113 protein-coding genes, 1 tRNA gene and 1 pseudogene (2 of these 115 cut by a window edge) are annotated in these 112610 nt (G+C 68.5%); 68 read left to right on the top strand and 47 right to left on the bottom strand.

Going from position 1 to position 112610, the window contains the following annotated elements:
* Together AC069I_RS13705 and lspA are read left to right on the top strand one after the other, a co-directional pair.
* A protein-coding gene (locus AC069I_RS13705; protein WP_340686904.1) for a HAMP domain-containing sensor histidine kinase crosses the window boundary here: on the top strand, positions 1-296 show its 3' portion. The gene continues 1129 nt to the left of window position 1, outside the view; the window shows 296 of its 1425 coding nt (coding positions 1130-1425); its start codon lies beyond the left edge, outside the window; it ends in the stop codon at positions 294-296.
* Positions 297-318: 22 nt separating this feature from the next.
* Positions 319-825 carry a signal peptidase II gene (lspA, locus tag AC069I_RS13700; RefSeq protein WP_340686905.1) on the top strand — a complete coding sequence of 169 codons (507 nt, stop codon included), beginning with the start codon at positions 319-321 and terminating at the stop codon, positions 823-825.
* Here lspA and AC069I_RS13695 read toward each other — a convergent pair.
* Positions 815-1175: pseudogene (locus AC069I_RS13695) on the bottom strand (VOC family protein). The gene lspA and the pseudogene AC069I_RS13695 sit on opposite strands and share 11 nt — an antisense overlap.
* Positions 1176-1220: 45 nt before the next feature.
* Between AC069I_RS13695 and AC069I_RS13690 the strand changes: the two are divergent.
* Complete coding sequence (locus tag AC069I_RS13690) at positions 1221-2021, top strand: DeoR/GlpR family DNA-binding transcription regulator (RefSeq protein ID WP_478225406.1); 801 nt, start codon at positions 1221-1223, stop codon at positions 2019-2021.
* A 117-nt stretch (positions 2022-2138) separates the two neighbouring features.
* Positions 2139-3557 carry a S1C family serine protease gene (locus AC069I_RS13685; protein ID WP_478225407.1) on the top strand — a complete coding sequence of 473 codons (1419 nt, stop codon included), beginning with the start codon at positions 2139-2141 and terminating at the stop codon, positions 3555-3557.
* A 570-nt stretch (positions 3558-4127) separates the two neighbouring features.
* Here AC069I_RS13685 and AC069I_RS13680 read toward each other — a convergent pair.
* Genes AC069I_RS13680 through AC069I_RS13660 form a run of 5 tightly spaced genes read right to left on the bottom strand, consistent with a single transcriptional unit; the run spans position 4128 to position 7498 of the window.
* Complete coding sequence (locus AC069I_RS13680) at positions 4128-4535, bottom strand: hypothetical protein (RefSeq protein WP_478265541.1); 408 nt, start codon at positions 4533-4535, stop codon at positions 4128-4130.
* Positions 4532-5599 carry a molybdopterin-dependent oxidoreductase gene (locus tag AC069I_RS13675; RefSeq protein WP_478265540.1) on the bottom strand — a complete coding sequence of 356 codons (1068 nt, stop codon included), beginning with the start codon at positions 5597-5599 and terminating at the stop codon, positions 4532-4534. The genes AC069I_RS13680 and AC069I_RS13675 overlap by 4 nt, the downstream gene beginning before the upstream one ends.
* Positions 5596-6204, bottom strand: coding sequence for a methyltransferase domain-containing protein (locus AC069I_RS13670; RefSeq protein ID WP_478225410.1), 609 nt, complete (start codon positions 6202-6204; stop codon positions 5596-5598). The genes AC069I_RS13675 and AC069I_RS13670 overlap by 4 nt, the downstream gene beginning before the upstream one ends.
* The gene (locus AC069I_RS13665; RefSeq protein ID WP_478265539.1) at positions 6201-6845 is read right to left on the bottom strand and encodes a TIGR04282 family arsenosugar biosynthesis glycosyltransferase; all 645 of its coding nucleotides are present in this window, start codon (positions 6843-6845) and stop codon (positions 6201-6203) included. The genes AC069I_RS13670 and AC069I_RS13665 overlap by 4 nt, the downstream gene beginning before the upstream one ends.
* Positions 6842-7498, bottom strand: coding sequence for a glycosyltransferase family 2 protein (locus AC069I_RS13660; RefSeq protein WP_478225412.1), 657 nt, complete (start codon positions 7496-7498; stop codon positions 6842-6844). Before AC069I_RS13660 ends, AC069I_RS13665 begins: the two co-directional genes overlap by 4 nt.
* A 131-nt stretch (positions 7499-7629) precedes the next feature.
* Here AC069I_RS13660 and AC069I_RS13655 point away from each other — a divergent pair, with 131 nt between their 5' ends.
* The 4 genes from AC069I_RS13655 (at position 7630) to AC069I_RS13640 (ending at position 12134) form a co-directional block, all read left to right on the top strand.
* Positions 7630-8982, top strand: coding sequence for a hypothetical protein (locus AC069I_RS13655; RefSeq protein WP_478225413.1), 1353 nt, complete (start codon positions 7630-7632; stop codon positions 8980-8982).
* 186 nt (positions 8983-9168) lie between these two features.
* Positions 9169-9867, top strand: coding sequence for a response regulator transcription factor (locus AC069I_RS13650; protein WP_478225414.1), 699 nt, complete (start codon positions 9169-9171; stop codon positions 9865-9867).
* The gene (locus AC069I_RS13645) at positions 9864-10913 is read left to right on the top strand and encodes a sensor histidine kinase (protein ID WP_340686916.1); all 1050 of its coding nucleotides are present in this window, start codon (positions 9864-9866) and stop codon (positions 10911-10913) included. Before AC069I_RS13650 ends, AC069I_RS13645 begins: the two co-directional genes overlap by 4 nt.
* A gap of 54 nt (positions 10914-10967) precedes the next feature.
* Entirely contained in the window at positions 10968-12134 is a 1167-nt protein-coding gene (locus tag AC069I_RS13640) for a serine hydrolase domain-containing protein (protein ID WP_478225415.1), read from the top strand.
* A gap of 1 nt (position 12135) precedes the next feature.
* Here AC069I_RS13640 and AC069I_RS13635 read toward each other — a convergent pair whose 3' ends face one another.
* Together AC069I_RS13635 and AC069I_RS13630 are read right to left on the bottom strand one after the other, a co-directional pair.
* On the bottom strand, positions 12136-12939 hold the full coding sequence (locus tag AC069I_RS13635) for an MBL fold metallo-hydrolase (RefSeq protein ID WP_340686918.1): 804 nt from the start codon (positions 12937-12939) through the stop codon (positions 12136-12138).
* A gap of 71 nt (positions 12940-13010) precedes the next feature.
* A complete protein-coding gene (locus AC069I_RS13630) occupies positions 13011-14072 on the bottom strand; it encodes an NAD-dependent epimerase/dehydratase family protein (RefSeq protein ID WP_478225416.1) in 1062 nt (353 codons plus the stop codon).
* Positions 14073-14194: 122 nt separating this feature from the next.
* Between AC069I_RS13630 and AC069I_RS13625 the strand changes: the two genes are divergently transcribed.
* Positions 14195-14695 carry a MogA/MoaB family molybdenum cofactor biosynthesis protein gene (locus tag AC069I_RS13625; protein ID WP_005155592.1) on the top strand — a complete coding sequence of 167 codons (501 nt, stop codon included), beginning with the start codon at positions 14195-14197 and terminating at the stop codon, positions 14693-14695.
* Here the strand turns inward: AC069I_RS13625 and AC069I_RS13620 are convergent.
* On the bottom strand, positions 14692-14970 hold the full coding sequence (locus tag AC069I_RS13620; RefSeq protein WP_039921525.1) for an Rv0909 family putative TA system antitoxin: 279 nt from the start codon (positions 14968-14970) through the stop codon (positions 14692-14694). The two genes, AC069I_RS13625 and AC069I_RS13620, sit on opposite strands and share 4 nt — an antisense overlap.
* 55 nt (positions 14971-15025) lie before the next feature.
* Between AC069I_RS13620 and AC069I_RS13615 the strand changes: the two genes are divergently transcribed.
* Positions 15026-15199 carry a hypothetical protein gene (locus AC069I_RS13615; RefSeq protein WP_478225417.1) on the top strand — a complete coding sequence of 58 codons (174 nt, stop codon included), beginning with the start codon at positions 15026-15028 and terminating at the stop codon, positions 15197-15199.
* A 6-nt stretch (positions 15200-15205) separates the two neighbouring features.
* On the opposite strand, the gene mscL is transcribed toward AC069I_RS13615, so the two are convergent.
* The 3 genes from mscL to AC069I_RS13600 all read right to left on the bottom strand — a co-directional run bounded on the left by mscL (position 15206) and on the right by AC069I_RS13600 (position 16761).
* On the bottom strand, positions 15206-15610 hold the full coding sequence (mscL, locus tag AC069I_RS13610; RefSeq protein ID WP_478225418.1) for a large-conductance mechanosensitive channel protein MscL: 405 nt from the start codon (positions 15608-15610) through the stop codon (positions 15206-15208).
* 93 nt (positions 15611-15703) lie between these two features.
* Complete coding sequence (locus tag AC069I_RS13605; protein WP_478225419.1) at positions 15704-16345, bottom strand: SAF domain-containing protein; 642 nt, start codon at positions 16343-16345, stop codon at positions 15704-15706.
* A 116-nt stretch (positions 16346-16461) separates the two neighbouring features.
* Positions 16462-16761 (bottom strand): FmdB family zinc ribbon protein, encoded by a 300-nt coding sequence (locus AC069I_RS13600; protein ID WP_478225420.1) that lies wholly within the window; start codon positions 16759-16761, stop codon positions 16462-16464.
* A 233-nt stretch (positions 16762-16994) separates the two neighbouring features.
* Here AC069I_RS13600 and AC069I_RS13595 point away from each other — a divergent pair, with 233 nt between their 5' ends.
* The 7 genes from AC069I_RS13595 to AC069I_RS13565 all read left to right on the top strand — a co-directional run bounded on the left by AC069I_RS13595 (position 16995) and on the right by AC069I_RS13565 (position 21795).
* Positions 16995-17141: a hypothetical protein gene (locus AC069I_RS13595; RefSeq protein WP_478225421.1), complete on the top strand. Its 147-nt coding sequence runs from the start codon at positions 16995-16997 to the stop codon at positions 17139-17141.
* Positions 17138-17302, top strand: coding sequence for a hypothetical protein (locus AC069I_RS13590; RefSeq protein WP_478225422.1), 165 nt, complete (start codon positions 17138-17140; stop codon positions 17300-17302). Before AC069I_RS13595 ends, AC069I_RS13590 begins: the two co-directional genes overlap by 4 nt.
* 54 nt (positions 17303-17356) lie before the next feature.
* Positions 17357-18589, top strand: a complete 1233-nt coding sequence (locus AC069I_RS13585; RefSeq protein WP_478225423.1) for a sensor histidine kinase — start codon at positions 17357-17359, stop codon at positions 18587-18589.
* Positions 18586-19230 (top strand): response regulator, encoded by a 645-nt coding sequence (locus AC069I_RS13580; protein ID WP_478265538.1) that lies wholly within the window; start codon positions 18586-18588, stop codon positions 19228-19230. Before AC069I_RS13585 ends, AC069I_RS13580 begins: the two co-directional genes overlap by 4 nt.
* Before the next feature lie 275 nt (positions 19231-19505).
* Positions 19506-19964 (top strand): DUF6463 family protein, encoded by a 459-nt coding sequence (locus AC069I_RS13575; RefSeq protein WP_478225425.1) that lies wholly within the window; start codon positions 19506-19508, stop codon positions 19962-19964.
* A gap of 20 nt (positions 19965-19984) precedes the next feature.
* A complete protein-coding gene (locus AC069I_RS13570) occupies positions 19985-21382 on the top strand; it encodes a pyridoxal phosphate-dependent decarboxylase family protein (RefSeq protein WP_478265537.1) in 1398 nt (465 codons plus the stop codon).
* A 5-nt stretch (positions 21383-21387) separates the two neighbouring features.
* Positions 21388-21795: a VOC family protein gene (locus AC069I_RS13565; RefSeq protein WP_478225427.1), complete on the top strand. Its 408-nt coding sequence runs from the start codon at positions 21388-21390 to the stop codon at positions 21793-21795.
* A 2-nt stretch (positions 21796-21797) separates the two neighbouring features.
* Here the strand turns inward: AC069I_RS13565 and AC069I_RS13560 are convergent, their stop codons facing one another.
* Positions 21798-22355, bottom strand: a complete 558-nt coding sequence (locus tag AC069I_RS13560) for a helix-turn-helix domain-containing protein (RefSeq protein ID WP_478225428.1) — start codon at positions 22353-22355, stop codon at positions 21798-21800.
* A gap of 77 nt (positions 22356-22432) precedes the next feature.
* On the opposite strand from AC069I_RS13560, the gene AC069I_RS13555 reads away from it, so the two are divergent.
* From AC069I_RS13555 to AC069I_RS13540, 4 genes are read left to right on the top strand one after another with little or no spacing between them, the layout of a single operon-like run.
* Positions 22433-23593 (top strand): MFS transporter, encoded by a 1161-nt coding sequence (locus AC069I_RS13555; RefSeq protein ID WP_478225429.1) that lies wholly within the window; start codon positions 22433-22435, stop codon positions 23591-23593.
* Between the two features lie 9 nt (positions 23594-23602).
* Entirely contained in the window at positions 23603-23764 is a 162-nt protein-coding gene (locus AC069I_RS13550) for a CopG family transcriptional regulator (RefSeq protein ID WP_340686929.1), read from the top strand.
* On the top strand, positions 23761-24108 hold the full coding sequence (locus tag AC069I_RS13545) for a VOC family protein (RefSeq protein WP_478225430.1): 348 nt from the start codon (positions 23761-23763) through the stop codon (positions 24106-24108). Before AC069I_RS13550 ends, AC069I_RS13545 begins: the two co-directional genes overlap by 4 nt.
* Positions 24105-25364 (top strand): MFS transporter, encoded by a 1260-nt coding sequence (locus AC069I_RS13540; protein WP_478265536.1) that lies wholly within the window; start codon positions 24105-24107, stop codon positions 25362-25364. Before AC069I_RS13545 ends, AC069I_RS13540 begins: the two co-directional genes overlap by 4 nt.
* A gap of 1 nt (position 25365) precedes the next feature.
* On the opposite strand, the gene AC069I_RS13535 is transcribed toward AC069I_RS13540, so the two are convergent.
* Positions 25366-25587, bottom strand: a complete 222-nt coding sequence (locus tag AC069I_RS13535; RefSeq protein WP_478225432.1) for a hypothetical protein — start codon at positions 25585-25587, stop codon at positions 25366-25368.
* A 221-nt stretch (positions 25588-25808) separates the two neighbouring features.
* On the opposite strand from AC069I_RS13535, the gene AC069I_RS13530 reads away from it, so the two are divergent.
* From AC069I_RS13530 to AC069I_RS13510, 5 genes are all read left to right on the top strand, one after another.
* Positions 25809-27206 carry a polysaccharide biosynthesis protein gene (locus AC069I_RS13530; RefSeq protein ID WP_478225433.1) on the top strand — a complete coding sequence of 466 codons (1398 nt, stop codon included), beginning with the start codon at positions 25809-25811 and terminating at the stop codon, positions 27204-27206.
* On the top strand, positions 27206-28411 hold the full coding sequence (locus AC069I_RS13525) for an MFS transporter (protein ID WP_478265535.1): 1206 nt from the start codon (positions 27206-27208) through the stop codon (positions 28409-28411). The genes AC069I_RS13530 and AC069I_RS13525 overlap by 1 nt, the downstream gene beginning before the upstream one ends.
* Complete coding sequence (locus tag AC069I_RS13520) at positions 28408-29091, top strand: HAD family hydrolase (protein WP_478265534.1); 684 nt, start codon at positions 28408-28410, stop codon at positions 29089-29091. Before AC069I_RS13525 ends, AC069I_RS13520 begins: the two co-directional genes overlap by 4 nt.
* Entirely contained in the window at positions 29088-30608 is a 1521-nt protein-coding gene (locus tag AC069I_RS13515; protein ID WP_478265533.1) for an alpha,alpha-trehalose-phosphate synthase (UDP-forming), read from the top strand. The genes AC069I_RS13520 and AC069I_RS13515 overlap by 4 nt, the downstream gene beginning before the upstream one ends.
* A 308-nt stretch (positions 30609-30916) precedes the next feature.
* The gene (locus AC069I_RS13510) at positions 30917-31351 is read left to right on the top strand and encodes a VOC family protein (RefSeq protein ID WP_340686936.1); all 435 of its coding nucleotides are present in this window, start codon (positions 30917-30919) and stop codon (positions 31349-31351) included.
* Positions 31352-31372: 21 nt separating this feature from the next.
* Here AC069I_RS13510 and AC069I_RS13505 read toward each other — a convergent pair whose 3' ends face one another.
* Together AC069I_RS13505 and AC069I_RS13500 are read right to left on the bottom strand one after the other, a co-directional pair.
* The gene (locus tag AC069I_RS13505) at positions 31373-32563 is read right to left on the bottom strand and encodes an ABC transporter substrate-binding protein (protein ID WP_478225437.1); all 1191 of its coding nucleotides are present in this window, start codon (positions 32561-32563) and stop codon (positions 31373-31375) included.
* A complete protein-coding gene (locus AC069I_RS13500) occupies positions 32560-33795 on the bottom strand; it encodes an acyltransferase family protein (RefSeq protein WP_478265666.1) in 1236 nt (411 codons plus the stop codon). The genes AC069I_RS13505 and AC069I_RS13500 overlap by 4 nt, the downstream gene beginning before the upstream one ends.
* A 56-nt stretch (positions 33796-33851) precedes the next feature.
* On the opposite strand from AC069I_RS13500, the gene AC069I_RS13495 reads away from it, so the two are divergent.
* Entirely contained in the window at positions 33852-33995 is a 144-nt protein-coding gene (locus AC069I_RS13495) for a hypothetical protein (RefSeq protein WP_478265532.1), read from the top strand.
* A 27-nt stretch (positions 33996-34022) separates the two neighbouring features.
* Here AC069I_RS13495 and AC069I_RS13490 read toward each other — a convergent pair whose 3' ends face one another.
* Positions 34023-34787 (bottom strand): thioesterase II family protein, encoded by a 765-nt coding sequence (locus AC069I_RS13490; RefSeq protein ID WP_478265531.1) that lies wholly within the window; start codon positions 34785-34787, stop codon positions 34023-34025.
* Between the two features lie 328 nt (positions 34788-35115).
* On the opposite strand from AC069I_RS13490, the gene AC069I_RS13485 reads away from it, so the two are divergent.
* The 14 genes from AC069I_RS13485 to AC069I_RS13420 all read left to right on the top strand — a co-directional run bounded on the left by AC069I_RS13485 (position 35116) and on the right by AC069I_RS13420 (position 51849).
* Positions 35116-36330, top strand: a complete 1215-nt coding sequence (locus tag AC069I_RS13485; RefSeq protein ID WP_340686940.1) for an acyltransferase family protein — start codon at positions 35116-35118, stop codon at positions 36328-36330.
* A gap of 256 nt (positions 36331-36586) precedes the next feature.
* Positions 36587-37771, top strand: a complete 1185-nt coding sequence (locus AC069I_RS13480; RefSeq protein WP_478265530.1) for a macrolide family glycosyltransferase — start codon at positions 36587-36589, stop codon at positions 37769-37771.
* Positions 37772-37814: 43 nt separating this feature from the next.
* Complete coding sequence (gene rfbH, locus AC069I_RS13475) at positions 37815-39131, top strand: lipopolysaccharide biosynthesis protein RfbH (protein WP_478225442.1); 1317 nt, start codon at positions 37815-37817, stop codon at positions 39129-39131.
* 213 nt (positions 39132-39344) lie between these two features.
* Complete coding sequence (locus AC069I_RS13470) at positions 39345-40727, top strand: aminotransferase family protein (protein ID WP_478225443.1); 1383 nt, start codon at positions 39345-39347, stop codon at positions 40725-40727.
* A gap of 39 nt (positions 40728-40766) precedes the next feature.
* Positions 40767-42329, top strand: coding sequence for a GMC family oxidoreductase (locus AC069I_RS13465; protein WP_478265529.1), 1563 nt, complete (start codon positions 40767-40769; stop codon positions 42327-42329).
* Positions 42330-42400: 71 nt separating this feature from the next.
* Positions 42401-43120: a dihydrofolate reductase family protein gene (locus AC069I_RS13460; RefSeq protein ID WP_478225445.1), complete on the top strand. Its 720-nt coding sequence runs from the start codon at positions 42401-42403 to the stop codon at positions 43118-43120.
* 523 nt (positions 43121-43643) lie between these two features.
* The gene (locus AC069I_RS13455) at positions 43644-43844 is read left to right on the top strand and encodes a hypothetical protein (RefSeq protein WP_478265528.1); all 201 of its coding nucleotides are present in this window, start codon (positions 43644-43646) and stop codon (positions 43842-43844) included.
* The gene (locus tag AC069I_RS13450; RefSeq protein ID WP_478265527.1) at positions 43844-44950 is read left to right on the top strand and encodes an acyl carrier protein; all 1107 of its coding nucleotides are present in this window, start codon (positions 43844-43846) and stop codon (positions 44948-44950) included. The genes AC069I_RS13455 and AC069I_RS13450 overlap by 1 nt, the downstream gene beginning before the upstream one ends.
* The gene (locus AC069I_RS13445) at positions 44947-46455 is read left to right on the top strand and encodes a class I adenylate-forming enzyme family protein (protein ID WP_478265526.1); all 1509 of its coding nucleotides are present in this window, start codon (positions 44947-44949) and stop codon (positions 46453-46455) included. Before AC069I_RS13450 ends, AC069I_RS13445 begins: the two co-directional genes overlap by 4 nt.
* Positions 46448-47755 (top strand): type III PLP-dependent enzyme domain-containing protein, encoded by a 1308-nt coding sequence (locus AC069I_RS13440; RefSeq protein ID WP_478225449.1) that lies wholly within the window; start codon positions 46448-46450, stop codon positions 47753-47755. The genes AC069I_RS13445 and AC069I_RS13440 overlap by 8 nt, the downstream gene beginning before the upstream one ends.
* A gap of 3 nt (positions 47756-47758) precedes the next feature.
* Positions 47759-48013: an acyl carrier protein gene (locus tag AC069I_RS13435; protein WP_340686950.1), complete on the top strand. Its 255-nt coding sequence runs from the start codon at positions 47759-47761 to the stop codon at positions 48011-48013.
* Complete coding sequence (locus AC069I_RS13430) at positions 48010-49194, top strand: acyl-CoA dehydrogenase family protein (RefSeq protein ID WP_478265525.1); 1185 nt, start codon at positions 48010-48012, stop codon at positions 49192-49194. Before AC069I_RS13435 ends, AC069I_RS13430 begins: the two co-directional genes overlap by 4 nt.
* Positions 49187-50308, top strand: coding sequence for an acyl-CoA dehydrogenase family protein (locus AC069I_RS13425; RefSeq protein WP_478265524.1), 1122 nt, complete (start codon positions 49187-49189; stop codon positions 50306-50308). The genes AC069I_RS13430 and AC069I_RS13425 overlap by 8 nt, the downstream gene beginning before the upstream one ends.
* On the top strand, positions 50305-51849 hold the full coding sequence (locus tag AC069I_RS13420) for an amino acid adenylation domain-containing protein (RefSeq protein ID WP_478265523.1): 1545 nt from the start codon (positions 50305-50307) through the stop codon (positions 51847-51849). The genes AC069I_RS13425 and AC069I_RS13420 overlap by 4 nt, the downstream gene beginning before the upstream one ends.
* Before the next feature lie 407 nt (positions 51850-52256).
* Here AC069I_RS13420 and AC069I_RS13415 read toward each other — a convergent pair whose 3' ends face one another.
* The 4 genes from AC069I_RS13415 to AC069I_RS13400 all read right to left on the bottom strand — a co-directional run bounded on the left by AC069I_RS13415 (position 52257) and on the right by AC069I_RS13400 (position 57160).
* The gene (locus tag AC069I_RS13415; protein WP_478265522.1) at positions 52257-54134 is read right to left on the bottom strand and encodes a propionyl-CoA synthetase; all 1878 of its coding nucleotides are present in this window, start codon (positions 54132-54134) and stop codon (positions 52257-52259) included.
* A 230-nt stretch (positions 54135-54364) separates the two neighbouring features.
* Complete coding sequence (locus tag AC069I_RS13410; RefSeq protein WP_478265665.1) at positions 54365-55981, bottom strand: tannase/feruloyl esterase family alpha/beta hydrolase; 1617 nt, start codon at positions 55979-55981, stop codon at positions 54365-54367.
* Positions 55982-56190: 209 nt separating this feature from the next.
* Complete coding sequence (locus tag AC069I_RS13405) at positions 56191-56670, bottom strand: SgcJ/EcaC family oxidoreductase (RefSeq protein WP_340686956.1); 480 nt, start codon at positions 56668-56670, stop codon at positions 56191-56193.
* 22 nt (positions 56671-56692) lie between these two features.
* Positions 56693-57160 (bottom strand): SgcJ/EcaC family oxidoreductase, encoded by a 468-nt coding sequence (locus AC069I_RS13400; RefSeq protein ID WP_478225455.1) that lies wholly within the window; start codon positions 57158-57160, stop codon positions 56693-56695.
* A 283-nt stretch (positions 57161-57443) separates the two neighbouring features.
* Between AC069I_RS13400 and AC069I_RS13395 the strand changes: the two genes are divergently transcribed.
* The 5 genes from AC069I_RS13395 (at position 57444) to AC069I_RS13375 (ending at position 63722) form a co-directional block, all read left to right on the top strand.
* On the top strand, positions 57444-57899 hold the full coding sequence (locus tag AC069I_RS13395; RefSeq protein WP_478225456.1) for an SgcJ/EcaC family oxidoreductase: 456 nt from the start codon (positions 57444-57446) through the stop codon (positions 57897-57899).
* Positions 57900-58160: 261 nt separating this feature from the next.
* Positions 58161-58832 carry a ribonuclease FAU-1 family protein gene (locus tag AC069I_RS13390; RefSeq protein ID WP_478225457.1) on the top strand — a complete coding sequence of 224 codons (672 nt, stop codon included), beginning with the start codon at positions 58161-58163 and terminating at the stop codon, positions 58830-58832.
* 353 nt (positions 58833-59185) lie between these two features.
* Positions 59186-60538, top strand: a complete 1353-nt coding sequence (locus AC069I_RS13385; protein ID WP_478225458.1) for a nucleotide disphospho-sugar-binding domain-containing protein — start codon at positions 59186-59188, stop codon at positions 60536-60538.
* 90 nt (positions 60539-60628) lie between these two features.
* Positions 60629-62239, top strand: a complete 1611-nt coding sequence (locus AC069I_RS13380) for an MFS transporter (protein WP_478225459.1) — start codon at positions 60629-60631, stop codon at positions 62237-62239.
* Positions 62240-62477: 238 nt separating this feature from the next.
* Positions 62478-63722: a class I SAM-dependent methyltransferase gene (locus tag AC069I_RS13375; RefSeq protein WP_478225460.1), complete on the top strand. Its 1245-nt coding sequence runs from the start codon at positions 62478-62480 to the stop codon at positions 63720-63722.
* A gap of 439 nt (positions 63723-64161) precedes the next feature.
* Here the strand turns inward: AC069I_RS13375 and AC069I_RS13370 are convergent, their stop codons facing one another.
* The 3 genes from AC069I_RS13370 to AC069I_RS13360 all read right to left on the bottom strand — a co-directional run bounded on the left by AC069I_RS13370 (position 64162) and on the right by AC069I_RS13360 (position 67873).
* Positions 64162-64902 carry a DUF899 domain-containing protein gene (locus tag AC069I_RS13370; protein ID WP_478265521.1) on the bottom strand — a complete coding sequence of 247 codons (741 nt, stop codon included), beginning with the start codon at positions 64900-64902 and terminating at the stop codon, positions 64162-64164.
* A gap of 180 nt (positions 64903-65082) precedes the next feature.
* Entirely contained in the window at positions 65083-66630 is a 1548-nt protein-coding gene (locus AC069I_RS13365) for a GMC family oxidoreductase (RefSeq protein ID WP_478265520.1), read from the bottom strand.
* 79 nt (positions 66631-66709) lie between these two features.
* Complete coding sequence (locus AC069I_RS13360; RefSeq protein WP_478225463.1) at positions 66710-67873, bottom strand: epoxide hydrolase family protein; 1164 nt, start codon at positions 67871-67873, stop codon at positions 66710-66712.
* Positions 67874-68117: 244 nt separating this feature from the next.
* Here AC069I_RS13360 and AC069I_RS13355 point away from each other — a divergent pair, with 244 nt between their 5' ends.
* Positions 68118-69299 (top strand): acyl-CoA dehydrogenase family protein, encoded by a 1182-nt coding sequence (locus AC069I_RS13355; protein WP_478265519.1) that lies wholly within the window; start codon positions 68118-68120, stop codon positions 69297-69299.
* 192 nt (positions 69300-69491) lie between these two features.
* Positions 69492-69635, top strand: a complete 144-nt coding sequence (locus AC069I_RS13350) for a hypothetical protein (RefSeq protein WP_478265518.1) — start codon at positions 69492-69494, stop codon at positions 69633-69635.
* Positions 69636-71566: 1931 nt separating this feature from the next.
* On the opposite strand, the gene AC069I_RS13345 is transcribed toward AC069I_RS13350, so the two are convergent.
* Both AC069I_RS13345 and AC069I_RS13340 read right to left on the bottom strand, forming a co-directional pair.
* The gene (locus tag AC069I_RS13345) at positions 71567-72496 is read right to left on the bottom strand and encodes an inositol monophosphatase family protein (RefSeq protein ID WP_478265517.1); all 930 of its coding nucleotides are present in this window, start codon (positions 72494-72496) and stop codon (positions 71567-71569) included.
* A gap of 21 nt (positions 72497-72517) precedes the next feature.
* A complete protein-coding gene (locus tag AC069I_RS13340; protein ID WP_478265516.1) occupies positions 72518-73507 on the bottom strand; it encodes a hypothetical protein in 990 nt (329 codons plus the stop codon).
* 161 nt (positions 73508-73668) lie between these two features.
* Between AC069I_RS13340 and AC069I_RS13335 the strand changes: the two genes are divergently transcribed.
* The 8 genes from AC069I_RS13335 (at position 73669) to AC069I_RS13300 (ending at position 80282) form a co-directional block, all read left to right on the top strand.
* Entirely contained in the window at positions 73669-74139 is a 471-nt protein-coding gene (locus AC069I_RS13335; RefSeq protein ID WP_478265515.1) for a hypothetical protein, read from the top strand.
* A 294-nt stretch (positions 74140-74433) separates the two neighbouring features.
* Complete coding sequence (locus AC069I_RS13330) at positions 74434-74703, top strand: hypothetical protein (protein WP_478265514.1); 270 nt, start codon at positions 74434-74436, stop codon at positions 74701-74703.
* Positions 74681-74944 (top strand): AMED_5909 family protein, encoded by a 264-nt coding sequence (locus AC069I_RS13325; protein ID WP_478265513.1) that lies wholly within the window; start codon positions 74681-74683, stop codon positions 74942-74944. The genes AC069I_RS13330 and AC069I_RS13325 overlap by 23 nt, the downstream gene beginning before the upstream one ends.
* 54 nt (positions 74945-74998) lie before the next feature.
* Positions 74999-75310 carry a helix-turn-helix domain-containing protein gene (locus tag AC069I_RS13320; RefSeq protein WP_478265512.1) on the top strand — a complete coding sequence of 104 codons (312 nt, stop codon included), beginning with the start codon at positions 74999-75001 and terminating at the stop codon, positions 75308-75310.
* Between the two features lie 335 nt (positions 75311-75645).
* Positions 75646-77229 (top strand): FtsK/SpoIIIE domain-containing protein, encoded by a 1584-nt coding sequence (locus tag AC069I_RS13315; protein WP_478265511.1) that lies wholly within the window; start codon positions 75646-75648, stop codon positions 77227-77229.
* A complete protein-coding gene (locus AC069I_RS13310; protein ID WP_478265510.1) occupies positions 77226-78875 on the top strand; it encodes a replication initiator in 1650 nt (549 codons plus the stop codon). Before AC069I_RS13315 ends, AC069I_RS13310 begins: the two co-directional genes overlap by 4 nt.
* Positions 78876-78885: 10 nt before the next feature.
* Positions 78886-79068 carry an excisionase family DNA-binding protein gene (locus tag AC069I_RS13305; protein ID WP_409490661.1) on the top strand — a complete coding sequence of 61 codons (183 nt, stop codon included), beginning with the start codon at positions 78886-78888 and terminating at the stop codon, positions 79066-79068.
* Complete coding sequence (locus tag AC069I_RS13300; RefSeq protein ID WP_478265509.1) at positions 79068-80282, top strand: site-specific integrase; 1215 nt, start codon at positions 79068-79070, stop codon at positions 80280-80282. The genes AC069I_RS13305 and AC069I_RS13300 overlap by 1 nt, the downstream gene beginning before the upstream one ends.
* 78 nt (positions 80283-80360) lie before the next feature.
* Here the strand turns inward: AC069I_RS13300 and AC069I_RS13295 are convergent.
* The 4 genes from AC069I_RS13295 to glp all read right to left on the bottom strand — a co-directional run bounded on the left by AC069I_RS13295 (position 80361) and on the right by glp (position 83418).
* Positions 80361-80433 (bottom strand) — tRNA-Ala (locus tag AC069I_RS13295).
* A 71-nt stretch (positions 80434-80504) separates the two neighbouring features.
* A complete protein-coding gene (gene sepX, locus AC069I_RS13290; RefSeq protein ID WP_478225472.1) occupies positions 80505-81314 on the bottom strand; it encodes a divisome protein SepX/GlpR in 810 nt (269 codons plus the stop codon).
* 161 nt (positions 81315-81475) lie between these two features.
* Complete coding sequence (locus AC069I_RS13285) at positions 81476-82147, bottom strand: GNAT family N-acetyltransferase (protein ID WP_340686968.1); 672 nt, start codon at positions 82145-82147, stop codon at positions 81476-81478.
* The gene (glp, locus tag AC069I_RS13280) at positions 82147-83418 is read right to left on the bottom strand and encodes a molybdotransferase-like divisome protein Glp (protein ID WP_126736878.1); all 1272 of its coding nucleotides are present in this window, start codon (positions 83416-83418) and stop codon (positions 82147-82149) included. Before glp ends, AC069I_RS13285 begins: the two co-directional genes overlap by 1 nt.
* A 218-nt stretch (positions 83419-83636) precedes the next feature.
* Here glp and AC069I_RS13275 point away from each other — a divergent pair, with 218 nt between their 5' ends.
* Positions 83637-84209, top strand: coding sequence for a 5-formyltetrahydrofolate cyclo-ligase (locus AC069I_RS13275; RefSeq protein WP_478265664.1), 573 nt, complete (start codon positions 83637-83639; stop codon positions 84207-84209).
* 205 nt (positions 84210-84414) lie between these two features.
* Positions 84415-85788 (top strand): UTP--glucose-1-phosphate uridylyltransferase, encoded by a 1374-nt coding sequence (locus AC069I_RS13270; protein ID WP_478265508.1) that lies wholly within the window; start codon positions 84415-84417, stop codon positions 85786-85788.
* On the opposite strand, the gene AC069I_RS13265 is transcribed toward AC069I_RS13270, so the two are convergent.
* From AC069I_RS13265 to AC069I_RS13245, 5 genes are all read right to left on the bottom strand, one after another.
* Entirely contained in the window at positions 85785-86507 is a 723-nt protein-coding gene (locus AC069I_RS13265; RefSeq protein WP_478234846.1) for a class I SAM-dependent methyltransferase, read from the bottom strand. The two genes, AC069I_RS13270 and AC069I_RS13265, sit on opposite strands and share 4 nt — an antisense overlap.
* Positions 86500-88680, bottom strand: coding sequence for an MMPL family transporter (locus AC069I_RS13260; RefSeq protein WP_478265507.1), 2181 nt, complete (start codon positions 88678-88680; stop codon positions 86500-86502). The genes AC069I_RS13265 and AC069I_RS13260 overlap by 8 nt, the downstream gene beginning before the upstream one ends.
* A 111-nt stretch (positions 88681-88791) precedes the next feature.
* Positions 88792-89061, bottom strand: coding sequence for a hypothetical protein (locus AC069I_RS13255; RefSeq protein ID WP_478225478.1), 270 nt, complete (start codon positions 89059-89061; stop codon positions 88792-88794).
* Positions 89058-89399, bottom strand: a complete 342-nt coding sequence (locus AC069I_RS13250; protein WP_478225479.1) for an ArsR/SmtB family transcription factor — start codon at positions 89397-89399, stop codon at positions 89058-89060. The genes AC069I_RS13255 and AC069I_RS13250 overlap by 4 nt, the downstream gene beginning before the upstream one ends.
* Before the next feature lie 28 nt (positions 89400-89427).
* On the bottom strand, positions 89428-90183 hold the full coding sequence (locus AC069I_RS13245; protein WP_478225480.1) for a GNAT family N-acetyltransferase: 756 nt from the start codon (positions 90181-90183) through the stop codon (positions 89428-89430).
* Between the two features lie 50 nt (positions 90184-90233).
* On the opposite strand from AC069I_RS13245, the gene AC069I_RS13240 reads away from it, so the two are divergent.
* The gene (locus tag AC069I_RS13240) at positions 90234-90521 is read left to right on the top strand and encodes a CPCC family cysteine-rich protein (protein ID WP_478225481.1); all 288 of its coding nucleotides are present in this window, start codon (positions 90234-90236) and stop codon (positions 90519-90521) included.
* Here AC069I_RS13240 and AC069I_RS13235 read toward each other — a convergent pair.
* Complete coding sequence (locus AC069I_RS13235; RefSeq protein WP_219148241.1) at positions 90518-91252, bottom strand: DUF2786 domain-containing protein; 735 nt, start codon at positions 91250-91252, stop codon at positions 90518-90520. The two genes, AC069I_RS13240 and AC069I_RS13235, sit on opposite strands and share 4 nt — an antisense overlap.
* 95 nt (positions 91253-91347) lie before the next feature.
* On the opposite strand from AC069I_RS13235, the gene AC069I_RS13230 reads away from it, so the two are divergent.
* Positions 91348-92781, top strand: coding sequence for a phytoene desaturase family protein (locus AC069I_RS13230; protein ID WP_478265506.1), 1434 nt, complete (start codon positions 91348-91350; stop codon positions 92779-92781).
* On the opposite strand, the gene AC069I_RS13225 is transcribed toward AC069I_RS13230, so the two are convergent.
* Entirely contained in the window at positions 92769-93326 is a 558-nt protein-coding gene (locus AC069I_RS13225; RefSeq protein WP_478225483.1) for a TetR/AcrR family transcriptional regulator, read from the bottom strand. The genes AC069I_RS13230 and AC069I_RS13225 overlap by 13 nt on opposite strands.
* Positions 93305-94105 carry an SGNH/GDSL hydrolase family protein gene (locus tag AC069I_RS13220; RefSeq protein ID WP_478265663.1) on the bottom strand — a complete coding sequence of 267 codons (801 nt, stop codon included), beginning with the start codon at positions 94103-94105 and terminating at the stop codon, positions 93305-93307. The genes AC069I_RS13225 and AC069I_RS13220 overlap by 22 nt, the downstream gene beginning before the upstream one ends.
* A 95-nt stretch (positions 94106-94200) precedes the next feature.
* Here AC069I_RS13220 and AC069I_RS13215 point away from each other — a divergent pair, with 95 nt between their 5' ends.
* Positions 94201-94788, top strand: coding sequence for a DinB family protein (locus tag AC069I_RS13215; protein WP_478225484.1), 588 nt, complete (start codon positions 94201-94203; stop codon positions 94786-94788).
* On the opposite strand, the gene AC069I_RS13210 is transcribed toward AC069I_RS13215, so the two are convergent.
* Entirely contained in the window at positions 94751-96241 is a 1491-nt protein-coding gene (locus AC069I_RS13210) for a GAF domain-containing protein (RefSeq protein WP_478265505.1), read from the bottom strand. The two genes, AC069I_RS13215 and AC069I_RS13210, sit on opposite strands and share 38 nt — an antisense overlap.
* 105 nt (positions 96242-96346) lie before the next feature.
* On the opposite strand from AC069I_RS13210, the gene exaC reads away from it, so the two are divergent.
* Together exaC and AC069I_RS13200 are read left to right on the top strand one after the other, a co-directional pair.
* Positions 96347-97870, top strand: a complete 1524-nt coding sequence (gene exaC / locus AC069I_RS13205) for an acetaldehyde dehydrogenase ExaC (protein WP_478265504.1) — start codon at positions 96347-96349, stop codon at positions 97868-97870.
* Complete coding sequence (locus AC069I_RS13200; RefSeq protein WP_478225487.1) at positions 97870-98253, top strand: DUF779 domain-containing protein; 384 nt, start codon at positions 97870-97872, stop codon at positions 98251-98253. The genes exaC and AC069I_RS13200 overlap by 1 nt, the downstream gene beginning before the upstream one ends.
* On the opposite strand, the gene AC069I_RS13195 is transcribed toward AC069I_RS13200, so the two are convergent.
* A complete protein-coding gene (locus AC069I_RS13195) occupies positions 98207-98779 on the bottom strand; it encodes a TIGR03086 family metal-binding protein (protein WP_478265503.1) in 573 nt (190 codons plus the stop codon). The two genes, AC069I_RS13200 and AC069I_RS13195, sit on opposite strands and share 47 nt — an antisense overlap.
* A gap of 40 nt (positions 98780-98819) precedes the next feature.
* Between AC069I_RS13195 and AC069I_RS13190 the strand changes: the two genes are divergently transcribed.
* On the top strand, positions 98820-99515 hold the full coding sequence (locus AC069I_RS13190; RefSeq protein WP_478265502.1) for an MOSC domain-containing protein: 696 nt from the start codon (positions 98820-98822) through the stop codon (positions 99513-99515).
* On the top strand, positions 99505-100116 hold the full coding sequence (locus AC069I_RS13185) for a TetR/AcrR family transcriptional regulator (RefSeq protein WP_478225490.1): 612 nt from the start codon (positions 99505-99507) through the stop codon (positions 100114-100116). The genes AC069I_RS13190 and AC069I_RS13185 overlap by 11 nt, the downstream gene beginning before the upstream one ends.
* Positions 100117-100165: 49 nt before the next feature.
* Here the strand turns inward: AC069I_RS13185 and AC069I_RS13180 are convergent, their stop codons facing one another.
* Positions 100166-101746, bottom strand: coding sequence for a family 20 glycosylhydrolase (locus AC069I_RS13180; protein WP_478265501.1), 1581 nt, complete (start codon positions 101744-101746; stop codon positions 100166-100168).
* Between the two features lie 109 nt (positions 101747-101855).
* Complete coding sequence (locus AC069I_RS13175; protein WP_478225492.1) at positions 101856-103727, bottom strand: propionyl-CoA synthetase; 1872 nt, start codon at positions 103725-103727, stop codon at positions 101856-101858.
* 184 nt (positions 103728-103911) lie between these two features.
* On the opposite strand from AC069I_RS13175, the gene AC069I_RS13170 reads away from it, so the two are divergent.
* Complete coding sequence (locus tag AC069I_RS13170; protein WP_478225493.1) at positions 103912-105675, top strand: serine/threonine-protein kinase; 1764 nt, start codon at positions 103912-103914, stop codon at positions 105673-105675.
* An 80-nt stretch (positions 105676-105755) separates the two neighbouring features.
* Here the strand turns inward: AC069I_RS13170 and AC069I_RS13165 are convergent, their stop codons facing one another.
* The 3 genes from AC069I_RS13165 to AC069I_RS13155 form a co-directional block, all read right to left on the bottom strand.
* A complete protein-coding gene (locus tag AC069I_RS13165; RefSeq protein ID WP_478225494.1) occupies positions 105756-106304 on the bottom strand; it encodes a hypothetical protein in 549 nt (182 codons plus the stop codon).
* Positions 106305-106380: 76 nt separating this feature from the next.
* Positions 106381-107424, bottom strand: coding sequence for a DUF3558 domain-containing protein (locus AC069I_RS13160; protein ID WP_478225495.1), 1044 nt, complete (start codon positions 107422-107424; stop codon positions 106381-106383).
* A gap of 84 nt (positions 107425-107508) precedes the next feature.
* Complete coding sequence (locus AC069I_RS13155) at positions 107509-109080, bottom strand: dolichyl-phosphate-mannose--protein mannosyltransferase (protein ID WP_125674145.1); 1572 nt, start codon at positions 109078-109080, stop codon at positions 107509-107511.
* A gap of 68 nt (positions 109081-109148) precedes the next feature.
* Between AC069I_RS13155 and rsmI the strand changes: the two genes are divergently transcribed.
* Positions 109149-109985, top strand: coding sequence for a 16S rRNA (cytidine(1402)-2'-O)-methyltransferase (gene rsmI, locus AC069I_RS13150; RefSeq protein WP_478225496.1), 837 nt, complete (start codon positions 109149-109151; stop codon positions 109983-109985).
* Here rsmI and AC069I_RS13145 read toward each other — a convergent pair.
* Entirely contained in the window at positions 109982-110458 is a 477-nt protein-coding gene (locus tag AC069I_RS13145; protein ID WP_478265662.1) for a QsdR family transcriptional regulator, read from the bottom strand. The two genes, rsmI and AC069I_RS13145, sit on opposite strands and share 4 nt — an antisense overlap.
* A gap of 177 nt (positions 110459-110635) precedes the next feature.
* On the opposite strand from AC069I_RS13145, the gene AC069I_RS13140 reads away from it, so the two are divergent.
* On the top strand, positions 110636-111595 hold the full coding sequence (locus AC069I_RS13140) for a quinone oxidoreductase family protein (RefSeq protein ID WP_478225498.1): 960 nt from the start codon (positions 110636-110638) through the stop codon (positions 111593-111595).
* A 1-nt stretch (position 111596) separates the two neighbouring features.
* Here AC069I_RS13140 and AC069I_RS13135 read toward each other — a convergent pair whose 3' ends face one another.
* On the bottom strand, positions 111597-112610 hold the 3' portion of the coding sequence (locus AC069I_RS13135) for an aminodeoxychorismate synthase component I (protein ID WP_478225499.1). 264 nt of this gene lie beyond the right edge of the window; only the last 1014 of its 1278 coding nucleotides appear in the window; the start codon falls outside the window, past its right edge; the stop codon is at positions 111597-111599.

The raw sequence follows: 112610 nt of genomic DNA, 5'->3' as shown, positions 1-112610 counted from the left end.
ACGCGGTGAAGTTCTCGCCGGAAGGATCGACGGTCGGGGTCCGGCTGTACCCGGTCGGCGACGGCACCGCGGTGCTCGAAGTCGAGGACTCGGGGCCGGGGATCGCCGACGAGGACCTGCCGAAGGTGTTCGACCGCTTCTACCGCTCGTCGGAGGCGCGGACGCTGCCCGGTTCCGGGCTCGGGCTGGCCATCGTCCAGCACGCGGCGCAGCGGCACGGCGGCGACGTCTACGCGGGGCGCGCGTCCACCGGTGGCGCTCTGATGACCTTGCGGCTCCCGGGAGCCCCGGCCTGACGGGTGATTACGCTGACGGGTGATGAGCACCGAGAACGCGCCTGAGATGCCGCCCCGCCGTCTGCTGTGGACACTGCTGGTGGCCGCGGTGCTGCTGGCCGCCGACCAGCTGACCAAATGGTGGGCCGTCGACGCCCTCACCGGCCACGCGCCGATCCCGGTGATCGGCGACTTCATCCGGTTCCGGCTGCTCTACAACCCGGGCGCGGCGTTCTCGCTGGGCGCGAACTCCACCTGGATCTTCGCGATCCTGGCCGCGGCCGCGGTGGTCGCGTTGCTGTGGATCTCCCGCAAGGTCCGCTCGGCGGGCTGGGCGATCTCGCTCGGGCTGCTGCTCGGTGGCGCGACGACGCATCTGGGCGACCGTTTGTTCCGCGAGCCCGGTTTCGCGCGTGGCCACGTCGTCGACTTCATCGACTACAACGGCTGGTTCGTCGGGAACGTCGCCGACATCGCGCTGTTCTTCGGCGCCGTCTCGCTCTTCGTGCTGAGTTTCCGCGGCGTCCCGATCGAAGGCGTCAAGGAATAACGAGACAGAACTCGTTCCCTTCCGGATCGGCGAGTACGACCAGTCCGTCTTCGGGACGCGCGAGTACGCGCGCCCAAGGCGACGAGCCGTTCGACGTCGTCTCCCGTCAGGTCCAGATGCACCCGGTTCTTGGCGACCTTGGGTTCGGGAACCTGATTGAAGAAGAGCCGCGGTCCCGACGCTGCTTCGACCAGTACCGAAGGATCGTCTTCGGGGCCCGAAACCCCCAGTGAACGAAGGCGATCAAGCTCTTCTTCGTCATAGGGTGCGACTTCGTAGCCGTCGAGCGCGGTCGCCCGGAAACGGGCGAGCGAAGCCGGATGACGGCAGGCGGCTCCTCGTCGCGCCATGTTTGATCGTGTAGGATTTTGTGTAGTTGATCCAAGGAGGCTTTCGTGCTCGCGCGGCAACGGCAGGCGGTGATCCTCGAGGAGGCGCGCCGGACCGGGGCGGTCCGGGTCAGCGATCTCGTCGCGAGGCTCGGCGTCTCCGATATGACGGTGCGCCGCGACCTCGACGTGCTCGCCGGCCGCGGACTGGTCGAGAAGGTCTACGGCGGCGCCACCTCCGTCGCCGGCAAGAGCACCGACGAGCCCGGATTCGAGGCCAAGTCCGTGCGCCAGCGCGCGCAGAAGGAGGCCATCGCCGCCCTCGCCGCCGGGCTGGTCCGGCCGGGCACCGCGATCGGCATCTCCGCGGGCACCACCACGTGGACGCTGGCCAGGGCGCTCGACGAGATCCCGGGCCTGACGATCGTCACGAACTCCATCCAGGTCGCCGACGTGCTGCGCGGCGTGAACCGGCCGGATCGCACGGTGGTCCTCACCGGCGGCGTCCGCACCCCGTCGGACGCGCTGGTCGGTCCGGTCGCCGTGCAGAGCCTGCGGTCGCTGCACCTGGACGTCGTCTTCCTCGGCGTGCACGGGATGGCCGAGGGCCCGGGGTTCACGACGCCGAATCTCACCGAGTCCGAGACCGACCGCGCGCTGGTCGAAGCGGGCCGCAAGCTGGTCGTGCTGGCCGACCACACCAAATGGGGCATCGTCGGCATCTCCACGATCGCCGGGCTCGAAGAGGCCGACGTCGTCGTCTCGGACGACGGTTTGCCCGACAAGGCAAGGGAAACGCTCACCGAGCAGGCGGGTGAGCTGATGATCGCCGAAACGGCGGAGACGGCTGAGGCCGAAGAAGCGTGAAACGCCCGGCCGGGAGACGCGAACAGGCTGCGCGCCACCCGCTGCCGGGGCCATACTCATGTCCGATGCACAGCTTTGGCTCAGGAACTTCTCAGGACCATCCCGCAAGGTGAAGACATGACCGAGAACGACCCCAGTGGCCAGGACGCCGAGAAGGCGCGGCCCGCCGGCGCTCAGCCGGACGCGGAGCCGAGCGCGAGCTGGGCGGCCCAGCCCGCGCCGCAGCAGCCTGACGCGACCGGCCTCGGCGGCCATGCCACTCCGCACACCGGAGCGCAGCAGGCCTACACCCCGGAACAGCAGCAGTACAACCCGTGGTCTCCCCAGGCGCAGTCTCAGGAACACCAGACGCAGGGTCACTACGCCCAGGGACACCAGGTGCCGGGCCAGCAGACGCCGTTCACCCAGCAGGGTCCGTCGGTGTACGCGGTCCCGCAGCAGCGGCAGGCGCAGAAGTCCACGTCGGGCAAGCTGCTCGCCGGTGTCGCGGCGATCGCGCTGGTCGTCGGCGGCGTCGCGGGAGGCACGGTCGGCTACCTGACCGGTGACGCGTCCGGCGGCTCTTCCGTGAACGCGCTCGACGCGCCGAAGCCCGCCCAGCAGACGGGCAATCTGCCCGCCGGTTCGGTCGAAGCGGTGGCACAGAAGCTTTCGCCGAGCGTGGTCGAGCTCCAGGTGTCGGGGCGCTCGGGCGCGGGCGAGGGTTCCGGTTTCGTGCTCAGTACCGACGGTTACGTGCTGACCAACAACCACGTCGTCGAGGTCGCCGCCGGTGGCGGGCAGATCCAGGCGGTGTTCCAGGACGGCAAGAAGGGCACGGCGACCGTCGTCGGCCGTGACCCCACGACGGATATCGCCGTGGTGAAGGTCAGCGGTGTCAGCGGCCTGACCCCGGTGGAACTCGGCCGCTCCGACGACCTGCGCGTCGGGCAGCCGGTGGTCGCCATCGGTTCGCCGTTCGAACTGACGGGCACGGTCACCTCGGGCATCGTCAGCGCGCTGAACCGGCCGGTGAGCGCCGGCGGCAACGGCGACCAGACCACGGTGATGTCGGCGGTGCAGACCGACGCGGCGATCAACCCCGGTAACTCCGGTGGTCCGCTCGCGAACATGGCGGGCCAGGTCATCGGCATCAACTCGGCGATCTACAGCCCGAAGTCCGCGCAGGGCCAGGGCGGCGAGAGCGGCGGCAACGTCGGCATCGGCTTCGCGATCCCGATCGACCAGGCGCGCCGCACGGCCGACGACATCATCAACACCGGCCAGGCGACGCAGACCTTCATCGGCGCGCGAGTGCAGACGGCGCCGACCGGCGGAGCGCAGCTCGGTGAGATCTCGCCGGGCAGCCCGGCGGAGAAGGCGGGCCTCAAATCCGGTGACGTCGTGACGAAGCTGGACGACCGGCCGATCCCCAACGCGGACGCGCTCGTCGCCGAGATCCGCACCCGGGCGCCGAACGACAAGGTGAAGTTCACGCTCAGCGGGGACAAGGTCATCGAGGTGACCCTCGGCGGGCAGCCCGTTACCCCGAACTAGCCCATCCAGAGACGCTCGGCCGCAGTGCGCGGCCGAGACCAGCTCCGGCTCGAACCCCCAGCGGGCCGGACCCGAAGAGGCCACGCGCGACCGGCTGCCAATCCCGGTCGCGCGTGGCCCTTTTCTAGGGAGAAGAAGAGCGAACGTGTCAGGTTCGTGGGCGGGGCCGGCGGTGGGCCGAAGCCGCCCTTCGCCGCGTCCGATGCAGCGAAAGAAGCCTTCGACTGAGGCAGGTGCGTGGCCAGCTGAGCCTCCGACGAGCGCAGGAGGCCTTCGTGACATGGTTCCGGACTGGCCATGGGAGCCGATCGTGGCCCGAGTGTCCACAAAGGACACTTTCGCGTGATGAAATGTCTGGTTTATGGCTAGATGTGCGATTCTTGATGGGGGGTCGTGAGTGGCAATGACGGTTAGAACGCTCATTGCCACTCACGACCCCCGCGCAAAGTGATCAAAATGGACACTGTTACCCGACTGGAGTCCCTTGTGGACGATCAAGAGCACGCCAGGCTCCGGGCGGCCTACTTCGCCACTGACTCGATCACGCCACCTTTGACTTTCGACCCGATATCACGCCTTCCGCCGGACCAGCGCGGCCACGAGTACGCCGAGCCAGACGACCGCCAGGGTGACGAGCAGACCGGTGACGGTGTCGGCGTCATGCAGGCCCGGGTTCCGAGCGCCACCGAAAGGACGCCACAGCAATGGGAACGCGAGCGACGTCAGCACACCGGTGAGCACCGCGCCCGTCTTGACCGGGGTCTTCCAGCGTTCCGGGAGGAACCTGCTCAGCGCGAATCCCACGGCCCCGACCAGCGGCGCGATCAGCAGATCGTGCGCCAGGGGACCGCCGACGAGCCACCCGAGTGTCCCGAAGACGGCCGGGCGCAGCGGGAACGCGTACTCGGCGAACAGCACGGCGCCCCACGCGAGCGCGGCGAGGCCGGGCAAGAACAGCAGCAACCGCAACGTCTTCACAGCGTCTCCAAGCGGGTGACCCATTTCGTCTGCAGGACACCGGGCCGGTTCGGGGCGATGATCCGGCACGGGAAGCCGTGGTCGGCGTCGAGCACTTCACCGTTGAGTTCCAGTGCCAGCAGGGTGAGTTCGTCCGCGGTGTGCTCGCCGGGGAGATCGCTGATCCCGTACGGCCCCGCCTTCTCCAGGGAGAACACGCGGACCGGCGTGCCCGGTGTGCTTCCGGCGTGCCGCAGCAGTTCCGGCAGCGAGACCCCGCTCCAGTGCGCGGACTCACTCCATCCCTCGACGCACGCGATCGGCAGCTCGGCCGAAGTCCTCGGGAGGGCTCGGAGCTGTTCCAGCGAATAGGTCTTCGTGCCGTTCGGGGTCACCACAGAAAGCCGCCAGCCGGGGTCGTTCGCCGTGTCCAGGACGCCTGCCGCCGCGGCGGTCCGGTTCACCGGCAGCCCTTGTGGCCCCTTACCGCTGCGCCACGAGAGGCCGGAAACGTTGCGCAGCAACGGAACCGTCGCCCCGGCCGTCGCCACGACGGCGACCCCCGCAGCCAGCCAGGTCGTGCGGAGGAAGGCTCGTCGCGACGGTTCGGGCTTCGTCGTGAGCGAGCGGCGGATGATGGGGAGCTTCACCGCGATGTGCACCAGGATCGAGCCGATCGCCACCCACGCCACCGCGTAGTGCAGCTGCGGGAAGTAGAACGTCCAGGGATAGTTCTGCGCGACGTTGAACAGGCCGGTGGCGAGCTCGAAGAAGGCGGCCGCGGAAAGCACGAGGATCGACAGGCGTTCGAGCGCGTGCGGCAGCGACCGGATCACCGGCCGCTCGAACAGTTTCGGGTAGACGCTCCAGAGTTTGGCCAGCAGCAAGGGAATCGACGCGATACCGGAGAGCACGTGCGTGCCCTGCGTGACCCGGTACAGCCAGACCGGGCGGCTCGGCCAGCCGAACCACGACGGCGGATGCTGGACGAGATGGCTGAGCAGGCCGGTGACGAAGCACAGCGTGAACGTGACGGCGAGCGCGAGCCCGATCCGCGACGTCACCCGTTCCGAAGGTGTGTTCATGCTTTCTCCAGGCAGGCGAACCAGCGATGGCCGTGGCTGGTGGACCACGCGACGCGGAACGCCGTGCGGGCGGCGAGGTCCGCGATCGCCTCGACGCCGACCCACGCCCAGGTGAACCAGGCGCCGTTGTCGGGACGGAGGCGGACTCGGTCCTGGCGAAGGCCGCGGCCGGGTGGGTCGAGTTCGACGAGTACCGTCCCGCCGTCGGTGATCAGTTCCGCCATCCGCGCGAGCAGGCGGTGCGGGTCGCCGCCGATGCCGATGTTCCCGTCGGCGAGCAGGACATGCCGCCAGCGCCCTTCGCCGGGGAGCCGGTCGAACACGTCCCGGTGGAGCGCGGCGGCGCCACGGGCGTGGGTGAGCCGCACGGCGGTGGCCGAGATGTCGACGCCGAGCGAGGCGACGCCGCGTTCGGTCAGCGCGGCGGTGAGCCTGCCGGGCCCGCAGCCGACGTCGAGGGTCGGGCCGTCACAGGCGTCGAGGAGAACGTCGTCGCCTTCGCAGGGGATGGCGGTCCAGCGGTCGACCGGCAGATCGACGCGTTCGCCGGTCGCCAGTTCCAGCCAGCAGCGGTGGCCGAGCAGGCCGCGGTCGAAGGCGGTCACCGGACTTCGGCCACCGCTCGGGCGAACCGGCCGTGCGGAGCCGCCGCCGCGACCCGGCGCGCGTCCGCGAAAGTGTCTACATCGGACAGTGTGGGCAGGGCGCCGGGGCGGAGGCCGATGCCGGCCAGTGCGCGCAGGGTCTGACGTCCGGTGTCGTCACGCGACATCGGCACCCCGGCGAGAGCCTTGGCGTGCGAAGGATCCTTGAGCCCGAGCGCCCACCAGCCGCCGTCCTCGGCGGGCCCGAGGACGGAATCTCCGGGCCGGTCCGCGGCTTCGGCCAGGAGCGCCGGGGTGACCTGCGGGGTGTCCATCCCGATCTGCAGCACCGGTTCCCCGGCGCGGGGCGCGTCGGCGTGGGCGTTGACGAGCCGCAGGTCGAAACCTTCCCCGCGTTGGGCGATCACCTCCGTTTTCCGGAGTATCGCGGCGATCTCCGTGCCGCGGGCGGCCTTGCCGAGTTCGCCGGTCATGGCGACGACCACGCGTGCGTCCGGCGTTCGGAGGGCGGCGTCGAGGGTGTCGAGCAGTGAGGCGGCCGCGATCTCGGCGGCCTGCTCCGGCGTCGCGGGCGGGCACAGCCGCGTCTTCGCGAAACCGGGCACGGGCGCCTTGGCGACGATCAACAGGCAGAAGGTCATCGGCTCAGCACCCGCCCGAAATCCCGCGCGGCACGGAACGTTCCCCGCAGCGAGCCGGAGACCTTCGACTTCGTGCCCTTGGCACGTTCGCCGTAGGACACGTCGAACTCGGCGACCCGCCATCCCGCGCGCCTCGCCTTGATCAGCAGTTCGAGCGGGTAACCGAAGGCGCGATCGGTGACGCCGAGATCGAGGAGCGCCTGCCGCCGGACGGCTCGTAGCGGCGCGATGTCGCGGACCGGCAATCCCTTGTATCGCAAGAGCGACGAGATCACGGCGTTGCCCGCTCTCGCGTGCCACGGCCAGACACCGGGACCGCTGGGCATCCGCCGCCCGACCGTCAGCTCGGCGTCGGCGAGGCCGCCGACCAGCATCGGCAGTTCCGCGAGGTCGAGGGAACCGTCGGCGTCGGCGAAACAGACGACGTCCGCCGTGGCCGCCTCCAGCCCGGTGTGCACAGCGGCGCCGTAACCGCGCCGGGGTTCGTGGACGACCTTCGCCCCGAGCCCGGCCGCGATTCCGGCGGAACCGTCCGTGGAACCGTTGTCGACCACGATCGCCCGATACCGCTCGGGCAGGGCCGCCAGCACGCCGGGAAGGGCACCGGCCTCGTCGAGACACGGGAGCACGACGTCAACCTGGTCATCGTTCACGCAACGCACGTTAAGTCCGGGATGGAGGGATCAGAACCCTTGTGCTGCTTACCGAATTCTGACGTCGGCGAAGTTCTTACCGAGTTCTGACGGACCGCGGCACCGGGCCGTCGGAGGCCGAAAACGCGGTTATGGTGCCGGTGATGTCCACAGTCACCGCCCCTTCCCGCACCGGCCGCCGGGCCGATCTGATCGCCGTGGGGCTGGCGATGCTCGTGGTCGCCGCCGCCATCGCGGTCGGTCTCCACTACAACCGTCCCGGTTCCGGCGTGGTGATCTACGCCTTCGCGCCGCCGTTGTTCGGGCTGTGGCTGCCGCATGTGGGTCCGGGTTCGGTGGCCGCGGTCGTGCTCGCGCTCCTGGTCGTCACCAAAGGTCCCTTGCTCGCCGCCCGGCTGCGGTGGCGTCCGCTGCTCGCGCTCGGCTACGTGACCGCGCTGGCGTGGACGTTCTCGCTGGCGATGATCGACGGGTGGACGCGCGGGTTCACCGGCAGGCTCACCACGGAACACGAGTACCTGCACGAGGTCCCGGGGATCACCGACATCCCGAAGATGCTGGACGAGTTCTCCTCGCGCATCCTGGATTTCCAGCCGGATTCGTGGACGACGCACGTCTCCGGGCATCCGCCGGGCGCCACGCTGGTCTTCGTCTGGCTCGACCGGCTCGGTCTGCAGGGCGGCGCGTGGGCCTCGACGGTCGTCGTGCTGGTCGGCTGTCTCGCGGTGGTCGCGGTGCCGGTGACGCTCTCCGCGCTGGGCAGGCAGGACGCCGCGAGGACCGTCCTGCCGTTCGCCGTCCTGACGCCGGGCGCGATCTGGATCGGCGTGTCCGCGGACGGTCTCTTCGCGGGTGTCACGGCGACCGGGATCGCGCTCCTGGCGCTCGCCACGCGACGGCGGATCCTCGCGCTCCCCGGCGGTCTGCTGCTCGGGTTCGGGCTCTTCCTCTCCTACGGTCTCGTGCTGCTCGGCCTGATCGTGCTCGCCGTCGTCGTGCTGACCCGCGAGTGGCGGATCCTGCTTCTCGCCACGGCGGGGGTCGCCGCGGTCGTCGTGGCGTTCGCGCTGGCCGGGTTCTGGTGGATCGACGGCTATCACCTGGTGGTCGAGCGCTACTACCAGGGAATCGCGACGCTGCGTCCGTACTCCTACTGGGTGTGGGCGGATATCGCGGCGGTGCTGATCGCGCTCGGCCCGGCCGTGATCGCCGGGACGCGGCGGGCGGGCGCGGAGTTCCTCGCCGAGCCGAAACGGTCGTTCCGCGAGCCGGTCACGCTGATCGTGGCGGCCGCGGCGCTGGCGATCGCTTTCGCCGACCTGTCCGGCCTGTCGAAGGCGGAGGTCGAACGCATCTGGCTACCGTTCGCGGTGTGGCTGCTGCCCGCGGTGGCGCTGCTGCCGCCGAAGGGACGGCGGTGGTGGCTCGCCGCGTCGGCGGCCACGGCGCTGGTGGTGAACCATCTGGTGCTGACGAGCTGGTGAGTACCTGTTGGCGGAGCTGCGACGAATCCGGAAAGGTGACAATACGCGTGAACCCGCCCGGCCGAAGGCCCCGCTACCGCGGTGGCAGGGCGCCCTTGCAACCCGACGTGAGTCGCTCGACCGGGCAGCGTCCTGCCGACGTCGATCGCGGCCGCGGGTTCACTGACAGACGATGAGGTGGGCTGCATGACAGAGCAAGGACGGGTGCTCGTCGTCGACGACGACGAGACCGTGCGGGACGTCGTCCGGCGATACCTGGAGGTCGCGGGCTTCGAAGTCGACGTCGCCGGGGACGGCACCGAGGGGCTCCGGCTGTTCTCCGCGACCGGGCCGGATCTCGTGGTCCTCGACGTCATGATGCCCGGGCTCAACGGGCTGGAGGTCTGCCGCCGCCTGCGGCAGGTGAGCCAGGTGCCGGTCGTGATGCTGACCGCGCTCGGCGAGGAGGAGAACCGGATCGCCGGGCTCCAGCTCGGCGCCGACGACTACGTCACGAAACCGTTCAGCCCCAAGGAACTCGCGTTGCGCGTGGCGTCGGTCCTGCGACGGGCACGGATGCCGCGGCCCGAACCGGCGGCGCGCGTGATCACCGACGGCGACCTCGCGTTGCAGATGACCGCGCGGCAGGCGGCCCTCGGTGGCGTGGAACTTCCCCTGACGAGCCGGGAATTCGATCTGCTCGCGTTCTTCCTCACCCATCCCGGCGTGGCGTTCTCCCGCGCCGATCTGCTGGAGAAGGTCTGGGGCTGGGACTTCGGCGATCAGTCCACCGTGACCGTCCACGTGAGACGGTTGCGGGAGAAGATCGAGAAGAACCCGGCGAAACCCGTCCGTGTCGCCACCGTGTGGGGCGTCGGCTACCGGTACGACCCGGTGCGGCGATGATCGGCTCCGGTGAGTCGTTCGGCGAGATGCTGGCGCACGCCTGGCATATCCTGCCGTTCGCGCTGATGTTCGCGCTGCCGGTGATGCTGCTCGGCGGGCTGGCGCTGTACCTGCTCCGGCGCGGCTCGCTGGCCAGCACGATGACGATCCTCGTGCTGATCCCGGTGCTCGCGACGCTGATCGCCGTGCTCGGGATCAGCGGGTTCATGTTCACCCCCGCGCTGACCACGATGACGCTGGTCTGTGTGCTGGTCGCGCTGGTGACCGTGCCGGCGGCGCTCGTGCTCGGCCGCGCGATCGCGCGCCGCAGCGTATGGGAGCGGGAGGCGCGGGAACGGGAGCGCGCGGCCGAGGCGTCGCGGCGCGAACTGGTCGCGTGGATCAGCCACGACCTGCGGAGCCCGCTGGCCGGGATCCAGGCGATGGCCGAGGCCGTCGCGGACGGCGTCGTCGCCGACCCGATCGAGGTCACCGGCTACGCGCGGCGGATCAGCGGTGAGACCACGCGGCTGTCCGGCATGGTCGGCGACCTGTTCGAACTGTCGCGGATCACCGCGGGCGCGCTGCGGCTGACCATGGCCGCCGTGCCGTTGCGTGACGTCGTGAGCGACGCCGTCGCCGCGCAAGCGCCGCTCGCCGAGCAGAAACGCGTGCGGATGATCGAATACGCCGAAGTGTGGCCGGTCGTCTCCGGCAGCGACCCGGAACTGGCGCGGATCGTGCGCAACCTCGTGTCCAACGCCGTACGGCACACGCCGCCGGACGGGACGGTCGCGGTCCAGATCGGCATCGACGGCGGCGAGGCGCTGCTCGCGGTCTCCGACGGCTGCGGCGGGATCCCCGAGGACGAGATCGGCCGGGTCTTCGACGTCGCGTTCCGCGGGACGACGGCGCGCACCCCCGAGCGCGGTGGGCTGGCGAGTGGCGGCGGGCTCGGGCTCGCGATCGCGAAAGGCCTCGTCGAAGCCCATCGCGGTCGCATCGGCGTCCGGAACGACGGCCCCGGCTGCCGGTTCGAGGTCCGGCTTCCGCTCGCCATGCCCTGACCGTGTCAGCGGCGTGTCACCGCGGTGTCAGCGCGGGAGGCGATCGTTGCCGCCATGACGACTTCAGCGAAGCGATTCTTCCGACGGGCCGGGATCACCGCGGTGGCGGCCGCACTGCTGGCCGGGGTGACACCCGGTGTGGCCGCCGCGGACAAAGGACGGGACCGGCCGGATCTGCGGGCGATGGCCGAGCAGATCGCCGCCTCCGGTTTCGCCGGGACACAGCTGCGGGTGCACGACGCGCGGGGCGACTGGACCGGCAGCGCCGGGGTGCGTGAGCTGGGCTCGGCCGCCAAGCCGCCGACGAACGGGCGGTTCCGGATCGGCAGCAACACCAAGACCTTCGTGTCCACGGTCGTCCTGCAGCTGGTGGGGGAGGGCAAAGTGGGCCTGGACGCGCCGGTGGCCGGGTACCTGCCCGAGTTCGGCCTCGACCGGCGGATCACGGTGCGGATGCTGTTGCAGCACACCAGCGGCCTGTTCGACTACACCGGCGCGATGCTGCCCGACGGCACGATCGTGCCGGGAATCCCCTTGACCGGTAAGGAGTTCCTGGACAACCGGTTCCACACCTACCGGCCGGAGGAACTGGTGCGCTTCGGGCTGTCCAAGCCGCCGCTGTTCGCGCCGGGCACGGACTGGACCTACACGAACATCAACTACGTCCTGGCCGGCCTGGTGATCGAGAAGGTCTCCGGCCGCCCCTACGGCGACGAAATCCAGCGGCGGATCCTGCGGCCGCTCGGACTGCGGGACACCGTGGTGCCCGGTACCTGGCCGGGCATCCCCGGGCCGCACGCGCACGGCTACTACCGCTACGAGGAGAAGCCCGGGCAGTGGAAGACGGTCGACATCACGAACCAGAACCCGTCGTGGGCGTCCAGCGCCGGTGAGCTGATCTCGACCACGAAGGACCTCCACACGTTCTTCTCCGCGCTGCTGGGCGGAAAGCTCCTGCCGGCCCCGCTGCTCGCCGAGATGCGCAAACCGCACCCGAAGGGCGGCTACGGCCTGGGCGTGTACGTCCAGGAAGCGAGCTGCGGCACCGTCCTCAAGGGCATGGGCGGCTTCCACGGTTACGGGACGGTGATGGCCAGTACCCCCGACGGCAGCAGGACCTTCGAGCTCTCCATGACCTACGGCGACTCGGACGCCGATCTGGGGCAGGCCTACAACAAGGCGGACCGGCTGCTCACCGACAAGGTGCTCTGCGGCAAGTAGGTCAGAGCCGCAGGAACCCCATGTCCGGGAAGTGGGCCGGCGCGATGATCGCGCCGGTCTCTTCCGCTTCCGCGAGGAACCGCTGCCGGGTGCGGAGCGCGAGTTCCGGGTCGACGTCGCCGAGGAAACCCACGCGCGTGTCCGTCAGCTGCGCGGGCGTGTGCAGGACGTCGCCGAGCAGCAGCAGGCGCTCGTCGTCCGCGGTGATGTCGAGGACGTAGTGGCCGGGCGTGTGACCGGGGGCGTGCCGCGCCACGATCCCGGGGGCGATCTCGACGACGTCGCCGCTGATCGCCTCGGTCAGCCCCGCGCCGCGAGCGGTCTCCATACCGACACGGCTCCATTCGCCCGTCCCGGCGGGCGCGATCAAGGCGTCCCAGTCGAGTTGGCCGAAGACGACCTGAGCGCCGGGGAAGGTCAGGTCGCCTTCGGGGGCGATCCAGCCGATGTGGTCGTTGTGCAGGTGGGTGAGGAAGACGGTGTCGATCTCGTCGACCGGGCAGCCCGCCTTGTCCAGCGCGGCAGCGAGGTCGCCGCCGGTGCCCATCGGCGGGGTGGGGTCGCCCTTGGCGGGCGTCATCCCCGGCGGGAAGGCGAACTCGCGCGGGCCGAGGCCGGTGTCGACGAGGATCGTGCGGCCGTTGCCGCGGATCAGGTACGCGCCGGTCGGGACGTGCACGGTGCCGTCCTCGTCGAAGACGTCCGGGTGGGCTTCGGGGTCGAGACCCGGGAAGAACGCGAGCGGCAGCCTGATCAGACCGTCCCCGATCGCTTCGATCTCGATGTCTCCGACGGTGATGCCCACCAAAACCCCCAAAAAAGTCGATTCCGTTGCCGGGAACGACAACCCAGCGGGGGCCGGGTCTGTTCCCGGTTTCAGAGACCGACCGGTTCCCGCAGCTCAGCGGTGGCGAACCCGGCGATGCCTTCGGCGAAACCGGTTCGCGCGGTGAAGCCGAGCAGCTGCCGGGCGCGGGCGGGGTCGGCGACGACGTGCCGGACGTCGGCGGGCCGGGCACCCCCGGCGATCTTCGGCGCCGGTCCGCCGCAGGCCTTCGCGAGTTCCTCGGCGAGTTCGCCGACGGAGTGGGGTTGCCCGGAACAGATGTTCAACGGGGTCAGGTCACCTTCGGGCCCGTCGGTGCCCAGCGCCAGGACGTTCGCCCTCGCCACGTCGTGGACGTGCACGAAGTCGCGCTGCTGTTTCCCGTCCTCCAGCACGATCGGCGCCTCACCGCGCAGGAGTGAGGACCGGAACAGCGACGCGACGCCCGCGTACGGGGTGTTCTGCGGCATCCGCGGCCCGTAGACGTTGTGGTAGCGCAGGGCCCAGACCGTTCCGCCGGTCTGCCGGGCCCACGCGGCCGCCAGATGTTCCTGCGCGAGCTTGGTGGCCGCGTAGGTGCTTCGCGGCCGTAGGGGCGCGTCCTCGGGAACCAGCCGCCAGTCGAGTTCGGCGCCGCAAGCCGCGCACGCGGGCTCGAAGCAGCCGGCGTCCACATCGGACTGTTTCCGCGGCGACGGCGGCACGATCCCATGGATGGGGCATTCGTAGCGGCCTTCGCCGTAGACGACCATCGACGAGGCGAGCACCAGCTTCCGGACTCCGGCCTGGTGCATCGCGGCGAGCAGGACCGCGGTCCCGTAGTCGTTGTTCAACGCGTACGACGGCGCGTCGGACGGATCGACGCCGTGTCCGACGACGGCCGCCTGATGACAGACCGCGTCGACGCCGTCCAGCAGCCCGGCCACCAGGTCCGTGTCGGTGACGTCGCCACGCAGGAACCGGTGGCGGCCAGTGTACCCCGGCGGGTGCCACGAACCGTGCGCGGTGCTCAGGAGGTTGTCGAGGATCACGACCTCGTCACCTCGATCGGACAGCAGATCGGCGATGTGGGAGCCGATGAACCCGGCCCCGCCGGTTACCAGTGTTCGCACCGTTCCGACGCTAAGGGCGATCCCCGGCGGCGGCGCCGGATCGCGGGCTCACGTCAGGGAATCGTCACAACTACGCGGCACCGCTCAAGCGAAGATCAGCCGAAACCGGATACGGTGTGACCATGGAACGGAGCGCACAACGGCTGGGCCGCGCACTGGTGGTCATCGTGGACGATCGGGTCGCCCACGGCGAACACGAGGACAACACGGGACCGCTGGTCACGGAGCTGCTCGAAGAGGCCGGGTTCATCGTCGACGGCGTCGTGGTGGTCGAGGCCGAGACGGCCGCGATCCGCAACGCGCTCAACACCGCCGTGATCGGCGGTGCCGACCTGGTGATCACCGTCGGCGGCACCGGGGTCTCCCCGCGCGACCGCACTCCCGACGCGACGGCCGGTGTGCTCGACCGCCCGATCCCGGGCATCGGCGAAGCGCTCCGCGCGTCCGGCCTCGCCGCCGGCGCGGTGGACGCGGGCATCTCCCGCGGGCTCGTCGGGGTCTCCGGCAGCACGCTGGTGGTCAACCTCGCGGGTTCACGCGCGGCGGTCCGCGACGGCATGGCGACGCTCTCGTCGCTGGTGCCGTACGTGATCGACGAGCTGTCCGGGCTCGAAGAGGCCTAGTTCTTCGGGGCGGGTCCGGGTTCGGTCCCGGGCTCGCCCTTCTTGTCCTGGTGCAGCACCCCTTCCACTTTTTCGGTGACTTGGCCGATCTTGTCCTCGAACCGGCCACCGGTGACCTTGTTCGCCCCGGCCGACGCGGCCGAGACACCCTTGGCCGCGACGTCGCCCGCCTTCTCGGCCAGCGGCCCGGCCTTCTCGCGGACCTCGCCCGCGACCTCTTCCGCCTTGTGGATGGCCTGCGCGGCCAGCCCCTTCGCTTTGTCGACGATGCTCATGCGCTGATGGTCCCACCGGCGGGCGGCCCCCGCGACCGGTGCGAAAATGGACGTCATGCCAGGTGAAGACGAAGACAAGCGCCGCTGGGCGGCGGAGAAACGGCGGGTCGACGAGATCTTCGGCGCCGTCCTGCCGGACACGACCTCCGACGAGCGAGAGCCGGGGCAGCGCTCCCCGGACTCCGACTCGTGGTTCCTGGAGAACCGGCCGCCTCATCACGACCGGTGATCCGGCTCAGCTCGCGCGGTTCTGCTGCGCGCGCAGCAGGTCGCGGATCTCGGTGAGCAGCTCGACATCGGTCGGCTCCGAGGGGCCCGCCTCTTCACCGCGCTTGCGCCGCTCCTGGAGGTGCTTGACCGGCAGCACGATCACGAAGTACACGACGGCCGCCACGATCACGAAGTTGATCGCCGCGTTGATCACGCCGCCGAAGTCCATGAACGTCGAGTCGTTCGCGCTCAGGATGTTGAACCCCAGCCCCTTGGCGGCGTCCGAACCGCCGATGGCGTTGATCAGCGGTTTGATCAGGCCGTTCGTGAAGGCCGTGACGATCGCCGTGAACGCGGCGCCGATGACCACCGCGACCGCCAGGTCGACGACGTTCCCGCGCATCAGGAAGTCCTTGAAGCCCTTGATCAAGACGCTCTCCTCTTTCACCTGGGACGGTTCGCCGACCGTCCCATCTCCATACCGGGGGGACGCAGGCGCCCGCCGCCACAGGGCAGGCGCGAGCTAGCGGAGGGTAACCGTTATGGAACGTTCCAGCGAGCTGGCCGCGACTCGTGTCGCGATCGCGGACGGCAGGGAAAGCAGCACCAAAGGTCCCTTGCTCCCGGCACCGGAGGTCTTCGGGTCGCGGGTGCCCTGATCGCCCACCGCCGCCACGACGGCCGCGCTGGCCAGCACAGAAGCCTCATGCCCGGCTTCGGCGGCCGCGACGACGTCGACCCGGTGGCCAGGCCTGAGCAGCTCCGTGACCCCGGCGTCGGCGAGCCGCACCGGGACAGTTGAATTCTCGGGATCACCCGATTCGGGGATACCCGCGTCCAGCAGGCGGACGTCCGTCAGCGGTTCACCCGCCCGCGCCGCACCGACGAGCATCCGTCCCTCCACCGAGGACGGCAGGCCGGTGGCGCCCTGTGGACGGACTTCGTCCGGGAGGTCGACGAGTTTGACGTCTTCGGCACGCAGCAGCGAACCTGCCGGGAGGTCGCGGGCGGAGACGACGGTCGCGGTGCCGGGCGTGCCGCGGGCGGACGCGGGCAGGAACAGCGCGATCAGGCCGCCGAGCAGCAGGGACAGGGCGAGCCAGCGGCGGAGCAGCCGGGCGGGCCTGCCGTGGAGTCTTCGCAGGACGGGCAGATGGTGGAGCACGGGATTCCCCCTCGTCGATCGGTGATGATCTCGACGCTAGGGGCGGGCGCGCTGCCCTGGAAAGTACGAAAACCCCCGGCTGTGGATAACCGGGGGCCTGTGGACAACTCGGGACGTCAGGAAGCGGCGGCGGCCGTTTTCGTCGTACCCGTGGAGGAGGATGCGGCGCTCTTGGTCTCGGTCTTCGACTCCGACTTGGTCTCGGTCTTGGCCGGGGCCGAGGTGGTGCTGGCCTTCGAGTCACGCGAGTCGGTGCGGTAGAAACCGCTGCCCTTGAAGACCACGCCGACCGAGCTGAAGACCTTGCGAAGCGGGCCCGAGCACTGCGGGCACACGGTCAAGCTCGCGTCGGAGAACGACTGCACGGCCTCGAAAGCGTGGTCACATTCCTTGCAGGCGTATTGGTAGGTGGGCACTGCTGCTCCTTCGTGCATTGGCACTCAGCCGACAAGAGTGCTAACGCCACACGGTACCGGGGCATTCCGACGCAGGTCAAACAAGGTTTCCCAAGGTCACATGACGACCTGGTCACGCTGTTCGTTCCGCACCTGGTCCGCGCCGGTGTGCGGTGACCCGGTCGACCGGGGCGAGTCGATCTTGACCGGCGTGGGATGTGGTGGCGCGCGATCGGATGCGGTGAGATGACCTCATGACGTCACAGGATGGGCAGGGGGAAGCGGCGGAACTGGGGCAGCTGAAAGAAGCCATGCATCCGCTGCCCGTGATCGAGCAGGCGAAGGGCATGTTCATGGTGTTGCGCACCTGGGGCCTGACGAAGCCTTCGAGGCGCTCGTGAGCATCTCGCAGCACACGAACGTGAAACTGCACGACGTGGCGGCGGTGGTGGTCGCCGCGGGGAGCGGCAGCGGGGTGTCCGGGGTTGATCCGCTCGTGTACGCACGCGTTCTCGAAGAGGTTCGGCCGTTCTTCGGCGGACTGGCTGAAGACAGTGCGTAGGGCAGGCCAACGGCGGTCACCCGCGCCGCGCCGGGAGCGGTCTACGATCCGGCCGTGACGTGGACCGACCGCGTGGACCGGTGGACGCGGACACACCCGATCGTTCTGGACGTCCTCTTCGCCGTGGCCGTCGCGGCACTGCTGGGGCCGCCGTCGCTCGGCATCCTCCTGGTGGCGGACTCCCCGGCCTGGGTGCTGTGGGTGGCGGGTCTTTGCGCATTCACGGTGCTCGTCAGCGTCGCGTTGCGGCGGTTCGCCACCGTGGCCGCGTTCATCGCCGCCGGACTCGCGATGGCGGTGACCGTCGCGCTGCCGAACACGGAGGTCCGGCCCGCGCCGCTGGGGCTGGCGAGCGCGAGCGACAGCATGGAGATCCCGCTGTTCTTCCTCCCGACGTCGGCGGCCTACCTGGTGCTCCTGTACGCCGTCGCCGCGCGCCGGCCGCGGCGCGAGAGCCTGCTCGCCCTCGGGATCAGCGTGCTCGGAGCGTTGTTGTGCACCGCTCGCACGGCGACGGCCTATGGCGCGCTCCCCGCGGGGTGGCTCACGCTGCTGCTGGCCGTTCTCGCGCTGGTCGCGGCGGTGGCGGGCACCTGGGCCGTGGGATGTTTCCGGTTCGACCGGCGGCGCCGCCTCGCCGACGAGGCCGCGGAAGCCGCCGAGCGCGCCGCGGCCGGCGAACGACAGCGCATCGCCCGCGACATGCACGACATCGTCGCCCATTCACTGGCGGTCATCGTGCGTCAGGCCGAAGGCGGCTCCGCCATCGCCTCCAAGTCACCGGACCGCGCGGCGCAGGCGCTTTCCGTCATCGCCGGGACCGCCCGCGAGGCACTGGCCGACATGCGGGACACGCTGCGGGTGTTGCGGGAGACCGAGCCGCGGCCCTCGCTCGCCGGAATCCCTGCCTTGGTGGAGCGTGTCCGCGCGACGGGCGTCGTTGTCCGGCTGGCCGAACAGGGGCGGCCCGACGCGCTGACGGCGAGCGCGGCCATGGCGGCGTACCGGCTCGTCCAGGAGGGCTTGACCAACAGCGTCAAGCACGCGGGTCCGCGCACGGCTGTCACCGTCACGATCACGCACACCCCTCATACGTCGGTGTTCGTCGTCGAGGACGACGGAGCCGGTGCCGGCGAGCGGCCGTCGCTCCCCGGCACGGGCGCCGGACTGAGCGGTGTCCGGGAACGCGTGCGAGCCGCGGGCGGTACGTTCGAGGCCGGTCCGGTCGACGGCGGTTTCAGGGTGCGCGCGGAGTTCCGCGTCGGCGAACAGGGAGTTTCGAGATGACGATCGACGTCGCGCTGGTCGACGACCAGGAACTGGTCCGGACCGGCTTGGCCATGGTCGTCGACGCGACCGACGACATCCGGATCGTCGTCCAGGCCGCCGACGGGGTGGAAGCTGTCGCGAAGCTCTCCGAGACGCGGGTCGACGTCGTCCTGATGGACGTCCAAATGCCGCGTATGGACGGGGTCGAGGCCACTCGCTTGGTCGCCGCCCGCGAGAACGCGCCCAAGGTGATTCTGCTGACGACGTTCGACCTGGACGAGTACGCCATCGCCGGCCTGCGCGCCGGCGCGAGCGGGTTCCTGCTCAAGGACGCGTCGGCAGGTGAAGTGCTGCATGCCATCCGCGCCGTCCATGCCGGGGATGCCGTGATCGCGCGCTCCACGACCCGCCGCATGCTGGACCAGCTCGCGGTCGCACGCGAGACTTCTCCATTGCTGAAGCGGCTCACCGCGCGCGAACGCGACGTGTTGCTGGAGATCGCGCAGGGGTACTCCAACGCCGAGACCGCCCAGCGGCTCTTCCTCTCCGAAGCCACGGTGAAAACGCACGTCGGTCATCTCCTCGCCAAGCTCGGGGTCCGTGACCGGGTGCAGGCGGTGATCTTCGCGTACGAGAACGGGCTCGTGCGTCCGAGCTGAGCCGGGACTGCCCTGTTCGCCGTCTGCAGGGATTCCGGCTGTGATTGATCCTTCATGTACTCGGGCGGGCGACAAGAACACCGGTTCCGAGTCGGTCAGGTCTCGTGAGTGGTGAGGACGGTTAGAACCGTCCTCACCACTCACGAGCCCAGGGGTCAGCCGCAGTGTTCCGACGGGCTGTTTGTACGACGTCCGCCCGATCTCATCATTTCGGTGGAGAGGCCGACGACCTCAGGCCGAGGATTCCCGTCGAGCGGGCGAGCAGCCTGGTGCGCATGACGACAATCGACACGACCACCACTCGCGTCCGGTGGCGCGACCCTGCCACCTGGGGCGGGATTCTCGCGCTGTGCGGTGGCCTCTTCCACACCGTGGTCGCCGCCACGATGCGCCAGGAAGTCTGGGCGCGGATCTTCGGCGAAGGATTCTTCAACACGGTCACGCTGGAGCCTTCACCCGACCGGCTTCCCATGGCCGAGGCGTTCTGGTTCGGCCCGGGCAGTTTCGGGGTGCCGTTGCTTCTGCTCGGCGCGCTGGTGCTCCGGCAGACCCGGCGCGGCGATCGCGTGCCCGGCTGGCTGGGCTCGGGCGTTGTCGCGTGGGCGGTCCTGCTCGGACTGCTGGGTGGTTTCGACGGCGGAACGCTCATCCTGCTGCTCATCGGCGCTCTGTTCCTGGCAGGCGCCTGGTTCGGGAAGAACCCGCACGGCCGCGGTCGTGGAATCATGAACTAATGACGGAAGAGGGGCGTCGGGTGACCGAGTTGCGGGATCTGCTGGCCGACGTCGCCTCCCGTGTCACCCGTTACCGCGAAAACGTCGCCGACGCTCCGGTCTTCCCCGATGACACGACGGGTGTCCGGGAGAAGCTCGGTGACCTGCCCGAGAAACCCGCCGCGCCCGCCGACGTGATCCGGCGGCTGGCGGACGCCGTCGAACCGGCCCTGGTGGCGAACACCGGCCCGAGGTACTTCGGTTTCGTCACCGGTGGGGCGTTGGACGCCGCGACGGCGGCCGACATGCTGGCGACCGGTTGGGATCAGCCCGCGTTCAACAAGATCACCTCGCCCGCCGCCGCGATCGTCGAGGAGGTGGCGGGCGAATGGCTCAAGGACGTCCTCGCCCTGCCGTCCGGTGCCTCGTTCGGTTTCGTGACCGGTGGGCAGGGCGCGAACACGGTCGGCCTCGCCGCCGCCCGGCATCACGTCCTCGCGCGGGCCGGGTGGGATGTCGAGCGCCGCGGGTTGCACGGGGCGCCACCGTTGCCGGTCGTCGCCAGTGAGGAGCGGCACGCGACGATCGACCGGTCCCTCCGCTTGCTCGGCCTGGGCACCGACGCCGTCCGGCCGGTCCGCGCGGACGGCCAGGGCGCCATCGACATCGCCGATCTCGAGCGGCAGCTCGACGGACCCGCAATCGTTTGCCTCCAGGCCGGGAACGTGAACACCGGCGCGTTCGACGACTTCGCCGCCGCGACGGAGATCGCCCACCGTCACGGAGCGTGGGTGCATGTCGACGGCGCTTTCGGGCTCTGGGCGGCCGCCGCCCCCGCGCTCAAACGGCTGACCGCGGGGCTGGAAAAGGCCGATTCCTGGGCGGTCGACGGGCACAAGTGGCTCAACGTCCCCTACGACTGCGGGTATGCCTTCTGTGCCCATCCCGAGTCGCACCGGGCCGCGATGGCGCTCACCGCCGCGTACCTGACCGGCCAGGGAGAGGGCGGGGTGAGGGCGCCGAGCGACTTCGTGCCCGAGTCCTCCCGCCGGGCACGAGGGTTCGCGACATGGGCGGCGCTCAGCGAACTCGGCCGCACGGGGATCGCCGAGATGATCGAACGGTGCTGCGCGCTGGCCAGGCGGTTCGCCGAGAAACTCGAAGCGTGCGAAGGCGTCGCCGTCGTGAACGACGTGGTGCTGAATCAGGTGCTGGTCAGCTTCGGCGACGATACGGACAGGGTCGTCGAGGCCCTTCAGCGTTCCGGCGAGTGCTGGATGGGCGCGACCACCTGGCACGGCATGCGCCTGATGCGCGTCTCCGTGTCCAACTGGAGCACGACCGAAGCGGACGTCGATCGCAGTGTCGCCGCGATCCGGGCGGCGATGAAGAGCGATCAGGAATCGAGAAGCGTCGCGAACCGGTCTCACCTAGCGTGACCGTCATGGACATCGCCATTCACGGGAGCTTCCTCCCGCAGACCGACCCCGAAGCCGCTCTGGCCTTCTACCGCGACACCCTCGGCTTCGAGGTGCGCAACGACGTCGGCTACGACGGCATGCGCTGGATCACCGTCGGCCCGCCGGGGCAGCCGGTGTCGATCGTGCTGCACCCGCCCGCCGTCGACCCGGGTATCACCGAGGACGAACGCCGCGTCATCGGCGAGATGATGGCCAAGGGCACCTACGCGAGCATCCTGTTCTCCTCCGACGACCTCGACGGTCTCTTCAAACACCTGCGGGAGTCGGGCGCCGAGGTCATCCAGGAGCCCACCGACCAGCCGTACGGCCTGCGTGACGGCGCCGTCCGCGACCCGTCGGGGAACCTGATCCGTATCCAGCAGCGCGTCTGAACTCACCGGGTGCGAGCGCGGACGTGGACTCGTTCGCCCTGTTCGCCGAAGAGGCTCAGCACCTCGACTCGCCCGCGGCCAGTGGCGCCGAACCAGTGCGGCGTCCGGCAGTCGAACTCGGCGGCCTCGCCGGCGCCGAGCACGACGTCCTGGTCGCCGAGCACGAGCCGGAGCCTGCCCCGCAGCACGTAGAGCCACTCGCGTCCGCCGTGCGATCGCGGGCGGGGTTCGTCGTCGCTCGCAGGGATCGTCATCTTGTAGGCGCGGGGCCCGTCCTCGTGCCGGGTGAGCGGGATGAGGACCCGGCCGTCCGCGGGCGGTTCGAGCACTCTCGGTGAGGAGACGATCTCGTCGACGCGCAGGCCCAGCGCGGCGATGACCGGCAGCAGCAGTTCGAGGCTCGGTTTGCGCTGCCCGGATTCGAGGCGAGACAGGGTGCTGGTGGAGATGCCGGTGGCGCGGCTGAGTTCCACCAGCGTGGTGCCCTTCTTCTCCCGGGCGCGGCGCAGGCGGGGCGCGATCTGTTCGATCGCCGCGGTGACGGTGGGTTGGCTCTCCATGTCGCCAGCACAGCAGGTCGTCCCGGTTCCGGCAAAGTTCTTTGCCGAAACAGCCAGAAGCTTCCGATGCTGGCGGCATGATCGAGACGAAACGCCTTCCCGCCGGGGTCTACCTCCTCGCTTTCAGCCTGTTCGCGATGGGGAGCGCCGAGTTCCTGATGGCCGGGGTCCTGCCCGCGGCCGCCGCCGATCTCGGCGTCTCCCTGTCGTCCGCGGGTGCCCTCATCACCGCGTTCGCCCTCGGGGTCGTCCTCGGCGGCCCGCCGTTCGCCGTGCTGAGCCTGAAGTGGCCACGGCGCGCGGCCTTGATGACGACGCAGGCCGTCTTCGCCGCCGCCATCGCGGTCGGCCTGCTCGCCGGCGACTACTGGATCCTCCTGATCACCAGGTTCATCGCCGGTCTCGCCTACGCCGGTTTCTTCGCCGTCGCCGCCGTGACCGCGATCAGCCTGGTGACACCCGACCGCAACGCCCGCGCTTCGGGTGTCGTCGTCGCCGGGCTCAGCGTCGCCATGGTGGCCGGGGGGCCGGCAGGCACCCTGCTGAGCAACTTCACCGATTGGACCGGCGGCTTTTGGGGCGTCGTCGCGCTCACCGCCCTGGGCGTGGTCGCCTGTGCCGTCGGCCTGCCGGCCACCACCTCCGCCGCCCCGAGCCTTTCGGGTGAACTGCGCGCCATGCGGACACCGCGCCTCTGGGGCGTCTACGCGATCACCATCCTGAGCACGGCCGCGTACATGGTGTCCTTCAACTACTTGGCGGCGATGCTCGCGGACGTCCTGCCCGCGGTCTGGATCCCCGCGGTCCTCGCGCTGTTCGGGATCGGCGCCTTCGCCGGCCTGTCGCTCGGCGGCCGGATCTCGGACCGCCGGCCACACCAGGCGCTGCTGGGCGGCGGCGCCGGCATCGCGGTCTTTTCGGCGCTGCTCGCGCTGTTCGCCACTTCCGCCTGGGTGGTCGTGCCGACGGTGTTCCTGCTGGGTGTCGCGGCCTTCGTGCTCAATCCGGCGCTCTACGGCCGGGTCTTCACGATCGCCGCCTCCGCCCCGACCCTCGCCGGCGCGACCACGGTCTCGGCCTTCCAACTGGGCATCAGCCTCACCCCGGCCTTCGCCGCCGGGGCAGTGAACCTGGGAGCTTCACTGACCGCGATCCCGTGGATCGGCGCGGCGCTGGCGCTGGCCACGATCCCGCTGGTGCTCTTCGACCGCTCGCGTGACCGCATGCTCACTTGCTAGCATGCGAGCATGTCCCAGGTCGCCAAGCGGCAATTCAACGTCTATCTGCCGAACGACCTCATCAAGCGGGTGAAGCACGCGTCCGTCGACGCCGACGAGTCGCTCTCGTCGTTCGTCGAACGGGTGCTGGAGGAGTACCTGCGGCGGACCAGTGAGGAACGTGAGCGATGAAAGTCATGCCGATCCGCTACAGCGCGGACGTCGAGGCGATGACACGGTTCTACGAGACGATCGGCCTCCGCGTCGGGCCGGTGTCACGGCCCGGAGGCTGGGTCGAGATGCCCGCCGCGGGCGGGATGCTGGCCATCCACCGGTCCTCCGGCGACGACGTGGGCCGGTGTGAGCTGGCCTTCGAGGTCGAAGAACCGTTGGAGGACGTCGCGGAACGCCTGCGAGCGGCCGGATTCGAGCCGGGACCGCCGATGGACGAAGGCTTCGGTCACTCGTTGCGCGTCCAGGACCCGGACGGGGTGTGGGTGCAGCTCAACCTGTACGACCGCGACCTCTACACGTGACCGAGACCCGGCGCGCGGGTCCGCTGTTCCTCGCGGTGGGCATCGTCGCGCTCGAGTTCGCGGCGGCCGTCACCGGTTTCGTCGCTTCCAGCCTGCTGCCGATCGTCGCCGCCGATCTCGGCGCGAGGAACGACCTCGGGCTCCTGATCGCCGGCTCGACACTGGGGTTGTTCGTCGCGCTTCCCTTGGCGAGCCGGGTTCTCGGCAGGCTGGGCCCGCGCGGCACGCTCGCCGCCGGGATGGCCGCCTACCTCGGCGGGCTGCTCCTGGCCGCGACGGCACGGACGGCGTGGATGTTCGCCCTCGGCCAGTTCTCCGCCGGGCTCGCCGGCGGGCTGTTGGCGATTTTCGGTATCAGCTCGGCGATCCGGCATCTCGACGACCGGTTGCGGATCCGTGTGGTCGCGGCGTCCTCGGCGATGTGGATCGTGCCCGCGCTGGTCGGCCCGGCCGCGACCCTCGGCCTGGAACATCTCGTCGGCTGGCGGTGGACCCTGTTGCTCCCGGTGCCGTTCGTCCTTTTCGGGCGGTTGCTGGTCGTGCGCGCCGCCCGCGGCGAACCGTCCACAGAGGACGGACGGCGACCGCTCGCGAAGACGCTGACCGTACCGCTGGGTGCGGCACTCGTCGTGTTCAGCGCGGGCTCCTGGCCGCTCGCGCTCGCCGGGGCGGCGATCACCGTCGCCGGGGTGATCGCGATCCTGCCGCCGGGCACCGCGCGGCTCCGGCCGGGAACCCCAGCCGCGCTCGGCGCGATGGTGCTGTTCGCCATCGGTTATTTCGGCGCGGACAGCCTGATCACCGTGCTCCTGACGAGCGGGTTCCGGGTGAGCCTCGGGCAGGCGGCGATCGTCCTGAGCGCCGCCCCGCTCGGCTGGGCGGTGACCAGCCTGGTGGCCGCCCGGTTCACCTCGGCCCGCTTTCCCGTCGTGGGCTTGGGCCTGACCGCCCTCGGCACCGCCGTCCTGACCTTCGGCGGTTCGTTCGTCACGGCGCTCGCCGCCTGGACCGTCGCCGGAATCGGCGTCGGACTCGCCTATCCGGGTCTGTACATCCGAGCCACCACCGCGGGTTCGAGCGGTTTCACCGCCGCGGAACTGGCGACCGCCGTCATCACCGCGGAATGCGTCGGGCAGCTGCTGGGCCGGGCCGTCGGTGGCGCCTTGAGCTCCTCCGGCACCGGTTTGCTCGCCTCGTACACGCTTTTCGCGGTCGCCCTGGCGGCCGCCACCTACGCCGCGGCGCGCCGGGAATGAATCAGCCGGCCCGAAGACGGCGCCACGGCTCGACCATCGACCGCCTGCCCATCAGCGTGCCCAGCGCGTGCGACAGTTCCTGAAGATCCTCGGTCACCAGCCCCTGCGGCCCGTCGCAGAGCGCCTCCTCCGGATGTGGGTGCACGTCCACGAGGCCGCCGGAATGCGACGGGTCGGTCATCACCGGCAGATGCGAAAGACGCTGGACCACCGGCGTCGACACCGGCGGCTGCCCGCAATCGTTGGCCTCCAGGAATGGCCGCGACGCGGCCCCGATTCTTCTCCCGTCGTGCTCTCCCTTTTCTCTTGAGCAGTCGAGGAGATGCCTCGCGTGCGAGGCGGCCGAGAATCAGGGCATTGCCTGACGGCGACCCGGGGAGGACGAACGTTTCCGCATTCGCAAGTAGCTTTCCGCCTGAAGGCCCCAAAGATCGGGGGAGAGACGTGGTCGAGAATATGTCCGGCGATTCCGCGGCCATCCTGGCGGAAATCTCGCGGATAGCCCCGCCGGGGCCGGGCCTTGACGAGGCGGTGCTGCCCAGGCTGCGAGAGCTGTCCGCGGCTCTCGTCGCCGCGTCCGGTGAAAGTGCGGCCGAGTTCCGGCGCTACCTGTCGGTGGCCGAGCGAAGTATCGAGGTGCCGGACGACGGCGTGCGGGAGTACCTCGCCGGGCGCACGGTCCTGGTCACCGGAGCGTCCGGATGCATCGGAACGGCGTTGCTCCGGCGGCTCGCGCGAGACCGGCCCGGCCGCCTTGTCGCCTTGGACCTGGTCGCGCCGAGGGCTCCGGTCGCCGCGTACCACCAGGTGGACGTGCGGGACCGGGACGCGCTGGTGAACACGGTCACCGAGATCAAGCCGGACGTGGTGTTCCACGCGGCCGCGCAGCGCGACCCGAGCCTTGCCGAGCGTGCCGTGCACCGAACGGTGACGACGAACGTGTTCGGTACGCGCAACCTGGTCGAGGCGTGCGCGCAGGCCGGGATCGACCGGCTCGTCCTCGCCTCGACCGGCAAGGCGCTGCGGCCCTACACGCCCGACGTGTACGCGGCCAGCAAGCGGGTCGCCGAGCTGATCGTGGCGGACGCCGCGACTCGGGGTGTGCTCCGGGCGTCCGCCGCCAGATTCACCCACGTGGTGGACAACGCCATCGTGCTGGATCGCTTCCGGAGCTGGTGCCGTCGCGGCGAGGTGGTTCGGCTGCACTCCGTTGACAGCATGTTCTACGCCCAGTCGGCCCGGGAGTCCGCCCAGCTCATGCTGGTCGCCGCGGTCACCTCCGCGGAGGACGGCCTCGGGCTGCACGCGATCCGGAACCTGGGCTGGCCGGTCGCGCTGCTGGACGTGGCGCTCGGGGCGATGGTCGAGCAGGGCGTGGCTCCGCTGCGCATCTCCGGCTACGACCCCGGCTACGAGGAGCAGGCCTTCCCCGGCTTGTACGACCCGACGTTCGCCGGCGACCTGAGCCCGTTGATCAACTCTTTCGAGGCGCCCGGAGCCCGGGCCAGCGCCTCGCCGGACGTCGACCTCGTGGTCAACAAGGTCACCCTGCCGGAGGATGCGCGCCGTCGCCTGGACGAACTGGACGCGTTGTGTGAGACGGAGCGCGACGCCGAGGTCGTGCGGGCCGGCTTCGATCTGCTGTCCCGGACACTGCTCGAGGTCACGCTGGCGAGCGTGCCGCAGGACGTCCTGCGGCGGGTGGTCGACCTGGCCAGACCGCATGTGCACCGGATGAACGAAACCAACATGTTCATTCACCACCGGGTCCGCATGCGCGCGGGCCAGGTCACCCGGCCGTCGTCCGCGCCGGTGGGGATTCGGAACGAAGCCGCGTCGTAGTGACCGGGATCCCTGGAACAGAACTGCGCCGTTCTCCTGCGACGAGGTCGCCGCTGTACCACCGACGGCTGGTGCTGTTGTGCGTCAGCCAGGCGGTGGGGTCGATCGGGCTGGCGGCCGGGGCCGTCGCCGGACCTTTGCTGGCCGAGACCGTCACCGGCTCGGCCGCCTATGGACCGCTTCCCTTGGGCCTGTTGGTGATCGGTGCCGCGTTGTCCGCACCGGTGGTCACCGGCGCGATGCGGTGGGTCGGCCGGGCCAGGGGCCTGGCCGCCTGTCATGTGGTTGCCGCCGCCGGGGCCGCCGTCGTCGTGCTGGCCGGCGCGCGGCACCTGGCTCCGCTGCTGTCAGGCAGCTTGCTGCTTGGAGTCGGCAACACCGGGGTGATGCTCGGCCGGTACGCGGCGGCGGATCTGGCCACCCCGGAACGCCGGGCCGAGGCGATGGGTGTGGCCATGGCCGCGGTGACCGTTGGCGCCGTGGCCGGTCCGGCGCTGCTCGGCCCGGCCGGTGTGCTGGCCGCCCAGCTGGGCTTGCCCGCTGCGCTCGGGCTGTTCGTGCTGGCGCTGGTGCTGTTCCCAGTGACCGGGGCGATCGGGCTGCTGGCCGACCGCGGTGCCGAGGACCGGTCACCGGCCGCTCGGGCGCGCACGGTGACCGCGGCGAGCCGCGCGCGGCTCGCCCCGTTGCTGGTGCTCGCGGTCACCAACCTGACGATGGTGTCGGTGATGGGGGCGATGCCCAATCACCTGCGGCACCACGACTGGGACCTGTACGGGGCCGGCCTGGTCATCGGGACGCACGTTGCCGCCATGTTCGGCCCCTCGCCGCTGACCGGGCGGTTGATCAGGCAATTCGGTTACCGCAGGGTGTCGTTGTCCGGCGCGGTGCTGATGGTGGCCGCGATGGTGGTCGGTGTCTGCTGGACCGGCGAGGGAGATGTGGTCCTGCTCCTGCTCCTCGGGCTGGGGTGGAATCTGCAGTTGCTCGGCGGCACCGCATGGCTGATCGACGTCACGCCGGATGGGCTGCGGCACCGGGCGGAGGGGCTGGGCGAGGTGGTGATGGGCATGGCGGCCGCGACCGGCACACTGCTCGTCGCCGGTCCGCTGCTCGCCATCGGCGATCTTCCCATGCTGTGCCTCGCCTTCGTGGCGCTCAACGTCGCGGCCACCGCGGCGTTCGCAAGGGGTGGGCGTCGATGAGCCGGGCCGTGCTGTTCGACTTTTCCGGCACCCTGTTCGACGACACGTCAGTGCTCACCGGAGCCCGGCTGGCCGCCCGCTGTGCCAGGCGGGACGTCCGGCTGACCATGGCCGCCGCGAACGCGTTCCTCGCCGCCATGCAGTCCACTGTGGACTCTCCGGCCGGACGGTCGGCCTTGCGCGGTGCGGACGGCGACTCCGGTACCCACCGCGCGCGGTGGACCGCCCTCGCGGAGTCGGTGCCAGGGGCCGGACCGGCGATCGCCGCGGCGTACTACGACTGTGTCACCGACGTGCGCGCCTGGCTGCCATACCCCGACACGGCCGCCACGCTCGGCGCGCTGAGGAGGGCGGGGGTTCCGGTCGCGGTGGTCAGCAACACCGGCTGGGACATCAGCGGTTCGTTCAGCGAGGCAGGCCTCGCCGGGCTGGTGGACGCCTTCGTTCTCTCCTGCGACCTCGGCCTCGAGAAGCCGGATCCGCGGCTCTTCGAGACCGCCTGCCAGAAGCTGGGTGTCCAGCCTGCCGACGCGCTCATGGTCGGCGATGATCCGGTCCGTGACGGTGGGGCCGCAGCGGCCGGTGTCCCGGTCTACCTGCTGCCTCGGGACCGTGCGGGCGACCGGTCCCGAGGCCTGTCCGCTGTGCTGAGGCTGGTCGGAGTGGAAGGAGTCGCATGACCATGACACCTGGGCGGGCGCCGCTGGTCGTCGCCTCGAATCGGGGCCCGGTCGAGCTGCGCGTGGACGAAGACGGCCGGGTGGTGGAGAACCGCGGCGGCGGCGGGCTGATCGGTGTGCTCGGACCGGCGTTGGCCAGCCGGAACGGAACCTGGGTCGCCGCGGCGCTCACCGAGGAGGACCGGCGCGCGGCCCGAACGCGGGAAAGCGGGACGGTTGTCGAGCTGCCGGAAGGTGCGGTCCGGCTGCGGTCGCTTGACCTGGACCGACAGGACTACGACGGCTACTACCGCGACATTTCCAACGGGTTGTTGTGGTTCCTGCACCACCAGATGCTCGATCCGGCCCGTGAGCCGGTGATAGACGCGGGGCTGCGCGAAAGCTGGCGGGCCTTCCGTCGGATCAACGCGCGGTTCGCGAGCGCGTGCGCGAGCGAAGTCGCACCGTCCGGCCGGGTCCTGCTCCAGGACTACCACCTGTCGCTGGCCCCGCGGCAGCTCCGCACCGCGCGGCCGGATGTCGGAATCGCCCACTTCACCATGATCCCGTGGGCCGATCCGGCCACCTTCCGCGCGCTGCCGCCGGACCTGGCCACCGAGCTGCTCGACGGCATGCTCGGAGCCGACCTGCTCGCCTTCCTCGTGCCCCGCTGGGCGGAAGCGTTCGTCGCGACCTGCGAGGCCGCCGGCTACCCGGTGGATCGCGGCCGCGCCACGGTCACCGACCGCGACGGCAGGCTGGTCGGGATCTGTTGCCTTCCGGTCGGTGTCGATCCCGACCGGCTACGCCAGGCCTCCGCGGGCGCACCCGCGGAGGCGCACCGCCGAGAGCTGCGGCGGCTGGTCGGCGACCGCCGGCTGGTCGTGCGCGTCGACCGGATGGAACCCTCGAAGAACCTGCTCCGTGGGCTGGACGGGTTCGCTGAACTCATCGGCAGGGACCCGTTCCGGCGCGAACGAGTGGTGCACTACGTCCTCGCCTACTCCTCGCGCCAGGGCGTTCCGGCCTACCAGGCCTATGACCGCGAGGTCCGCCGTCGCGTCCAGCTGATCAACGAGCGGTTCGGAACGCCGGATTGGCAACCCGTGGTGCTGGAGACCCGCAACGACTTCGAGCGTGGCCTAGCCGCGCTTACGCTGGCTGACGTCCTGGTGGTCAACGCGGTCCGGGACGGCATGAACCTCGTGGCCAAGGAGGGCCCGGTGGTCAGCCGCCGTGATCTCGCGCTCGTGCTGTCCACCGAGGTGGGCGCGGCCGACGAACTCGGCGATGCCGCGATCATGGTGCACCCCTTCGACGTCAGCGCACTGGCCGACGGCATCGCGGCGGGGCTGGACATGCCGCGGGCCGAGCGGTCGGAGCGGCTGACCCGGCTGCGCAAGGCGGCGGGCGCGCTGCCGCCCCGGCAGTGGTTGGCCCAGGCCGTGCACGAACTCGACCAGCGGTTGGCCCGCACCGAAGATCCGCGGACCGATCAGGAATCGGAAAGCACCGGAAACCGGCCTCACCTCGCGTGACCGTCATGGACATCAGCATTCACGGGAGCTTTCTCCCGCAGAACGACCCTGAAGCCGCGTTGACGTATAGCGGGATGCGCTGGCGCACCATCGGCGCAGCTGACCGGGACCGTGGCCCCTTAGAGCCTGTTGGCGGAGCTGCGCCGTGCCTCGCGAAAGGGACATAACGCGTGAACCCGCCCCGGCCGAAGGCCCGCTATCGCGGTGGCAGGGCGCCCTTGTCGTCAACGTGCGAGGTTTGACCAGGTCGCGCCCTGCCGACGCGATAGCGGACGCGGGTTCACCAACAGACACTTACACTGCGTGGCATGACGATCTACCGGATGGATCACGCCGGCATTGTGGTCGAGGATCTCGCGGCCGCTATCGCGTTCTTCGTCGAACTCGGCCTGGAACTGGAGGGCGAGTCGGTGGTCGAGGGTAAATGGGTGGACCAGATCCTCGGGCTTGACGACGTCCGAGCGGACATCGCCTTCGTGCGGACCCCGGACGGCCACAGCCGGGTCGAACTGTCGGCCTTTCGCACGCCGGTGGCCACCGGTGCCGGGCCGAGGATGCAGCCGAACACCCCGGGCATCTCTCGCCTCACGTTCGCCGTCGACGCCATCGACGACCTCCTCGGCCGCCTGCGCGCCCACGGCGCCGAACTCGTTGGCGAGGTGGCGCAGTACGAGGACTACTGCCGGTTCTGCTACATCCGCGGCCCCGGAGGCATCATCATCGGGCTGGTCGAGGAGCTCTGAACAACACGCCGAGTGCCGGCGTCACCGGATGCAGGCCGCGATGGCGGCCTGCAAGTCCGCGACGCTGCCTGTCGAGGAGAAGCTGCCGACCGCGGAGATGACCGCGACCGTCTCGGCAGGTGTGCATGCCGAGCCGTGCGCACACGACGGGACAAGCCTCAGCCGCTTGAAGTCCGCGATCGCCGCCCGCTGGTATGCCGGATAGTCGGCGGGGCGTGCGTCACCGCGAGCGGGAATGGACCCCTTCCTGGTGTTGAAGGCCAGCTGACCCTCGAGGCTGGCCACGGTCTTCAGCCAGTCGTTCGCTCCCGCCGCGTTGGGGGCGTTCTCGGGCTGGACGAATGCGTCGCCGAGCCACTGGAAGGTCCCGTCGGCACCCGGGAACGGCTGGTACGAATAATCCGTGAACCCGTTGCGCTCCAACTCGCCGACGACCCAGTCGCCCATGAACAGGTAGCCGGCTCTGCCGCTGCTCAACAGCTTCGCCGCCTCGGTCCAGTGCAAGTCGTCGCGGTCCGGGTTCGAGTACGACAGCAGCCTCTTGTAGTCGTCAAGCACCCCGGTGACGTCACCTTTGGACCAGTCGGCCTTCGCGGTCCACAGCGCCTCGAACCGTTCGGGTCCGAGTTCGGCGAGCAGAAGCCCCTCGAGAAGTTCAAGCTGGGTCCAATTCGCGCCGAGCGCGAGCGGGTGATCGACGCCGGAGGCGCGGAGCACGTCCAGGTGGTGGATGAACTCGTCGAGGGTCGTGGGCTGGTCAGTGAGTCCAGCCTTTGCCAGCACCTCCAGGTTGCTCCACAGCAACAAGCGGTGGATACCCGCGGGCACACAGTAGATGCTCCCGTTCACGGTGATGGCGTCAAGCAGACCCTTTGGCAGGACATCGATCAGACCCCACTGCGCGAACTGGTCGTTGAGATCCGCGAGTTGTCCGGCGTCGATGTAGTCCATCAGTTCCCCGCCGGGATGCACTTGGAAACTGTCCGGCGGGTCGTTTTCCCGCAACCGGGACCGGAGTGCCGCTACCGGGTCCGCCTGCCCACCTCTGGCGAGGACAGGATTGACGAATTCCCGTTCGGGACACCGTTGGGCGAACACCCCTGCGAGGGAGTCGACCGCGGCCTTCTCGATGGCCCTCTCGGGATCGTCGTCGGTCGCCCATGCGAAGACCTCGACTCTGTGGTCCTCCCGGTTCGCTGGCTCGATACTCATGCCGCGCTACGTTCCTCGCTCGCGTCAAGAGACTTCAGATCGGCGCTGCGCGGCTGAACCGGCGCCTTGGGCTCGCCCGGCTTGCGGCCGAACCGGCGCATCATGGGTGTCTCCACGAACCGGAACAGGAGCCATCCACCGAGCAGGGTCATGGCGAACATGCCGAGCGAGAGCAGCAGGGCGCCCGCCAGGTCGTACTTCGGACCGCCCGTCACGGCCCGGAAGTAGAAGACCGTCACAGCCTGGCACATGTAGAAACCGAAGGAGATCTTCCCGAGGAAGACCATGCGCTTGCCGCGGACAAGGGTTCGCGTTCCCCGCAGGTCCGCGTTGGCGAAGGCGGCCACCACGATACCGATCGGGGCGAGGGTGATCAGGTTGAGTGCCAACTGCACCGGTACGAACAAGGTGGCGGCGTAGCCGACCGCCATGATCAGTGTCGCGACCAGCGGGCCGAGCCGGGCCGGCCACTGTCCCGTGATGACGATGCGAGCAAGGAACATGCCGAGCAGGAACTCGAAGATGCGCCCGACCGGGAAGAGATAGGCGAGCCAGTACTGCGTGTCGGACATGGGCACCCCGGAACCGGCGGCCGGGCCGGGGATGAAGGTGGAGACGGCCAGCTGGTACAACCCGAGGCCGACGACCATCGCCGCCGCCCCGATCCACAACCCGCGTGAGGACAGCCGGAAGAGCGGCTTCACGAGGAAGGGGAAGGACAGGTAGAAGAGCAGCTCGGCGCACAGCGACCAGGCCGGCACGTTCATGGACTGGCTGATCGTGTAGGTCGGGAACCACGACTGCACCAGGAAGAGGTTGGGCAGCCACACCTGCCAGCTGACGACGCCGCCGGCGAACAACAGCATCACCGCCGCCCACATGACCAGGTGGTTGGGGAAGACCTTCACCAGCCTGCGGCGGATGAACGCTCGCGCCGACGTACCGGGCTTTGCCGACCAGGTGATCACGAATCCACTGAGTACGAAGAAAAAGGAGAGTCCGATGTAGCCGCTGTAGCCGAAGAACCAGTAAATCGACTCCGCGAGGGCGGTGTCGGCGAACGGGCTGATCGCCGGCCAGCTGAAATCGAGCGGGTTGACCAGAACGGTGATGTGGAAGAGGAACGTCATAAGGGCGGCGACAAAACGTATCCCTGTCAACGAGTCCAGCGTCTTCGACGGCTGTGTTGTCGCACTACCGGAGCCGGGGCTGACTGGCACAAGCCTCGCCATGTCGCCGTTGCTGTCACTCACGACCTACTCCTTCGCGCTGGTCGGCTGATTCTCTGGTGGAACCGTACGGTTCCACGATCCGGATGGACGTCTCCGTGCTTGCGGCCATCGGGGTGGTGGTGCGGGAGTCGTTGGCGGGCAAGGATTCGCGGATCCGGGTGTGGGCGCAGCGGGTGCGTGAGGTCAAGCGAATGCGCTGATCCCCTTCACCTGCGGTACCGCCTCGCTCAGGCCGCCCGGTCCGCGGGGGCGGTCGTCCGCACGACGCCGGCCAGGGCGCGCAGCACCGTCTCCTTGTGCTGCCGGAAATAGAAGTGATCGCCGGGGAAACAGCGAACGCCGATCTCACCGGTCACGTGTCGTTGCCATGCGCACAGCGCATCGGCGCCGATCGCGTCTTCGCTGCCGCCGAACACGGTCAGCGGCACGGGCAACGGGGTGTCGGCGCGCCATTCGTAGGTTTCCAGGATCTGGTAGTCGGCCCGAAGGTATCGGGCGACCCTGGTCTTCCGCTCGGGATCGGCCAGAATCTCGCTGGACAGGCCGCCGTGTCGCCTGCCCACCTCGTTGAGGAGGTCGTCTTCGGGCAGGTGGTGGATGGACGGCTCGGTGCGCGGTATCGAGGGTGCCGGGAAGCCGGAGACGATCAGGTGGTCCGGCAGCCTGCGCCCGGCGCGGCGCAGTTCCCTGGTGACTTCGTAGGCCACCAGTGCGCCAAAGCTGTGTCCGAACATCGCGTACGGCGCGCCGGCAGGCATGATGCCGACCACCTCGGCGACCAGTTCGTCCATTCGCGTCAGTACGGGTTCGGAAAGGCGGGAACCGCGACCGGGCAGTTCGACGGCGCTGATCTCGACGTCGGGAAGAAGGCGTGACCAACGGACGAATTCCGCCGCGGCACCTCCGCCGTGCGGGAAACAGAACAGCCGTGGCCGGCCGGGCCGCGCTGGGCCCCGGATGAGCCATCGGCCGGTCGTGCGCGCGTTCATCATCGTTGGCCTCCTGCCCACTCGGCGGTCACAAGACGAGCTCGCGTCGCCGGTCGGTGCGTCCCGCGGATCGACGACGTCGACGGTGAACCGGGTGACATGTCCTTGCCGGCCAGCATGGTCGGTGGTGAGACACCGGACGCCTTCCGGCGTGCTCTGTGCTGAGCATGGCGTGAGGAAGGCTGCCGGCGGGCCGATACCGCATGTGACGAGACGTGCTCGCTGTCGCGTCTGCGGGATAGTCGGCTCCGTCCACGTGAGCCGATGCCGGGTGTCCTCGAGCGACGCGCCCGCGGACGGACGTGATCCCACGACATCGGGAGTGATCTGCGTGACTCAGGAATCGATCGAGGTGCGCGGGGGCGCGCGCCCGGCGCTGACGAGCCTCCGGTTCTTCGGCGCCTTGCTGGTTTTCATCACCCACGCCGCGTACCTGGCGCCGTTCGCGAGCGTTGCCCTCGCGGGCGGCTTCATCTTCATCGGCATCAATGCCGGGCACTTCGGTGTGTCGTTGTTCTTCGTGCTCAGCGGTTTCGTTCTCACTTGGTCGACCGGGGCGGGGGTCCGGTGGCGCGACTTCTACCGCCGACGCTTCATGAGGATCATCCCGAGCCACCTCGTGGTGTTCGTCCCGGCGCTCGTCGTGACGTTGCTGGTCGCGGGGATCGGGCTCTTCCCGCTCCTGTTCAATTACCTGTTCCTGCTGCAGGCTTGGGTCTGGGACTTCGGTTTCGCGTCGCAATCCCCCAACCCCCCGACGTGGACGCTGGGGGTCGAGATCTTCTTCTACGCCCTGTTCCCGCTGTTCTACATGCTGGTGCGGCGGATCCGGCACAACCGAGTGTGGCACTGGTGGGTGGCCACCGGGCTGCTCGTCCTCGCCATCACGATCGTGGTCGGCGCGATCCTCCCGAGCGGCCCGCCCAGCCCCGCCTTCCCCAGCGGCACCTGGCTGCAGCACAAGGCGCTCCTGTTCTTTCCCGTCACCCGGTTGCCCGACTTCGTGATCGGCATGCTCACCGCGCGCCTGGTGCAGGAGGGTCGGTTCTTGAAGATCGGTGTCGGGTGGGCGATGGCCTTCACCACGGTTGTCTACGTCGCCACGCTTTTCCTGCCGCCCATCTACGGGTACTCGGGAATGTGGGCCTTCCCGGCGGCGCTGCTGATCGGCGCGGCGGCCACGCGCGACCCGCGCCGGCCGGGGTTGCTGGAGAGCCGCCCCGCCCTTTGGGCAGGCGAGACCACCTACGCGTTCTACCTGGTGCACCTGCCGTTGCTGTTGTTCGCGCTCTACGTGGCCGGGAACGGGTCACTGGCCGGCGCGAAGATGGGCACGGTGCCGGGGATCCTCTTCCTGCTTGGCATGTTCGTCGTCTCGCTGCTCGTGGCCCGGCTGTTGTTCGTCACCGTCGAGCGGCCCGCGATGCGGCGCTGGGGGCGCTCGCGGCGCACCGGCCCCGGCCTGCGGCCCGTCACGGTGGGCGGCGAGGACACCGTGCGGTCCGACGACGGCGAGCCCGAACGCCCTGGGCGTGCCGCGGCCTGACAGACCGCTGCCCGGCGGGCGAAGAGGCCCGCCGGGCAGCGGTACCGGCACCGTGACATGGCGACACCGAGCCACCTCGATCCGTTCTCCGGCCCGGAGGCGGCAGTTCCGGGGCCGCAGTTCAGGAGACGAGCGAGAGCGGTAGCGGGCCGGACAATGGACAGGCTCCGATCCGGCGGTCCGGATCGGAGCCGTCAGCCCACATCGACCATCGCGAGATTCCGCGTCGGCACTCCTAGCACGGGGGTCTATACCCATGCATGTCGCCATTGTCGTCCAACCAGCTCATGGTCACGTCAACCCGATGCTTCCGCTGGTCCCGGAGTTACTTTCTCGTGGCCACCGCGTCACTTACGCGACGGGCCCGGAGTGCGTACCCGCGGTCACGGCCGCCGGTGCGAAGGTCATCACCATCCCGGCCCGGGTGCCCCCCATGTACTGGCCGGAGGGGGCGAACGACGAACGTGTCGACGGGATGCTGAGCGCGCTGTCCACTGGCGTCGGGGAGAGCCTTCCGATCCTTTTGCGCGAGTTCACGCAGGACCCGCCCGATGTGCTGTGCTACGACCTGACCACCGAGGTCGGGCGGATCCTGGCGAAGATTCTCGACGTGCCGTCGGCGGCGTTGGTGCCCCATTTCGCGTTCAACGAGGACCTCGGGATGCGTGACGCCATCGCGATCGAGGAGGATTGGAGTTCGCAGGACCCTGGGTGGCCGTGGCACCGCTACCTCGCGGCGATGGAGGAGATCGCGGCGAGGTATGGCGTGACGTGGAAGGACGACGCCCTCGACGGAACCGCGCCCGCTGATCTGAATCTTGTGCTGATTCCCAAGGATTTCCAGTACAAGGCCGAGACGTTCGATGAGCGGTTCCAGTTCATCGGGCCGCTGGACAACAGCCGTGTGCAGATCGGGAAGTGGGCGCCGAGGAACCCCGATGCGGAATTGTTGTTCATTTCGTTCGGCACGCTGTTCAACAACAATCCTCAATTCTACCGCACTTGTTTCGAAGCGTTCGGTGATCTCGATTGGGAGATTGCGATGGCCGCGCACAAGCTGGATGTCGCCGAACTCGGTCCCATTCCATCGAACTTCGAGGTGCGTCCGCATTTCCCGCAGCTCGACGTCTTGCGAAATGCCTCGGCGGTCGTGTCGCACACGGGGATCAAGACTCTTATGGATGCCACGACATGCGGCGTCCCGATGGTGATCGTGCCACCGGTGCCGATGTGCAAGCTGATCGCGCGGCGTGCCGAGGCTGTGGGCCTGGCCCGATGCCTCGACCCCGTCACCCTGGACGCCGAGACGCTGCGGAACGCCGTCGAACAGATCCCGCACGACGAGGAGATCCGTCTCGGCGTCAAGCGATACCAGCAGCTCATCGCCGACTGCGGTGGGGCGAAGGCGGGGGCGGACGCACTCGAGGCGTACCGAGGCTGAACCGCGCTGCCAGCTGGCTACCTGCCCGACCGGGAGGACGTTCATGAGCGACCGCAAGGAAAAACTATTAGACGACGTGGCCAAATACCACGCCGATGTCAGCACGTCCCGACCGTTCGTTCCGGGGCATACCGAGATCTGGCCCGCGGGCGCGGTGCTGGATGCCGCCGACCGCACCGCGCTGGTCGAGGCGGCTCTCGACCTGCGGATCGCGCATGGGCGCTCGGCGCGGGAGTTCGAGTCGGCGTTCGCGCGCCGCATCGGGGTCCGCAAGGCGCTGCTGACCAACTCGGGGTCTTCGGCCAACCTGCTGGGGATCACGGCCCTTACCTCGCCGTTGCTCGGAAAGCGTCGCCTGCGGCCGGGGGACGAGGTCATCACCGTCGCCGCCGGCTTCCCGACCACGGTGAACCCAGTGGTGCAGAACGGCTTGGTTCCGGTGTTCGTCGACGTCGACCTGGAGACTTACAACGCGACGGTGGAACAGGTGGCGGCGGCCATCGGCCCGCGGACGCGGGGGATCGCGCTGGCACATACGCTGGGCAACCCCTTCCCGGCCGCCGAGATCGCGTCGCTGGCCCGTGAGCACGACCTGTTCCTGCTCGAGGACAACTGCGACGCCGTCGGCTCGCTCTATGACGGCAGGCCGACGGGGACTTTCGGCGACCTCGCGACTACGAGCTTCTACCCCGCGCACCATCTCACGATGGGCGAGGGTGGCTGTGTGCTGACGTCCAGGCCCCTGCTCGCCAAGATCGTAGAGTCGCTGCGGGACTGGGGCCGTGACTGCTGGTGCGCGCCGGGCGCGAGCGACACCTGCTGCAAGCGATTCGTGCAGCAGAAGGGCACGTTGCCCGCCGGCTATGACCACAAGTACGTCTACTCCCACGTCGGTTTCAACCTCAAGTCCACCGATATCCAGGCCTCGCTCGGTCTCTCCCAGCTCGACAAGCTCGACTGGTTCACCTCGGTCCGACGGGAGAATTGGGCCCGGTTGCGGGCGGCGTTGGAGGGAACGCCCTACCTGCTGCTGCCCTCGGCGACCCCGGGCAGCACCCCGAGTTGGTTCGGCTTCGTGCTCACCCTCACCGCGGACGCCCCCTTCGGCAGGCCGGAGCTGATCCGGTTCCTCGAGGAACGCAAGATCGGCACCCGTCACCTGTTCGCGGGCAACCTCACCCGGCACCCCGCCTACCAGGATGTGCACTATCGCGTCGTCGGGGAGCTCACCAACAGTGACATCATCACCGAGCGCTCCTTCTGGGTCGGGGTCTACCCAGGGCTGACCGCCGAGATGATCGACTACATCGCCGCGTCGATCCGATCCTTCGCCGAGAACAGGGGCCGAGACGTTGCCTGACGTCCCCGTTCCCTCCGGCTGGTCCGCAACCTCGAAGTGGTGCGCGGGCTCGGCGCTGGAACACCATGAGTTCTGAACAAGGACAGCTCGATCCAGCGCTGGCCGGAGCATCGGGGTCTGCGCCTGGGGCCTCTGAAGCAGGATGACTGGCCGGAAACGATCACTTACCGCTCGAGATCTTTCATCGAAGCCATTCGTATTAGGAGAACACTCGTGACGACAACCGGACCGCTTCCGTCCTGCTTGACCCCTGCCGAGCTCGAAGCACTTGACCGGCGCCACCTGATTCGCTCGATGCACCGCGGCGACATCGCCGACCGCGTCATCATCGTGCGTGGCAAGGGCTGCACGGTCTGGGACTCCGAAGGCAACGAACTGCTCGACGCGGCAGGTGGCGGCGTGTGGCACTCGCCGATCGGTCACGGCCGCGAAGACCTCGCCGAGGTCGCCGCGAAGCAGATGACCGAGCTGGAGTTCTTCACCAGCCTGCTCGAGTTCTCCAACGACAAGGCCATCATGCTCGCCGCGCGCCTCGCCGAGCTCGCCCCCGAGGGGATCAACCGGGTCGCGTTCTCCAGCGGTGGCTCCGAAGCCGTCGAGACGGCGATCAAGTCCGCGCGCCTGTTCCACTTCCGCAGTGGCCGTCCCGAAAAGACGTGGATCCTTTCGCGACAGTACGCGTTCCACGGCGCGACCTACGGTGCGGGCACCGCGACCGGCTTTCCCCCGATGCAGTACGGCGTCGGGCCGAACCTGCCGAACTTCGAGCACCTCTCGCCCGCCACGACGTACCGCGGCCAGTTCCTGTATGGCGGCGAGAACGCGACTGACTTCCTTGTGCGCGAACTGGAGCAGACGATCGAGCGCATCGGCGCCGACAACATCTCCGCCTTCATCGGTGAACCCATCATGGCGGGCGGCGGTGTGCTCGCGCCGCCGGAGGGCTACTGGCCGCGCGTGCGCGAAGTCCTTTCCAAGAACGGGATCCTGCTGATCGCCGACGAGGTCGTGACCGCGTTCGGCCGCACCGGCGCCTGGTTCGAGTCGGACCGGCTCGGGATGAAGCCGGACATGATCACCGCGGCGAAGGGAATCGCCGGCGGGTACGCCCCGCTCGGCGCGACCCTGATGACCGACGAGATCGCTGACGTCGTGATCGGCGAGAGCGGCTTCTTCCACGGCTACACGTTCCAGGGTCACCCGGTCGCCTGCGCGCTGGGCCTGGCGACGCTGGAAATCATCGAGAAGGAGGGCCTGATCCTCAAGGCCGGCCTGATCGCGGACTGGCTGAAGGCCGGGCTGGCGCCGGTGAAGGACGTGCCGCTGGTCGGCGACCTCCGTGTCGAAGGTTCGCTCGCCTGCCTCGAACTCATCGCCGACCCGCAGACCACGCAGCCGGTCGAGTGGCAAGTCTGCGAGAAGGCGGCGTTCGAAATCCGCAAGCAGCACGGCGTGATCGCGCGGCCCTACGGTCACAACCTCGTGCTCGCCCCGCCGCTCGTCATCAGCCAGGAGGAGACGGCCCGTGCGACGGCAGCGGTCGTCGACGTGGTGTCGCGGCTGTCCGCGGACGGCACCCTCGCACCCCGCCAGTAGCCCACTGTCCTTCGGCTGCCTGAATCAGGAGAACGAAGAATGTATGACTATGTGATCGTCGGCGCGGGCTCGGCGGGCAGTGCGCTCGCGGCCCGGCTGAGCGAGGACCCCGACGTCAAGGTGTGCGTGGTCGAGGCGGGCGGCCAGGACACGGTCGAGAACATCCACATCCCGGCGATGTTCGGCGACCTGTTCCGGACCAAGGTCGACTGGGACTACGACTCGGCGGAGGAGCCCGAACTGGGCAACCGCCGGATCTTCCTGCCGCGCGGCAAGGTGCTCGGCGGGACCAGTTCGATCAACGCGATGCTTTACATTCGAGGCCACAAGAGTGACTACGACGGCTGGAACCAGCCGGGCTGGAGTTACGACGAGCTCCTGCCGTACTTCAAGCGGTCCGAGGACAACGAGCGCGGCGCGTCCGAGTTCCACGGCGCCGGCGGCCCGATGAGCGTCTCGGATGGCCGGTCGAACAATCCGATGTCGAAGGCGCTCGTCGAGGCCGCGATCGAGGCAGGCCATCCGTTCAACGACGACTTCAACGCCGGTGACCTGGACGGCTTCGGCTATTTCCAGTTGACCCAGCGGAACGGCAGGCGCTGGAGCACCGCGCAGGGCTACCTGCACCCCTCCTCGGATCGGCCGAACCTGACGGTGAAGACCAACGTCGAGGTGCACAAGGTCCTGATCGAGAACGGCCGTGCCGTCGGCATCGTCGGGGAGCGCTTCGACGAGCCGGTGACCATCCGCGCCGAGCGGGAGGTCATTCTCAGCGCCGGCGCGTACAACTCGCCGAAGCTGCTGATGCTGTCGGGGATCGGCCCGGCCGACGAGCTGAGCATGCTCGGCCTCGACGTCATCCTCGACCAGCCGCACGTCGGGCAGAACCTGCAGGACCACGCGTTCGTGCCGATGATCTTCTCGCACTCGCAGCCGGTCAGCCTGCTGATCGCGCACACGCCGGAGGCGCATCGGCAGTTCGAGGAGGATGGCGTCGGACCACTGACGTCGAACGGCCCGGAGTGCGGCGGTTTCGTCCGGACGCGTCCCGGTCTCGACGCCCCCGATGTGGTGTTCTTCGCCGGTCCGCTGATGTTTCCCGACAGCGGCTTGAGCATGCCCACCGCACACGCGATCACGTACGGCCCGATCATGCTCACCCCGCGCAGCCGCGGCCACGTCTCGCTGATCGCGGCCGACCCGACCACCAAGCCGAAGATCGAGCACAACTACTACGCCGACCCCGATGACCTGCAGACCGCGGTCGACGGTGTCAAGATCGGCATGGAGATCGCAAGGCAGGCACCGATGGCGCCGTACACGGAGACGTACTACCAGGCGCCCGAGTCGGACTCCGACGCCGACGTGCGCGCCTTCGTCCGCCGTCGGACGCACGCGATCTTCCACGCGTCCGGGACGTGCGCGCTCGGCACGGTCGTCGACGAGCAACTGCGTGTCAAGGGGATCGACGGCCTGCGGGTCGCCGACGTCTCGATCATGCCGAAGGTCGGGCGTGGTGCCCCGAACGCCACGGCGATCATGATCGGTGAGCGCGCGGCCGACATCATCGCGGGCGCGGTCAGCCGAGCGAAGGCGGCGTAAGCCCGGGCGGGCCGTGAGTGGCGATTCGGTTATTTCATGGAATACGAATCGCCACTCACGGCCCTCCTTGCGTGGCTGCGAAGACCGCACGACAGGAGATGCGCTCGGTGATCGCCAGGCCTGACAATGCCGGATTGCCGCCGCTGAACCGGTTTCCCGGTATCGCGAGAAATCGGATTCAATCCCGATTTGTAGGAGAAATGAGCGCTGCTATAGTCGGAGCTATGCGAAAACTCATAGTTCAGCAGTGGGTTACCGTCGACAACATCGCCGCCGAAGAAGACGGCGGTCTGAGCTTCGTGGCAGGCGAACCGTTCGACGACAACACCCAAAGTGCCTTCAAGGACAGCGTGATGGGTTTCATCGACTCGGTCGACACGATGATCCTCGGCGCTAACACCTACAACCAGACCAAGGGGTACTGGCCCTACGCCGAGGAGCAGGGAAAGTACGGCGAGAAACTCAACAACCTCACCAAGTTCGTCGCTTCGTCGAAGCTGGATGACGCCCCATGGGGCGACTTTTCCGCCGCGACCGTGACGCGCGACCCGGCCGCCACCATCCGGGAGCTCAAGGGGCAGAGCGGCAAGGACATCTGGCTGTGGGGGAGCTTGACACTCATGCGCTCCTTGCTGGACGACGGCCTTGTCGACGAAGTCCAGATGCGGGTCTGCCCAGCGTCACGCGGTAAGGGAACGCGCGTTTTCGAGGATCGGCAAGACCTGGAGCTGCTCGAGGGCACCTCGTTCGAAAACGGCGTGGTACTCCTGCGTTACGGGATCAAGAAATAAGCGAAGAGTCCGCACTTTCGAATAAATCGGACGCCGGGCGATACCGCTCGTTTCGGTATCGTCGGCGTCCGCTCTTCCGTCGCCGTTCACCGGTCACCAACGTATAGCTCCGGCTGCTCCGTCGCGGCGCCGAGTGCCTCGTTATCCTCGTCGCTGGAGAACTCTCCGTAGCAGGCGTCCACCGGGGCAAGACCCCCGGCCTTCGCGCGCCGATCATCTCTTCGAGATCAGACCGAATCGGCTGCATTCTCGGCACGAAATTTCTCTTGACGACCTGTCGCGCCCATGGCCGTGGCCGCGCTGCCGGATTCGGAGGCTTTCGAGGAGTAGACGCCCCCGGCGGGGGTCAGAAGAATCAGTTACAGCCGGACAGGCTCGACTGTGCGGGTCCGGAGCTTGGAAGTCCATTGAATGACTGCGATATCCACCGCTTCGTGCGCTTGGGAGTTCTACCTTCCCCGATGCCGGTGGCCAGGTCCCGGCCGGCGCCCGCGACCTGAAACGCTGAGATTTGGGAGTGGACATGACGCTCGTGACGGAAAGCCCATCGTCGTCCTCCTGCACCGTCGGCGAGGCGCCGGTGAGGGTGCCGCTTCTTGGCGGCGTGCCCAGGCGGTGGCGCCGGCCCCTGGAGTTCCTGACCGCGCTGTCGGCACACGGTGTCGCCGTGGTGGCGGGCCTCGCACCGGTCCACGGTGAAGTGGCCGTGGGGCGGCGGGCCTGATGACCTCGACGGAAATCGCGGTCCACGCGCAGTTGTTGGACTGTCTTCAGGCCAACCTCGCGGTCCTCGCCGACCGGCACCACGGCTCGGGCACCCATCTGGCGCTGGGAGCCGCCCTGCGGTTCCGGCCCACCGCCGGCACGGGCGGGCTGCCGACCGTCGAGCCGAGTCTCGCAGGCCATCTCACCGACGCGGAGCGGTTCCTTGGTCTCCTGGTGAAGGCTCAATGGCAGCATGTCACCCCGGTGCGGCTCGCCGACTTGAGTTCCCAGCACGGCGAGCTTTACGTGGTGGCCGACGCTCACGATCTGCCATGGACGCCGTATTACGGGCAGCTGCACCTGGAACACAGCTTCTTGGTCGGCAGCGGCCCGGACGGCGCCATGATCACCGACGCCTACCGGAACCTGACGCCGTGGGGCACTGCCGTGCCTGGCCGCTGGGAGGTGGACTGGGCCGAGCTCCCCACCGCCGACCACGTGGTGGCACTGACGCCCACCGCGACCGTGCCGTCGGCCACCCCGGTCGTCGACATAGCCGACCCCGACCACTACCTGGACGCCTACGCCCGGCACGCCGACCGGGTGGCGGCGCTGCGCCAGCTCACCCTGGAGACCTGGCTGCTGGTCCGGTCCCGCCGGCTGCACGCCGGGTTCCTGGCCCGATCGGGCACACCGGCCACCGGCGAGGTCGAGGAGCACCTGCGCGGATGGGACCTGCTGGCCGAGCAGGCGTACCTGGCGGCGCGCCGGGTGGAGCGGGGGCGCCGGGAGCCTGCCGGGTTGCTGGGCCGGTTGGGGCAGGCACTGGCCGCGGACCGGGAAGTGTTCGCCTGCGGCACCTCGCCGGTGCAGATGCGCGACACGGTGGCCGGGATCGTGGCCGCGGTGCTCGGCACAAGAACCGAGCGGGTGCTGGCCGAGCCGGAACTCACCCTGTTGCCGGGGTTCGACTCCATGCGGTTGGTCGCGGTCGTGGCACGTCTCGAAGACCGGCTCGGCGTGGAGTTCGATCCGGACGACCTCCTGCCGGAGAACCTTCACCACCTCGACGGCCTATGCCGGTTGGCCGCCGGATCGATCGGTGCCATGGGAGAAGCCGCGTGAACCCTCAGCCCACTTTGCTGGCGCACCTGCTGGACGCCGCCGCCGCCCGATGGCCCGACCGGCCGGCGGTGACCAGCGATGGGACCACCCTGACCCACGCCGAACTGGCGGGTGCGAGCCACCGGCTCGCCCGCTGGCTCGCGGACCGGGGCCTGCGGCGCGGCGACCGGATGGTCGTGGTGGCAGGCTCCACCCCGCTGACTCCCGCGCTGCTGTATGCGGCGGCGCGCGTGGGGGTGGTGTTCACCCTCTTGCACGAGCAGGTGCGCGGACGACCCCTGGCGCACGTGCTCGACGACTCCGAGCCCGCGCTGGTCGTCGGCGCCGACCGATCGGTGGTCGACGACGCACGAGCCAAGGCGATCGACGCGATCGACACCGCGGCTCTGGCCGACGTCGGGTTCACCGGCGAACCGCGGTCCTGGGCCCCGCCCGCCGGTCACGATCCGCTCCCGGTGGACCCGGTGTGCCTGATCTACACCTCGGGCACCACCTCGCTGCCCAAGGCCGTCGTCAGCACACACCAGCAGGCCGTCTTCGCGGTGCTCGCCATCCAATCGCAACTGTCCTATCGAGACGACGACGTGGTGTATTCGCCGCTGCCATTGTCCTTCGACTACGGGCTCTACCAACTGTTCCTTGGCGCGGCCAGCGGGGCGCACGTCTGGCTGGGGCAGCCGGCGGAAGTCGGGCCCGCGTTGGCGCGCAACCTCGTGCGCGCCGGCGCGACCGTCCTGCCGGCGGTGCCGGCGGTGGCGGAGGCGTTGGCCCGGCTGCTGGCCAGGGGCGGTCCCACCCCGGCCTTGCGGCTCGTCACCAACACAGGCGCGGCGATGCCGTCAGAGGCGCTTACCGCTTTGCGAGCGGCGATCCCCGGCCTGCGGGCGCAGCTGATGTTCGGGCTCACCGAGTGCAAACGGGCCACCATCATGCCCCAGGACGAAGACCTGGTCCGCCCGGGATCGTCCGGTCGTGCGCTGCCGGGAACCGAGGTGTTCGTCGTGGACGGGTCAGGTCGGCGCCTGCGGACAGGGGAGGTCGGCGAGATCGTCGTGCGCGGGCCGAACGTGATGGCCGGCTACTGGCGGAGGCCCGAACTGACCGAACAACGGTTCCCCAAGGCCAACGGGTTGTTCCCGGAACTGCGCACCGGAGACTACGGCTGGCTGGACAAGGACGGCTACCTCTACTTCGCGGGCCGCCGGGACGACATCTACAAGGAGCGTGGCTTCCGGGTCAGCGCGACCGAGGTGGAGGCCGCCGCGCGCAGGGTGCCTGGCTGCGCGTCGGCCGCGGTGTTGCCGCCGAGTGAGGGGGAGCCGGCCGCGCTGGTGGCGACCGGCACGGTGACGGCCGAGCAGGTGCTGGCCGGCATGCGGGATGAGATCGAAGAGTTCAAGATCCCTCGCCGCTGCGTGATCATCGACGAACTTCCCTTGTCCCGCAACGGAAAGGTCGACCGCGAAGGACTGGCCAACCTGCTCAGGGAGGCGCGGCATGTCTGAGGCGGTGCTGGACCAGCAGATCACCCTGTCTCCCGCGCTCCAGGAAGCGCTTCACGAGGTGGGCACCCCTGCCTACGTTTACGACTTGGCCGAAGTGCGGCGCAATGCGCGCCGGCTGCGGGCCGCGCTGCCCGAGGGGTCCGGCCTCTACTACTCGCTCAAGGCGAACCCCCACCCGGAGCTCCTGCGTGAGCTGCGGAAAGCCGGGGCGAGGCCCGAGGTGTGCTCGCCGGGTGAGCTGGACGCGACGCTCGACGCGGGCTGGCCTGCCGCGGATGCCCTGTACACCGGGCCTGGTAAGCGGGACGCCGACGTGGCGGCCGCCCTGCGGTCGGGTGTCCGGGAGTTCTCGGTGGATTCGCCGGCGGCGTTGGACCAGCTGGACAGGATCGCCGCGGGTCTCGGCGTGAAGGCGCAGTGCATCCTGCGGATCAACGACGACCAGCCGACGCCCGGCCAGCGGCTGGCGATGACCGGCGTGCCGTCCCAGTTCGGAGCGGACACCGGGTGGGTGCTCGACGAGCCCGCGCGTTTCGCGGGCCGGCCGAACGCGTCAGTGGTGGGACTGCACCTCTACATGGGCACGAACCTGGTCGCCACCGAGGACCTCGTCGCCCAGTTCGGCCACTCACTGCGTACCGCGGGGCGCCTGGTCGCGGAGCTGGAGGCGGCTGGGGCCGCGATCAAGGTGCTCGACCTCGGCGGCGGTTTCGGCGCCCCGTTCGCGCGGGCAGGCGCCGCCGTCGAGTTCGACGGGCTGCGCGAACGGCTGGAGGACCTGTTCGACGACGGCGTGCCCGGCTGGCGTGCCGGGCACCCGGCGATCGTGTTCGAGTCGGGCCGCTACCTGGTCGGCACGGCGGGCACGCTCGTTACGGCCGTGCTCGACACAAAACGGTCACACGGCAGGGAGATCGTCGTCCTCGAGTCGGGCATCAACCACCTCGGTGGCATGTCCGGCCTGCGCAGGCTGCCGCCCTTGGTGCCCCACCTGCTCACCGTCGGCCACGCGTCCGGTCCTGCCGACACAGCCGAAGCTACGGTCGTCGGCCCGTTGTGCACTCCTCTGGACACCTGGGCGCGCAGCATCCCGCTGCCAAGGCTCGCGCCGGGAGATCTGCTGGCGGTCCCCAACACCGGGGCCTACGGCCTGTACGCGAGCCTGCTGGCCTTCCTCGGCCACCCCGCCCCGGCGGAGATCGTCATCGACAGCGACCTGCCCGGCTCGCCGGTTGTCGACGCCTCCCGCCTACACCTCACGCGCGCCCCGGTTCGCCATGGTGCCACAGGAAAGGAATGATCCATGGACCAGCGATTCACCGAGCTGCTCACCCGATTCCTGAAGTTCCTGGACGGACGGGAGATCACCCCTGAGTCGAGGCTGTGGGACCTCGGGCTGGACTCAATGCAGTCCATCGAGCTTTTGTTCGCCATTGAGGACGTCTTCGACGTCTCACTTCCCGACGAAGACCTCACCGACGCCACCTTCACCACCGCCGGCAGCCTGTGGGGGGCGGTGCAGGCCGCGATCGGCACGCCCGGCGCGCGAGCGGCATGAGCGACGCGATGGCCCTGGCCGAACCGGCGCCGGAGAGCACCACTGCCTGCGCCGGCCGCGTGGCCGGGGTGGCTGCCGAGCACGCCGCGCGCCACGACCGGGAAGCGACGTTCCCGGTGGAGGCGTTGGCCGAGATGCGGGCAACCGGACTGCTAGGGCTGCTGGTTCCCAGTGAGTACGGCGGCCTCGGTGGCGGCATCACCGACCTGCTGGACGTCGCCATCCAGCTCGGGCGCGCCGACATGTCCGCGGCGATGATCTTCGCGATGCACTGCCAGCAGGTCGCCGCGGTGGCGGGGCACGCGGGCGCTCGACTGCGCGAGGAGCTGCTGCCCGAGATCGCGGCGGGCCGGGTGTACCTGGCGTCGGTGACCACTGAGGCAGGCAAGGGCGGCCACCTGCGCACCGCCCAAGCCGAGCTCGACGTCTCCGACGGCGAGCTGGTCGTCGATCGGTTCGCGCCGATCGTGACCGGCGGGACGCACGCGGACGGCTTCCTCGTCACCATGCGCAGCCCGGGCGCCGTGTCGCCCAACCAGATCTCGCTCGTGTACGCGCATCGGGATCAGCTCCAGCTGACCGCGTCCGGCGACTGGCAGCCGATGGGGATGCGCGCCAGCCACAGCGCGCCGCTGCGGCTGGACGGACGGATGCCCGGCCACCAGATCGTCGGAGAGCACGGCGGGTTCCCCCGGATCGCGTCCGAGGTCTTCGCGCCGCTGGCCCATCTCGGCTGGTCGGCGAGCTGGCTCGGCACCGCCTGCGGCGCGCTGTCGCGGGTGTTGACCCTGTTGCGTGCCAAGGAGAGCCGTCAGCGGTTCAACCTCGACTCCGAGCTGTTGCTGAGCAGGCTCGGTTCGGCACGGCAGCGGGTGGACGCCGTGCACGCCCTGCTGCGGCGGACCGCGCACATGGTGGAGGAGGCGGACGACCTGTCGCGGCCGCGCAACCAGCTCATGCTGAACACGCTGAAGATCACCGCCGCCGAGCAGTGCCACGCCGTGGTGGAGGACCTGATCGACGCGGTCGGCCTGCAGCACGGCTACTTGAAGGGCTCGCCAACCGGCCTGGAGCGGGCGTTGCGCGACCTGCGGTCCGCGGCGCTGAACTACAGCAACGACCGGCTGCGGCTCGCGGACGGCCGATTGGCCCTGCTCGACCCGGAGGTTCGCCTTGCCTGAGTCGCCCTACACGTGTGACGCGCCGACCGGCGGGCCCGAGAGCTGGGCCGCGCTGAACGGCGGCGGGCCCGAGATCTGGGCCGCGCTTGGCGCGGCCGGCGCTCTGCGCTCGGCGTATCGGGGCGGCGATCCGGCCCTTGGCGTGGATCCCGCGGGCATCGGCCACCTGCTGTCCGAAGTGGACGCCCAGGCGAGCGTGGGGGCCACTCTGTCGCTGTGCGTCCAGCTGGCCACCGCTGTGCCGCTGCTCGCCACCGGCTCAGGCCCGTCCGAAGCGGCGCTGGCGGACGCGCTCGCCGGGAACTCGGTGACCGCATTGGCCGCCACGGACACCACCGCCGGATCGGACCTGACCGCGCTCGGCAGCGAGGTGACCATCGGCGACCGCGAGCTGGTGCTCAACGGCGGGAAGCGCTGGATCACCAACGCCACCCAGGCCGACCAGATCCTGGTGCTGGCCCGCCACCGCCCAGGACGGCACTTCACCAACTTCACATGGGTCCTCGTACCGGCTTCGGCCGCTGGGGTGACAGCGCGTCGCGCGGACACCGAACTGTTCGCGGGCGCCGGCGTCGGTCAGCTGACCTTCGAAAACGTGCGGTTGCCCCGTGAGCACCTGGTCGGCAGGCCAGGCCGGGGACTGGCCGCCTTCGCCCGCCAGATCGCAGTGGAACGGCTCGCCGGTGCCTTGTGGGCGGTCGCGCTGTGCCGGCGCGCGCTGGCCGCCACGAAGACAAGGCTCGAGGACCCCGCGCGGTCCGATGAGCCGCTGTGGCGACACGACAGCATTCGGCAGCGGTTTGCCACGTGCGTGGTGGCGGTGCGGCAATTGCACGCGCTGTGCCAGGAACTCGGTGACCGGGTGGCGAGCAGGCACGACACCGCGGCCGCCGCGTTGCTGAAGGCCGGCGCGGGGATGACCGTCGAACGGGTGCTGGCGGAATGCGCCCAGCTGCAAGGAGCCGACGGATTCGCGACCGGCGGCGCGCAGTGGCTTCGCGCCCAGGCCGCGGTCTTCGGGATCGGAGGCGGGGCGACCGAGGTCGTGTTGTCCGCGGTCGCGGACTCAGCGGACATGCTGCTGGCGGAGACAGCCAAGGAGGGATCTCGATGAACGACGCCCGTACTCTCGATGACTGGTTCACCGCCACCGTGGCGGAGTTCGGTGACCTGACTGCCTTGGAGGTGGCAGGCGAACGGTTCAGCTATACCGAACTCGACGCCTTGGCCAGCGGGCTGGCCGGGGTGCTGATCGCCGAGCATGGCGGTGCGCCGGCGAGGATCGGGCTGCTGGCCGCGCGCTGCCCGCTGGCCTACGCGGGATATCTCGCGGCGCTACGGCTCGGCGCCACGGTCGTTCCCTTGAACCCGGCGTTCCCGGCGGCCCGTAATGCCGCGATCACCCGAGCGGCCCGCCTTGACCTGGTGCTGGCGCAGAAGGACACGCCTGGGTATGACGATTTGCCGGTGCCCGTCGTGTGGGCCGACCCCCGGTTGGACACGTTCCGTGCGGGCGCTGACCCCGTCCTGCCCAGCTCGACGGCCGGTCCGGAGGAGCTCGCTTATATCCTCTTCACCTCGGGTTCCACAGGGACGCCGAAAGGTGTGCCGATTCAGCACCGCAACGTTTCCGCCTATCTCGACTACGTGATCCCCTTGTACGGCTTGGGTCCGGGCGCGCGGGTCTCGCAGATCTTCGACCTCACCTTCGACCCGTCCGTGCGCGACATGTTCCTCGCGTGGGGCTCGGGTGCGACGTTGGTGGTGCCCAGCGGCAACGACATTCTCGCGCCGGTGCGGTTCGTGAATCGGGCGCGCTTGACGCATTGGTGCTCGGTGCCCTCCGTGGTTTCGTTCGCGATGCGGCTGCGTGGCCTCGCTCCCGGCAGCATGCCGACCTTGCGGTGGAGCGTGTTCTGCGGCGAGGCGCTGACCACGAGCCAGGCGGAGGCGTGGCAGGCCGCGGCTCCGGACAGCGCGTTGGAGAACAGCTACGGCCCCACCGAAGTGACTATCACCTGTGCCGGATACCGCCTGCCGGAACAGGCAGGGCGATGGCCGCGCACGGCAAACGGCACCGTCCCCATCGGAACCATTTACCCGGCACTGGAGACCTTGATCGTCGGTGACGACGGGAGGCGCTCGGAGGACGGCGAACTGTGCGTGCGCGGGCCGCAACGGTTCCCGGGTTACCTGGACCCCGCCGAGAACGTCGGCCGGTTCGTCACGCTCGACGGTGAACGCGCCGGCGTTTACGACGGCTCGGCGCCCTTGACCGAACAGCACTGGTACCGCACTGGAGACAGGGTACGAGTCGAGGACGGCCAGCTCGTCCACTACGGCCGGCTCGACCACCAGATCAAAATCCGCGGCTACCGAGTGGAGCTCGGCGAGATCGAAGCAGCTCTCCGGGCGCAACCAGGCGTGCGAGACGCGTTCGTCGTCGCCGTGGCCGGCTTGAACGGTGAGTTGGACCTCGAAGCCGCATACACCGGCGTCGCACAGGATGCCGAGGTACTCCTCGCCTGCCTGAGGACGAGGCTGCCCAACTACATGGTGCCGCGTGGTGTGACGGCATTCGATCGGCTGCCGCTCAACCCGAACGGCAAAGTGGATCGAGCCGCATTGGCCGCCAGCCTCGCCGCGGGCGACTGAGGCGCCTTCTGGGTATAGGTGACGGGCGAGGGTCGGGACACCGGGTCGAAACGCCACTCACGACCCGACCCCTTGCGGTACCGATGCTCTTTCCGGTCGGTGAAGGGCTCTGCTTCCCTCGGCTGGTCACCATCGGAAGTCCTCCGGGGGCCGGAGGACTTCCGATGGTGACCACTATTTGATGGGTAGGTCAACTATGGCGTGGCGGTCTCCCTTGTCACGTCGCGGCCGGCCGTGAAGGCCTCCTTGCCTACCCTGAAGGTAGGGAAGGAGCCCTTCACGGACGTACCGCCGGCACGAGACACGTTTGCCTTACCCCTCAATAAGTGACCAGATACGCCCTGATACTCCAGTCGAGGGAAGGGGCCATTACGTACCTACTCGCCACCGCCACGGGGCAGTGCGGCTCAAGATCCACAGAGGACAGCGCGCAGCGCCTCGAGAACGGCCGGATCCTCGATCGTCGGAGGCACCGGGTCGGTACGCCCATCCGCGATACCACGCATGGTTTTCCGTAAGATCTTCCCCGATCGCGTCTTCGGTAATGCCTCCACAATGGACACATCGCGGAAGGCGGCGAACGGCCCGATATCCTGTCGTACCAGAGCGACCAATTCACTGCTCAGCGTGCTGTCATCGATGTCGGCTCCGGTTTTCAGGACCACGAATCCCCGGGGCAACTGGCCTTTGAGCTGGTCTTTGATGCCGATCACGGCGCATTCCGCCACGGCCGGGTGAGAGGCGAGCACCGCTTCGATCGAGCCGGTCGACAGCCGGTGACCTGCGACGTTGATGACGTCATCCGTCCGGCCCATTACGAACAGGTACCCGTCCTCGTCGATGTACCCGGAGTCGCCGGTGAGGTAATAACCGGGATGCTGTGAGAGGTATTCCTCACGGTACCGCTCGTCGGCGCCCCACAGCGTTGGCAGTGAGCCCGGCGGCAGCGGCAGGGTGATCACAATTGCGCCCTCTTCGCCGGCGGGGAGCTGTCCACCGGCCCGGTCCAGAATGCGCACGTCCCAGCCTGGCACGGGTTTCGTCGAAGAACCGGCCTTGACCGGCATGGGTTCGAGACCGCGCGGATTCGCCGCGATGGGCCAGCCGGTCTCGGTCTGCCACCAGTGATCGATGACCGGAATGCCCAGTTTCCCGCTGGCCCAGTGATAAGTCTCCGGATCGAGCCGTTCGCCTGCCATGAACAAGGTCCGGAATCGTGAAATATCGTATTTGGCCAGTTCGGTCGCGTCCGGATCAATTTTCTTGATGGCCCGCAATGCGGTCGGTGCGGCGAACAGCGCGTTGACCCCGTGCTCGGCGATCACCCGCCAGAAGGCGCCCGCATCGGGCGTACCGACCGGTTTCCCCTCGTACAGAACGGTCGTGGCGCCGATCAGCAGTGGCGCGTAGACGATGTAAGAATGCCCGACGACCCAGCCGACGTCCGAGGCCGCCCACCAGACGTCGCCGGGGTGGATGTCGTAGACCGCGCCCATCGACCAGGCCAGCGCGACCGCGTGGCCGCCGGTGTCGCGCACGACGCCCTTCGGCTTACCCGTCGTGCCGGAGGTGTACAGGATGTACAGCGGATCGGTCGCGGCGACCGGCACGGGATCCGCCGGCGACGCGTCCCGGATGACGTCCGTCCAGTCGAGGTCCCGTTCGCCGAGTTCGGCGCGAGCGCGCTCACGTTGAAGATAGACGACGTGATCCGGTTGATGCGAGGTGACTCCGAGAGCCGCGTCGATGATCGGCTGGTACTCGACGGTCCTGGTCGGTTCGATCCCGCACGAGGCCGCCACGATCACCTTCGGCTTGGCGTCGTCGATCCGCGCCGCCAGCTCCTTGGGCGCGAATCCGCCGAACACCACAGAGTGCACCGCGCCGAGCCGCGCGCAGGCGAGCATGGCGATGACGGCCTCGGGCACCACCGGCAGGTAGACGAGCACGCGGTCGCCCTTCGCGACCCCGAGCGAGGCGAGGGCTCCGGCGAATCGCGCGACTTCGTCCAGCAGTTCGGCGTAGGTGTACCGCCTGGTGGAGCCGGTGACGGGCGAATCCCAGATCAACGCCGTCCGGTCACCGTGGCCCGCGTTGACATGCCGGTCGAGTGTGTTGAACGAGGTGTTCAGCTCGCCGTCGGAAAACCAGCGGTACATCGGCGCGTTCGCGTCGTCCAGTGCCTTGGTCGGGGGGCGGGTCCAGTCGATCGCTTTGGCGGCTTCGAGCCAGAAGCCATCCGCATCTTCCAGGCTGCGACGGTAGGTTTCGGTATACGTGCCCATGGTTCCGGCTCTCCTTTTGATCGGCTGGCCCTCGTAACTGGCAGGGCGCTCTACCGTCACTCACGACCTGCCCCTTCGCACCGGCCGGTCGGTTCTCCGGTGAAAACGTTACGGTTCCCCGATCCGTGCGGACGTCTCCGTGATTGCTCCGGCGAACCGGTGTGACCGCGAAAGTATGGGGCGATTCTCCCGGCGGAAACGGTCGAGTGTCCGATTAGGACTGGCCGGGATCACGGTGCGACCGGTCCGGACAGGCCATAGAGGTCGTTCCCCGCCCAGTTGACGATGTCGCGTACCGGTTTCGACGGCGGTGCCGGGACGAAGTTGGCCGCGTCGTCGATGCTTCCGGTTCCGGTGTACTTCGCGCGGAGCGGGTACGGGAACACAGGGCGGGTGCGGAACACCTTGCCGTCGGCGTCGCGGCCGGTGGCGATGGTGCGGTCGGGTGAGGCGCCGCGTTCGACCCAGGCGACGAGCTCGCGTAGTGGGTCGTACTCGGTGAGTTTGTCGCCGTGGTAACAGTGGTAGAAACCGGGGACCATGAACAACCGGGCCCAGCTCTGTGTCGCGGCGGGACCGCCGGAGGCGCGGGTCAGCCGCTGGTAGTAGTCGGTGGTGCCGGGCGCCGGGATCGCCTGGTCCGCCCAGCCTTGCCAGAGGACGAGTTTCCCGCCGGAGCGGCGGAATTCGCGCAGGTCGGTCGACATCGCGTTGGAGCGGATGCCTTCGGGGGCGAGGCGGTCGAATTCACGGGCGGTGAAGGTGAACTTCTCGACCGACGAGTGCGGTGTCCCGTTCGGGTAGGCCATGTACCTGAGGTAGTTGTCGGCGAGCGCGTACGCGTACGAGACGCCGCCGAGTTCCGGGGCCGGGATGATCCAGCCGTACCAGGCGAGTTCGGAGCCGACGGCCTGACCGGCCGGGTACAGCTTCCGGCCGCGCTCGTCGGTCGGCGGCGCGTAGAGCCTCTTGGTGGCCTCGACCTGTGCGGTGGTGAGACAGCCGGCGTTGTCCGTGCCCGGCGGGCAGGTGAGGGATGCCGGGTTGAAGCGGCAGGCGCGCGGGTCGTCGATGGCTCCGTCGGCGAGGCCGTCGGACCGGTCGCAGGAGGCGACCGCGGCGGCGTGCAGTGCGGGGAGTTTGCCGGCGGTCAGGATCGGTTTTCCGTCGGCGCCGGTGTTCACTTTGGCCAGCCAGGTCTGGTAGACGCCGAAGAGCGGCCCCCAGAGGCCTGCCGGGGCGCCGGAGACGATGCCGTCGAAGTCGTGGGGGTAGCGCTGCGCCAGCAGGAGTCCCTCACGACCGCAGCCACTGAAGTACGACTTCCTTGGCGGGGCGCCATAGAAGGCGGTGATGACCCGCTTCGAGGCGAGGGACACCACGTGGGGTGCGCGGAAGGCGAAGTCGTCACGGGCGGTTTGGTTGTTCTCCGCCCATTTCCCGTCGTCGAACACGAGCGGGGTGGTGCCGACGTGGCCGCCGTCGGTGGACGCGACCGCGACGTCACCGCCATGCGGGAGCCCGCAGTCCGTGAATGGCGGGGCGGTGACGCCGCCGCAGAAGCCGCCGCAGCCGACTTGCACGTACCGGCCGGCGTAGGTCGTGATGGGCAGCCTGAGCTGGAATCTCACGGCAGGTTCGACATAACCGCGGACGTCGCAGTTCTCGGGTTCGGTCGCCGTCGCCGGCACGACCGTGGCCGCCGTGACGTGGGTGACCGCGCCCGGCAGGTCGTAGGTGCGCACGAGTTCGGCGCAGGCCCGCACAGGGCGGAGTGTCGCTACGTCGGCTGCCGCCGCCGGTATCGGTATCAAGCCTGTCGTGATAAGCATCGCTACGCTGAGTATTGCCAACCGTCGCATGTCTCTGCCCAGTTCCCTCGTGTCCTGAGTTGGAAGTCCGCGTTCATTTGAGTCCATTATGGACAGTTGTGGGTGAGGCAGGTGTGACAGGTGAGGCGTTGGTGCAGGGGGTCGTGAGTGGCGTTTCGGCTCTCTTGATAACCCGAAACGCCACTCACGGCCCCCGCCCGGCAAGCGGGAGGCCCTCTCGGGAGTCAGCCCTTGATGGGGCTGCTCTGGTGCGAGAAGAGGCTCAGCTCGCCGTCTTCGCCGCGAACGACCGTCCACACCGCACGGATCTGGTTCTCCGGCGCGATCTCGGACTCGCCCGCCCGGATGATCCCGCCTTCGGTGATGACGATCGCGACGTTCGGACCGAGGAACTTGACCTCGAGCGGCCAGCCGTAGACGTGCGCTCCTTTGAGGCCGCCCTGGAAACCTGCGCGCATGAAGTCGCGGATCTGCTCCCGGCTGGTCAGCTGGTTGTCCTGCAGCAGCAGGCTGCCGTTCTCGGCGAAGACGTCGGCGAACGTGTCGGCGTCGTTCTTCAGCCAGGCGTCCTGAATGCGCTGCGGTACCGTGAGGACGGCCTTTTCGTCTTCACTGGTGAATGAACGGTAGAACGCCGTGTCCTCTTTGACCGCGTGGTCGGCGAGAATCGACGTGGCGTTGCCCCACGAATTGGTGGTCGGCACTGTGATCTCCCGTTAGTAGTCGTTACCAGCGGAGCGTTGCGCCGGCGCCGCGGGGGCTGTTCTGATAGACCGCGAGCTGCCACTCGTCGTCCTTCTTCACGACGACCCAGGTGGAGCGCACCGCGAGCTCTTCGTCGATTTCGGTCTCGCCGGGGGCGAGAATGCCGCCGTGGGTGCGCAGCAGTGCGACGGTGTCCGAGACGAACCGGACGTCGACCGGCTTGCCGGTGACGCCGCTGTCCTTGAACGGGCCGGCGTAGGCGGCGGTCATGAACGAGCCGATCGCGTCCCGGCCCTTCTTCAGCACGTCACCGGGGAGGATGAGGATGCCGTCCTCGGTGAACTGCTCGGCGACGCCGTAGCCGTCGTTCTTCGCCCATGCGGCGATAAGGCGCAACGGGACGTCAAGGGCTTCCTTTTCCTTCTCTCCGACGAAGGGGCCGTAGTAGTCGTCCAGCCTGGCCTGGTCGTCGTCAGTGGGTGCAGACACTGTGTTCTCCTTCAAAGTGATCGGCTAACCAACGGCACAAATACGATTGGCCCCATACGCCCTTTAGCTTCACACGCGCGATGGCCGGGGCTCTTCTCCTGTTTTGCCACGCCGGACGTGCTTTTCACGCGCGATTCTTTGGTGTGCGCTCGCCGGATACGCGGGTTCGGCGCACTCGAGGAGACGCACCCGAATCTTCGCTGCGGCGACCATTACGACGCGGTACGGGTCCCGTGCCTGGCGGATCATTCAGGTTATCAGGTAGTCAATCAAGGAGAGCCGGATGTCAGAGAAGGCCGCAACCCTCGTCGCGGGGGCCAAGCAATGGGCCACCTATTACGGAAAGTTCACTCAAGGCGAGGAGAGCGTCGCGCTGACCGCTCTGCTGCGCGCCAGGGCCGCGTGGGACGCGAATGACGCCGACGCCTTCGCCGATCTCTTCACCGCCAACGGCAGCATCCTGGTCGACGACACGCAGTTGACCGATCCCGAGGCGATTCGGCTGTTCTTCAAGGAAGCCTTCGCCGGGGCGCTGCGCGGCACCACCCTGGTCATGGAGCCGATCGACATCAAGATCCTCGAGCCGGGCATCGCCGTGGTGATCACGGACGGCGGCGTGCTGTACGAGGGTGAGACCACGGTCCCCGTGGAGCGCACCGTGCGCGGCACCTGGGTGACCGTCCGGGTCGACGGCGAATGGCGGCTCGTTTCGCAGCAGACCAGTCCCATCAAGGGCTGAGCTCGAAGGAGAACGAGCCGATGAACGCCATCGTCGGGGTTACGACCGTGCCCGCCGCGGCGGGCACATCGCACGACATCGGGAGTGACTTCTCATGAGCAACCGCCAACGGCGGAACCTGGTTCCGGTAAGTCTTTCTTTGCCTCCCGTCCCGCAGGAAGGCACAGAGCCCGACCTCGGGTGGGCCGGCGGCGGACGGGTCACGGGGACGACCGCGTCGCGTCGGGGGAATGGCGTGCCGGCATGACGGGGGAGGGCCTCGTGTCCGATGGCCAGAGCGGTCTGACCGCCGGCGAGGTCATCGTCCGCCGGTACTTCCGCGGGCCCCACCTGAGCATGGCCCAGGCCGCCAGGGTGGTGCGGCGGTCGGCGTACGGGCTCCTTCTGTGGGTCCCGATCGGGTCGGGCTTCGCGTCCCTTCGCTGCCCCGATGGGTCCCCCATGCGGGAGGAGCCGATCGATCGCATCGCGGAGGCGCCGCTCGTCACGACCTCATGGCGCGACCGCGACGTGCTCATGCTCGTGCCGCCGGGCCGGGCGCACTCGGTGTGGTGGTTCTTCGACCGCGGTCGCTTCGAGGGCTGGTACGTCAACCTTGAGCGGCCGGCGGTGGGCTGGGACGACGGGACCACGGCCGGCCTCGACACGGTCGACCACACCCTCGACCTGCTTGTCGCTCCCGACGGCACCAGCCGGTGGAAGGACGAGGACGAGTTCCACTGGGCGACCGGCCGTCCGGGCTACTGGTCGGCCGACGAGGCGCGTGCGGTGCGCGCGGAGGGTCGCCGCCTGCGGCGCGCCGCCGCCGCGGGCCGGTTTCCCTTCGACGGGACTTGGTGCGATGTCCGGGTGGACTCGCTCGCTCCACCCATGCTGGACGGGGAGCTTTGGCGCTGGCGGCCCGCGGCGTGGACCCTCGCCGCCGCGGCGTGAGGAAGGCCGGTGCCCGTGCGCGTTCGTACGGTCGTGAAGGGCCCCTTCACTACCCTGAAGGTAGTGAAGGGGCCCTTCATTCACGACGTCGCCGTGATGACGACCGGAATTAATCATACCTGGGGACGTGTATTCCACACTTCCAGCGTCGGGTCGCGGCTCGGTACCGTCGTCCCCAGTATCCGGAAAAGGAGAGGCGAACACCTTCGAGAGCTACTGGCGAGCACGCGCGACCGGTCGACGCCTTTATTCGTGCTCTGCTCACCGCAATTCTGAGGTGGTCCGCCCGGGTGTCTCAGGCACTCCGTGGCGTCCGACGCGATCCAGACCGAGGTAACGTTAAGGAGTTCCACATGCGCGTAGCTTTCGTTATTTGGCCGGCGTCGGCACATCTGTATCCTTTGGTCCCGCTCGCGTGGGCGCTCAAAGCGGCGGGGCACGAGGTCTGTGTCGTTTCCCACCCGGCGATCGCGGCGGAGACCGCGTCGATGGGCCTGACCCCGGTGTCGGTATGCGACGCCGACAGCATGCCCGCACTCATGGGGCCCGCGAGGCCCTATGTCACCGAGCGGGCCGATCTCGCGCGGATCACCGCCGCGTTGGACTTCGACTCTGACGACCCGGATCGTGAGCACTGGGACGTGTTGACCCAGTACTACGTGCCCTCGATGTGGGACTTCCTCCCTTACAAGGGCGACGCGAGCACTCCGCTGCCCGCCATGGACGGCTTGGTGAACTTCGCCCGCACATGGCAGCCCGACCTGGTGCTGTGGGATCCGACTGTCCCTGGCGGCGCGGTGGCGGCGCGTGTGTGCGGTGCGGCGCATGCCCGGTGGTGGACGGCGCCGGACGTCTTCAGCCGCAGCATGGACAGGATCGCCGAGGCCAACAGCAGACCGGGCGCCCCGCCGGTGGACAATCCGGTGGCCGAGACCGTGCGGCCGCTGGCCGATCGCTACGGCGTCGAGGTCGACACGGAGCTGCTGTTCGGGCAGTGGACGATGAATATGCAGCCGCGAGCGGTGGGACCGACCGTCTCCGCGCGGACGTTGTCGATGCGCTGGATTCCGCACGCGAGGCAGGAGGTCATGCCCGAGTGGATGTACCCGGTGCCGGACCGCCCACGGGTGGCCCTGTCGCTGGGTCTGTCCGAGCGGTCGTTCATGGCGGACGGATGGGCGCATATCCCGGCGCTGCTGGAAGCCGTGTCCGTGCTGGACGTTGAGGTCGTGGCAACGCTCAACGACAAGCAGTTGTCGCAGGTCGACAAGATCCCGGACAACGTGCGGGTGGTGGATTTCGTCCCGCTCAACCAGTTGATGCCAACCTGCGACCTGCTCATCCACCACGGCGGTATGGGCACGGTCATGCCCGCGATCGCCAACGGTGTGCGGCAGATCGTGGTCGACTTCGTCGGCCACGAAATCGTGGCGACCCCGTCCTCCGGCGAGGAGAAGCTGGGCCGGTCGAGGTACAGCCTTGGGCCGGCACTGGCCCGGTACGTCACCGATTCGGGGGCAGGCCTCGTCATGAACGTCAGTAAGCCCGATGCCCTGGAGATGCGGGAACAGATCACGAGGGTGCTGACCGAGCCGTCGTTCCAGGAGGGAACGGATCGGTTGCGCAGAGATCTGCTGTCCACGCCGAGCCCCAGCGAGTTCGTCCCGATCCTGGAGCGGCTGACCGACGAGCACCGGCGCCGGTAGGCGCGCTGACGGACGGGCGGCAGTAAGCCCACCGGCCGGTCGGGCGCGACGTCGCCACCGGCTTCGCGATCATCTGGATGGAGAGAGATCATGACCACAGAGCTCACGGGCGGCTCCCACCTCGGTCCGAGGAAGGCGGGTGCCCGCCAATGGATCGGCCTCGCGATACTGAGCCTGCCGACGATGGTGGTGTTCCTCGACCTCACGGTGATGTTCCTGGCGCTGCCGCACATCACCGTGGACCTCGGTGCCAGTGCCTTGCAGAGCCTGTGGACCGTCGACATCTACAGCTTCCTGATCGGCGGATCACTGGTCGCGATGGGGCGGCTGGGTGATCGGGTCGGCCGGCGCAAGCTGCTGCTGATCGGCGCCGGCGCGTTCGGCCTGTTGTCGATCGCCGCGGCGTTCTCGACGAGCCCGGCGATGCTCATCGCGATGCGGGCGGGGCTGGGGGTGGCCGGAGCCACGTTCATGCCCTGCACCCTGGCGCTGATCAGGACGATGTTCCCCGACCCCAAGCAGATGGCCAGGGCCATGGCGATCTGGTCGACGGTGGGTATGGCAGGACTCTGCCTGGGTCCGTCGGTCGGCGGGCTGCTGCTGAACTCGTTCTGGTGGGGCTCGGTCTTCCTGATCGCGGTCCCGCTCATGGCGCTGCTGGTGCTGACCGGCAAGGTGTTGCTGCCGGAGTCCCGCGACGAGAACGCCGCCCGCCTGGACTTCGCCAGCGTGGCGCTGTCGCTGGTCGCCATCCTCGCGGTCATCTACGGGCTCAAGGAACTGGCCAGGAACGGGTGGGACCCGGTCCCGGCGGTGGCCTGCGTCGTTGGTGTCCTGCTCGGCGTGCTGTTCGTCCGCCGTCAGGCTCGCCTCGCCGATCCGCTGCTCGACATGAGCCTGTTCCGGATCCCCGCGGTCGCGGGGGCTCTGACCCTGTTCATGGTCACCGGTATCGCCCTGGCCGGTAGTGGCCTGCTCGTGTCCCAGTATCTGCAGCTGGTCCAGGGACTCAGCCCGTTCGCCGCGGCGCTGTGGCTCATCGTCCCGTCGGTGGTGGCGATAGCCGGGGTCCAGTTGTCCGTCCCACTGGCCACGCGGCTGCGCCCGAGCCTGGTGCTCATGGGCGGGCTGCTGCTCAGCGCCGTTGGCATGGTCGTCATTTCGCGGGCCCCCTCGGCGGGCGGTCTGGCCGTCCTCGTCGTGGGGTTGTGCATCATCTACGCCGGTGTCAGCGCGGTCCCCGCGATCAGCAACCAGCTCACCATGATGGCGACGCCGCCGGAACGCAGCGGCTCGGCCGGGTCCCTCTCGACCACCAGCGGCGAGCTCGGCAACGCACTCGGCATCGCCGCCATCGGCAGCCTGTCCACCGTGCTCTACACCAGTTGGGTCGCCGTACCTCCCGGCGTCCCCGCCGGTGCCTCGGCGGCCGCCAAGGAGGACCTCGCGGGCGCGGTCGCCACCTCCGGGACGCTGCCTGCCCCGCTGGGCGATCAGCTGGCGGCGGCGGCTCGCGAGACGTTCACCAGCGGGCTCAGCACCATCGCGATCGGATGCGCGGTCACGCTGGCGGCACTCACCGTCGTGGTGTACGCCACGATGCGCCACGTCAAGCCCATCGGCTCCGAGGCGCCAGAACCGGAACCGGAGGACGGTCCCGCCGTGCCCCGTGAAGCGGAGGTCGCCGCGGACCGAGCGTGACCGGCCGCGCCGCGCCTGCCCGATGAGGATTCGACATCGAGACGCCCAGCCACCCCGGCGCGCGCCGGGGTGGCTGGGCGTCTCGATGTCGCCGTTCCTGGTGGACGGCTTCGCCCATCCGCACCCGTGTGACACGAAATCGCGCGCCGTCCGAGCAGTCACGGAGACGTCCGGACGGATCCGGGAATCGTACGGTTGGCTACCGGAGAACCGACCGGCCAGCGCGAAGGAGTTAGTCGTGAGTGATGGTTTGAGAGGGGCGGAGAACGTAACGCTCTGCCAGACGTGCCGGGACATCAAGGTCCGCAAGTTCTTGTCGCTCGGCATGCAGCCTTCGTTCCATTTCCCCGCGAACCAAGAGGAACTGGACAACGAACAGCTCTGGCCACTCGAGCTGGGGTTCTGTGAACAGTGCAGCCTGGTGCAGGTCATGGAATGGGTCAGTGAGCGCATCCTGTTCTCAGGCGACTACCACCACCTCGCGGGTCTGACCGCCGGCTACCACGTGCACTTGGAGGAACTCGCGGACACGCTCGCAGGACTCTATGAGTCGGGCCCTGATGGCCGATCCGTCGTCGAGTTCGGGAGCAATGACGGCAGTTTGCTCGACAAGCTGGCCGATCGCTCGTTCGACGTCCTCGGCGTCGATCCTGTCGGTTCGTCGGCAGCCGGAAACCCTGTGGTCAAGGACTATTTCAGTTCGACTGTCGCGACCGAGGTGGCGTCGGCCCGCGGGAAGTCGGACATCGTGGTCGCGCTCAACGTGTTCGCGCACGTCACCAACCTGCACGACGTGCTGGACGGCATCACGACGATCCTGAAGGACGACGGGCTGTTCGTGAACGAGTCGCACTACCTGCCGGATCTTCTCGAGACCCTGCAGTACGACTTCGCCTATCACGAGCACTCGAGGTACTACTCGCTGACGGCGCTGGACGAGGCGTTCCGGCTCCACGGTCTCGAAGTCGTCAAGGTCGAGCGGATCCCGACCCACGGCGGGTCGGTCCGGGTCTACGCCGGCTTCGCCGGTGCCCACGAGATACACGAGTCGGTCGCGGAGATCCGCGAGTACGAAGACACCCTGAAGCTGCGGGACTCGATGATCTACTCCGCTTTCGCCACCAAGGTGGAGGAGCACCGGGAGAAGTTGCGCGACCTGGTCGCGGAGCTCAAGAGCACCGGTGCCACGGTCGCGGGGGCTTCCGCTCCGGGGCGTGCGGTGACACTGTTCAACTACTGCGATCTCGGCACCGACGACATCGACGTGGTCTCCGAGATCAGCCCGCGCAAGATCGGCAGGTTCTTTCCCGGCACCCACATCCCGGTCATCAGCCAGCAGGAGCTGTGCGGGGAGGACCAGCCGGACTACGCCATCCTGCTGTCCTGGCACATCGCCGACGAGGTGATTACCAACCTGCGTAACGAAGGCTTCCGCGGAAGGCTGATCGAACCGCTGCCCGAGCCACGGATCCTCGACCGCTAGTGCCCCGAGCCGTCAGTTCGCGTCGCAAGTTCGTGGCGGCGTTCGGCTACCTGTTGTCCGGCCTGGCCCGGTGACACGCCAGGTGAAGTACATGAAGGCCTCCTTCCTTGCGCCTGGTTTCGCGTGCTCCTGCCGCCTTGCGTCCACTGTGGATACACACGGTTCCTGGCAAGACGGGGAAAGCCGTTTGTACCAGGGGTTTTCTCCGGCACGGCCAGTGCCGCGTGGACCGCGGCGGCGTAAGGTAAGCAGGGTCACGCGACGCCAATGCGAGGAAGAAGGCCTTCATGTACTCGGGAGGTAGTGCGCGCGGCGCATTCCGGCCCGAGTGACGCACCTCGAACGTGGCGAAAGGAGATTGGTCGATAAAAGCGGGGGTGAACGCGAAAAGACCCCCGGTCACGGAGGTCCTTCTCACCCGTTCGGCCGGGCGGCCGGCTCACTCGTCCTTGTACTGGTAGTGGCGGCGGATCGATTTCACCGGACCGGTGTAACGGTCGGCAGGCTTTTCCCATCGCTCTTGCCTGCCAAGCGCAGTCAGGTCGAGCAGGTGGAACGTACTGAGGAACACCTCGGTACCCCGCGCATACGTCGAATACGTGTGGAAGATCCGATCGCCGTCCCGTAGGAAGACGCTGGCGCCCGGCGTCTCCATGCCTTTGAACTCGGTCAGGCCCCGCCGCTCGAGGGCCGCGCGATCCTCGTAGTTGTGCTCGACGGGGGCCACCCGGTCGTCGAGGGTCACGTGGAAGTCGTAGTTGAAGTCGCTGTCCCCCGACGAATGCCAGTCGAAGTCCCATCCCATACGGTCCCGGTAGGCGAGCAGTTTCGACAGCGGCGCCCGCGACACCACCGCGAGCGAAGTGTCGCGCCGGTGCAGATGGGAGAGGCTGCCGAAGTTGTCGACCAGGAACGAGCAGCCCGCGCACCCCTCGTCCCAGTCGGGGTGGAACATGAAGTGGTAGACGATGAGTTGACGACGACCCTCGAACAGGTCGATCAGGCTGCGCTTGCCCGTAGGACCCTCGAAGACATAGTCCTTCTCGACTTCGATCATCGGCAGCTCACGGCGGGCGGCGTTCAGCGCGTCCCGCATCTTCGTGGCCGCCTTCTCCTTGGCAAGGAAGTCCTTGTGAGCGGAATGCCACTCATCACGAGAAACTATCTTCGGCAGGCTCATCGTTCGCCCTCCCTTTGTCTCGTCATTCGTATCCTGATTCGCCTGGAACCAACGGAACCCGGAAAATCGCGGCTGCGCGCGTTTCTGCGCGGGTCGTCGTCCGGTTTCCCTGATATTCGGAAACCGGTTCACCGGCGGCCTCCCCGACATCGTCGGGCGAGGCGGCCGCCGGCGCATCTCCTATCGTGCGGTCTCGCGGATCAGTTCGGCCGCCCGTTCCGCGATGGCGATCACGGCGGCGTTGGGGTTGCCGCGCACGCCGGTGGGCATCACGGAGGCGTCGGCGACGCGGAGGCCGTCGATGCCGTGTACGCGCAGCTGCGGGTCGACCACCGTGCCGATCGCACAGGTGCCTGCCGGGTGATACGTCGAATGCGCGTACGCGCGGATGTGGGCCCGTAGGTCCGCGTCCGACTCGGAGGCGGGCACGGTGTGCGGCGTCGTCGTATACCGTGCCAGGGCGGGCTGGTCGGCGATCTCGAGCGCGATCCGCAGCGCGTCGATCGCGGCGGTCAGGTCTTCGGGCTCGGCGAAGTAGTTGTGCACGATCTTCGGCTTCGCCGTCGGTTGTGGCGAGGCGAGCGACACGGTGCCGCGGCTGAGCGGGGTGAGCATGCTCGGGCCGAACGACACCGCGTGCCCGGTCGGTGAGCCGAGGCCGCCGTCGGCGAACATCACCGGCGCGGCGAGGAACTCGGCGTCCGGTGCGGTCAGCGTCGACCGGGTGCGGATGAACCCGCCGGCTTCCGGGCCGTTCGAGGTGAGCGGTCCGCTCGCGGACTCCATGTACCTCGCGACGTTCTCCGGCGTGCCGGCGGCGAGCAGGCTGATCGGGTGCTCGTGGGTGTAGACGAGCGGGATCAGCGCGTGGTCCTGCAGGTTGGCGCCGACGGCAGGCAGGTCCGCGACCACCGGCACGCCGAGCGCGCCCAGCAGCGCGGCCGGCCCGATCCCGGACAGCTGTAGCAGGTGCGGGGAGTTGTAGGCCCCGGCGGAGACGATGACCTCTCGCTCGGCGCGGACGGTGACTTCCTCGCCGTGGCGCCTGCCGGCGACCCCGACCGCGCGGCCGGTTTCGACCAGCACGCGGTGTACCCGCAGGTCGGTCTCGACGGTGAGGTTCGGCCGGGCGGCGGCGGGGTGCAGGTAGGCGGTGGCGGTGCTCTCGCGACGGCCGTCGCGCTGGGTGACCTGGAACTCGCCGAAGCCGTCCTGCTCGGCACCGTTGAAGTCCTCGGTGCGCTTGTGCCCCGCCTGCGTGGCCGCTTCGACGAAGGCGGCCGACATCGGGTTCTTCGAGCGGCCGTCGGAGACCCGCAGCGGGCCGCCGGTGGCGTGGAACTCCGACTCGCCTCGCTCGTTGTCCTCCGCGCGCAGGAAGCAGGGGAGAAGGTCGGCGTAGCTCCAGCCCGGCTGTCCCCAGCCGTCGAAGTCGAGGCGGTTGCCGCGGACGTAGATCATGTTGTTGGTGGCGCTGGACCCGCCGAGGACCCTGCCGTGCCCGAGGTAGACGCGCCGGCGCTGCAGGTGCGGCTCCGCGTGGGTGTCGTGGTCCCAGTCGAAGTCGGTGCGGAACAGCCGGCCGAAGCCGACCGGTACGTGGATGTCCTCGGCCGTGTCCCGGCCGCCGGCCTCGACCAGGCAGACGCGGACGTCGGGGTCTTCGCTCAGCCGGGTGGCGAGCACGGCGCCGGCCGAACCGGCGCCCACGATGACGTAGTCGTACATGCTTGTGCTCCTTGAAAGAACCCCCTGCTGACACGAAGACGGCCTCGACATGGCGGCGAGGCCGTCCTTCGGCTTCCGGCTACCGGCTGTCCAGTGAACCCACGAAGGTCCGCAGGTCGCCGACGTACAGTTTCGGCTGCTCCAGCGCGGCGAAGTGGCCGCCCTGGTCGAACTCCGACCAGTGGGTGATGGTGGAGTAGTCACGCTCGGCGAGCGTCCGGATCGGGAGCCCGGGATCCTGCCCGAAGACCGCGACGCCGATCGGGACGGTGACCGGGTCCGGTGCCGCGCCGGGAGTGAACATCTTGCCGAGGGTCGCGGCGGACTCGTAGTAGAACTGAGCGGACGACGTGGCGGTTCCGGTCAGCCAGTAGAGGGTGGCATTGGTCAGCAGCCGGTCACGTCCGACCTCCTCCTCCGGCGTCTTGACCGCCTTGTTCCAGTCGTGGAACTTCTCGACGATCCACGCGAGCTGTCCCACCGGAGAATCCGTGAGGCCGTACCCGATGGTGAGCGGACGGGTCGTCTGCACCTTCATGTAACCCGACAGCTCGGCGTCGAACCGGCTCAGCTCGGCGAGACGGGCGAAGTCCGATTCGCCGAGCTGCGACAGCTCCTCCGGATCGCCGGAGGGCAGGGTCAGCAGCATCGACAGGTACGCACCCCGGACTCGTTCGGGTGCGAGGCGGCTGAGCTCGAGGGAGATGATCGAACCCCAGTCCCCACCCGCGGTGACGTACGAGTCGTAGTCGAGGCGCTGCATCAGCTCTGCCCATGCCCCGGCGACACGCTGGACGTCCCAACCGGGCTCGGTGACCGGACCGGAGAAACCGTGCCCGGGGATGGACGGAATGACCAGGTGGAACGCCAGGGCAGGGTCGAGGCCGTTGGCGCGGGGGTCGGTGAGCGGACCGATGACGTCCAGGAACTCGACGATCGAGCCAGGCCAGCCGTGGGTGAGCAGCAGCGGCGTCGCGCCCGGCTCCGCCGAGGTGATGTGCATGAAATGGACGTCGGCGCCGTCGATCTCCGTGATGAACTGAGGGTGCCGGTTCAGTTCCCGTTCCGCTGCTCGCCAGTCGTAGGTGGACTGCCAGTACGTGGCGAGCTCACGGAGGTAGTCACCGGGGACGCCGCGCTCCCAGCCCGGGACCGACACCGCGGTCGGCCAGCGGGTCGAGGCGATTCGCGCGCGTAGGTCCGCGATCTCGGAATCGGGTATGTCGATCCGATAGGGCCGCATCGAGGCCACCTTTCCTCAGCCGGGGGTATGGGTGGTCCCCGCGTCCCCCGTCCGGGAGCCGTTGAGACCCGAGGTACATCGTGGTCATGGATGGCAGCGCCCGCGTCTTCACGGTTGCTCGGCCTCCGGCGCCACGGACTCCCGGTGCGCAAAGGAGGAGACGATCGAGCACCGGTGGCCTGGGATCGTCGTTGCGAACGTGCGAGTGAGGCAGCGACGGCGACATACATATTTGGAGGACGCCTTGTCCGGATACGCCATACTGTCGGCGGACGAGCTTCGTAAGCGGGCCGAGGACCTGGTGCCGCTGATCGAGTCGAAGGCGCTGTCGGCGGAGCAGAACCGCACCCTGGACGACGAGGTGGTCGAGGCGCTCGCCGAAGCCGGCCTGTTCGACTTGCGCCGGCCGCAGCGCTACGGCGGCCACGAGACGAGCGCGCTCGACACGGGCGACATCGTGTCGATCATCTCGGCGGCCGACCCGTCGGCGGGCTGGAACACGGCGGCGTGGGCGATCGGTGACTGGTTGGCCGCGGCGTTCCCCGACCACGTGCAGGACGAGGTGTTCGCCACGTCCGCCACGCGGATCTGCGTCTCGCTGAGCCCGACGGGGGTCGCGACCGAGGCCGGGGACGGACTGGTCGTCAACGGGCGCTGGCATTTCGTGAGCGGCGCGCGGCGCAGCCACTGGCAGGCCATCATGGCGATGGCCCCGGCCCCGGACGGCAGCCAGTGGCCAGTGGCCGCGCTGGTGCCGATGTCGGAGCTGACGATCGACGATGACTGGCACACGTCGGGCCTCGCCGCCACCGGCAGCGTCGACACGATGGCCGAGAACTTGTACGTCCCGCGAGAGCGCACGCTACCGATGGTGTCGGTGCTCCAGGAGCAGTACGCGTCCGAGCTCAACGCCGCCTCGCCCGTGTTCCGCACCCCGATGATCCCGACCGGTGCGGCGGGGTTCATCGGCGTGGCGATAGGGATGGGCCGAGCGGCGCTGGCCGAGTTCCGCCGGAACCTGTCGGGCCGGCCGATCACGTTCACCGACTACAGCCTCCAGAGCGAGGCTCCGGTCACACACTTCGAGGTCGCCGAGGCGGCGTTGAAGCTCGAGGAAGCGGAGTACTACGCCTGGAAGATGGCCACTGTCCTCGACCAGAAGGGCACAGCGGGCGAGGCGTGGACACTCGAGGAGCGGATGCACAACCGCGGACGTCTCGGCCGACTCGTGCGGCTGGTCGAGGAGGCCGTCGACGTGCTGGCATCCGCGAGCGGGGGCTCCTCGATCAAGCTGTCCAAGCCGATCCAGCGGATCCGGCGCGATATACACGCGTTCAGCCTGCACGGCCTGATGCACCCGAACACCAATTTCGAACTGTACGGCCGCTCTCTCTGCGGGCTCCCGCCGAACACGCAGTACCTCTGAATCGCTGAGTTCCACGACGCCACTCCACGGCAGGCCTTCGCGCAACTCCACGCCGTCCAGCACGACCGGCAGACCACCGACGTGCCCGAGCCACGAACCGACGGCCAACCCGAAATGCCACTGGGCCGCCTCCCTAAAGAGAGGCGGCCCAGTGGTTACCAACCGAGTCCAGGTCTTGCTACGTGGCGTTGCGTGCGGACGGTCGCCGTGGTGTCGACCCAGATCTTCGGCACTCTGCTGGGCACGGTGGTCGCCGCACCCTCGGCCGAACGCGAGCGGTGGGTGACCGAACTGAACCGGGCCCTGGTCGGCTACCTGGCCACCGTGCTGGATTGAGCAGCGCGCGTCCGCGCTCTTCCTTGCCGTCGACGGACCGCTGATCCCGATCGGCGTCGCGCGGTACCCGGTGCCGGCGCACAGGGCGACTCGAATCCGCTGCTGGCCCGCCTCCACCTGGCCGGTTGGGCGGTCCCGCGGGCGGGGATGTCCAATTGGATATGCGTCGGTGCCAGCTTCAACGGCCCACTGCACTGGTTCGACCGAGACGACCTGCGAGAACGGTGTGAGTCGCAGCTGGCCTTTGTCAGGTTGCCGAAGGAGGAGCAGGATGCACGCACCGCCGAGGCTCTCAAGCGAATGTCAGAGTTGATGTCTCCAGGCATGACCGGACAATCGCGTTAAGCAGCTCGTGCTCGCCGGCGCTTGGACGGATCGTGGGCTTTCTATTTGCATGCCACGGTTGCGTCCTGGTCGGTGTCGAGGTTGGTTACCTTCGGTCTCGCCCGAGAACAGGAGCCCAACCAGCCCGAAGCCACTACACAGAGTGGCCACAAGCCGACACCTGAGGTGAGTCAGAAGCCCTGAAATAGCATTCAGGCCTGGCATTCTGTCGAACGCCAGGCCAGAGTGCTGAAACTACGAAGAGTTTAAACCGCAGCTCAACAGCGATCAGAACCCTTGAGTGGAGCTGAGGGGAATCGAACCCCTGACCTTCTCGATGCGAACTGTCGGCATCGACGTTTTCGCAGGTCACTGAGGTCATGTCCGGGGCCATAGACGCTGCTGACGGTCGCTCATGGTTGCTGGCGTTGCTGTACTTTGCTGCTGTACATCATCGTCATCGTCGCTGGTCAGCGCGCTGTGTCTCGCTCTGAATCTATCGCACTCCGGCCCCTCGTGGCTGTCTGAGTGCCCTGGTGCCTGCTCGTCCCCGTTCCCCTCGTCACCGCCACGCCTTGCGCTGAGTCGGTCGTGTCAAGGCACGCCTTCCCGCCTTGATGCGGGCGGCTCGGCGTAAGACGCTGAGAGGCGAGGGAGCCCCCGGTGACCACTTCACGTCGGTCAGGTGGGCCGGGCGACCTGACCGTGTGTGTCGCCGGACGCCGTTGTGAGACCACCACGTCGCCAGTCGTGGGACCACCGGCAGCAGTGCAGAAGTGGCACAGGTTATCGCGCTGGCGATTAGCGACGCTGCGTTCCCGAATGACCGGTAAGCGGCAGAAGCGGACGTCAGAATGAGCACCGGCCCGCCTCGACGACACGAGGCGGGCGGGGGCGTCAGAGCACGCGATCAGCGGCATGTGAGTGCGTTCGCGACTCAGAGGCGAGCGCTGGGGTGGCACCATCCGGTGAGACGATCCATGAGATCCAGAACATGATCTTCGGCGGGATCTTCGTACTGTCGGCTGCTGCCAGCTGCCGTCCGAATCTCTAACCGAGCGGCATAGCACGCTCGGAGGATGTCCTCGCGGTCAACTCCTGCCGAGAGTGCGGCCTTAGCCACGTCACCTAGCGCGGTCCCCGTCGGGTCCACGCGGGCCGCTTCGACGAGGCCGCTGGCCAACCCAGGGTCCGCGCCTTGTGAAGCAGTCCGTAGCACTTCTGCCAGCTCATCAGGAGACTCTGATCCGTCCACCAGGCGAGCGTGCCAAATCGCTGCCGCACACTCAAATCATTTGGGTAAGACTCCGGGGTCCGAGGCTGCCAAGTAACATCCGCTCGTCGGCTAAGCGAGTCGGGTGATCTCGCCGTGTGGCTCTTGGATCTCCGTCGTCGTTGGCGGCGCGCTGCGTGTGCTGCTCTGCGGCGGGCTCGCCCGGCGGCGCCTGCCGGAGCGGAGCGGGAGGCCGGCGTCGCCTCTTGGGCGTAGCCCGCCGGACGGGTAGTGACCCGGGCGCCGCCAACGGCGGCGCCTTGATCCCATAGAGCCAAATTCGGCAGGACTCGCTTGTCTGCGCTTCGGCGACCGCTCGGGGCGTCAGGGTGGGCTACACGCGCAGCGTCTTAACGATCTCGTCGGCAAGGCTGGCGTTACCGGCGGCAACGAACTTTTGGCGCGGGTTCATCGCTGCGGTGATGTCAGCGAGCGAATCGAAGCTGTAGTCAAGGGAGAGCGGTTGGCCCTGGAGATCGACGACGGTTCCGCCTGCGGCATGAAGCACGTAGTGGCCTGGAGCAAGGTCCCAGATGGCAAACCCCTTTGCGAACTCGACGGTGGCGTCGGTCAGACCAGCGGCCACATGGCACAGGCTCACTGAACCGAAGTCGACACCGATGCGCCCCTTCTTCTTGTCCCCGGCGGACGGTGCGCTGAGAGCGGCTAGGAAACCCTCCTGCCGTGCAAGGGGAGCGAACCGTGCATCTGGGCGCATCAAGTAGTTGGTTACCAGGGCTTCCGCGAGGCTGGCTTGCGAGGGCTGGTCGAGCGCGTACCTCGTGGAGTCGGCTGTGACCATGAACGCCCGGTCAACGCCTTCGTCGTCTCGCGCGCCGATGTAGAGCTGAATATGGTGGAAGATATCTCCGATCACCGAAACGATCGGCCTGGCGAGAGCGCGAGAGTAGACCATGATGTGTGTGTAGCCGTAGAGGCCGCGCACCGCGAGTTCGCTGGTATCCAAGGGATCGACGAGAATGCAAAGATCAGGGTCGGAGTCTGGGCCGATCACTTCTGGGTCGGCTTCCTCTGATGCGTAGACGAAGGACGTCAGGTGTTCGGCAATGGCTTCCTTGTAGCGTCGATGCATCCACAGATCGAAGTCTGAAAGGAAGTTGTCACTATGGCGAACGTTCTCGTGTTCTCCGCGATTGCCAGTGATAGCGGCTTTCATCAGGCGGGGCCGGATTTCGAGCATCATTCCCTTGACCAGATCGGCGATGCGTGCGGCTAAGTCGGGGATTGACGGTTCGTGGTTCATCGAGTGGGCCACCTTCGTGATCTATCGCAGTTCCAGCGGAGGTTCAATGCCGGGAGGGCTCATGGTCGCGGCGATGAAGATAGCGGAGAAGTCTGCCTTCCGCAGGTTGTGCACGCCTGCAAGGTCATCGAAGCTGTAGGCGCGGGGATCGTCGCCCTTGGTCATGGCTCCGAATACGGCAAAATACAGGTCGGCAGTCGGGTAGCGTGCACGAACCTGCTTTTCAAGGTATCCGATAGCGTCGGAATGCTTGACCTCGAAATCACACAGAACGATGGTCGGGTGATCTTTGGCCTCGGGGAAAACGGAAGCGTCGTCAAGCTCGATGCCACCGCGAACCTTGTTGCAGCGCAGGTAGCCGATCGGGCATCGCGAAAACCGCGAAGACGAAAGAAAAGTGGCCATGACCAAACCGGCTTCGTTGATCCCGAAGCAGATATCAACGTCGAGGCGGCTGCCAAGATTCTTGATCTGATTGCCGAGTCGCTCGATCCCGAGTCCGAATGTCTCCCAGTTCAAGTCCAGTAATCGACCTGGCTGCGGGTTCGGTAGCGAGAAGACGTCGATAGTTGAATCGCCGAATTCGGCTCTGGGGACCGCAAGGGTGAATTCTTCGCCGACCTGGTTTCCTGGGGCGGCTCGGGCCCCCTCGGTGTGAATCTTCCGTGGGGGAGATTCTTGAGCAGGAGTTTCCGCCCTTGTCTGGGGTGGCTCGGGTACGAACTCGATTCCGCCTTCGTGTGGGCCGAAGAGTTGTTCGGCTTGCCAACCGGGAAGCATTGCTTCAAGGATTCGGCAGTGGTCGGCGTAGGGCAGGCCGACGAGTTCGCCGGACAGCCATCGGTAGAACTGGGCTTTACTGGGAAAGCTGCCCCTCAGGCTCTTGTCGACCTTCTCGGCCACCTTGTCGTACTCGCGGCAGAACGCGCGGTAGCTCTGCAAGTGCCGTCCTCGAAGCAGGACCTTGAGGACGATCGGCCGGGCTTCCTGAGCTGCGGTGTCGGGGCTCATGAGACCAACGTAGCACGGGAGACGAGACAAGACGAGACAAGGTGAGTGCGAGATGCTGCGAGGCGAGACCGAGACGGTGTCGTGACGGGACACTCGTTTGGCCGATTGTTGTAGGTACGCCGGTAAAGGCGTATCCGACAAGCGGGAAGGTTCAACACGATATGGCGATCGAAAAGGGCATCCGGTTCAGCGTTGAGCACGACGATGCGTTTCCGCAGGGACTCGTGATGGTGGGCGAAGTGTCGCCGGACAACGAATATCAGTCGCGTGATGAGAGGGCGCAGGGGAGGCCGACGAGGCAGCGGGTGGACGAGGTGACCGGGAAGCGGCAGTGGAAGTTCATGGCGACTGACCCCGGTGAGACGAAGGCCAAGCGGGCTTCGTTCGAGATCACGTTGTTGGCCGATGTGCAGCCGGTGCCGACGACGGCTGAGGTCATGCCGGGTATGCGGCCGGTGGAACTGGACGGGCTGACCGCTGAGCCGAAGGTGACGGGGCAGGGTGAGTTCAAGTATCTGTCCTATGTGTTCCGTGCGACCGGGTTCAAGGCTGCGGCGAGTGGTACGGGCGCGGCCTCGGGTGGGAAGGCGGCGCGGTCGACGGTGGGTGAGTCCTCGGCCAAGGCCGCGTGACGGCATTACTTCTACGGGGAAGTGGTGTCGTGATGCCGAACAAGCAGGTGTCGGCGTGGGAGGCGGCGTACCGCGCGTATCGGGATGCGTCGGACGCGGATGCACGGTCACGGGGTGCGAATCCGGAGGTTGCGCGGGAGATGGCGGCGGCGTCGCGGGAGGTCGCGCAGGCCTGGCGGGCTTTGGCTGGTGAGCGTGTCCTGCCGTGGTGGGTGGTCGCTGCCGTGGGATCGGCCGCGCAGGCGTTCGAGGAGCAGGCGCGTGTGTGGGAGCGCAGGGCGGAAGGTGACGAGTATGCGGGAGGCGTTCAGTTCGACGTGGGTGATGGGCCCGTGGGACGAGGTGACGGTGGAGGAGACTGGTTCGGGCCTGGGGTCGCCCCCGGTGCTGGTGCTGTCGGGCACGGCGGGATTGCTGACGATCCGTCCTCCCGGACATCGGGGCGGTTGGCCGGACCGGGCGGCCTTCCTTCGCCGACTCCGCGACTGCGCGGACGAACTGGCGGCGCTGCTCGAAAGCCGTGCAAGGAACGGGGCCTGTGATGACGACCCCGGGCAGGAATGAGCCGCAAACACTCAAGGATGCGCACCACGTCGCGGCGTCCACTCGCCCTCAGTCGGACGCGAGCCTCGCAACATGGCTGAAATGGCGTCGAGACAACGCAAAAATGTATCGCGCAGTGTCCGATGTGGACAGATTCCATCATCATGAACTGCGGTACTGGGTCGCACATGAAGACGGTGAGGCGGAAGAGTTGACGGCGAGGATTCAGGCACAGAAAACGACCGTGGACGGCGAGGGTTAAAGGGTAGGAGGTGATGGGAATACAGATGAAGGACGGCAGCGTGACCCGAAGCGGGTGACCTTTCCGGATGTTGAGGCTGGGAGGCATGTGCCACTCGGGGCGTTGCTGGCTCGGGTCCGGGGTCTGCGCGGCTTATCGCAGGTCGCGGTGGCGGAGCGGGCTGGCATGAAGGCGCAGACCGTGTCAGGGATCGAGCGAGGGCTTCGTGGTATCGAGCGCGTTCCGATGATTCTGCGTCTCGCGGACGCGCTGGATATCCCGCGTGCGCAGCTCTTCGAATGGTCAGCCCGCCACGTCGAGACCGAGAGCAGTCGATACGTGAAGTACGCGTCCGGACGCCCGGAGCGGGAGCGTCCACGCAATTGATCGCTTAGAAGAAAACCGAATATCGACAATTTTCACACGTGGGGACGTGTGGCGGATAAACACGTCCCCACGTGGCTAAAAGTGTCCCTAAAAACGCAGAACCGGCCCCTGGCTACCAACCTGTTCCGGTTCTGCGCCTGTCCACTGGAGCAGTGAACAATGAAGAAGATAAATGACGGCACACAGTGCGAGTCAACGGGGGTCACCCGAACGCGCTGTACTGAATGCAAGAGGTTCGCTCGGCTGCTGCCGGGTGAGGAGAAGTGCTCCCCGTGCCTGGGGATGCTGCCGCTGCCGATCGTGGTTCCTGCTGCTGGTCTGCGGGGTGGTCGGCGATGAACACGCAGGAGATCATGACCACGCTCGCGGTCGGCGGCGGGCTGGCGGTGGTGCTGTGGGTGCTGGCCAAGGTCGGCCGTGTCCTGGCGAGTGTGCTGGAGGCACTGGCTGCGCTGGCGGTGCTCGGCGTGGCGCTGTGGGGCCTGCTGCGGGCGGTCGGCTGGATTGTTCGGCAACTGGTCACGCACTGGCGTACCTGCCTGGCACTGCTGGCGCTGTGGGCCTGGTGCACCTGGCTGGGCTGGCTCTCCCTCACGGTCACGGTCGGCGTGCTGGCGGTCGTGCTGCTGGTGTGGTGGCGGCTGGACGCGGTCGGGTATGACCACTGGTGCGGGCGGTGGCTGCGGGCGTGGTGGCTGCGCTGGGCGTTCTACGGGCGCAAGCTCGCCGGGTGGCTGCACGCCTGCGGGCTGACTGTCCGGGATGACGCGATTCCCGTTGATGTGACGGTGAACCTGGTGTCTCGTCGGCGCAAGCGTGAGGCGGTCGCGAAGGCGCGTCAGGCGTCCGGGGTGGCGGTGCCGAAACTGCTGTCGGTCCGCTCCGGTCCGTCGTGGGATGAGGTCCGCGTGCGGCTGGTTCCTGGGCAGAAGCCAGAGGATTTCGATGAGGTCGCGCGGGAGTTGGCGGTGGCGCGCAAGGTTGCGCGGTGTCAGGTGCGGGAGCTTGAGCCGGATGTGGTGTCCATCGACTTCATGCGCCGGGATCTGCTCGACGCGGCGGTGACGTGCCTGCCGGTTCCGGAGATGGTCTCCGTGGACGGCTCGGGGGTGGATCTGCGGGCGGTCTATGCGGGGTCGACGGAGTACGGCACGCCGTGGACGCTGCCGCTGGTCGGTGGTGGCGCGCACACGCTGGTGGCTGGTGCGTCGGGGTCGGGGAAGGGCTCGGTCCTGTGGGCTCCGCTGGTGTCGGCTGCGGCACCGATCCGCGCCGGTCTCATTCGCGTGTCCGGGATCGACCCGAAGGCGGTCGAACTCGCCTACGGGCGCGGGATCTTCGCCCGCTACGGCGTGTCCGGCAAGGAAGCCCTGGACGTCCTCGACGCGCTGATCGAGGAACTGGAGAACCGGAAGCGCGTCTTCGCCGGGAACACCCGTCAGGTCCCGGTCTCGACGGAGTATCCGGTGGAACTGCTGGAGTTCGACGAGATCGGCGCTCTGACCCGCTATACCGATCGCAAGACCCGTGACGCGATCGTGGAACGGGTGGCGATCCTGACCACCCAGGGGCGGGCGCTCGGGTTCGCGGTCCGGGGCTATGTCCAGGAACCGACCAAGGAAACCGTCCCGGTGCGGGAGCTGTTCACCCGCCGTATCTGCCTGCGGGTGACAGCCAAGAGTCAAGTCCCCATGGTCCTCGGCGATGGCGCCTACGAACGTGGGGCCTGGGCGAACCGCATCCCGGAATCGGCGGCCGGGGTCGGCTACGTCTGGGGTGAAGGCATCCGCGAACCCCTGCGCGTCCGGGCCGGGTGGGTTCCCGACCAGACCATCAAGCACCTGGAGCACTACGTCACCAACGGCGGCGCCTCGGTCATCCACCTGTCAGACCGGCGCGGCGAGAGGGGGACGGCATGACCACGACAGATTCGCAGGTCGGAACAGGTTCGGCCTCCCCGCCGGCCACGAATGGACGAATCCGCGGGGCGCTCTCTGCCGACGTCGTGAAGGCCACCGCGGAGAAGCACGGGGTGTGTGTCCGGCCGTTCACGATGGAGGTGGGCGACACCGAAACCGGCGAGATCCGCTACGTGCCCGTGCCGTGCGGGTCCACTGTGGAATCGGTGTGCCTTCCCTGTGCTCGCAAGGCAAAGGCGCTCCGTCAGGCGCAGTGTCGTGAGGGCTGGCACTTGACCGAGGAGCCCGTCATCGCCCGTGAGAAGCCGTCGGAGATGCAAACGGAGCTGGTGGCGTTCCGGGCTGATCTGGCGGCGCACTACCGGGACGCGGTGGCGGCCGGGGATGAGGCCGAGGCGGAGGAGCTGCGGGCGGAGGTCGCCTCGGTGGATGAGGAGTTGCGGGCGTCTGGGATGACGGGTCGTCTGCCTGCCCTCGACGTTCCGGAGAAGCGTCCGGTGAAGCGATCGACCAAGCGGCGGCAGGACGCGCCGAACCTGCCTCGACGGAAGGTGTCCTCGGCGACGGTGGGTCGGGAGTACGCGGGGAAGTTCCGGCCGTCGATGTTCGTCACGCTCACCTGCGACACCTACGGCCCGGTCCGGTCGGACGGCTCGCCGGTCAACCCGACGACGTATGACTACCGGCGGGCTGCTCGGGACGCGGTGCACTTCTCGGCGCTGGTGGATCGGTGGTGGCAGAACCTGCGGCGCGTGGTCGGCTGGGATGTGCAGTACTTCGCCACCGTGGAACCCCAACGGCGGGCGGCTCCGCACCTGCACACCGCCCTACGCGGCTCCATCTCCCACGAAGTCATCCGAATGGTCACCGAGGCCACTTATCACCAGGTGTGGTGGCCTAACCATGACGAGATCGTCTACACGGATCGAGAACCGTTGTGGGACATGGATTCCCGCTCCTTTGTGGACCCGGATACTCGGGAGCCTCTGCCGTCGTGGGATGAGGCCGTGGACGCGGTCGAGGAACCAGCGCACGTCGTCACGTTCGGCCGTCAGGTCCACTCCAAGGGGATCTTGGGCGGCACCGAGGAATCCGGCCGCCACATCGGCTACCTCACCAAGTACCTGACCAAGTCCACTGGTGAGGTGGTCGACGCTGACACTGCCGCGCAGCGGGATCATCACGACCGTCTTCACGCTGAACTGTCGGTGACCCCGTGTTCGCCCCGGTGCGCGGTGTGGCTGCTGTACGGCATCAATCCCAAGGGAGCCAACGGAAAGACCGTCCCCGGGCACTGCAAGGGTCGCGCTCATCGTCGAACGACGCTCGGGCTTCCTGGGCGGCGGGTGCTGGTGTCCCGGAAGTGGTCGGGCAAGACGGTGGCCGATCACAAGGCGGACCGGAAGGGCTTCGTCCTGGACGCGCTGGCCGCTGTCGGGATCACCAAGGAACAACCGGCACCTGACCGGTTCGTCTGGCGCAAGGTCGAACCCGGCGACACCCACTGTCCACCACGGGATCACCTCGTGATGCGCGCCATCTCTGAACGCATCACGTGGAAGGCCGAGTACGACAGGGCATTACTCGCCGCTGAGGGACCACCGGGCGAAGGTCTCGAAACTTCGGCAACTCGGCAAGCGGCGTAAGGGGGAACTGATGATCACGCGTAAATGGCACACCGTCGCTGAGGTGGCGGAGATGCTGGGTTACGGACTGTCGAAGACAAAGATGCTGGTGGCCACCGGGCGGATTCAATCCGTCAAGGACGGTCATAACCGGCGGATTCTCCCTGAATGGGTTGATCAGTACATCAATGATCGAGTGGCGGAGGCTGCCTGATGACTGGGAAGGCACGCGCTGACGGGGAAGGCTCGATTTACCCCCACCGCAACGGTTTCGCCGCCTACGTGTGGGTCACGACTCCTAGCGGGGAGAGGAAGCGCAAGTACGTCTACGGGAAGACGCGCGAGGAAGTTCACGACAAGTGGCTGAAGCTGCATCAGGAAGCAAAGAAGGGGCCTGTCGCGACTCGGGTTCCGAACTTGGGGCCGTACCTGAACTACTGGCTTGAGGAAGTCATCCGGCCGAACCGGGCACCCAAGACGTACGTGAACTACGAGCTTTTCGTTCGGCTGTACATCGCTCCGTTCCTGGGAGACAAGCGTCTCGACCGTCTGCAACTTCGTGAGGCGCAGAAGTGGGTCAACAAGTTGCCTTCGGTGTGCCAGTGCTGTGCACAGGGGAAGGATGCTCGTAGGTCGCGGGCCAAGCAGCGGTGTTGCGCGCTCGGGCGATGCTGCGAGCAAGCACCGTCAGGTCGCACGATCAAAGACATTCGGGACTGTCTGCGTAGCGCGTTGAACTACGCGTGCCGCGAAGAGTTGATCAGTCGCAACGTGGTGGCGCTCGTGACCCTGCCGACTCTCCGGAAGCCGAAGCGGCAACGGTGGTCCAGTGATGAAGCTCGGAAGTTCCTTGAGTCGGCCAAGGCGGAGAACGACCCGCTGTACGCGGCGTATGCCCTCGTCCTGATCATGGGCATGCGTGAGGGTGAAGTGCTCGGCCTCCCGGATGAGGCGATCAACTTCGAAACGTCGGAGCTGGATATCTCCTGGCAGTTGCAGAGGGTCCAGAAGAAGCTTCTGCATCGCCAGACGAAGACACCGACGTCTGACGACACCATGCCCCTGATCGACATTGTCACAGCGGCGTTGAAGCTGCGGCTGGAGCGTCGGGGCCGGGACAAGGAGAAGGCTGACGCTTGGCTGGACAGCGGGCTCGTGTTCACGACCGAGCACGGCACGCCGATCGAGCCGCGTAACTTCCTCCGGTCGTGGGCGACGCGATGCAGGAAGGCGGGTGTTCGGTACATCACCGTGCACGACGGTCGCCGCTCCTGCGGGTCGTTGCTGGCGGATCTCGACGTGCACCCTCGGGTCGCGATGCGGATTCTCCGGCACGCTCAGTTCGCGGTCACGATGGAGATCTACACCGAGATTTCGTCGGACCAGACGCGGGCGGCGCTCAAGAAACTCGGAGACAGCTTGCAATGACCTGCTGCTGTACTTTGCTGCTGTACGGGTAGCAAAAAGGCCCTTCCCGATTCCCTGGGAAGGGCCTTTGAGCTGCTGTGGAGCTGAGGGGAATCGAACCCCTGACCTTCTCGATGCGAACGAGACGCGCTACCAACTGCGCTACAGCCCCTGGTGAATCTTGCCCCTCATTGGGAGCTCCATGAGCCTATCAGTGGCTCATGGAGCCCTGAACAAGGGGGGTCACTCTCCGGAGGCTCGGCGGAAAGGCCTGGTCCCGGGCTCGTCGAGCTCGTGGAAGGCCGGGTCCTCGTCGTCGAGGTCGACGACGACGGCTTGGCGCCGCAGGCGGGACATCGGGGACGGCTTGCGTTCCACGACGGCCGGGCGTTCGGTGGCGACGACCTCGATGTCCTCAGGGGACTCGTGGGTTTCGTCGTCCTCGACCGCCGGGCGGCGCGGGGCGCGGGTGCTGTTGAAGCGGGCGAGGCGGCGCTGCCGGATCTCGTTCTCGATGCGGACCTGGCGGCGCAGGTACACGAGGTAGCCGATGAGGACGGCGTCGACGACACCGTTGGCCCACCAGACCGTCGGGGTCAGGAAGCCGGCGACGGCCGCGGTGGTGACCACCAGCACCAGGAGGGCGATGACGATCCGCTGCCGGAACGCGTACTTGGCGCGCGCGGCGATGTCGGCCGCCTCCGGGTCGAATCCGCCCCGGCCTGGCCGGTAGCCGGTGCTTTGGCGTTCTCTTTCGGGCCGGGCCGTGCGCGAGGGCTGGGGAAGCGGCTCGGCCTCCGGTGCCTCGTCTTCGAGGTCGGCGTCGAGTTCCGCCTCGAGTTCCGCCAGGTCGTCTTCTACCGATGGTTCCGTGTTCTCCGCCATCGCGAACTCCTCCGGTCCCTCGTGGCGTGTGCTCCCGCTCCGCACGACTCGCGCCGCCAAGGCCGAGTCCGTCGTCCGTGCGACCTGCTGGCGCTTGCGGGCGACCATGGGCACGAGAACGACGAGCCATGCCGCTGCGAGCGCGACGATGATCACCGAACTGGGCATCTCCCGTCACCTCCCCCGATCCACTGCTGTAGTCACGCTAGCCACAACAGTCACACACGCCGCGCAGACTCGCCGGTTCCGATCACGGAAAATGCATCACCAAATTAGGTGAATCTCACAGCTTGTGGTAACGCGGTCACCGGAACGACCCGGTAACGGGGTCAAACGCGCTCCGCGAGGCCCTTCGCGACGAGCCGCGAGACCAGTCCGTCACCGGTCTCCTCCTTGGTGACGGCGTAGCAGAAATGGTCCCGCCAGCCGCCCGCGACATCGAGGTAGCGCTCGAAAAGTCCCTCTCGCCGATAGCCCGATTTGGCGAGAACCCGCAGGCTGGGGGTGTTTTCGGGGCGGACGGTCGCCTCGAGCCGGTGCAGCCCGCCGAAATCGAAGACATGGTCGGTGACGAGGGCGACGGCGCCGGTCGCGACGCCGCCGCGGACGATGTCCGACGACACCCAGTAGCCGATCCAGGCGGATCGGAGCGACGCCCGGATGACGTTACCCACAGTGATCTGTCCGGCGAAGCGTCCATCCACCGTGATGGTGAACGGGAGGCATTGCCCGCGCCGGGCGAGGCCACGTAATGCCAGCCATTGGGACGGCCATGACCAATACGCGTTGCGCTCCGGCCACGGCCCGACGCCGGTCGGTTCCCACATTTCGAGGTGCTCGCGGTCCCGCAGCCGGACGCGGCTCCAGTCGCCGGCGTCTCGCAGCCGGACCGGCCGGACGGCGAGGATCCCGGCGGGCACCCGGAGCGGGCCCAGCTTCGCGGGCCAGCCCGGATGCCTGCTCTCGATCGGATACGCGACGCCGGAAATCGGTGCGCCCATTACGCCCGCTGGGCCAGGAAGGTCACCTTGACCTGCTCGCCCGCGGCGACCTCGGTGAGGTCTTCGTCGATGTTGATCAGGCAGTTCGCCTCGGCGAGCGACGCGAGCAGATGCGCGCCGGAGGTGCCGAGTGGCTGCACCAGGTACTCGCCGTTGCCCTCGTCGCGCAGCAGCTGGCCGCGCAGGAAACCCTTGCGTCCCTTGGTCGAGGTGATCGGGGAGAGCAGCCGCGCGCCGACGATCCGGCGGTGCGGGTTGCGGGTGCCGCGCGCGGCGCGGATCAGCGGGCGGACCAGGACCTCGAACACGACCAGCGCGCTCATCGGATTGCCGGGGATGAGGAACGTCGGCACCGAATCGGGGCCGAGCCTGCCGAAACCCTGCACGGAACCGGGGTGCATGGCGACGCGGGTCATGTCGATGTGGCCGAGGTCCGACAGCGCCGCGTGCACCTCGTCGCCCGCGCTGCCGCCGGCGCCGCCCGCGACGACCACGATCTCCGACATCAGCAGGCGGCCTTCGACGACCTCTCGCAGGCGTTTCGGGTCGCCGGGGACGATGCCGACGCGGCTCACCTCGGCGCCCGCGTCCCGCGCGGCCGCGGACAGCGCGTAGGAGTTGACGTCGTAGACCTGCCCGACCGACGGGGTGCGGTCGATGTCGACCAGTTCGTCGCCCACGGACACGATCGACACCCGGGGCCGCGGGTAGACCAGGACCTTCGCCCTGCCGACCGCGGCGAGCAGGCCGACCTGGGCCGAGCCGATGGTGTCGCCCTTGCGCACGGCGACGTCGCCGATCTGCACGTCCTCGCCGGTCCGGCGCACGTAGGCCGCCGACGGCACGGATTTGTGCACGGTGACCTTGGCCTGGTGGCCGTCGGTGTAGGCGGTCGGGACGACGGCGTCGGCGAGCGTCGGCAGCGGCGCTCCGGTGTCGACCCGCACGGCCTGGCCGGGCTGCAACCGCCGCGGCTGGCGGGAACCGGCGGCGATCTCGCCGACCACCGGCAGCTGCACCGGCTCCTGGCCCGCGGTGCGGACGTCGACGCTTCGTACCGCGTAGCCGTCGACGGCGGCCTGGTCGAAACCGGGCAGCGCGTGTTCGGCGACGACCTCTTCGGCGCACAGGAGGCCCTGGGCCTCGGAGATGGCGACCCGGACCGGGCGCGGGCGCACCGCGGCGTCCAGGGTCAGCGCGATCTGATCCTCGACGGAACGGAACTGTCCCGCGTCTTCGGTCTCGGCCGCTTCGGCGATGGGCTCCGTCATGACTGGGGGATCTCGATCCGTTCGTTCGACCAGGCACGCGATGTGGGCCCGTCGGTGAACTGAAGTTCACCACCGTTACCAGGAGTGATGCGGTCCGAAGCCGCGGAAATCGCCCGATCGGGCAAGCTCCTCGTGGTCCGTGCCGCCGGGGTGGTCGCTGCGCCTGTCATAGGCGTGAAGCCTAACCTGACCACGTGGGCGAGCCCGGCAATGAACACCTGAGCAAAGCGGAGTGGCGTTCCCGGATAACCGCCGAACGACGTTCGCAGGTGTCGGAAGTGTGGGCGCGGGAGGCGGTGGCGCTCGCCGCCGCGGCCTCCCGGCTGCCGGGCGAGGTCGTGTGCGCCTACGTACCCTTCGGTACCGAACCGGGTTCGACGGCACTGCTTGATCAACTTCTCGATCAAGGGAAACGCGTGCTGCTGCCGATCGTCCCCGACACGCCGGGGCCGCTGGAGTGGGCCGCGTTCGAGGGCCCGTCGAGTCTCGGGCCCGGCAGGCTGCGGGGACTGCTCGAACCGACGGGGCGCCGCCTCGGTCCCGACACGCTGGGAACGGCCGATCTGGTGCTGATCCCCGCGCTCGCCGTCGACGACGAAGGGGTCCGGCTCGGCAGGGGCGCCGGGTACTACGACCGGTCGCTCTCCTTCGCCGCGTCGGGTGCCGCGCTGATCGCCGTCGTCCGGGACGCCGAACTCGTGCGTGAATTGCCCGCGGAACCGCATGACGTCCGCATGACCGGGGTACTGACCCCGGAGCACGGCCTGGCGCCGCGACCGGTAATAGACTGACGCCTGTTCGCGGAGCTGAGACGTAGCCGGGAAAATGACCCTGAGCGTGAACCCGCCCCGGCCGCAGGCCCCGCTATCGCGGTGGCAGGGCGCCCTGCTCGTCACCGTGACAGGTATGACGAGGCCGCGTCCTGCCGACGTCGATCGCGGACGCGGGTTCACCAACGGCACTGACGCCCCGACGCAGTGGTTCAGAAAGGGCACAATGAGCTCTGACGCGCACCTGTCCGATCAGTTCGCCGAAACGCTGTCGAAAATGCGTTCCGCGGGGGCCCACGCCATGGAGCTGGCCGCTCTGCGGCGGCGTCTCGAGCAGCTGTCCGAACCCGGCGCCGGTCAATTGCCGGGAAACGAGCTCGAACCGCTCGATGACATCAGCAGGCTCGTCGACCTGCCCGAGCCGGAGGCCGAAGAAGCGCGCCGGGTGCTGAACCGCACCGCCGTGCTGAAGCTCAACGGCGGGCTGGGCACGAGCATGGGGCTCACCGGGCCGAAGTCGCTGCTGGAGATCAAGCCGGGCAAGACGTTCCTCGACGTCATCGCCATGCAGGTGCTTTCGACCCGCGAGAAGTACGGCGCGCGGCTCCCGCTGATCCTGATGAATTCGGCGGGCACCCGCGAACCTTCGCTGGAGTTGCTGAAGAAGTATCCCGATCTCGCCGACGACGTCATCCCGGCCGACTTCCTGCAGGGCCGCGAACCGAAGATCACCGCCGACGGGCGGCCCGCCGAATGGCCGTCGAACCCCGAACTCGAATGGTGCCCGCCGGGACACGGCGACATCTACATCGCGCTCGCGGTGAGCGGGATGCTCGAAACGCTGCTGACGGAGGGCATCCGCTGGTGTTTCGTGTCCAACGCCGACAACCTCGGCGCGCTGCCGGACGCGCGGATCGCCGCGTGGCTCGCGACCGAGGACATCCCGTTCGCGATGGAGACCGTGCTCGGCACCGCGGCCGACCGCAAGGGCGGGCACCTCGCGCGGCGCGCGGGCCGGATCGTCCTGCGTGAATCCGCGCAGGTCCCCGACGGCGACGACTCGTTCGGCGATGTCGGCAAATGGCGGTTCTACAACACCAACAACATCTGGATCGACCTCGAACGCCTGAAAGCCCTCCAGGACGCCGACCCGGCCGCGCCGCATCTGCCGCTGATCGTGAACCGGAAGACCGTCGATCCGGCGGACGCGGCCAGCACCCCGGTGATCCAGCTCGAAACGGCGATGGGCGCGGCGATCGGCTCCGTCGAGGGCGCGCGGGCCATCGAAATCCCGCGGACCCGGTTCGCGCCGGTCAAGACCACCGACGACCTGCTCGTCGTCCGGTCCGACGCGTACGTGCTCGACGAGAGCGGGGAGATGATCCCGGAGTTCACCACCACCCCGCCGGTCGTGTCGCTGAGCAAGGAGTTCTACAAGCTCCTGCCGGACTTCGACGCGCGTATCCCTTCCGCGCCTTCGCTCAAGGACTGCACGAGCCTCGCCGTGGACGGTGACGTCACCTTCGGGAAGGGCGTCGTCGTCCGTGGCGACGTGAAGATCACCGGGCCGAAAGCCGTTCCGGACGGCGAAATCCTCTAGTCTCGCCGGGCGATGAACACGTACTCACGTCCTGGGCGATCCGGGGCGTCCCGGACGTCCAGGACGCGAAAGCCGTGCTCCGCCAGCAAGGGTTCCAGTTCTTCGCGTTCGCGGAACCACAGCGTCGAGTCCGAGGTGACGACCTCGCCGTCGGAGAACCGGTAGCTGTACCGGAACGACACGAACGGGAGGTTCACCTCGGTGACCTCACGCCATTGCTCGACCTCGCCGACGCCGGGGACGTCGACGACGTCGTGCGCGGTGTCGGCGGCCCAGTCCTCCCACACGCGGCGACCGGGGCGCCGGATCTCGAAGACCAGGTGACCGCCGGGCACCAGCGCGGTGCGGATACCTTCGAGCGTCCGGCGCCATTCGCCGTCGGTCAGGAAGACCTGGGCCACGTTCCCGGTCATCACCGCGAGATCGGCGCAGGCGTCACCCACCGCTTTCGCGTCGCCGTGGATCCAGGTGATCTTCCCTTCCGGGTCTTTGGCCTTCGCGACCTCCAGTGACGCCTCCGCGGGATCGACTCCCACGACCTCCATCCCGCGTGCGGCAAGGAGAACGGCCAGGCAGCCGGTGCCGCAGCCGACGTCGAGCACTCTCTTCGCCCCGAGTTCGCCGATGATGCCGAGGTAGTGCTCCAGATCGTCGCGAGCGCCGTCGAAGGCGTCGTAGATCGGTGCGAGCCGGGCGTGGGCGAAGAGCGCGTCAGGCATTCGGCGACGATAGTTCCGGGACGCGTTCGCGGGCCACGGATTTACGGTCACGCCGCCAGGCCCGTTCGCCCAGCACCGCCAGGAAGGCGGGCAGCAGCACGCCGCGGATCAGGGTGGCGTCGATCAGGACGGCGACCGCCATCCCGACGCCCATCATCTTGTACTCGATCGCGCTCAACGTGATGAAGACGCTGAACACGCCGACCATGATCACCGCCGCCCCGCTGACCACCCCCGCGCTCGTGCCGGTGCCGCGGACGATCGCGGTGACGGCGCCTTCGGCCCGCCGTTCGCGGATCCGGCTGAGGATGAAGATGTGGTAGTCCATGCTCAGCCCGAGCAGCAGGACGAACATGAACATCGGCAGCCAGCCCACCACCCCGCCGTACGGGGTGAAGCCCAGCAGGGAAGCGAAATGGCCGTCCTGGAAGATCCAGGTGAGCACGCCGTAGGCCGCGCCGATCGACAGCAGGTTCAGCACGATCGACACCAGCGCCACCGGCACGGATCGGAAAGCCCGCAGCAGCAACAAGAACGCCGCGAGCAGGACGAACCCGAAGACCAGCGGCATCCGCTCGATCACCCGGTCGGCGAAATCGCGGGCGCTCGCCGTGCGGCCCGACACCGCGAACTCGACACCGTCCACCTTGCCGACCGTCTCCGGGAGTACTTCGGTGCGCAGTTTCGCGAGCGCGGCGTCGGCTTCCGCGTCGCGGCCCGCGCCGGACAGCGGGACACGGACGACCACGGCCTGGTCGACGCCTCCGACGGCGATCGGCTTGTTCAGCACACCGGAGGATTCGCCGATCCGCCGTTCGAGATCCGTGATCGCCGCTCGTAGCGCCGGGCTGTCGACCGGGCCGCCGCGCTCGGCCGTCAGTACCACCGTGGCGGGGTAAACGACTCCCGGAAAGGCTTCCTGGGTGCGGACAGCGGCGTCGATCGTCGCCATCGAGCGCGGCAGGCTCTCCGCCGGCGTCGGATCCTGCAGGCGCATGCCGAGCGCGGGCAGCGTGAGCAGGAGGAGCAGCGCGGACGCGAGCCCGCCCCACAACGCCGGCCGCCGGGTGACCACGCGAGCCGTCGCGGACCAGAACCGCGAGTTCTCCGCGGCGGTGCGCCGCTCGCCCAGCCAGGGAATCCGCCCGCGATCGACCTTGCCGCCCAGCAGGGAGAGCAGCGCCGGCAGCACGGTGACCGCGCCGAGCACGGCCAGCCCGACCACGAACGCCGTGCTGATCGCGAGCCCGGTGAAGTTGTCGAGACCGGTGAACACCAGCCCGCCCACGCACAGGACGACCGTGACGCCGGAGACGACCACGACATGCCCGGAGGTCCGCGCCGCGATGAGGATCGCGCCGTCGACGGAGTGGCCCCGCGCGCGTTCTTCCCGTTGCCGCCTGAGGAAGAACAGCGAATAGTCGACGCCCACCGCCATTCCGATGAGCAGGGTGATCACCGTCGTCGCGCCGTTGATCGGGGTGAAGTCGTCGACGACGGAGAGGAAGCCGAACGTCGCCGCGACACTCGTGCCCGCCAGCAGCAGCGGGACCGACGCGGCGACCAGCGCTCCGAAGACGATCAGCAGGATCACCAGGGTCAGCGGCAGGGAAAGCAGTTCCGAACGTTTGACGTCCTCCCGGATGCCCTTGTCGACCACGGACGACAGGCTGAGATCCCCGGACAGGCCCAGCCGGACCGAGGGATGCCGGGCGGCGACCGCGTCCACCATCGCGGTCGCGGTCTCGAAGTTCGGGCGGATGTCCTTCGCTCCGCCCGCGATCGCGAAGCCGACGAGCCCGGACGCGCCGTCGGCCGAGATCCGCTCGGCGCCGTCGGCGTCCAGCGGCGAGCGGAGGTCGGTGACGGCGCCGGACCCGGTGAGCGTGGTGATCAGGTCTTCGTTCGCCCGCCGGAGTTCTTCGTTCGCGGCGAACGGCGGTGAGCCGGGCTCCTTCGCCGCGACGAGGACGTTCTCGCGTAAGGGATCGAAGGTGCTTTGCGCGTTCATCGCGGTCTGCGCGCGGCCGGACTCGCCGGGATCGGTGCTGCGGCGGCTTTCGCCGTCGAGCAGCATTCCCGACAGCAGGGCGACGACCACGAGGGCGACCCAGCCGGCGAGGGTGAACGCGCGATGCCGCAGGGACCACGCGGCGATCTTTTCGGGCAGCATGAACTACAGTCCTTTACGTGAAGGAGTGAGATGCCTCGGGCGAGGTTTTTGCTTCTTCTTTCCTGGGCCGCCGAGTTGCCGCTCGGCGGCCCAGGGTCTTTCACCGGCCGGTCAGTCGACCTCCTTGAGAATCCGCTCGACCGTGCCCACGCTCTTCCGCAGATCCGCGAGGCGTCCGTCGAGTTCGGTGAGTTTGCGTTCGGTCTCTTCCTGCGCCTGGACGGCCTTCTCGGCGAGCCTGCGGTATTCCTGTTCGCGCGCGAGCGCGCCCTTGGCCCGGATGGTCGCGCCGAACTGCCACACGACCACCGTGATCACCACGGTGAGGAACACGAAGATGCCGATCAGCCCGGCGACCTCCTGCCATTGATGCCAGTTCACGCTCGTTCCCCCTCGTCACCCGGTGCCGGTGTGCTGAGCGTCGGCGCCGCGGCGGCGATGGTGTCCGGGCTCAGCTCGACCAGGAACGGTTTCACCTCGTAGAACTTCATCGCCTTCCCGTCCTCCGACAGCTCCAATGTGGCCGAAACGAGCCCGGCCGCCTCCAGTTTGCGCAGGTGGAGCTGCAACAGTGCCCGGCTGATGCCGAGCTCTCGCGCCAGCTGGCTGACATACGCGCGTTCCGCGCGCAGCGCCGCGACGATCCGCAGCCGGTGCGGATTCGCCAGCGCCCCCAGCAGCCGCAGCAGCTCGTCGCCGGACGGTCCGGTGGCGGTCATGCCGAGCTCCTGTACATGCCAAAGAAATCTAGCAGGTGCTCGCTTCGTCTACCAGGTGCTCGAGCCAGACGTTCGGTTCGACGTAGACGCCGACGTCCAGCGCCGAGGAGGCGAGCACCGGCGCGATCCCGCCCGGCACGGTCGTGAGGCCGTCCCGGAGGTCGGCGCCGGTCCACGCCTTCCACTGGGCGAAGGTGCCAGTGACCGTCATAGCGAACGGCGCCACTTTCACGAACCGCGCGCCGAGCCGTTCATGCGTGCGCAGCCACGGATCCTCCGGCAGCCCGTCCGCGCGACGGCGGACGATGTAGTCCTCAAAGGACAGTCCTGGTTCGTTCTCCTTCCCGGCCGGGCGGACCGGTACGACGAGGTTGCGCATTCCTGTTTCCGAGGCGCGCTTTTTCAGTGCCTGCAACGCTTTCGCGGCCAGGCCGCCGCCACGGCGGCCTGGCGCGACCAGCACTTCGAGTGCGACCAGCGTCTTCGTCTCACGGGTGCTCATCAGATCTTCCGCGGCCCAGATCAGGGCGGCGTCCCAGCCGTGGTCCGGCAGTTCCGGGCGTTCGGCCGTGGGGAAACCGACCGGGACGGCGGCGGTTCTCGCCACCGGTACGCCGTCTTCCAGCAGCACGAGGAAGTATTCCGGCCAGCGGGCGGCCAGGTGGGACGACTTCGCCAGCAGGCCTGCCAGGCCGTGCCGGAGGAATTCGCCGCCGACACCGCCGAGGGCGAGCGCGGGCTCGCGCAAATCGGGCCGGGTGGCCAGGTCTTCGATCACGATCATGTCCTCAGTAGACCCGAGGACACGCGATTCTCACGAGGTGGATTTTCGCCATGCGAGCGGAGCGCGGGGCGGGCGACAGGGCGCATGCCTGTCCTTGCTGTGGCTGTCTCACGGTGGGCGAGCGCGGCGCGTACGAAATCTGCCCTGTCTGCTTCTGGAAGGACGACGGGCAGGATGATCACGACGCGGACGTCGTCCGAGGCGGCCCCAACGGGCGCCTGTCGCTTACGGTGGCTCGGTTGAACTTCGATCTTCACGGTGCCTGCGAAGAGGCGCATATTCACCATGTCCGGCCGCCGGAACCGGACGAGATCCCTCCCGGCGGGAGCGCTGACTAGCGCACGGGCAGCGCGCGGCGCCGTCCGGTGATACCGGTGGTGTTGAGGTTGGCGCGCTCGCCGGCGGAGTGCCCGTCGAGGTAGCCGCTGCCGGACAAGCGCCTCGGCGGCGCCGAGCGCAGGTCTCCGTACTGCTCGTCGTACGCCTGCTTGACCATCGCCGTCCGGTCCTGGATCACGAGTTCGGCCGAACGGTGGCCGGCCGCGGCCGGATGGGTCCGGGCGGCGGTGTCCTCGCTGTTGCGGAGCCGTTCGTAGACCGCGCCGGAGAACCCGTGCAGCCAGGTTCGCCGGTACGCCGCCAGCGATTCGCCCGCGAACACCCGGTTCTCCGGGCGTACTCGGGTCAGCTGGGTGGTCGCCTGCAGCAGCAGGCTCGTGTACAGCAGTTCCGTGCGTTCCAGATCGGAGCGGAAACCGAACACCGTCACCGCGGTGACCGACTGGCCGAGCCGGTGCAGCAGGGCCCGGCAGCGCAGCGGATGCGCGATGTTCGTGAGCAGTCCCGCCTTGTCCCGGCTGTACGGGTTGTCGAGCGGGATCATGATCTGGGTGATCTCGTCCGCGGTCGCCCCGGAGGCGGCCAGGAGTGCCTGATCGATGCCGTACCGGGCGATCAGTTCGGCGGCCTTGGTGTTGTACGACTCGGCTTCGGCCTCGGTGACCGCCGGGTCCTCCGCCTTCGCGAGGAGTTTCCGGACGCGCGCGAGCAGCGTGTCATGGTCGGGCATGGCCCTCCTTCCTGATTGGGTTGGAGCGGATCAATCTAGGAGAGAGGTCCGACAATATTCGGGTGAGCTGTCGCCGATCCCGGCAAGGGGGCACTATGGCGGTCGACGTGTCGGTGGTCGGTTCCGGCCCGAACGGGCTCGCGGCCGCGGTCCTGCTGGTCAGAGCGGGGCTGACGGTCGAAGTACACGAGGCGGCGGAGGAGATCGGCGGCGGGACGCGCACGGCTTCGCTGTTCGAAGACGAAGTCCGGCACGATATCTGCGCCACCGGGCATCCGCTGGCCGCGGCGTCCCCGTTCTTCCGCTGGTTCGATCTCGCCGCGCACGGCGTCGATCTCCTGCGGCCGGAGATCGCGTACGCGCATCCTCTGGACGGTGGCCGGGCCGGGCTCGCTTACGAAGATCTCGACCGGACCTGTGACGCACTCGGCGCGGACGGCCCCCGGTGGCGCCGCCTGCTGGGGCCGCTGGCCGAACACAGCCGCGAGCTGGCCGAAATCCTGCTCGGGGACCTTCGCCGTCCTCCCCGCGATCCTCGGGTCGCCGCCCTTCTCCCGGCCAGGATCGCGATGCTCGCCGCCGGTCTGGAACGCCGCCTGTTCACCGGCCCGGAAGCGCCCGCCCTCCTCGCCGGAGTCTCCGCGCACGTGATGGGCCGTCAACCTTCGCTCGCGGCGGCAGGCGCGACTCTCCTGCTCGGCCACTTGGCGCACTCGACCGGCTGGCCGATCGCCCGCGGCGGCAGCCAGGCCATCACCGAGGCGCTCGCCGCCGATATCCGCGCGCGGGGCGGGCGGATCCACACCGGCAGCCGGATCACCGATCTGCGGCAACTCGCGACGTCGCGCACGGTGATCCTCGACGTCGCCCCGCGCGGTTTCCTGGAAATCGCGCGCGATCTGCTGCCGCCGAGATACCGGAAGGCGCTGGAGTCCTACCGCTACGGACCAGGCGTGGCGAAGGTGGATTTCCTGGTTTCCGAACCGGTTCCGTGGGCGGTGCCGGAGGTCGGCAAGGCGGGCACCGTCCATCTCGGAGGCACGCGGGACGAGGTGTACGCCGCCGAAAACGCCGTCGCGCGCGGGGAAGATCCGGACGACCGGTTCGTGCTCGTGTCGGATCCGATGGCGCTCGACCCGTCCCGCGGGCTGCCGGGCAAGCGGCCGGTGTGGGCGTATTGCCATGTGCCGCAAGGGGATCCGCGAGACGCCACGGAGCTGGTCCGGCGGCGGATCGAACGGTTCGCGCCCGGATTCTCCGACACGGTCCTGGCGAGCCGCTGTCTCACCGCGCCGGAACTCGAGGCGTACAACGCGAACTATCCCGGCGGCGATGTCGCCGCCGGCGCGGTGGATCTGCGGCAGGTGCTCGGACGCCCGGTCGCCCGGTGGAATCCGCATCGGACCCCGCTCGGCGGTGTCTTCCTGTGTTCGGCGGCGACGGCGCCGGGGCCCGGTGTGCATGGGATGGGCGGCTGGCATGCCGCGAAATCCCTACTGGGCAAGGACTTCCCGGTTCAGCCCAGATAGGCGTCGAGGGTGACGGCCAGCGCCCTTTCCGGTGAGGGCGCGAAGCTCGCGCCCGCCAGCCCGCCCCAGAGCCACAGCTGGGCGAGGCCGTGCAGCGACGCCCACAGCGAGGACGCGAGCAGCCGCGGATCGGTCGCGGGATGCCAGCCGCCTTCCTGCAGTTCGGCGACCATCGCGGCGAAGAAGTCGAACACCGCGCTGCTGACCCGCGTGAGTTCGGGATCGTCCGCGTCGATGAGGTCGCGGCGGAACATCAGCTCGAACATCGCCGGGTTGGCCAGCGCGAAATCGAGGTAGCCGTGGCAGGCCGCGATGAGCCGTTCGCGTGGTGTCCCGTCCGGCAGGCCGGTGCCGCGATCGAGCAGATCGGTGTAGCCGCGAGTGGCGACCGCCGAGAGCAGTGCCGCGCGGCCGGGGAAATGCCGCAGCGGCGCACCATGCGATACGCCGGCGGCCTTGGCGATCCCGCGCAGCGTCACGGCGCCGACACCTTCTTCGGCCAGCAGGTTCGCCGCGGTGTCGATCAGGCGGGTTCGGGCGCCCACGACCGGGTCTCCTCGTGGACGGGCAGGAGCTCGGGGCGCTTCGGCAGGAAACCGTCGCCCGGCTGACGGCCGATGAGCCGGTTGCGGAACCGGCTGACCGCCACCGGGAGGACCTCTCGCGTCAGCCACCGCAGATCCGCGCGCAGGCCGGGGCGTCCCGCCGATCCGGGCAGCGGGGCGAGCCAGGCCGGGTCGTGGGAGACGCCGAGCCTGCCGAGGACGTGCCCGGCCAGGCGTCGATGGCCTTGCTCGGACAGGTGCAGCCGATCCGGGCCGAAGTAGCGGGAATCGTGCGCGGCGTCGTCCGGCCAGAGGTCGACGAGGGTCGCGCCGTAGCTGACGGACGCCTCGCGGACGGCGTCGTTCAGCGCGGTGAGGCGGGGGCGCATGCGGTGGCCCATCGGCATGCGATGGGAGATGTCGCTGAGGGTGAAGGTGACGACCACCGGCGCGATCTCGGTGCAGGCACGGATGGCCGTGTCGACCCGGCGGGCGACCGAGCGCGCGTCCCAGCCTCGGCTCATCACGTCGTTGCCGCCGCCGAACAAGGCGATCAGATCCGGCTGGAGCCTGCTCGCCGGCGGGGTCTGTTCGGCGTGGATCTGGTCGAGCCTGCGGCCGCGGACCGCGAGATTGGCGTAGCGGAAACCGGGCTCTTCGTCGGCGAGGCGTGCCGCGACTAAGTCGGCCCAGCCGCGGTAGAAGCCGCCCGACGGATGGGGATCGGCCAGCCCTTCGGCGCAGCTGTCGCCGAGCGCGACGAAACGTTGGTAGCCCATCCAGATCTCCGTAACCACGAGTTCACCTTGTGGACACTGTCTATCAAACTGATGTAGACGCTGTCTACTCCGCCCTGGCCTGGCAGGCTCGGGTCATGATCGACGACGTCGCGAAAGAGTGCTTGCACAGCGAACTGCGAGAGGTCCGCCAGGTGTTGCTCCGGAAGCTCGACGGGCTGGGCGAGTACGAGATCCGCCGTCCCCTGACCCGGACCGGAACCAACCTCCTCGGCTTGGTGAAGCACCTGGCGCTCTGGGAGTCCCGGTACTTCGGCGAGGTCTTCGACCGGCCGTGCCCCGAGCCCCTGTCCCGCTGGGACGACCTCGGGCAACGCGGCACCGACCTGTGGGCCACCGAGCACGAGACCCGTGAGGAGATCGCCGACCGCTACCGGCGTGCCTGGGCGCACTCCGACGCGACTATCGCGGCTCTGGCCCTTGACGCGCCCGGTCACGTGCCCTGGTGGCCGCGACCAAGGGTGACGCTGTTCGCCGTCCTGGTCCACATGCTCACCGAGACCAGCCGTCACGCCGGGCACGCCGACATCCTGCGCGAACAACTGGACGGCTCGACCGAGGCGGCCACCGGGCAGCGCGACGAGGCCTTCTGGGAAGCCCGGCGCGACCGGATCGAGCAAGCAGCCGTCAAGTACGCCCGGACAGAACGCGGGCTCGATGGGTGAAGGCGACAGCGCGCCGGGGATCGCCGTCCGGGAGGACCCGGCAGAGCGCGTCGACGATCTCCAGGTCGTCGGCTCCGCTGGGGGTCTCCCAGTACGACCACAGCGCCGCCGCGTCCCCGCTGCCGAGCACGACCCGGCGGACCGACGCGGTGACCGACTCGCGCTCTTCACGCACGGCCGGCGACTCCGATTCGGGCAGCAGCGGCCCGCGGAACGCGTTCGCGGCCCCGGCGACGTCGCCTCGTTTGAGCGCCGCGCGGACACACAGGAAGTCGGCGTCGACCTCGGCGGAAAGCCGGTACGGCCGCGTCTGCACGATGTCGGACCCGAGTTGTGTCCGCAGCCGGTGGATCTCCGCGCGAACGGTCACCGGATTGCCGCTCTCGCCGTAGAGCAACAGGGCCAGGCGCTCCGCCGAGAGGCCGCCCGGGTGCAGGGCGAGCAGCGTGAGGATCTCCGCGTGCCGCAGCGTGAACGGCACCTCGCGACCGTCCACTGTGGTCGATGGCGGCCCGTCGGTGAGGAACTCCAGCGCGAGCCGCGGACGCCTCGACGGTCCCCGGTTCCGCAAGCGCAGCAGGTAACCCTCGCTCAACGGCTCCACCGTGCCGAGCCGTCCGTCGGGCAGGGTGACCGCGCCGCCGCCGGGCCGGATGTCCACAGTGGAGGGAAGATCGCCGCAGGCTTCGGCCGCCAGCACGCGTCCCTTCGCCGAAAGCAGGGCACCTGGCGCGCCGCGCAACGCCTCCAGATGGGTCATGTTCGCGGCGCGCAACCGCTCATCGCGCATCGCGAGCCGGGCCCGCAACTGGCCCTCGGCGAGCTGCGCGGCCGCCGTGACCAGCGCGAGCATCGCGGGGTGGACCGTCCGCAGCGGGCCGCTGACGTCGATCGACCCGAGCAGCGCGCCGGTCTCCGGATCGCGCACGGGCGCGGCCGCGCAGGTCCAGCCGTGATAGGTGCGCACCAGGTGCTCGGCCGAGTAGATCTGCACCGGTTCCCCGGTGGCGAGCGTGGTGCCCATCGCGTTCGTCCCGATGACGTCTTCACTCCATCGGGTGCCCTCGGCGAGCATCACACCGTCCGCGCGCCGCAGCACGTCCGCTGCCCCCTCGCGCCACAGGATGTGCCCGGCCGCGTCGGTCACGATCATCATGTGCTCGGCGTCGTCGGCGATGCTCACCAGCGTCTGCCGCAGGATCGGCAGCACCGGCGCCAGCGGATGCTCGTCCCGCAGGCCGCTCACCTCACCGGAATCGTAGACCAGCGGCGCGACGCCCTTGTCCGGGTCGACGCGCGCGGCGAGCGAGCGATTCCACGAAGCCGACACGATCGACCTGGGGGAACGCGGCGCGGGAACACCGGAGAGGACGGCGTCGTGGACGTCCTTCAGCAGCCGCGCGTACGCCTGAGGGTCACGCGGCGACGCTTCACCTCCGGGCAGCTCCGCCACGTTTCCGAGAGTAGGTGACCGCGCTCACTTCGTTGCAACGTGCGTGCAACCTCACCCGCCCTAGCTTCGCCGTCATCCGTCACCCCTAGCGATGAGGCAGGAAAGATGGCCAAGTACGCGGCACCGAACACCGAAGGCAGCGTCGTCAGCTACGAGTCGCGCTACGACCACTACATCGGAGGCGAGTACGTACCGCCCGCGAGCGGTCAGTACTTCGAGAACCCCACCCCGGTGACCGGACAGGTGTTCACCGAGGTCGCCCGCGGCACCGCCGCCGACATCGACCGCGCGCTCGACGCGGCCGAAGGCGCGGCCGCGGCCTGGGGCCGGACGTCGGTGGACGAGCGGTCGAACGTGCTGCTCCGGATCGCCGACCGGATGGAACAGAACCTCGAGGCGATCGCCGTCGCCGAATCGTGGGAGAACGGCAAACCGGTCCGCGAGACCCTCGCCGCCGACATCCCCCTCGCGATCGACCACTTCCGCTACTTCGCCGGCGCACTGCGCGCCCAGGAGGGCGGCATCTCCCAGCTCGACGACAACACCGTCGCCTACCACTTCCACGAGCCGCTCGGCGTCGTCGGCCAGATCATCCCGTGGAACTTCCCGCTGCTGATGGCGGTCTGGAAGCTCGCGCCCGCGCTCGCCGCGGGCAACGCGATCGTGCTCAAACCCGCCGAGCAGACCCCGGCGTCGATCCACCTGCTGATGTCGCTCATCGGCGATCTGATCCCGCCGGGCGTGCTGAACATCGTCAACGGCTTCGGCGTCGAGGCGGGCAAGCCGCTCGCGTCGAGCAACCGCGTACGGAAGGTCGCCTTCACCGGCGAGACCACCACCGGACGGCTGATCCTGCAGTACGCCAGCGAGAACATCATCCCGGTCACCGTCGAACTCGGCGGCAAGAGCCCGAACATCTTCTTCGACGACGTCGCCGCGGCCAACGACGCGTTCTACGACAAGGCGCAGGAAGGGTTCGCGCTCTTCGCGCTGAACCAGGGCGAGGTCTGCACCTGCCCGTCGCGGGCACTGATCCAGTCCGGTATCTACGACCGGTTCCTCGGCGACGCCGTCGAGCGGGTCAAGAAGATCAAACAGGGTCACCCGCTCGACACCGAGACGCAGATCGGCGCGCAGGCCTCCAATGACCAGCTGGAGAAGATCCTTTCCTACATCGACATCGGGCAGAAGGAAGGCGCGAAGATCCTCACCGGTGGCGAGCGCAGCGACCTCGGCGGCGAACTGTCCGGCGGCTACTACGTGCAGCCGACGGTCTTCGAGGGCGACAACAAGATGCGGATCTTCCAGGAGGAGATCTTCGGCCCGGTCGTCTCGGTGGCGAAGTTCGACGATTACGCCGACGCGTTGAAGATCGCCAACGACACGCTGTACGGCCTCGGCGCCGGTGTCTGGTCGCGCGACGGCAACACCGCCTACCGCGCCGGCCGCGACATCCAGGCGGGCCGGGTGTGGGTCAACAACTACCACGCGTACCCGGCGCACGCGGCCTTCGGCGGCTACAAGGCGTCCGGGATCGGGCGCGAGAACCACAAGATGATGCTCGACCACTACCAGCAGACCAAGAACATGCTGGTGTCCTATTCGGACAGTGCGCTCGGGTTCTTCTGATGGTCGAGCGGGTCGGCTTGACACCGGCCGCCGCGGATCTGCTGCGGCGGCTGGTGTCTCACCACGGGCCGGTGATGTTCCACCAGTCCGGCGGATGCTGCGACGGGAGCGCCCCGATGTGCTACCCGGCGGGCGAATTCCGCACCGGGGCGTCCGACGTCCACCTTGGCGACCTGAGCGTCGAGGGCGTCGACGACGTTCCGGTGTGGATGTCGGGCCCTCAGTTCGAGTACTGGAAGCACACGCATCTGACCATCGACGTAGTTCCGGGCCGGGGGAGCGGCTTCTCCTTGGAGGCGCCCGAAGGGGTCCGTTTCCTGGTCCGGTCCCGCTTGTTCAGCGACGAGGAGTCGGCTGGGCTGAACGGCCCAGCAACGCGATGAGCCGTGCGCCCGGTCCGGCGTCCGGCGGTGCCTCGACAGCGTGGTCGAAGGCGCCGCCGGGCCCGCGTACCGGCATCACGTCGGGGTAGCGGCTCGCCACCTTCAACGCGGCCGTCGCGAGTTCGTCGTCCCAGTGGTGTTCACGGCCCAGGGCGGTATTGAGGTCCCAGTCGTGGGTGAGGGTGTCGACGAACAGCACGGCCAAGACGTTCTTTCCCGGGAGCGGGCCGAAGTTCCCGAAGTCGAAGGTCTTCTCCAGCGCTTGGGAATCGAAGGCCGCGAGGAACTCGGCGGAACTCTCTTCGTAGGACCTGGCGAGGTCGTCGTCGGCCGACGGCCGGGTCTTCATCGGGTGGCCGGTCGCCTGCGCGGTGCGGGAATCGTGCCCCTCGATCAGGTGTTTCACGATGTCGCGGACGGTCCACTCGGCGCAGGGGGTCGAGCGGTCCCAGTCGTCCGCGCCGATTCCGGCGATCGTGGTCCCGGCGGCGCGATGTGCCCTTGTCGTGAGCGTGATGAGATCCATGGCCGCAATGTATACGAACGATCGTGCTATCTTCTAGAGTGTGAGCACTCTCGAAGTGAACGAGGTCTTCGTCGGGCGGCCGTCGGTGCTGGGGGTCAAGCGTGACGTCCCGGTGTACAGCGCCATCGCGAAGTCGCGGGTGGAAGCGCAGTCCCTGAAGCTGGACGAGATCAACCTGGTCGGCGACGACCAAGCGGATCGGACCGTCCATGGCGGTGTCGACAAAGCGGTTTACGTCTACCCGGCGACGCACTACGCGGCGTGGGCCGAGCAGGGCTTCCCGGTGGTCGCGGGTGACTTCGGGGAGAACGTGTCGGTGACGGGTGCCGATGAGTACGACGTGCGCGTCGGTGACGTCTGGGCTTGGGGAGACGCGCTGGTCCAGGTGTCGCAGCCGCGCACGCCGTGCTTCAAGCTCGCGATGAAGACCGGGCGCAAGGACGTCATCCCGGCCATGATCGATTCCGGGCGCAGCGGCTGGTACCTGCGGGTGCTCCGGACGGGCGAGGTGCCCACTTCGGGGCGCATGACGCTCGAAGAACGCGATCCGGTGAATCCGACGATCGCCGAGGTCTACGTCGCGTCGTTCACCAACGTCGCCCAGCTGGAGGGCGACCGCCGCGACGCGTACTGGTCGCTGCTGGACCGGGTGCTCGCGGCGCCGGCGCTTTCCCGGCAGTACCGTGACGGCCTGGAATCGGCGAAGAGGCGGCGAGAGGAACGGAATGCCGGTTGACGGCCGGGTGGCCCGCGGTGACGCGACGAGGCGGATCGTGCTCCGGCGCGCCGTCGACATCGCGTCCGTCGAAGGGCTCGACGGGTTGTCCCTCGGCAGGCTCGCCACCGAACTGGAATTGAGCAAATCCGGGGTGTTCGCGTTGTTCGGTTCCAAGGAGGAACTGCAGCTCGCGGCGGTCGAGACGGCGAGCGCGATCTTCGCGGAGAACGTCGTCGAGCCGACACTGCGCGTCGAGCAGGGGATCGCGCGGTTGCGCGCGCTGTGCGCGAACTGGCTCGACTACTCGGAACGCCGGGTGTTCCCGGGCGGCTGTTTCTTCTTCAACACCGGCGCCGAGTTCGACGCGCGGACCGGCAGGGTCCACGACGCGGTCGCGAACGCGAGCCGCGCCTTCGCCCAGTTCATCCGGTCCACCGTCGTCGAGGCGCGGAAGGCGGGGCACCTGCGGGAGTCCGTCGACGTGAACCGGCTGGCGTTCGAACTGAACGCGCTCGGGCGGGCCGCGAACGCCGACTCGGTGATGTTCGGGGACGCGGAGCCCTACGCGCTGGCCCGGGCCGCCATCACCGCTCGCCTCGACGCCGCGGCCATGCAATGAAAGGTCCCTTCCTCGCAAAATTTGCCAGGAAGGGACCTTTCCTGGCGCGCTACTTCCAGTCAACCTGCGTGGACCGGTAGAAGTCGATGCCCTGCTGAACCCAGCGCGGGCTCTGCTTCGCCAGCCGGAGCCGGTAGGCGTCCCAGGTCCGGGATTCCTTCGGTGACCAGCCGATCTCGGCGTAGCCCGGCAGCCTCGGGAACGCCATGAATTCGATGTGGTCACTGGTGATCAGCGTTTCCGACCACAGCGGGGCCTCGACGCCGATGACGTTCTTCTCCGGCACACCCTGCAGATACGTGGCCGGATCCCAGTCGTAACCGGTCTTGACCTCGATCAGCCCGGCCCAGCTCAGCCCGAGCGGCGTCTGCGGGTGGTACTTCATGTCCAGGTACGCCTTGTTCGCGGGCGACATCAGGATCTTGTTGCCGCGCGCCGCCGCTTCGGCCACGTGGGCGTCCGTGCCGGTCGTGCCCCAGAACTGCGGAACGGCCGAAACCGGCGGTTTCGTCTTGGCGATGTCGTGCCAGCCGGTGATCGTCTTGCCGTACTTCGCGACGATCGGATGCACCTTCGTGGCGAAGGTCTCGTAGTCCTCCGGCGTGGTCGAGTGGGCTTCGTCGCCACCGATGTTGATGTACTTGCCGGGGGTGATCGCCGACAGTTCGCGGATGACGTCGTCGACGAACTTGTAGGTGATGTCCTTGCCGATGCACAGCGAGCTGTAGCCGACCTCGATGTCCGTGCGCGGCGGCACCGCCTTGCCGTCACAGTTCAGCTCGGCGTAGGAGTGCTGCGCCGCGTTGGTGTGCCCCGGCATGTCGATCTCGGGAACGATCGTGATGTGCCGCGAAGCCGCGTAGCGCACCAGGTCCTTGTACTGCTCTTGCGTGTAGTAGCCGCCGGGAGCGCCGCCGACGGCCGTCTGGCCGCCCACGGTCGCCAGCTTCGGCCAGCTCTTGATCTCGATCCGCCAGCCCTGGTCGTCGGTCAGGTGCAGGTGGAGGGTGTTGATCTTGTACTGCGCGATCTGGTCGATGTAGAGCTTGACCTGCGCCGGCGTGAAGAAGTGGCGGGCGACGTCGAGCATCGCGCCGCGGTAGCCGAAGCGCGGGTAGTCGAGCACCGTGCCGCCCGAAATCACCCATGACCGCTTCTGGACGGTCTTCGCCTCGATAGCCGAGGGGAACAGCTGGCGCAGTGTCTGCACTCCGAGGAACAGGCCCTCGTCGGTGTTCGCCTTCAGCGTCACGCCGGACGAGGAGACCTTGAGCTGGTAGCCCTCGGTGCCCACGCGGCTGCTCGCGTGGCCGGTCTCGAGCGAGATGGCGGGGCCGCCGCCACGGTGACCGCTGACGACGGGCAACCGGTAGCCGGTGGCGGGCCGGAGCAGGCCTGCCAGGTACTCGGCGACCTGCTTGCCTTCGCGGTCGGTGCGGATGACGGTGGCGGGATTGAGCCGGAAGTTCGCGCGAGGATCGGGCTTCGCGTCGACGGGCGCGGGGACGACGTCGGTGACGGTCCGTTCCGCTTTCGCGTGCTGCCCGGCGCTCGCCGTCGCGGGCAGGCCGAGCGTCACGAGACTCAGGACCGCCACGCCGAGCACGGTTCTGGACAGGCGTTTACTCATGGAGCACCTCCGGTCGGATAACTGGAGACTCTCTTCCCCGAGAAGGTATAGACCAATAGGGCAAACACGACAACACCCGATCGGACCAGTACGCCGTACCGATCACCGGTCACTCGCCGCGCAGAACCGCTTTCAGGGCATCGAGAACACTCGCGTCTTCGATCGTCGAAGGCACCTGCTCGTCGCGGCCGTCGGCGATCCCGCGCATGGTCTTGCGCAGGATCTTCCCGGACCGCGTCTTCGGCAACGCGTCCACAATGGACACGTCACGGAACGCCGCGACCGGGCCGATGTCACGGCGTACCAGCGCGACCAACTCGGCCTTGAGCGTTTCCGCGCCGACGTCGGTGCCCGATTTCAGCACCACGAAACCACGCGGAAGCTGCCCCTTCAGCTGGTCCCGGACCCCGATCACCGCGCATTCGGCGACGGCGGGGTGCGATGCCAGCACGGCCTCCATCGAGCCGGTCGAAAGCCGGTGGCCCGCGACGTTGATGACGTCGTCGGTGCGGCCCATGACGAACAAGTAGCCGTCTTCGTCGACGTATCCGGAGTCACCCGTCAGGTAGTGGCCTTCGTACCGCGAAAGGTACGCCTCGCGATACCGCTCGTCGTCCTGCCACAACGTGGGCAGCGATCCCGGCGGGAGCGGCAGCTTGATGGCGATGGCGCCTTCCCGCCCGGCGGGGAGTGGGTCGCCGGCCTGGTCCAGGATCCGCACGTCCCAGCCCGGCACCGGTTTCGTCGCGGAACCGGGTTTGACCGGCATCGGCTCCAGCCCGCGCGGATTCGCCGCGATCGGCCAGCCGGTCTCGGTCTGCCACCAGTGATCGATCACCGGTACACCGAGTTTGCCGTGCGCCCAGTGATAGGTCTCCGGATCGAGCCGTTCACCGGCCATGAACAACGTCTTGAACCCGCCGAGCTGGTATTTCCCGATTTCGGTCGCGTCCGGATCGACCTTCTTGATCGCCCGCAACGCCGTCGGCGCGGTGAACAACGCCTTCACCCCGTGGTCGGCGATGACCCGCCAGAACGCGCCCGCGTCCGGGGTATTTGTCGGTTTGCCCTCGTACATGATCGTGGTCGCCCCGATGAGGAGCGGCGCGTACACGATGTAGGAATGGCCGACGACCCAGCCGACGTCGGACGCCGTCCACCAGACGTCGTCGGGCCGGATGTCGTAGATCGCGCCCATCGACCAGGCCAGCGCGACCGCATGTCCGCCCGTATCGCGCACGACGCCCTTCGGCTTACCCGTCGTGCCGGAGGTGTACAGGATGTACAGCGGGTCGGTGGCCGCGACCGGTACCGGGTCGGCGGGTGAGGCCTTCGCGACGAGTTCGGTCCAGTCGGCGTCGCGTTCGCCCAGTTCGGCTCGAGCACGCTCGCGCTGCAGCACCACGACCTTGTCCGGTTGATGGACGGTGCCCGCGAGCGCCTCGTCGATGATCGGCTTGTACTCGACGATCCGCGTCGGCTCGATTCCGCACGAGGCGGCCACGATGACCTTGGGTTTCGCGTCCTCGATCCGCGCCGCGAGCTCCTTGGGCGCGAAGCCGCCGAAAACGACCGAGTGCACCGCGCCGAGCCGGGCGCACGCCAGCATCGCGACCGCGGCCTCGGGGACCATCGGCATGTACACGATGACGCGGTCGCCCTTCCCGACGCCGAGCGAGGCGAGCGCGCCGGCGAAGCGCGCGACGTCGTCCAGCAGTTCCGAGTAGGTGAACCGGCGTACCGAATCGGTCACGGGAGAATCCCAGATCAGCGCGGTCCGCTCGCCGCGGCCGTCCCGCACGTGCCGGTCGAGCGCGTTGAACGCGGTGTTCAGCTCCCCGTCCGGGAACCAGCGGTAGAAGGGCGCCTTCGACGCGTCGAGCGCCCGCGTCGGCTGACGGGTCCAGTCGATCGCCTGCGCGGCTTCGAGCCAGAAATCCTCCGGGTCTTCGAGGCTCCGCTGGTACGACTCGGCGTGCATCGAATGCTCCTTCGCGTTCGGGTACCGGACCCATCATGGACTTCCGGCCTGGTCGATGCCCGGTGGTAACGGCGTGGAGACGCCCGCGACAACCCGGCAACCCTGTGCGGGCATGGAGCGTCCTAAGCTGGACTAGGGGGAAAACCGCCGGAAACGGCCTCGACGAGCGAGGGGAGCAGGGTCCATGGGACTAGCGAGCGCGCTGCTTTCGTTCGCGCACAGCCTGTTCGGACCAGGGATCTGGCCTGGGGACTGGGTGTGGGCGACGAGCACCGCGGGAGCGCTGGTCGCGCTGCTGCCCGCACTGGGAGCGATGGTCGTCGCGATCATCCGCAAAGGCACCGGCAACCGCTACGACGTGGTGACCCTGTCCATCTTCGGCGGGATCGGCGTCGTCGCCGTCTTCCTGCTGCCGTGGCTGCTGGCCACCGGGGTTTCGCAGACGTACCAGGAGGCCGCGTCCGAATCGGGCGGTAAGTCCGGCTTCTCCAGCAGCGACCTGGCGACCTTCAACGCCGAGTACAACCCGCTGATCGGCGCGCAGAGCGAATACCTCGGTCGCGGCCAGAACGTGTACGAGGTCCTGTTCTACCCGAACGGGATGCAGCTCAGTTACATCTTCTACCTGATCCTGCTGGTCGGGCTGCCCGCGCTGTCGCTGCTGTTCGTGATGCTGCAGGCGCGCACCGCGTTCCGTCGCGGCCCGAAGTGGCCCTCGCGGTTCTTCTGGATCCCGTTCGTGCTGATGGTGCTGGCAAGTGTCGGCATGGGCGCGAACACGGCCGTGCACTTCTGGCTCGGGTTCCTGCCGTTCAGCGTGCTGGGCCTGATCCCGGTCGCGCTCGTCGGCCCGCCGCCGTGGTCGGTGATCAACCGGCCCGACCCGCAGCCCCGGCAGAAGATCGAGCCGTACCGCCCGGAGCCGCCCGCCCCGAAACCGCAGCCGCAGCTGCCGCCCCCGCCCGCCAAGCAGTACCCGGCGACCGCGCTGGCACAGGCGCCCGAACCTCCCGCGCTGGCCGCGGTCCCCGGCCCGATCCCGCCGCCCCCGGGTTCCCGCAACTCCGGTGGCAGCCGCTACAAGCGCGTCCGGCGGCTCGGCCACGGTGGGTTCGGCACCGTGTGGGAAGCGATCGACACCCAGCTCAACCGCACGGTCGCGCTGAAGATCGCGCACGCGCCGGACCGGGACACCGAAGAGCGCATGCAGCGCGAGGCCAGGGCGCTGGCCGTGGTGAACCACCCCAACTGCGTCAAGGTGTACGACCTCGTCGAGGAACCCGACGGGCTCGCGCTGGTCATGGAGTACCTCGAAGGGCGCTCGCTGGCCGAGATCGTCGACTCGCAGGGCCCGCTCGACGACATCGCCGCCGGACGGCTCTGGTCGACCATGGCCGGCGCGCTCGCCGCGGCGCACGAGAAGGGTGTGCTGCACCGGGACCTCAAGCCGTCGAACATCATCCTCGACCGCAACGGGCTCGCGCACCTCATCGACTTCGGCATCGCCCGCAGCCAGGGCGACTCGAAGATGACCGCGACCGGGATGATGATCGGCACGCCGGACTTCGTCGCCCCCGAGCAGGCGATGGGCTCACCGGCCAGCCCGGCTTCGGACGCCTGGCAGCTCGCCGCGACGGTCAGCTACGCGCTCTCGGGCCAGCCTCCGCGAGGCACCCGGGAGACCCCGATGGCCGCGCTGATGGCCGCCGCCCGCGCCGAACCGGTGTCGAAGCTGCCGAACCGCAGCGCGCACGCGCGGATCCTCATCGCGTCGCTCGACCAGGAGCCCCGCCGTCGTCCGACGCTCACCGCCGTGCGGCGCGACGTCGAAGGCTGGCTCGCTCGCGCGGGCAAGTCGCCGGACGGCCCGGTGACGCAGATCGTGCCGCGTCGCCCTCCGCAGCCGCAGTCCCACCAGCAGCCGCAACCTCAGCGCCACCCGCGCTGACCTGCGGAAAGAGAGCAAGGGACCTTTGCTGTCGTTCGTTAGCGCACTAACCAACGACAGCAAAGGTCCCTTGCTCTCCGTCAGTCGATGACGACCCAGGTCCCGCCGCGCCAGGCCATGGTGAACGTCTTGGGCTCGGCGGCCATCATGGCGATCTGCGGGCTGATCGCGCCCGGCGGCACGACGACCTTGTCCGGTCCCTTGCTCTGCAGTTTCGCTCGGTCGACGCGGGTGGCCTTCAGCTTCTTGGCGTCGTCGGCCGAGAGCATCCCGAACTGCACCGGGGTGAGGCTGCGGCATTCCTTCATCCCGCCGTCGAACGCCGGCGCGGTGATCCGGCAAACGGTGTCGAGGTCCTTGTCGCCCAAAGCGTGGTGATACTCCTCCATCACGTCGGCGGCTCCGTCCGGCGTGTGCGCCACCGCGCCGCCGGTGGCGGGTTTGGTCACCTCGGAGGCGATCGCCGAAGGCTTCGACGAACTGGGCTGTGCGGTGCCGGCCGGCGCCTCCGAGGTGCTCGGAACGGCCGAAGACTGCGGCGACGCGGCGCCCGGCGTCTGCTCCTCACACCCCGCGATCAAGAACAACGCCGCGGCCGCGCAGGCCGCTACGAGCGGTCGGATCGTCATGATGCCCCCTGTAGGACTGCTGCCGACCAGGGGAGAGTAACAACTGTCGACCAAGTGTCACACTTGAATCGGGAAATCAGGAATCGCCGGTGATCAGAGCCAGTATCGACACCGACAAGATGAGCTGAGCGGAGACGCAGGTCCGCGGCATCGCTTCCTTCTTCTTGCCGATGAAGTCGACCTGCACGACCTGGCCGTTGCCCAGCTGGACGCTCAGGGCGCAGGACTCCGCGGTCTGCTCGAACCTGGCCTTCAAGGTGCCGAACTGTCCGTTCCGTACCTCCGCGCCCGCTTTCGGAGGCACGGCTTCGAGACCGCCTGTGCCGTTCGTGTACATCCCGACGGCCTTCGCGTAGGCGACTTCGTGAGTGCAGGTCGGCCCGAGCGGCCCTTCGCCCTTCTGAGCGCCTTCGCGGCCCGCGTTGATCCCGGCGTAGTTCGTATGAGTGAACTTGACGACTTCGCAGATGTCGGCGTTCTTCAGGGCGTCGGCAGCCGGCTCCTGAACGGTGCTCGGCGCCGGTTTGCCTCCGGCGAGCGGGACGAACTTCTTCAGCACCACTTCGGCGACCTTCTTCGCCAGCTCGCAGTGTTCGGCACGAGTGCCCGCTTCGTCGCTGTCGACGTCGTAGGCATCGACAGCGATCGAAGCGTAGGCGCGGACGTCCATGTTGACCGAACAGAACGTCGCCGGTTCCGGGTCGAAGGCGTACGTCCGGCCTTTGATCCCGGCGATCTCCACCGGCTCCATCACCGGGGAGTCCTGCGTGATCCAGCTGTACGGACTGTAGGCGTGCACCTGCGCGCCCTTGTTGTCCGGGAACACGAACTGGCATCCGCTGAGCACGCCCTTCGTGCTCACGAGACCGAGCGGCTGGAGGTCCGGTTTGATCGACTCCAGCCAGTCACAGCCTTCCTCGCCCTGCTGCACAGGCAGGGCCAGCGGCTGGTCGAGTACCTGATCACTGAAACCCGACCCGTCGGCGGGCGGCTCGTACCGCGGATACTTCGCGTCGCTCGCACCCGGTGCCGAGCCCTCGCGGAAAGCCTTCCCGTCGATGGCGCCGGAACACCCGGTGAGCAGCAGGGCGACGGCCACGAAAATCGGCCAACGAGACATGACTACCCCCAGAAATCCTCAATTCGGACGGGAGTCTAAGTCGCTTCCGGGCGTCTCGCTGGGTCTTCGCTCAACCGGTCGTGATCACTTCCAGGACGGTAGCCACAACTCGGCGTTCCAGTGATCGTTGGTGATCGCGTTGCCGTTGAGAATCGGCCACAACCAGGCGAAATTGGCCACGACGAGACCCACGTAGAGGGCGACGACGAGCATGCCGGTGCCCCGTCGTTCGAAACCGCGTTTCGCGCTGCCGAGGATCTGCCCGAGGATCAGCGTCAGCCCGAGTACCAGGAAGGGCGCCAGCGGCGTCGCGTAGAAGTAGTACATCTGTCGGTCGAGGTTGGTGAACCACGGCAGGAACCCGGCCAGGTAACCGACGAGCACGGCGGCGTAGCGCCAGTCCGCGCGGAAGACCGACCGCCACACGCTCCAGCCGAGCATCGGCAGGGCCAGCCACCACATGGCGGGTGTGCCGATCAGCATCGTCGCCCGCACGCAGGTCGACTCGCCGCAGCCGGTCGCGTCGGTACCGCCCGCGTACGCGTAGAGCATCGGCCGCAGGCCCATCGGCCAGGTCCACGGCTTCGACTCCCATGGATGCGGTTTGTCCTTGGGCGTCACCAGGTTCGCGTGGAAATCGAGGACGTTCATCGTGTAGTCGCCGAGCGACCGCAACGCGGGCGGCATCCAGGCCCAGAAACCGGGATCGATGTCCTTGATCGCCACGTAGTTGCGGTCGGTCGCGGTCTCGCTCGCGAACCAGGCCCAGTAGCAGGCGAGGTACACCAGGATCGGGATGACGACGATCGCCCACAGCGCCGGCAGCACGTCGCGGCGCAGCGTGCCGACCCAAGGCCGCTGCACCCCGGCGGCCCGGCGCGCGGCGACGTCGAAGAAGACGGTGAGCAGGCCGAACGCGGCGATGTAGTAGAGCGCCGACCACTTGACGCCGAAGGTCAGCCCGATCATCAGGCCGCCGGCGAACCGCCACCAGCGGAAACCCAGCTTCGGGCCGAACCGCGACTCGTCGATCCAGCCTTCGCGGACGGCAACGGCGAGCCGCTGCCGCACCTGGTCGCGGTCGCACAGCACGCAGGCGAACGCGGCGAGGACGAACAACGCGATGAAGATGTCGAGCATCCCCATGCGGGACTGCAGGTGCAGGACGCCGTCGCTGATCACCAGGATCCCCGCGACCGCGCCGAGCAGGGTCGAGCGGGTGAGGCGCCGCGCGATCCGGATGGTGAGGAACACGATCAGCGTGCCCGCCAGCGCGGGCATGATCCGCCAGCCCCAGGCGTTGTAGCCGAACAGCCATTCGCCGATCGCGATGAGATGCTTCGCCAGCGGCGGGTGGACGATCAGCTCGTAGCCGTAGTTGTCCTCGTAACCGCCGTTGCGCAGCATCTGCCACGCCTGGGGGACATAGTGCTTCTCGTCGAAGACGGGCGTGCCCTTGTCCGTGGGCGTTCCCAGGTTCTGGATCCGGACGATGCCGCCGATGAGCGTCAGCACCAGCGTGACGATCCAGCCGCGCAGGCGATCGGTCGGCATGCCGCGGCCGAGGAGGGTGGCCTCCCGGTCACTCGGTGGCCTGAGCGCGTCGACCGGATCCGGCCGCACGCTCTCGTTGTCCCGGGTCAGCAGTGCGGTCACGGGGCATGATCCTACGGGCGGAAGAGTGAACTCGGTGTCCGGATCTGCGAACCGGTTAACCTTCGGGAATGACCGAAGGACGCCTCGTGCTGGCAGCCACCCCGCTCGGAGACGTCCGCGACGCTTCGCCGCGCCTGTCCGAAGCCCTCGCGACGGCCGACGTGATCGCCGCCGAAGACACGCGGCGCCTGCGCTCCCTCACCGCGGCTCTCGACGTCTCGCCGGTCGGGCGCGTCGTCAGCTTCTACGAGGACGTCGAGACGGCTCGCCTGCCGAAACTGCTCGAATCGCTCCAGTCGGGCGAGACAGTGGTCTTGGTGACCGACGCCGGTATGCCGAGTGTTTCGGATCCCGGATTCCGCCTGGTGGCGGCCTGCGTCGAGGCGGATGTGCCGGTGACCTGCCTGCCCGGCCCGTCGGCGGTGACCACGGCACTGGCGCTGTCCGGCCTGCCTTGCGACCGTTTCTGTTTCGAAGGGTTCGCTCCGCGCAAACCCGGTGAACGCGCGAAATGGCTCGGTTCGCTGAAGGACGAGCTCCGCACGGCCGTGTTCTTCGAATCTCCGCACCGTCTCGCGAGCACGCTCGCCGACGCCGCCGAGGTCCTGGGGCCCGACCGTCGCGCCGCCGTCTGCCGCGAACTGACCAAAACCTACGAAGAGGTCAAACGCGGCAATCTGCCTGAGTTGGCGGCCTGGGCCGCCGACGGGGTCAAGGGCGAGATCACCGTCGTCCTCGCGGGCGCGCCGCCGCGTTCGGTGAGCGTCGGAGACCTGGTCTCGGAGGTCGCGTCGCGTGTCTCGGCAGGTGAACGCCTGAAGTCCGCCGCCGCCGAGGTCGCCGAGGCCGCGGGAGTGTCGAAGAAGGAGCTCTACGACGCGGTGCTCGCGTCCCGCAAGAGCTAGGACAGCAAGGCCGTCACGGCCGCGTGTGCCTTCGCGGCATCGGGCTCCGCGCCGGTGATGACGTCCGTATAGATGAAGGACTCGCCGATCCGCACCAGCAGGTAGGCCAGGTCCTCGACCGGCAGCGGCGGGGTGAGCCGCCCGGCCGTGACCTCCTCGTCGAGGAACTGGCGCATTTTCGCGATCGCGCGGCTCTGCACCACGCTGGCCTTCGTCGTCAGGATCCGCAGCGCCCGCTCGGGCTCGTTGCGCAGGAACTCCCGGAACGGTTTCGAGCCGTTCACGGTCCGGACGAAGGTGCCGACGAGGTCCGCGATCCCTTCGGCGCCGCGGCCGAGCTTGCCGGAAGCCCGCGCTTCGAAGACCTCGACGGTCATCGACCACAGGATCTCGCCCAGCAGCTGATCCCGGCCGCCGACCCACCGGTGCAGGGTGGCCCGGCTGATCCCCAGCTCACCGGCGAGTTCACCCATGTCCACCCGGCGCCCTTCCAGAAACCGGGCGCGCGCGATCGTGAACGCGCGCAGGGCGTCCGGGCGCGACGAGGTCAGCTGGCGTTCGAGTGGGGTTTCGATGAGTGAAACATATCACGACATGTCTCACGCCTGAGACATATGCAAGAATGTCTCATCCCGACGAGGAGGATGCGGATGCGCGCAGTACAGGTGACCGAGTTCGGCGGACCCGAGGTGCTCAACCTCGTCGACCTCCCCGATCCCGTCCCTGGCCCAGGCCAGCGGCTGGTCGAGGTCGACCGGATCGGCATCAACTACGCCGATACGCACCAGGCCGAGAACTCGTACCTCGCTCCGAGCAAGCTCCCGCTCGTGCCCGGCGGCGAGATCGTCGGCCGCACCGCGGACGGCAAGCGTGTCGTCGCGCTGCTCAACGGTGGCGGCGGCTACGCCGAGCGAGCGGTGGCCGACGACGTCACCAGCTTCGAGGTGCCCGAGGGCGTCGATGACCTGACCGCGCTCTCCTTCATCGTCCAGGGCACCACCGCCTCGCTCCTGCTGCGCAAGAGCGCCCACCTCGAAGCCGGCGAATCCGTCGTCGTGCACGCGGCCGCGGGCGGGGTCGGTTCCATCGCCGTGCAGCTGGCGAAAGCCTGGGGAGCGGGCCGGGTCATCGCGACCGCCAGCAGCGCCGAGAAACGTGCCCTCGCCCTCGAACTCGGCGCCGATGTCGCCATCGATTCGCGCGCCGGGAACATGACGGACGCCCTTCGTGAGGCGAACGGCGGCAAGCGTGTCGACATCGTGCTCGACATGACCGGTGGCACGGTCACGGACCAGAGCATCGCGGCCCTCGCGCCGTTCGGCCGCCTCGCGTTCTACGGCATGGCCAGCCGCGAGAACCCGAAGCCGATCGAAGCCCGCAACCTTCTCGGGCACAGCACCACCGTTTCCGGGATGTGGCTGCCGCACGCCTTCAAACTCCCCGGAAACGTCTTCGGGCGCACGCTCGACGAGCTTTTCGAGCTGGCACTCGCCGGCCGGGTCCGCGCCATCGCCGGCGGTGAGTACGCGCTGTCCGACGCGCGCGCCGCCCACGAGGCCCTGCGCTCGCGCGGCACGATGGGCAAGCTTCTGCTGGATCCCACCAAGTAGTTCAGCCGAGCAGGCGCTCCAGCGGGGCGGATTTGTGCAGGCATTCCTGCCATTCCGCTTCGCTGTCGGAGTCGGCGGTGATCCCGCCGCCGACTCCCAGCTCGATCGTGTCTTCGTGGATTTCGAAGGTTCTGATCGCGACGTTCAGTTCCAGCCCGGCGATCGGCGAAGCGAGTCCGATCGCGCCTGTGTAGACGCCACGCGCGGCCGGCTCCAGAGCGGCGATCAGATCCAGCGCGCGGATCTTCGGCGCGCCCGTGACGGAGCCCGGCGGGAAGGTGGCCGCCAGTAGTGCGGCGTCGTCGATGTCGTCGGCGAGAAATCCCTCCACAGTGGACTCCAGATGCCAGACCCCCGGCGCGGGCCGGACCGCCAGCAGTTCGGGAACCCGTACGGTGCCGGTGGCGCACACCCGCCCGAGATCGTTGCGGACGAGATCGGTGATCATCACGTTCTCGGCGACGTCCTTGGTGGATTCCCGCAGCCGCTGCGCGAGATGCGCGTCGGCGGCGTTCCGCCGCGGCAGCGTGCCCTTGATCGGCGTCGACCGGACGTGCCGCCCATGCCTGGCAAGGAAAAGCTCGGGGGAGAACGACACGACCGAGCCCCAGTCGCCGCCGAGGAACGCCGCCCGGCGTGCTCCCAGACGACGTGCACCCTCGGCGAACAACGCGATCGGGTCGCCGGTGAACTTCCCGCTGAAGCGAGCGCAGATATTCGCCTGGAACAGCTCTCCGGCTTCGATCGCGTGCACACAGGCTTTGACCGCGTCGTAGTGCTCCGAGGGAAGCGGACGCGACAACGGGCCGGAACTCCAAGCCGTCGCTTCGGGAACCTCGGCAAGGGCGGATTCCACCGCGGCCACTTCGTCGACCGGATCCGGGGCGTCGTCGGGAACCAGGGCTTCGAACCACCACGTACCGTCCGCGTCCAGCCGCAGCACCCTGTCGACCCAGCCCCAGGCAGCCGGAGGAAGCGCGCCGGACCGGCCGGCGGGATCGGTCAAGTCATAACC

It is taken from the genome of Amycolatopsis sp. NPDC043885 (assembly GCF_056435685.1).
Note: the sequence above shows the minus strand (reverse complement) of the source record. Positions and strands in the feature narration are given on the sequence as shown.

Excerpts from the sequence above, each read along its gene's own strand:
- lspA (WP_340686905.1), top strand. The coding sequence starts at position 319 with ATGAGCACCGAGAACGCGCCTGAGATGCCGCCCCGCCGTCTGCTGTGG.
- AC069I_RS13685 (WP_478225407.1), top strand. The coding sequence starts at position 2,139 with ATGACCGAGAACGACCCCAGTGGCCAGGACGCCGAGAAGGCGCGGCCC.
- AC069I_RS13675 (WP_478265540.1), bottom strand. The coding sequence starts at position 5,599 with ATGAACACACCTTCGGAACGGGTGACGTCGCGGATCGGGCTCGCGCTC.
- AC069I_RS13665 (WP_478265539.1), bottom strand. The coding sequence starts at position 6,845 with ATGACCTTCTGCCTGTTGATCGTCGCCAAGGCGCCCGTGCCCGGTTTC.
- AC069I_RS13655 (WP_478225413.1), top strand. The coding sequence starts at position 7,630 with ATGGTGCCGGTGATGTCCACAGTCACCGCCCCTTCCCGCACCGGCCGC.
- AC069I_RS13650 (WP_478225414.1), top strand. The coding sequence starts at position 9,169 with ATGACAGAGCAAGGACGGGTGCTCGTCGTCGACGACGACGAGACCGTG.
- AC069I_RS13645 (WP_340686916.1), top strand. The coding sequence starts at position 9,864 with ATGATCGGCTCCGGTGAGTCGTTCGGCGAGATGCTGGCGCACGCCTGG.
- AC069I_RS13640 (WP_478225415.1), top strand. The coding sequence starts at position 10,968 with ATGACGACTTCAGCGAAGCGATTCTTCCGACGGGCCGGGATCACCGCG.
- AC069I_RS13625 (WP_005155592.1), top strand. The coding sequence starts at position 14,195 with ATGGAACGGAGCGCACAACGGCTGGGCCGCGCACTGGTGGTCATCGTG.
- AC069I_RS13620 (WP_039921525.1), bottom strand. The coding sequence starts at position 14,970 with ATGAGCATCGTCGACAAAGCGAAGGGGCTGGCCGCGCAGGCCATCCAC.
- AC069I_RS13615 (WP_478225417.1), top strand. The coding sequence starts at position 15,026 with ATGCCAGGTGAAGACGAAGACAAGCGCCGCTGGGCGGCGGAGAAACGG.
- AC069I_RS13595 (WP_478225421.1), top strand. The coding sequence starts at position 16,995 with ATGACGTCACAGGATGGGCAGGGGGAAGCGGCGGAACTGGGGCAGCTG.
- AC069I_RS13580 (WP_478265538.1), top strand. The coding sequence starts at position 18,586 with ATGACGATCGACGTCGCGCTGGTCGACGACCAGGAACTGGTCCGGACC.
- AC069I_RS13575 (WP_478225425.1), top strand. The coding sequence starts at position 19,506 with ATGACGACAATCGACACGACCACCACTCGCGTCCGGTGGCGCGACCCT.
- AC069I_RS13565 (WP_478225427.1), top strand. The coding sequence starts at position 21,388 with ATGGACATCGCCATTCACGGGAGCTTCCTCCCGCAGACCGACCCCGAA.
- AC069I_RS13560 (WP_478225428.1), bottom strand. The coding sequence starts at position 22,355 with ATGGAGAGCCAACCCACCGTCACCGCGGCGATCGAACAGATCGCGCCC.
- AC069I_RS13555 (WP_478225429.1), top strand. The coding sequence starts at position 22,433 with ATGATCGAGACGAAACGCCTTCCCGCCGGGGTCTACCTCCTCGCTTTC.
- AC069I_RS13550 (WP_340686929.1), top strand. The coding sequence starts at position 23,603 with ATGTCCCAGGTCGCCAAGCGGCAATTCAACGTCTATCTGCCGAACGAC.
- AC069I_RS13545 (WP_478225430.1), top strand. The coding sequence starts at position 23,761 with ATGAAAGTCATGCCGATCCGCTACAGCGCGGACGTCGAGGCGATGACA.
- AC069I_RS13520 (WP_478265534.1), top strand. The coding sequence starts at position 28,408 with ATGAGCCGGGCCGTGCTGTTCGACTTTTCCGGCACCCTGTTCGACGAC.
- AC069I_RS13515 (WP_478265533.1), top strand. The coding sequence starts at position 29,088 with ATGACCATGACACCTGGGCGGGCGCCGCTGGTCGTCGCCTCGAATCGG.
- AC069I_RS13510 (WP_340686936.1), top strand. The coding sequence starts at position 30,917 with ATGACGATCTACCGGATGGATCACGCCGGCATTGTGGTCGAGGATCTC.
- AC069I_RS13505 (WP_478225437.1), bottom strand. The coding sequence starts at position 32,563 with ATGAGTATCGAGCCAGCGAACCGGGAGGACCACAGAGTCGAGGTCTTC.
- AC069I_RS13500 (WP_478265666.1), bottom strand. The coding sequence starts at position 33,795 with ATGGCGAGGCTTGTGCCAGTCAGCCCCGGCTCCGGTAGTGCGACAACA.
- AC069I_RS13490 (WP_478265531.1), bottom strand. The coding sequence starts at position 34,787 with ATGATGAACGCGCGCACGACCGGCCGATGGCTCATCCGGGGCCCAGCG.
- AC069I_RS13480 (WP_478265530.1), top strand. The coding sequence starts at position 36,587 with ATGCATGTCGCCATTGTCGTCCAACCAGCTCATGGTCACGTCAACCCG.
- rfbH (WP_478225442.1), top strand. The coding sequence starts at position 37,815 with ATGAGCGACCGCAAGGAAAAACTATTAGACGACGTGGCCAAATACCAC.
- AC069I_RS13465 (WP_478265529.1), top strand. The coding sequence starts at position 40,767 with ATGTATGACTATGTGATCGTCGGCGCGGGCTCGGCGGGCAGTGCGCTC.
- AC069I_RS13455 (WP_478265528.1), top strand. The coding sequence starts at position 43,644 with ATGACGCTCGTGACGGAAAGCCCATCGTCGTCCTCCTGCACCGTCGGC.
- AC069I_RS13450 (WP_478265527.1), top strand. The coding sequence starts at position 43,844 with ATGACCTCGACGGAAATCGCGGTCCACGCGCAGTTGTTGGACTGTCTT.
- AC069I_RS13440 (WP_478225449.1), top strand. The coding sequence starts at position 46,448 with ATGTCTGAGGCGGTGCTGGACCAGCAGATCACCCTGTCTCCCGCGCTC.
- AC069I_RS13435 (WP_340686950.1), top strand. The coding sequence starts at position 47,759 with ATGGACCAGCGATTCACCGAGCTGCTCACCCGATTCCTGAAGTTCCTG.
- AC069I_RS13430 (WP_478265525.1), top strand. The coding sequence starts at position 48,010 with ATGAGCGACGCGATGGCCCTGGCCGAACCGGCGCCGGAGAGCACCACT.
- AC069I_RS13420 (WP_478265523.1), top strand. The coding sequence starts at position 50,305 with ATGAACGACGCCCGTACTCTCGATGACTGGTTCACCGCCACCGTGGCG.
- AC069I_RS13415 (WP_478265522.1), bottom strand. The coding sequence starts at position 54,134 with ATGGGCACGTATACCGAAACCTACCGTCGCAGCCTGGAAGATGCGGAT.
- AC069I_RS13395 (WP_478225456.1), top strand. The coding sequence starts at position 57,444 with ATGTCAGAGAAGGCCGCAACCCTCGTCGCGGGGGCCAAGCAATGGGCC.
- AC069I_RS13385 (WP_478225458.1), top strand. The coding sequence starts at position 59,186 with ATGCGCGTAGCTTTCGTTATTTGGCCGGCGTCGGCACATCTGTATCCT.
- AC069I_RS13380 (WP_478225459.1), top strand. The coding sequence starts at position 60,629 with ATGACCACAGAGCTCACGGGCGGCTCCCACCTCGGTCCGAGGAAGGCG.
- AC069I_RS13370 (WP_478265521.1), bottom strand. The coding sequence starts at position 64,902 with ATGAGCCTGCCGAAGATAGTTTCTCGTGATGAGTGGCATTCCGCTCAC.
- AC069I_RS13365 (WP_478265520.1), bottom strand. The coding sequence starts at position 66,630 with ATGTACGACTACGTCATCGTGGGCGCCGGTTCGGCCGGCGCCGTGCTC.
- AC069I_RS13360 (WP_478225463.1), bottom strand. The coding sequence starts at position 67,873 with ATGCGGCCCTATCGGATCGACATACCCGATTCCGAGATCGCGGACCTA.
- AC069I_RS13345 (WP_478265517.1), bottom strand. The coding sequence starts at position 72,496 with ATGAACCACGAACCGTCAATCCCCGACTTAGCCGCACGCATCGCCGAT.
- AC069I_RS13340 (WP_478265516.1), bottom strand. The coding sequence starts at position 73,507 with ATGAGCCCCGACACCGCAGCTCAGGAAGCCCGGCCGATCGTCCTCAAG.
- AC069I_RS13335 (WP_478265515.1), top strand. The coding sequence starts at position 73,669 with ATGGCGATCGAAAAGGGCATCCGGTTCAGCGTTGAGCACGACGATGCG.
- AC069I_RS13330 (WP_478265514.1), top strand. The coding sequence starts at position 74,434 with ATGCGGGAGGCGTTCAGTTCGACGTGGGTGATGGGCCCGTGGGACGAG.
- AC069I_RS13325 (WP_478265513.1), top strand. The coding sequence starts at position 74,681 with ATGACGACCCCGGGCAGGAATGAGCCGCAAACACTCAAGGATGCGCAC.
- AC069I_RS13315 (WP_478265511.1), top strand. The coding sequence starts at position 75,646 with ATGAACACGCAGGAGATCATGACCACGCTCGCGGTCGGCGGCGGGCTG.
- AC069I_RS13310 (WP_478265510.1), top strand. The coding sequence starts at position 77,226 with ATGACCACGACAGATTCGCAGGTCGGAACAGGTTCGGCCTCCCCGCCG.
- AC069I_RS13305 (WP_409490661.1), top strand. The coding sequence starts at position 78,886 with ATGATCACGCGTAAATGGCACACCGTCGCTGAGGTGGCGGAGATGCTG.
- AC069I_RS13300 (WP_478265509.1), top strand. The coding sequence starts at position 79,068 with ATGACTGGGAAGGCACGCGCTGACGGGGAAGGCTCGATTTACCCCCAC.
- sepX (WP_478225472.1), bottom strand. The coding sequence starts at position 81,314 with ATGCCCAGTTCGGTGATCATCGTCGCGCTCGCAGCGGCATGGCTCGTC.
- AC069I_RS13285 (WP_340686968.1), bottom strand. The coding sequence starts at position 82,147 with ATGGGCGCACCGATTTCCGGCGTCGCGTATCCGATCGAGAGCAGGCAT.
- glp (WP_126736878.1), bottom strand. The coding sequence starts at position 83,418 with ATGACGGAGCCCATCGCCGAAGCGGCCGAGACCGAAGACGCGGGACAG.
- AC069I_RS13270 (WP_478265508.1), top strand. The coding sequence starts at position 84,415 with ATGAGCTCTGACGCGCACCTGTCCGATCAGTTCGCCGAAACGCTGTCG.
- AC069I_RS13265 (WP_478234846.1), bottom strand. The coding sequence starts at position 86,507 with ATGCCTGACGCGCTCTTCGCCCACGCCCGGCTCGCACCGATCTACGAC.
- AC069I_RS13260 (WP_478265507.1), bottom strand. The coding sequence starts at position 88,680 with ATGCTGCCCGAAAAGATCGCCGCGTGGTCCCTGCGGCATCGCGCGTTC.
- AC069I_RS13250 (WP_478225479.1), bottom strand. The coding sequence starts at position 89,399 with ATGACCGCCACCGGACCGTCCGGCGACGAGCTGCTGCGGCTGCTGGGG.
- AC069I_RS13245 (WP_478225480.1), bottom strand. The coding sequence starts at position 90,183 with ATGATCGTGATCGAAGACCTGGCCACCCGGCCCGATTTGCGCGAGCCC.
- AC069I_RS13240 (WP_478225481.1), top strand. The coding sequence starts at position 90,234 with ATGCGAGCGGAGCGCGGGGCGGGCGACAGGGCGCATGCCTGTCCTTGC.
- AC069I_RS13235 (WP_219148241.1), bottom strand. The coding sequence starts at position 91,252 with ATGCCCGACCATGACACGCTGCTCGCGCGCGTCCGGAAACTCCTCGCG.
- AC069I_RS13230 (WP_478265506.1), top strand. The coding sequence starts at position 91,348 with ATGGCGGTCGACGTGTCGGTGGTCGGTTCCGGCCCGAACGGGCTCGCG.
- AC069I_RS13220 (WP_478265663.1), bottom strand. The coding sequence starts at position 94,105 with ATGGGCTACCAACGTTTCGTCGCGCTCGGCGACAGCTGCGCCGAAGGG.
- AC069I_RS13215 (WP_478225484.1), top strand. The coding sequence starts at position 94,201 with ATGATCGACGACGTCGCGAAAGAGTGCTTGCACAGCGAACTGCGAGAG.
- exaC (WP_478265504.1), top strand. The coding sequence starts at position 96,347 with ATGGCCAAGTACGCGGCACCGAACACCGAAGGCAGCGTCGTCAGCTAC.
- AC069I_RS13200 (WP_478225487.1), top strand. The coding sequence starts at position 97,870 with ATGGTCGAGCGGGTCGGCTTGACACCGGCCGCCGCGGATCTGCTGCGG.
- AC069I_RS13195 (WP_478265503.1), bottom strand. The coding sequence starts at position 98,779 with ATGGATCTCATCACGCTCACGACAAGGGCACATCGCGCCGCCGGGACC.
- AC069I_RS13185 (WP_478225490.1), top strand. The coding sequence starts at position 99,505 with ATGCCGGTTGACGGCCGGGTGGCCCGCGGTGACGCGACGAGGCGGATC.
- AC069I_RS13180 (WP_478265501.1), bottom strand. The coding sequence starts at position 101,746 with ATGAGTAAACGCCTGTCCAGAACCGTGCTCGGCGTGGCGGTCCTGAGT.
- AC069I_RS13175 (WP_478225492.1), bottom strand. The coding sequence starts at position 103,727 with ATGCACGCCGAGTCGTACCAGCGGAGCCTCGAAGACCCGGAGGATTTC.
- AC069I_RS13170 (WP_478225493.1), top strand. The coding sequence starts at position 103,912 with ATGGGACTAGCGAGCGCGCTGCTTTCGTTCGCGCACAGCCTGTTCGGA.
- AC069I_RS13165 (WP_478225494.1), bottom strand. The coding sequence starts at position 106,304 with ATGACGATCCGACCGCTCGTAGCGGCCTGCGCGGCCGCGGCGTTGTTC.
- AC069I_RS13160 (WP_478225495.1), bottom strand. The coding sequence starts at position 107,424 with ATGTCTCGTTGGCCGATTTTCGTGGCCGTCGCCCTGCTGCTCACCGGG.
- rsmI (WP_478225496.1), top strand. The coding sequence starts at position 109,149 with ATGACCGAAGGACGCCTCGTGCTGGCAGCCACCCCGCTCGGAGACGTC.
- AC069I_RS13145 (WP_478265662.1), bottom strand. The coding sequence starts at position 110,458 with ATGGGTGAACTCGCCGGTGAGCTGGGGATCAGCCGGGCCACCCTGCAC.
- AC069I_RS13140 (WP_478225498.1), top strand. The coding sequence starts at position 110,636 with ATGCGCGCAGTACAGGTGACCGAGTTCGGCGGACCCGAGGTGCTCAAC.